The organism is Flavobacterium olei (genome assembly GCF_039749035.1).
Classification (GTDB): Bacteria; Bacteroidota; Bacteroidia; order Flavobacteriales; family Flavobacteriaceae; genus Flavobacterium; species Flavobacterium olei.
Genome location: NZ_JBDKWC010000008.1, coordinates 1 through 115,343, shown reverse-complemented (window position 1 = coordinate 115,343; position 115,343 = coordinate 1). Strand labels below are relative to the sequence as shown.

Sequence of the window (115,343 nt, the reverse complement as noted above, 5' to 3'; positions counted from 1 at the left end):
CTTCGGGATTATTACTTAAAACGGCTTTAAAACCCAGTCTTTCAATAGCAAACATAATGCTCTGAATATTTCCTGCGCCGTAATTTATGATAACTATTTTCATTTAAATTTTTGTTTATTTTATTTTGTTTCAGGTTTCAGGTTTCAAGCTTTCTACAGCAACTTGAAACTTAAAACTTTAAACTGAAACAAAATTTTAAAGATCCGTATAATGTGCGATCATTTTGTTTACCAATCCGTTTTCATTGAAAAACATCACTTCTACGGCTTTTTTATCCATAATAGATTGGTAATATAATGCAACCGAATTAACACCTGAAGTCACATCTAACAGTTCAAATTTTAAATCCGGAAATTTTTGTAACGCTTTACTCCAGTAGGCTTTTACATTTTCTTTACCCTGAAGCGAACCGCTTTCAATTCCTCCCGCGAGTTTAATCATTGGCGTTGTAATTTCGAGATCATCAGCATAATGCTTCATAATATCTTCTAAATCATGCGAATTCCATGATTTTATCCATTCTTTGGCAAAGTTTTTGGCATTCATGAATTTTTATTTTTAGCTTTAAGCTTTACGCCGTAAGCTTTAAGCGTAATGCCTATTGCTTACAGCTTAAAGCGTTTTTACAACATTCCCTTAGTAGACGGTAAAATCATTTTCTCTGTATCTCGTTTTACAGCTACTTTTATCGCTTTCGCGAAAGCTTTAAAAATCGCCTCAATTTTATGATGTTCATTGATTCCCTCTGCTTTGATATTTAAATTGGCTTTTGCACCGTCTGTAAATGATTTGAAAAAATGATAAAACATTTCTGTTGGCATTTTACCTACCATTTCACGTTTAAATTCCGTTTCCCAAACCAGCCAGTTTCTTCCTCCAAAATCAATTGCTGCCTGTGCCAGACAATCATCCATTGGCAAACAGAAACCATAACGTTCTATTCCTAATTTATTTCCTAATGCTTTTGCGAAGACTTCCCCTAAAGCAATTGCGGTATCTTCAATAGTATGATGTTCATCAACTTCTAAATCTCCTTTGACCAAAATTTCCAGATCCATTTGGCCGTGGCGTGCGATTTGATCTAACATATGATCAAAAAAGGCAATGCCGGTTTCGATTTTGCTTTTTCCTGTTCCGTCAAGGTTTAAATTAATGTAAATATCAGTTTCATTAGTTTTACGGGTTATGGATGCAGAGCGTGCTTCGAGCTTTAAAAATTCATAAATCGTTTTCCAGTCCATTGATTGTAAAATAATGGTCCCATCAAGCTCTTCACGTTTGGATGAAATCTCATTACTGCCTACTCCATCTGTGGTGTTCATGAAAATTGCTTTTGCACCCAGATTTTTTGCCAGTTCAACATCGGTCAAACGATCTCCTAAAACAAAAGAATTCTCTAAATCATATTCCGGATTATTCAGATATTTTGTCAGCATTCCGGTTCTTGGTTTCCGCGTAGGCGCGTTATCTTCGGGAAAAGAACGGTCTACAAAAATCTCATCAAATTTAACTCCTTCGTTTTCAAATGCTTTTAAAATAAAATTTTGCGTTGGCCAGAACGTATCTTCAGGAAAACTAGCTGTTCCCAAACCGTCCTGATTGGTTACCATTGCCAATTCGTAATCCAATTCGCTGGCAATTTTAGCCAGATATTGAAATGCTTTAGGATAAAATTCTAATTTATCTAAACTGTCTAACTGATATCCTTCCGGTTCTAAAACAATCGTTCCGTCACGATCGATAAAAAGTACTTTTTTCATATTTGATATTTTGGCAAGTCTTACACTTATTATGTATCATCCACATTGTTTGTCATTTCGACGAAGGAGAAATCTTCGTTTGCAGATCCTGCATTGTGGAGTTACTTGCGGAGATTTCTCCTTCGTCGAAATGACAAGATTGAGAAAATCTGCCTGTTAAAAACTTTGCAAATTTTGTGTTTATATTTTTACTTCAGTAATTTCAATTCTTTAATAACAACCGCATTTTCTTCTGCAGTTCCAATTGTAAAACGAAGGCAGTTTTCGCATAAAGGCTGCGTTGTTCTATTTCTGATTACGATTCCTTTTTCAATTAATTGATTGTATCGTTTGTTAGCGTCATCTACTTTTGCCAAAATAAAATTGGCTTCAGTCGGATAAACTTTCTCTACAAAATCAACCTCAAGTAAGACTTTAAGTAATTCCTCTCTTTGCTTAACAATTTCAGCAATTTCTATTTTAATTTTATCTGAATCTTTTAAACGTTCGATTGCTCTTTGCTGCGTTAATTCGTTTACGTTATAAGGCGGTTTAATTTTGTTTAAAACCGAGATCACTGCTTCTGAAGCATAGCAAATTCCTAGACGAATTCCGGCCAGACCGTATGCTTTTGAAAGCGTTTGTGTGATTACCAAATTTGGATATTCGTCTATTTCTGTCAGCCAGCTGTCTTTTTCTGAAAAGTCAATATACGCTTCGTCAATTACCACCAAACCTTTGAAATTCTGAAGCAGTCGGACAACACTTTCATCTGAAAATGAATTTCCCGTTGGGTTATTTGGCGAACATAAAAATAGAATCTTCGTATTTGTATCAACAGCTTCAAGGATTTTTTCGACCTGAGGCTGAAAATCCGTCGAAAGCAAAACTTCTCTGTTTTCTACATTATTGATATTTGCCAGAACACTGTACATTCCGTATGTCGGCGGAAGCGAAATAATATTATCTGTTTTTGGTTCGCAGAAAGCCCTGAAAAGCAAATCTAAAACTTCATCACTTCCATTTCCTAAAAGGATCTGATTTTGTTTTACAAAATTATTTTTAGCTAAAATCGCTTTTACAGAAACCTGTTGTGGATCCGGATAACGATTTACACCATTTTGAAACGGATTTTCATTGGCATCCAAAAAAATCATCTCTGCAGTATCAAAGTCTTCAAACTCATCTCGTGCAGACGAATACGGTTTTAAAGATTTTACATTTTCTCTGGTTATTGTATTTATATCAAAAGTACTCATTGTATATTTTCTTTTCCTGCAAGGTTTCAAAAACCTTGTAGGTATTTATAAGTATTTAAATTCTCTAAAATTAGATCTGCGTATTTAAACCTACGAGGTTTTGGAAACCTCGCAGGAAGCCAAACGCAAGGTAACAGCATTTTTATGCGCTTGCAAACCTTCGGCTTCAGCCATAACTTCAATCGCTTTACCAATCTTCTGAATTCCTTTTTCTGAAATTTTCTGAAAAGTCATTGATTTCATAAAACTATCCAGATTCACACCGCTGTAATTCTTTGCATATCCGTTCGTAGGCAAAGTATGATTGGTTCCTGAAGCGTAATCACCAGCACTTTCGGGAGTGTAATTTCCAATAAAAACAGAACCCGCATTTATAATTCCGTTACAGTAGAAATCATCATATTCTGAACAGATAATAAAATGTTCCGGTCCGTATTCATTAATGAGATCCAAAGCAATTTGATCGTTTTCTACATAAATAAGCTTTGAATTCCCAATTGCTTTTTCTGCGATTGCTTTTCTGGGAAGTACTTCTAACTGAAGCTGAACTTCTTTTTCAACAGCATCAATTAGTTTTTTTGATGTGGAAACTAAAATTACCTGACTGTCTGTTCCATGTTCTGCCTGAGACAATAAGTCTGAAGCTACAAAAGCAGGAATGGCAGTATCATCGGCTACGATTAATAATTCTGAAGGACCGGCCGGCATATCGATGGCAATTCCAAATTGAGTTGCCAATTGTTTTGCAACAGTCACAAACTGATTTCCGGGTCCGAAAATTTTATAAACTTTCGGAATAGATTTGGTTCCAAAGGTCATTCCTGCAATTGCCTGGATGCCGCCAACTTTAAGAATTTTAGTTACTCCGCATAAGTTTGCCGCATATAGAATTGCCGGATTAATTTTCCCTTTTTTATCCGGAGGCGAACACAATACGATTTCTTTACATCCTGCAATTTCAGCAGGAACGGCCAGCATTAAAACGGTAGAAAACAAAGGCGCTGTTCCGCCGGGAATGTATAAACCGATTTTTTGAATTGGTCTTTTTTCCTGCCAGCAATTTACACCTTCAACTGTTTCAAGCGTAATACGTTCTGTCTTTTGAGCTTTATGAAACTTATAAATATTGCTTTTTGCTAATTCGATTGCTTCTTTTAATTCGGTTGGAACCAAAGTGATAGCTTCGCTGATTTCTTCCTGTGAAACCTGATAATTGTCTAACGAAATTCCGTCAAAAATAGAAGTGTACTTCGCAACAGCTTCGTCACCTTTCTTTTGTACTTCTTTAAAAATTTCTTTTACAGTAAGCTCAATATCATCGATAGTCTGAGTCGGTCGTTTTAATATTTCGGACCAGCTTTCTGGTTTCGGATTGTCTATTTTATTCATTTTTATAATGCTTTATGCTATAAGCTTTAGGCTTAAAGCTTTCTTAACTTTGCGATTTTGGCTTAAAGCTTATTGCCTAAAGCCGAAAGCGGGCGAACCCCTAAAGAACCATTTTTTCAATTGGACAAACTAAAATTCCCTCAGCTCCTACTTCCTTTAACTGATCGATTACATCCCAAAATGTATCTTTGTCAATTACAGAATGAACACTGCTCCATCCTTCCTGTGCTAACGGAAGAACGGTCAGACTTCTTAAAACCGGAAGAATTTTTCCGACTGCATCAATTTTGTCGTTTGGAACATTCATCAAAATATATTTTGAGTTTCTGGCTCTCAAAACGGCCTGAATCCTAAATTTTAACGTATCGATATGTTTCTGGATTTCCGGAGAAACTTTTGGGGAAACCGCAAGAACTGCTTCACTTTTCAGAATTACTTCTACTTCTTTTAAATTGTTTTTAAAAAGTGTACTTCCACTTGAAACAATATCTACAATCGCATCTGCAAGTCCGATATTCGGGGCGATTTCTACAGAACCTGAAATTTGGTGAATGTCTACTGTTATTCCAAATTTACTGAAATATTCGTTAACAGTATTAGGATAAGATGTTGCAATTCGTAAACCGGCTAAATCCTGAACCGATTTGTAATCCAGGGTTTTAGGAACAGCAACAGACACTTTACATTTCGAGAATCCTAATTTCTGCACGACTTCGATTCCTTTGCCTTTTTCTACCAAAAGGTTATCGCCAACAATGGCTAAATCTACCACGCCGTCTATTAAATATTGTGGGATATCTGAATTTCTAAGGTATAAAACTTCAAGAGGAAAATTTGAAGCTTCGGCTTTTAACTGATCGATTCCGTTGTTGATTGATATACCGCAGTCTTTTAGAATTTGAATACTGTCTTCGTTTAACCGACCTGATTTTTGAATTGCAATTTTTAAAGTACTCATTTTTAGTTTTTTGTTGATTAATAGTTTGAGTACAAAGAGAGTTAGAATTAAAAAACCCGTTTGATGTACTCAAACGGGTTTTAAAATATGATGATTTACACGCATACCATTAACACATCGCTTGAGGGCAATAATGTAAATGATGATGATGTAATTGAATTGAAATCATGATTTGTTGTTATTTTTACTTCTTTGATTCGGTTGCAAATATAAGAGATAAAATAATTAAAAAGCAATTTTAATTTTAACTTAACGAGAGTTTATTGTTAAAAAACGTTTTTTTGAAGCTTTGGTTTACTAATTACAGAGTTTATTTTATTCCTTATTATATTCCTCAAAAGCCAGTAAAACCGTAGTTCCTTTATTTATTTCACTTTCAATTTTGAACTTAATATGCAGTAAATCTGTCATTCTTTTTACAATAAACAATCCCAGTCCGGTTCCTTTTATTTCGGCATGGCTCAAAGATTCTGATCTGAAAAACGGATTTAATATAGAGTTTAAATCTTTTTTCGCAATTCCAATTCCGTGATCAGATACAGTACAGATTATATTTTGATTTTCCCTCGCTAACAAAATTTTGATTTCACTGTCGGCTTTTGAATATTTAACTGCGTTTGAAATGATGTTCCGGAGAATTGTAATCACTAAATAAGTATCAGAATAAATGTAAAATTCTTCAGGAGCTTCTAACATCATATTAATATTTCGTGCGTTAATTTTATCAGCATTTAATTTTAAAACGTCTAAAACGGCGGCATTGAGATAAATAATTTCTTTATTGACATTCTGTTTTTCGTTTTCAAAACGCGCCATCAAAAGCAACTGATCTACAAGAGAATTTAAGTGGTCAACTTCATTAATACAATACGTTATTTTTTCTTCATATTCTTTACTTTCCCGTGGTTTACGAATTAACACTTCAAGTGTTCCTTTAATAACTGTAAGCGGGGTTCTTAACTCGTGTGAGGCATCAGATGTAAATTGTTTTTCGCGTTCAATTGCATCTTCAATCCGGTTTAGTAAATTATTAATCGTTTTAGAAAGTACAAATAATTCATCTCGTGTTTTAGGAAGCGGAATTCTTGTTTTTAGGCTGTCTTTTGTAATCGCTTTTGAAGTATGAATAATATCATTTATAGGTTTTATACTTCTTCCGGCATAAAATCTCGCAAGAAAAAATAAAATAAAAAGAATGAACGGAAAAGCAATCATTAGGGTATCCAAAAGATTATCTAAAACTTTAGATGAATCTGAAAGTGACATTGCAATGATCAGATAACCAATTTTCTTCGATTCTATATGAAGCGGAACCTGGATCTGCCGGATCTTATTTCCCAATAATTTGGTATCAAAAAGCTGAAAGTGGTCTTTATTTTCATGAAAAACCAACTTTTCGTTTTTTAGATTTGGTGATTTCTCGATTATTTTTTTATTCAAATCCAAAAACTGAACGAAAACGGGATTCACATCGACAGAATTATGTTCTCTTTCCTCCCATTCTTCAGCATCCATTAGGATTACATGCCCATTTTCGATTCTTATTTCTTTCAGATGATCCTGAATTTCAATGTTCAGATTCTCATCAATATGATTGTACACAGTAAGTTTTACAATAAAATAAATAGCCGAAAACACCACTAAAACCAAAAGTCCCGTACCGACGATATAATTTAATGCAATCCTGTTTTTAAAAGATAATGCTTTCATTGTTAATCATTGGCAATATAACCAATGCCACGAATGGTTTTAATATAATCTTCTTCAATTTTGAGGTTTAATTTTTTACGAATGGCATTCATAAAAACATCAATAACGCCGGTATCATATTCAAAGTTGATTTCCCATACGTCTCTCAGGATCTGATTTCTGGTACAGACTTTTCCTTTATGCTGAATTAAATAAGCCAGTAATTCAAATTCACGCTGCGTTAATGAAATTTCTTCTGCACCTTTATACACAACATGTTTTGATAAATTCATCGTAATATTGCCAAGTGTCAGAATTTCGGTTTGTTTTTTATTTCTAAAATGAACTTTAATTCGTTCTACCAGTTCCTCAAAACTAAATGGTTTTTTAATATAATCGTTTGCTCCGGCTTTTAAACCCTCTATAGTTTCCTGCACCGTATCTTTTGCGGTCAGAAATATTATTGGCGTTATCTGATCCTTAATCCGAATGGCTTTACACAAGTCCAAACCGTTAATTTTCGGAATCATCCAGTCTAAAAGAATTAAATCAAATTTATGTTCCTGAATGAGTTCAAAGCCTTTGGAGCCGTCACTGGCAGTTGTTATTTTATAGCCTTCCTCTTCTAAACCTTGTTTTAAGAACTGAACAATTCCGAGTTCATCTTCCACTATTAAAATATGCATTGATCGTATAAGATTAAGATTTACATCTGATTTTGCCTTTCAAAGATATAGAATTTAGACCTCAGATATAAATCAATTATAAGAAATAAGAAAATCAGCATCTTAAGCAAACTTTAAGTTAGTGTTAAGTAAGGTTAAAGTTTAACTTAATCCGGCGTTAATCAACCCAAAGTAATTTTGTAAAAAAATTAATCAGATGGATTTTTACAAAAAGTTTTCGCCTTTTTACAATCTTGCCGTGTTATACTTCAGCGTAAGTTTTATACTTAGAATTGTATTATTTTTTCATCCCATTACGCAAAGTTCATTTACGATTTCCGAAAGCATTAAAATCTTTGCATTAGGCCTTATATCTGATTTCTTTGTTTTTGTTTTAGCCTCCGTCTTTTTATGGCTTTATTTGATATTTATTTCGAATTCAAAATATAATAAACCGTACGGATATATAATTCTGGCAGGTCTTGTTTCTTTATTACTTTATACTGCATCGGGAAAAAGTATTTTTGACGAATACGGCGGTGCTCTACCGAGAATCATTTTGATTTTTGTTTCACTAAAAACATTTTTATTTTCCCTTTTCCTGTTTTTACCGAAACACAGAGATAAAATCAGGTTCTGGCTTTTTGCATTTGTGATCTTTTTATATGTATTACTAATTCTGCAAAATGGAATTAGTGAATTTTTCTTTTGGAACGAATTTGGAGTTAAATATAACTTCATAGCCGTTAATTACCTCATTTACACTAATGAAGTAATAGGAAATATTATGCAGTCTTACCCTGTAATACCAATATTCTCTGCCTTGTTTGCCGTTACCGGAATTATAACTTATTTCATTATAAAAAACTCTAAAAATTACATTGATAAGATTCCGGATTTTAATGAAAAATTAAAAATAACAGCTCTTTACGGCGTGTTATTTATTGTTTCCCTAATAGAAATTCCAGGGCTGGCAAGAACTGAAAATTCAAAAAATATTTTTGTTAATGAATTACAATCAAACGGAATCTATAAGTTTTATCTGGCTTTTGAAAACAATAAATTAGACTACTTTAAATTCTATAAAACAATTCCAAACCAAAGAGCATTTGCTATTTTAAAAGAGCAATTTCCATCCATTTCAGGAAATAACACTTTACAGGAAATAAAAAACGATTCTCCCGAGGAACACAAAAATGTAGTTTTAATTACAGTCGAAAGTCTTAGTGCCGATTTTATGAAGATGTATGGAAACAAACAAAACATTACACCTTTTTTAGACAGCCTGGCGCAAAAAAGTTTAACTTTTACCAATTTATATGCGGCAGGAAACAGAACAGTCCGCGGTCTGGAGGCCGTTACCTTATGTCTTCCGCCAACTGCAGGCGAAAGTGTTGTAAAAAGAGAAGACAATAAAAATAAATTTTCTACAGGATCTGTATTTCTTAAAAAAGGCTACAATGTAAAATTTATGTACGGCGGAGATGCGTTTTTTGATAATATGCAGAGTTTTTACTCCGGAAACGGTTACCAGATTATAGACAAATCCAGTTTTTCTGCTAATGAAATAACTTTTTCGAATGTTTGGGGAGTTTGCGATGAAGACATGTATCACAAAGCAATCAAAATCATGAACGCTGAAGCGAAAGAAAACAAGCCGTTTTTTAATCATATAATGACGGTAAGTAATCACAGACCTTTTACCTATCCGAATAATAAAATTGATATTCCGGGCAATATTAAGTCACGTGATGGCGGCGTAAAATATACTGATTATGCACTTCGCCAGTTTTTTAGCATGGCAGAAAAGCAATCGTGGTTTAGAAATACTATTTTTGTTATTGTGGCAGATCATTGCGCTTCGAGTGCGGGAAAAACACAACTTCCATTAGATAAATACAGAATTCCGGCAATAATTTACTCTCCGGGAATAAAGGCAGAAAAATACACAAAATTAATGTCGCAAATTGATATTATGCCAACCTTATTCGGATTAATGCATTTCAATTATGAAAGCAAGTTTTTTGGGCAGGATGTTTTTAAACCAGAGTACCAGCCCCGAGCCTTTATCGCCACTTATCAGGATTTGGGATTAATAAAAGATAATGTCCTGACCATTTTATCTCCGAAAAAAGAAATTAAACAATTTCAGTTAAAACTAAACGAGAATTCCGGAGATCTACCGGAATATCAAATTCACTATGATGAAATTCCACTGCAAAGTGAAAACAAAAATCTGGTTAACCAAACCATTTCATATTACCAGTCAGCGTCGTATGTATTGAGAGAGAAAGAATATCAATTTAAAGATCTGCACAATAAAAGTACTAAGCTATACGCTAAAACACTTTAAAAACACAAATAAAAAAGCCTCAAAATCGAAAGAATTTGAGGCTTTGTATTTTGATCGCTAAATCTCTTAGCAAAGAAATTTAATCATTCTGATTTTTCATTCCAAATAAATTTCCTTTTTGAAACATTTTTAGATCATCCTGAAGAGATTGATAATTCCTTTGTGTAACAGATGTGGCATCCAGATCACTTAAGTCTGGTTTACCCGCGTTTACCCACGCAGTATACCAAAAACTTGCTGTTGCAGTTATGGCTTTTTTCATTTGACTTTCAACCATTCCGTTTAGATCTGCGTGTAATTTTGAAGCGTATTCATCAGAGAATTTAGCCGAATTGTATTTCGTTTTTACGATTTTACCTTCTGCATCCACTTCAAAAACTTTATTTTCTGGTGTCGCGGTACGTAGTTTTTTATCCACTTCTAAAAGAGGCTGAACCAAACTGTGTGTATCTTTAATCATGTCCCAGGTTGCTTTATGCACATCTTCGTAATAGTGTGCTTCAGGAACATTTAATTTATAATTTTTAGCAAATAACTCCGGTAATCTGCTTTCCCAAAGAGAATGAATTCCTTTTTGATCACTCAATTGTCCGTCGTGATTAGCAGAAGTATGCAAAGGCATGTGTGCATCTCCAATATAATGTCCTAAATCTGCAGCCAAAAAAAGAATTTCTGCTCTGTTCTTGTCTTTAAACGCTTTAGTAAGTTTTGCCATCATGTCTTCAATATACCAAGGTAAAATACCATTGTCATTCAAAAACTTAGCATCGTATTTCTTTGTTGCTTCATCGAGTGTCTGAGGCAAACTTTCCATTGGACCAAAATTCTCCAGATCCATATAATGTCTCGCATTTTCTTCTTTATATTTTAAAGCATATTTGCGAATGTCCGGAACAGAAGCTTCCTGTGTAATAAAATCAATGTGGTTGTAAAAGAATACCTGAAGTGGTTTTGGTAAAGCCATTACAGCAGCCTTATTTATTCTTTCATGGCCTACAATTCCCCATGAAAGAGTTAAAAAACCAATACCTAATGCAAGAAAACCGATTAGTTTTGGTCTCATTCTAAAGTTTTTCATTTTTGTTTTTTTAATTGAGTGCAAATTTACTTTATTTAAAGATAATTTAAAAGAGAACCATTTAAGTTTATGCTTATTTAATTTTTGACGTTTTTTAAACCAATTAACTATCATAAGTTTATATAGTCTGTCCTTTTTTATTTGTAAGTTTGTTTTATACTAAAACCATTTTTATGCGCCAGATTACATTCATTTTTTTAATTTTTATTTCGAGTTTAGGTTTCGCACAAAATCCTGAAATTCAGCTTAAAAATGTAAGCGATACCATTTTAAATCCAAAAAGAGTACTTAAAGTTGCTGACCCTTTAAACGCAGAAAAAACAATGCAAAAATTGTTTCCGGGAAAGCTCTATCATTTTGAAGACAAAAATACATTCATCGCCTGGAACTGTAAAAATTGTAAACCGCAAGCTTTTACAGATGTGAATGGCGTAGAAGGCGATGCCCTTTTTCCTTACGAAAATGGCGTTGCGACCCGACTTCTAGCTAATATCGATTATTCTGATTCTAAAGGAAATCAATTTAAAATACTGGCGTTCAATCATTCTGTGCATGATGAAGACGGATTGCAGACTGGGCGTTTTTCCGGCGGTTTATTAGGATTAGCAAAATTTGCAAAAAATAACAATGTGTGGGAAATGAGATCTTTTCAACCCGCTGTGGCCGCATTCGGAGCTTTTGCACAATCTCCAACCCCAAAGCTGGTTGAAATTGGCGAAGATCAGTTTGCTTTTACTTTACTTCATGTTAATGGCGGTGCAGGCGGACCTTTTGAAGGTTATCTGTATTTAGTAGCCGGTTTTGAAGGTAAATACCAGCCTATTTTAGAAGTCAGTAATTACCAGCTTACCAATGTTGAAAGTATAAGTTGGTCAAGCACCTATACAGTTGTAAATGAAACTACAAAAAAACATTTTAGAGATATAATAATCAAAACCAAGGGTTATTTTAATAAAGCGGCCCAGGCTAATGATGAATTTGAAGTTACATTACCGGATGAATTATCATCTATGGCAAAAACAAAAAAGTCATTTAATTTTGAGATTGAAAAACGTTTTATATTTAAAGGGAAATTTTATAAAATGATCGATAAACCAGTCGTTAAATTTTCTAATGTCAAATAGTTTAAGCGAGAAAAAGAATTGACAGTAAAGCCAAAACAGCAATAAAAACCCAAAGCAAAACTCCCTGAAGTAAAGGCCTCACTCCTACTCTTTTTAAAGTAGACAGGTTTAGTGTTGTACCAATTAAGAACAAAGTAACAGTCAGTCCGATTTTTGCGACCCCGACTATGGGAGCAGAAAAAGCTGCTATTCCGGCAAAATAGGTATTTAAAAGCATGGCAAGAATGAACAAAGCTATAAAATAAGGGATTTTGATTCTGGTCCCCACATTTTTGGATTTTCTGTTAAAAATAAAAGCGGTCAAGAGCGAAATCGGAATAATCCATAATGCTCTCGCTAATTTTACCGTCGTAGCCACCTGCAAAGCTTCGACACCGTACTTATTGGCCGCACCAACAACCGAACTCGTATCGTGAATAGCTATTGCACACCATAATCCAAAATCTTTTTGCGATAAATCTAATTGGTGTCCGATATATGGAAAAGCAAACAATGCGATTGAATTCAATAGAAAAATTACGCCTAAAGCTATCGAAGTCTGGCTTTCATTTGATTTGATTACTGGCGCAATCGCTGCAATGGCACTTCCGCCACAAATTGCTGTTCCACACGAAATTAAATGAGACGTTTTCTTCTCTGTTTTAAGCCATTTCCCTAACAGAAAACCAAAAATTAATGTACTGAATATTGAGAATACAGTCAGAATAAAACCTTCTTTTCCAGCTGAAACTGCGCTCGTTGCATTCATTCCGAATCCTAAACCCACAACCGAAAACTGTAATAAAAATGTAATGGCTTTATTATTGAATTCGGCAAAGGGATTTCCGAAAACATTGACTACTAAAACACCCAATAAAAGCGCGATTGGCGGAGAAATAATCGAAGATATACATAAAACGATTACTGCAAGAAATAGTATTTGCTGTAAAGAATAATTAATTTCAAATAATCGTGATGCTGTATGTTGTTTTGCTTTCAAAATATTGATATTTACTCTGCAAAGTTCCGTTGTTTATCGCGAACTTACTAATCATAAATAACAATAGGTTATAACTTCAGGTTATAATAAGTTACTATATTCTGAATAAACAATTCTGATAAGGGATCAGATTTTCCGAGCAACGTGATGATGTAAAAGTATCTTTCAATGGATAATTTTTCGACATCCAATACTATCAACTCTTTATTTAGCAATTCTTTGCTAACCGCGTGAATGGACATAAAGGCAAAACAATCCGAATTCAGTAAATAAGATTTTATGCTTTCGGTATTTCCTAATTGCATTTCGATTTGTAAATCGGAAAATTTAATTCCTGCTATTTTCAATGCAAATTCTATCACTTCCAATGTTCCTGAGCCACGCTCGCGGGTTATGAATTTCATTGATTTTAAATCGGTTACAGAAACTTCATTTTGTTTCGCTAATGGATTTTGATTTCGGCAAACCAAAACAAGTTCGTCTTTTAAAAACGGAATGTATTTTATAGATTGATTTTTTGATTGCCCTTCAACAATGCCAATTTCAATTTCTTTGTTTATTAAGGCACTTTCTATTTGTTCTGTATTGCCATTCAGTAAATTGACTTTTATGTCCTTTTGTTTTTGATGAAAACGTGCCAGAACTGGAGAAATAATATATTGCGAAATGGTAGTACTTGAGCCTAAACGCAATAATCCCTGACGTTCCTTACTGAAGGAACTCATTTCAAAATCGATTTCACGATATATTTCAAATATATTTTTGGTGTATTTCAGGAGAATTTTTCCGGCTGGAGTTAAAGCGATCTTAGAACCGTTTCTTTCAAAAAGTTTGGTTTTGTAAGTTTCTTCCAGTTCCTGAATATGTTTGGAAACCGCTGGCTGAGAAATGTATAATTCCGTAGCCGCTTTAGTAAAATTAAGGCGGAGCGCTACAGTGTAAAATACTTTCAGCCGGAAGTCCATTTATTTTTTGTTTTTCTTGTTTCAGGTTTCAGGCTCTCCAAAATCTGTTCCTTTGCAACTTTGAATCTTTGTTACTTAATTTAAAGCAACCCATTATATTTTCTCAGGAACCATTCTGTAGTCAATAAAATGGCAATTAAAATCAAAAGCCAAACCCAGTCGATAATGGGCGTTTTACTTGAAATATTTTTCTCTATTGATTTGTATTCGTTGTTTTCTAAGAGCGTATTGATTAACTGGTCTGCCTGATTTTCAAAAAAAGCTTTTCCGTTTGTTTGTTGCGCCAATTGTTTTAATTTCTCAACATCCGGATTTACAAATTGCTTTTCGATATCAAAATCTAAAATTTCAAAATGCCCGGCGTAAGAGGTGTTCGAATTTAGTTCTTTTACTGTAAAGTTATATTTTCCGGCCGGAAGTCCTTCTAAGTTAGCGGAGAAAGAATTACTGCCTTTTAATAAATCATAATTTTTAGTTTGCTTTGTGGCTGCATTTACAACACTAATTGTAAGTCTCGCTTTTTCGTCAAATTCATAATTTTTATTGAAATATTGGGCATTGATCACAATTTCTACTCCGGAATTGTAAAAACTTTCGTGTGTTACCACAAGTGATTTTTTAGAATTTGCTGATGCTAAATACTGAATGATTTTATCCATAAAGATATCGTATTTTTCAAAAGACTGATTGTCAACGTGACTTTGCAGGCGCCATTTCCAGCTATTTTCCCCTAAAAGAAAAGCCGTTCTTTTCCCTTGATTTTCGGCGAAAGCCAACAAAGGAGCATTTGTGGCAACATTTCTGATTTTCGAAGAAAGTAAAACAGAAACATTTCCATTTGTGGAAATAGTCCCAAACGGATTTTGTACTGGAGGAAAATTTTCAAATCCAATATTATCAATGGCAAAAAGATTAAAATCAGAATGAAATTCAGAAAGAAAATCTTCTCTTTGTCCACTCATTTTAAAGACTAAATTATTTTGCTGTTGGTTTAAAAAATTAAAGTCGGTATTGTTTCCCGTTATAATAAATGTGTTTGTAGTTTTTAATTTATTATTTTCAAAAATGGCTTTGAAAGCTGTCGTAGGCTGATATAAAACCAAAATAGAAACATCTTGTAACTCACTAATTTGATTTGGTTTAACTAAAACTACTTTACGTTGTGCATTAACTTCTATCGAACGTTTTAATGCTGCAATATCTGGATGGTTTATTGCTGATACAATCGCAATAGTTGATTTTTGATCAATTACTTCAACTGCAAAATTCTTGATATTATTATAACTGTTTTTTTCTTTTGCTGTAGATTGTACACTCGCTTTATAAATTTGTAATCCCACTTTATCAGCCGGCAAAAGTAAATTTAACGAAGCTGTTTTTTTTGAAGGAGAAAACGAAACTTTCTCTTTAGCCACAATGGTATTCCCCTGCGAAATAGTAAATTCTGCATTTTGAGTTTTTGTTCCTGCGTATTGCAGAAAAACTTCAACCGGAAATTTATTTTTATGAAAAGCGTATTTATTTACGTTTAACTGATTGATTTTTAAATCGAAAAACGTAGTTGTATCTCCTACAACCAAAGGATAAACTTTATTGACAGGATCAAAACGATATACATAATCGTTTCCTGTAGTCTGATTTCCGTCTGTAATTATTACGGTTGGAAAAATCAGATTTTTGTTGATGTTTTTTAAATTTTTAGCGGCTTCGTCTAAATTGGTCTGATTTCCTTTAAAATCAAATTTATAAGAAGGCTTAAATTCAGCATCAAACTGGTAAGACTGAATTTCAAATTTTTCTTTTAAAGCAGGATTTGAAACGATTTTTTTATACAATTCAACAACCTTTTCATCTGATTTTAAAGCTGCTATAGAACTCGAATTATCAACAACAATTGCCAAAGGCGTTTTGGTTATTTCAAGCGAATTCTTGGTAATTATCGGATTGATTAATAAAACCAATAATCCGAAAATGGCGAGAAAACGTAAAAAAGCCAAAAGTATCATCACATTGGACTTACTTTTGGCTTTAAAAAAATATTGTAAGTACGACAAACCACCAGCAATTACTAAAGAAAGCAATAATAAAAGAATCGTGTTTGTAGTCATATATATTATGTTTATTGTTTTTAGTTTATAGTTTTTGGTTGCAGAACAATAAACAAAAAACCATAAATAGTTAACTTATTAAGTAAGCATTCCACCACAAACGTTAAGAACTTGTCCTGTAATATAACCGCTCATGTCTGATGCCAAGAAAAGACAGGCATTTGCTACATCTTCCGGACTTCCGCCACGTTTTAACGGAATACCTTCTCTCCATCCTTTTACTACATCTTCTGATAATTTCGCCGTCATTTCTGTTTCTATGAATCCCGGAGCGATTGCGTTGCAGCGAATGTTACGGGAACCTAATTCAAGCGCAACAGATTTTGTGAATCCGATTGCTCCTGCTTTTGAAGCGGCGTAATTGGTTTGACCTGCGTTTCCTGAAACTCCCACAACAGAACTGATATTGATAATAGAACCTGCTCTTTGTTTTAAGAATGTTTTCTGAATCGCTTTTGTCATATTGAAAACTGATTTTAAGTTTACATCGATTACCTGGTCGAAATCTGCTTCAGACATACGCATCAACAAATTGTCTTTTGTAATTCCGGCATTGTTGATTAAAATATCAACTGTTCCAAAATCTGCTAAAACTGCATCTACAAAAGTCTGAGCTTCATTAAAATCAGCCGCATTTGATTGGTATCCTTTTGCTTTTACACCTAATGCATTCAATTCTGCTTCTAAAGCTTCTGCAGAGGCTGCAGATGAACTATATGTAAATGCTACGTTTGCTCCGTGTTTAGCAAAAACTTCAGCAATTCCTTTTCCAATTCCGCGACTAGCGCCTGTAATGATTGCTACTTTTCCTTCTAGTAATTTCATATTAAGGTATTCGTTTTATTTTTTGAAGTACAAATATAGCGTATTTGGGCGTTTAATAAAATTTGTAATACAAAATTTGGATTAGAATTTATTTTATCTTTCAATGAAAAAAGACAGCTCATTAAATGAACTGCCTTTACCAAAATAAAAAAATAAAACTAAAATTTTAAATGTGATTTTGTCTTGTTATAAAAAACATAATTCCAAGAACTACGGCAACAATCATCATTCTGTAAATAGAAAATTTAAACTCATTTGTCCCTTCCGCACGATCTTCCTTCTTTTGGCGTATCAAATTCCAAATTGTAAAAGGAATGATAACAATTATAGACACATATAAATAATACCTAACGTATTCATAATATAATTCTGTGAGACATAAAAGTACAATGCCCCATTACACAAAAATAATGTTAGTCGTTGTTACGTGTTTCATTATAATTTATTTACAGATATTAAACATTCTTTTTAAGTTCTGTTTCTGATTTCTTGATTTAGAAAAAGCAGTTCACTGAACTGCTTTTTCTCTATATAAAAACCAAAATCTTATAATTGATAACCGGTCATTCTAAAACTATTTGCACCACTTGTCATAGTGTAAATAACATTTGTGTACGTAATTTTAAAGTTTTCTTTCTTAATATAAAACCCTTTTGGAGTTAAAAATTCTTTGTCAAGATCTGTTAAGAAAGCTCTTCCGGCTGCTGCAGTATTCCACCCGTCATCCATTAAAACGATGGTTTTATTTACAGCATCTTCTTTGGTAGTCAGCCAGTGAACAATCGTAGCTTTTCCGCCATTAAACTGATACTGAATGTAAGTACCGTTTGGAACGTTATTAAATACAATCTGAACTCTGGCAATAGATTGTGCTGCAGGCAAGGTTGCGTTTACTTTATTAATTAAAAACTTAAAATACTCGCTTGTTGTAGGCGCATTGTATAAGTTAGCCGCAATGTAACTTATAACCATTTGTGGGTTTCCTTTACCGCTCAGAAAATTTCTGTAATCGTCTGTCACAATTGGAGGTACGGTAGTATACTTAATAGTTGCACTCACACCGTTTGTACCTTTTGCTACAAAATTATTGGTGGCACTTTCATAAACGAAATCAGTCAGTTTTTGGCCTTTTACATCTAATGGAAGTTTAGAAAAAGCCCCTGTCGGGTTAAATGAAAAAGCCAGATCGTAGCTTTGATTCACCGCTGGGTCTAAAGAATATCCGGTACCAAAACGTGCATTAGTATTATAATCAAAATCATAACTTTTTACAGTTGAACCGTCATTAATTTCCAACAATCTAAACAATGGGCTAAACATATCGCCTGTTATATTTTTAATTATTGGTGTGTTATTTGGTAAATCTGTCCAGTCTTTTGCAGTTGCTTTTACAAAGCGCAACATGTGGCCATTTCTATTGGTTTTAAATAGGATATCGCCGTCTTTTTGTCCATAGTAAAAAAACTGGAAATCACCTAAATAACCTTTTGCAAGAAGTCCGGCAGTAGGATAATTGGCTGCATCAGATAAAAGATGTATTCTGTTTTTGGTTGTAAAAACAAGACTTACAGTACTTCCCATCTGGATTTCGTACTGACTTCTGTACGTTCCCGTATCACTGTTAAAGTCTGAAGCCATATCCACTTTTCCTTCCGGAAGAAATTTAAATAAATGCGTCCAGCCTCCTAATTGCGTACTGTCTGTGTAATAAACTGCTTTCCAGCCCTCTGAAGAAGAAAGTAATAAATCATTCAGTTCTTTTTGACGGCCCGCTATTCTTTCTGTAGCATTTTGATCAAATTTTGATTCTACTTCCGGACTTGAACATGATGCTAACAGCACGGCTGCCAAAGCAATCATTAAATAATTATATATATGTTTTGCTTTCATAATATTTATTTTAGAAAAATTATTAATTATTTATTACAGCATCTGTGTTTTTCTGAGCTTCATCTCTTAGAGCGTAAAAATCAATATTATAAGCATCTTTATAATATTTTACTACAATAGCTTCTTTTGCTTTTATGTTCGCTTTTGCAGTTGCATCTGTAATACTTGCCAAAATCGCATCATATTCTGCTTTTGAACTAGTCAAAATTGTAGCAGCAGTTTCCGCGAAATCTTCGTAAATATTTAATCTTGCATAGCTTGTAATAAAACCTAAAGATCTTGAAGTTGCAATTGCCTCTACATACCAGCTTGTTGTATACCCCGTTGGCGTTAATTTTGCCCACGCCTGCTCATCAAAAGGTTTTGTCTGGTTTAGAATATGTACATACTCATGCTGAATAGTATGAATAAACTGTGTTACGCTTGCTCTGCTTTTTTTGTTTAGATTATCAATCTGAAAAAGAGAAACTTTCTGTCCTGCTTCTGCAAGTCCAAGTGTAACAGTACCATTTGTATTTAGATTGATACCTCCTACCAATACAAATTCTCGTGGTGCAATTTTTTTAACGAAATCTGCTCCTCCAATAGTAGAATAACTATCGATCCAGATTTTTTTAACTACTTCCATTGCCGGCTGTACCTTTTCGACCTGCGGTGGATACAGATATTTATTATTGTCTACCAGATTTTGATTCCACTCATAATAAACATTGATGTTATAGGGATCCAGAAAACTTGTGGTAATCCATTTATCCAACTCTGTTTTTTCGGGTGTTGAAAAATCTAACTGGCTTTCTTTTGGCTGATCTTCGTGTGCGCAGGCAGACAGAAGTAAAACTCCCGCAATTATTACTGTTTTATATGTCTTTAATATTTTCATAGTACTTTCTAATTAAAAAATTTACCTAGGATTTTTTTCAATACCGTTATCCGAAGCTCTTTGCGGAATTTGCAATGCTCTCCTTTTATCGTCTTTTTCAAGAATATTCTTCTTAACTATTTTCCCAAATTCTAACGTATTGTGTTCTACTACAAGATTAAAACGTTTAATATCGAACCATCTGTGCCCTTCACGGATAAAATCTCTTCTGCGTGCTTCTGTAATAGCCTTGATGTAAGAAGTTTGTAAATCTGTCAAAGCATAAAATGGTGTAAACTCATTTGGAACAACAGGATATTTAGTAGTTACAACGGCCTCATTTAAGATGTCTGTTGCAGGATTATATCCGCTGGTTCTGGTTCCTAAAAAGTAACCCAGTTCCGTATTCGCTTCTGCTATTCTGTTTTTCATTACCAATGCTTCAATTCTGTTCAGATACATTTCATCATAACTAAATAAAACTGTGGCAGTGTAAGGCTCACCGGTGCGGGAGGTTAAATTGGTGTATTTAAAATATTCATACAATTTCGGGACAAAAACATTGATACCTCCAAAATACTGGCCATTTGGTCTGATCAGGTGTGCTTTACCCCACATATTAGTCTGAGTACCAAATATTTCATCAGATCTATTGCCCGGAAGCGCAAATCTGTAAGATGCAGATCGGTTTGCAACTGAATTTGGATAAGCTACCAGCAAATTAGTTTCCTGCTCTGCTTTTGAGTATTCAATTGGCATTTGTGCAAAAGCAACAGCATTAAAAGCAGCATAATTTCTAATTTTTGCCGGTTTAGAACCAATGCTTTCAGAAAATTCTAATACTTTGTCCCAGTCTCCTTTTATCAGATAAAAACGACAGGCAAAAGCTCTTGCTGCTTCAACATTAAAGTGATATTTTGGTTCCTTGTATTCATTGGTTATATACTTTAAACCTTCGGTTATATCCTGTTCAATAAAGTCATAAACTTCTTTTATCGTATTACGTTTGTACTTTACCAATAAGGCAGTTTCTGGTTCTTTAATGTAAGGAACGCCTAATTCTGTTGCTGCAGTAGCCGGATTATAACGGTTTGCCCACAAAGAAACCAACATAAAGTGAGAATATGCCCTAGCAATTAAGGCTTCTCCTTTTTGCGGATTTAAACTGGATGGATTTCCTAATTGCTCAATTGCATCAAGCGCTATGTTTGCGGAAGCGATCGCTCCATAGGCTGCTGACCAATATTGAGATTCAGAATCTGTACCAATCTGTGTATGCATCTGCCAGTTAAAACTTTCCTCGTTGTACAAACTGGGAGCCTGAGTAGTCTCAGTATCAAAAACATTATCTGACATGGCTTCTGCAAACGGCGTAAATGATCTGTTGGGATAAGCAGTAACTAATAATTCGGAGATTTTTTCCGGTGTATCTATTTTGGTTCTGTTATCTGGTACTTCTGAAAGAAAATCATCACAGCTGGTAATACTAGTTAATAGTATTAATGATAACATTATTTTTATATTTTTCATAAATCAGTCTATTATTATAATGAAATATTTATAGCAAAAGTATATTGTGACGTAATTGGAAAAGCAACTCCTCCAGTATTACGGAATTCAGGATCTTGTCCGTTCAATTTCTTGTCTGAATAAATCAGCCAAGGATTTACTGCTGAACCTTTTAAAGTAAATGAACTCACACCCAGCTTTCTTTTAAAGTCATTTGGAAATTCCCAGCTAAGTGAAATGTTTTTCAATCTCACAAAGTCACCACTCGCAATTCTTACATCAGAGAAATTGTAAGTATTATATGCAATCTGCAAGTCATTTTCTCCATAGTTTCTGTTTAGTAATCTGTCTGCAATTACAGGAACATTGGTAAAGTTCTCGTCTCCGGGATTAATCCATCTGTTAGAAAATTCTTTTGTAAATACGGTCTGATCTGTGTATTTGTTACTGTAAACAGGATTTAATCTTACTTTATTTCCTCCTGATCCTACTACAAATACATAAAGTGACCAATTTTTATACGTAAAAGTATTAGCAAGACCAATTGATTTATTTGGTTCTACCGATCCTTCATATTTCAAATATTTCGTAACATCATTTGTATCCTGAAAATTAGCCTCAGTAATATTATTTTCAGCACCATCCTGAAGAATAAATGTTGGTAAACCTTCATTATTTAATCCTTGAAACTGATAAGAATACAAAGAGTTTCTTGGATGTCCTACTGTATTTCCTCCATTTGCTGCAATCAAATCAAAAACAGCTGGTTTATTTGCTAATTTTGTGATTTTTTGATCGTAAACAGAAAAATTTAATGTCGTTGACCATCTGAAATCTTTCGAAATAATATTCTGAGTAGTAAATCCAAGTTCAATACCTTTTGTTTCCATATCTGCATTATTTCCTTGCTTAACAGATTGTCCGCCAACGCCTGATGTAATTACATAATCAATAAGATCAAATGCTTTACGTCTGTAAACATCTGTTGTAAGCTGTACTCTGTTTTTAAACATTCCCAGATCTAAACCAATATTAGTCTCGTATTGTTTTTCCCAGGTAAGGTCCTTGTTTTGTAAATCCTCAATTCTAATGGCGTTTTCTCTGTCTGAAGTTGAAAAACGATCTGTAATAAAACTTTTGAAAATTGCCAGTGAGTTTGTTGCAGGTCCTGCAGTTGCTGTTAAACCATAAGAAGCTCTAAGTGCAAGGGTATTTACAGTTTCAGAATTTTTCATGAAATTTTCTTCTGCAATATTCCATTTACCACTCACCGTGTAAGTTGGCAGCCATCTCGAAGAACCTGTATCTCCTTGTCTGTTAGAACCATCATAACGACCCGTAATAGAAGCTGTGTAACGACGATCGTAAGTATACCCTACTTTTCCGAAGAAACCAACTGTACGCTCTCTTTCATTTCCGAATTCATAATACGAATTTCCTTCGTTTACCAGTTTTTCAATCATTTTAGGATCAATAAACGAGCTAAGTCCTTTTTCGAACTGTAAACCTACGGCAGTAAAATTGTCACTGTTTCTGTCTACCGATCTAAACTCTGTACCGAAGAAACCTTCTAATTCATGTTTTTCATTTAAAGTATTTCTGTAAGTGATACTGTTTCTAATGTTATATGAAGTCAGATCATTTGTGAATTTTCTTAAAAATCCGCCATTTGGCAATACAGAAACTTTTGGTGCAGTTAAATCGTTTGGATTTTGATATAAAAACACGTTATCTCTCTGAATTGTGGTGTTCAAAGTTTCACCTACACCAGCATTATAAGCTCCCACAACATTCGAATCTTCATAAATTTTATGTTCTCTTGACGTATTTGCATAACGTGCAGAACCAGTAAAATTATACGTTAAGTTCTTAGTTAGTTTATAATCTAAATCTGCCTGAAAACGAATATCTTTTACCTTAATATCTAAGGTATTATTTTCTAATTCGTTGATGATATTCATTGGAGCCCAGTTATTTTGATAATACTCTAAGTTACCATTATCGTCATACGGTCTAAGCGTTCTGCTCGTACTCAATACATAATTAAATGGGTTGATATCAAAATCTCTGCTTACTTTTCCAAATACAACATCATTTTTACTTTCATAAGCACCCGGAGCCTGTTGGTCACGTGCAGAAGCCAGCGTAGATAATGTAATATTTAATCTGTCATTAATATAAAAAGTACCTTTTATGTTAGAAGATAATTGTTTAACATTGTCGGCAATAGTCCATCCCGGATCTGTATAATATCCCAAAGAAGCATAGAAAGTATTGTTTTTTCCTCCTCCTGAGAAGCTTAACGAATGATTTTGAGTGATAGAAGGTCTGAATAAGACTTTGAACCAATCGGTATTACCTAATTCATATTTTTTCAAAAACTCATTTACGTATGGCTGCTCATTTCTAACACCATATTGCCCGTTTGAGCTCTCGTAAAGATTAATTTGTTTTGCTAAAATACCATATACACCACTAAATCGAGCCGTTAATGAAGAACTTTGATCCAAATATCCTTTTGCTCTCATTTCCTGAAAAACACTCATGGATTCCTGAGAATTCAAAACGTCATATTGTGTATAGCTCGGAACTGTTCGTACAGTATTTTCAACAGAATAATTAATTTTTAGCGGAGAATCTCTTCTTCCTTGTTTTGTTGTCACTACTACAACTCCATTTAACGATCTTGAACCATAGATTGAAGTAGCAGATGCATCTTTAAGAATTTCAATACTTTGAATGTCATTTGCATTCAATCCTGCCACAGCAGAACTTAATAATGTAGCTGAGTTTCCAGATGCTAAATCCTCAAAAGTGACATTGATAATATCTTCCTGAACAACACCGTCAATTACCCATAATGGTTTTGTATCTCCAAAAATGGAAGAGGAACCACGAACGGTAATTTTAGGAGTTGCACCAAAAGAACCTGTAACGTTTTGCACAGTCACACCGGCAGCTTTACCTTCAATCATTCTGCTTACATCTACAACTCCGTCCACTTTTAACTCTGCACCGGAAATTTTACTGATTGCTCCCGTAAAAGTTCTTTTTGAAGTTTTTTCGTATCCGGTAGTTACAATAACCTCTTTTAAGTTTTGTCCGGCTTCTGTCAACACAATAGTAGGTGTTGTATTTTCTGTTCCTATTTCTTTAGTCTCCATACCTACATAAGAAATAACCAGACGATTTACATTGGCAGGCATTTCGATTGAAAAATTTCCATCAAAATCTGTTAAAACAGTAATCTTGGTTCCTTTTGCCATTACAGTTGCACCCGGAAGCGGACTCCCGGTCTGGTCTGTAACTTTTCCTTTAATGATCGGTCCAAAGGTTAAAAGCTCAAACAAAGAATCGTGATTATTTGACGTAGCAAACGAACCAGCTGCACTTTTTTGAAGCACAATCTGATTGCTTACTTCTGAAAAAGTAATATTAAATGGCACTAATATTCTACTGAGAATACTAGCCAAAGTTTCCTGATTTGCTTCTATACTTACTTTTTGAGTAAGTTGAGGAAGTCGTGAGTTATAAGAAAATTTTACATGAGCAGATTTTTCAATCTTAGACAAAGCGTTATCTAAACTTAAGTTTTCGACTATAATTGTAACCTTAGTATCTAATTTTTTCTGCCCATTTACATTATTTGCAAATGTCACACTTGAAAATACAAGCGCTAACACAAACTGAAACAGCGTTATTTTCATGATTTGGTGAAGTAATCGTTGCTTGACAACAGGTTTTTTCATAATTTTGGTTTGTTTTGATTAATACTATTCGAGTGTATTCTAAGAAACATCATAAATTACCCTTTACAGAGAGTGATTTATCAATCTAAGTGTCGATTATGTTACAGCATTTTCGGCACTTTTTATGTATTCATTTTTTACATAGGCAGTTATCTATTTTTTTTAGTTTCGACAATCAGTTTTTATTTTGGTTTATCTTTAATTAATCAGACAATTATAATTTTCTAGTTACAGCCGGAAGTTATAATTACAATCTGATTACCATTCATTTCATAATTTGTGTCGTTGCCAATACTTTTGCAGATAATTTTCAGCTTTTCTGCCAATGGCTGATCACTTAGTGAAGTGGTTAATCGGCAATCTTTCAACTTTTCGTGTGGAAAATCAATATCAACCAAATAAGCCTGCTCTATTGTTTCAAGTATCTGAGCTACAGGAATATCGTTAAATTCAAAACTAAGTTGTTCAATATTTCTAACGCTGTTTACCAGAACAGGATCTTCGGTAATGTTGGTTATTTTATTGAACACAAAATCTTTACGCACAAAACGCAGCGCCTGATTTGGAAGTAAAACAATTTCCTGTTCTTCGTTGGCACTTGCCAAATCATTTGATTTTACCCTTACTTTACCGGTGCGAACAAGAACTTCAACATTTTGCTGGTCTGGATAAGCTTTTATGCGAAAACTTGTTCCAACTACTCTCGTAACGATTTCGTTAGCATAAACGAAAAAAGGCTTTTTAGGATTTTTACTAATTTCAAAGAAACCTTCGCCGGATAAATAGACCTTTCTTTCGTTTCCGGTAAAGATTTTAGGGTAACTCAATTTACTATTTGGTTGTAATAATACCGAACTGCCATCCGATAAAGTGATGATTTGTGATTTCTCGGAATTATTGGTTTGTTCGACCAAGCCTTCATTATTTTCCTGAACCAGTTCATTATAAGTAACAATATTATCATTGTCTAATACGTCATTTCTGAAAAACCATATTGAAAATATGCCGACTAACACAGCTGCCGCAATGCCGCTGATCCAGTATCGTTGTATTTTAAGTTTTTGAATTTTTGAATTCTTTTGAGAAAGTTCTTCCCGTTGCTCAATTTTAAGCCAGGTTTCCTGTAAGGCCTGATGAACCTGATGGGAAGATAATGTAGAATCCGGAACTCTCATTGCCAACAATAAAAGGCGTGCATCTTCTACTAATTTAGCTCTGTTGAGATTTTCTAATGTCCATTCTTCCCAGCCTTGTTCATCAACTTTAGATAAAATCCACAATTGAAAAGATTCATCAGAAAGGAAGTCTTCTATTTCGGTATAATTGTTACGTTTTTGCATCTTACTATTAAGGTTACAAAAACATAGAGGACATTTTTTTTATTATATACTCACCTATTTAAGATTTTTTTTTGATTATTTCTTAAAATTTTAAAAAAGTCCTGAAGATATAAGGACTAAAAGAGGAATACTGCCTTTCCATTCTTTTCTAAGACTTAATAAACCACGGTGCAGAAGATTGCTGGCCGACTGGTAATTTACATCCAATAAATCGGCTATTTGCTCTACACTTAATCCCTGATGGTAACGTAAATACAACGCTTCCTTCTGGCGGCCAGGCAAATCGTTTAATAATTTATTTAAATAAAGAACACGCTCGGCAGTAATTTCATCTTCGACCAGATTATTTTCAATAGAGAAATCAAAGAGAAACTCTAAAACATCTGTCGTAGTTGTTTTTCTAAAAACATGATCTCTCTCATGCAGACGCGCAATCCTTTTTCTAACACTCGAAAGTAAATATGCTTTTACGATTACATTATTCTGTAACGCGTTACGGTAAAGCCATATATCTGCAAAAACATCCTGAATACAATCCTGAACTTTTTCAGCAAATGGACTAAGAGAGTTTCCGTAACTAATTAAGTCTTTATAATATTTTTCAAAAAGTAAAGAAAATGACCTCTCATCACCATTTTTCAAATTATTCCAAAGAATAAAATCATCTGACATCTTGTTGTTTAAAATTTGGCTCATATAAAAAACTTTGTGGCGTAAAAATCAAATTATTTAAGCAAATCTATTTCTTAAAATAATATAAATTGTTACAGGAATTAATTGTATAATTTAAAATTTGATTCATAAACCAGCCTTTCGTGAAATATTTCATTTAACAAGTATTAAATAATAATTTTACATGGATAGCAATTTCATTTATACTAAATGAAATCAAATTTTAACATTATTTTTTGTTTTTGTGTGATAAATATAGAAAAGCAAACTAATAAAAACCAATTAATTACAAAATAATGGTGTTTTTTCTAAATTTATCAGTATTTGCCTTATATTTTTTATTTAAACTTAATTTTACCCTAATTTAAATTTTAAATAACAAACGGACTTATTCTCTGTACTGAAAAAGAATATTTAAAGAAATTTTCGTTTCATACAAATTTAAATACAGAAAGTATTTTTGATACATGCATTGAATTGCTCAATTTGCCCCAAAAAAAAAGCCTCACAATTTCTAGTGAGGCTTTAATATTATTTTAATTATTGAATTAAAATGCTACATTCCATCGTGGTAATTTTGCATTTCCATCTAAGAAATTTTGCAAGACTTGTCCTTCTACAGCAGTTGGAATAGCTTTTACATCTGCATTGAAAGTTTCGTACCACACAACTTCAAGAGAATCAATACTCTCCAGTTTCATTTGAGCCGGCCAAGAGTATTTTCTTCCTGTTTTAGCAAACTGATGTCCGTTTACGATTTTATCGTACAATCCGCCATTCTTGCTTTTCAAAGTCCCGTCATTCTGTACAGTCCCGGTTGAACCGACCATTATCAGTTCTTTATCAGCACCTACAACAGCATATACAATAAAAATTCCGGCACTTCCTTCCGGAGCGTTGCAAACTTCTTCTAAACTATCTTCTATTGTAAAAGTAAAACTATTGCTTACTTTAAATTTTTCTAATTCTATACTCATATTTTTATTTAAGCCTCTGAGATACTGAGGTTCTAAGATGCTACGTTTTTTTTATTTATACCTCAGTATTTTTTAAAATGGAAAAAAGTCTCAACAAAATATTGAGACTTTTTTCCATTTATTATCTAAGATTGGAATTATTATCCAAGTACTTCTTTTACTTTTTTACCAATTTCAGCTGGCGAATCAACAACGTGGATTCCGTTGTCTCTCATAATTTGTTTTTTAGCAGCAGCAGTATCATCAGAACCACCAACGATAGCACCTGCGTGCCCCATTGTTCTACCAGCAGGAGCAGTTTCTCCAGCGATGAAACCAATAACAGGTTTACGGTTTCCATCAGCTTTTACCCATTTAGCAGCATCAGCTTCAAGTTGACCTCCAATTTCACCAATCATGATAATAACCTCTGTTTCAGGGTCATTCATTAATAATTCAACAGCTTCTTTAGTTGTAGTTCCAATAATTGGATCTCCACCAATACCAATAGCTGTAGTGATTCCTAAACCTTGTTTTACAACCTGATCTGCAGCTTCATAAGTTAAGGTTCCAGATTTAGATACAATTCCAACTGTTCCTTTTTTGAAAACGAAACCTGGCATAATACCCACTTTAGCTTCTCCCGGAGTAATTACACCTGGACAGTTTGGACCAATTAATCTTGAATTTCTTTCTTTAACATAATTATTTGCTTTAATCATGTCTGCTACAGGAATTCCTTCTGTAATAGCAATAATTACTTTAATTCCAGCATCAGCAGCTTCCATAATTGCATCAGCAGCAAAAGCAGGCGGAACAAAAATGATAGAAGTATCAGCACCAGCTTGATCAACAGCGTCTTTTACTGTATTAAAAACCGGACGGTCTAAATGGCTTGTACCACCTTTTCCCGGAGTTACACCACCAACAACATTAGTACCGTACTCAATCATTTGAGAAGCGTGGAAAGTTCCTTCGCTTCCTGTAAATCCCTGAACAATTATTTTGGAATCTTTATTAACTAAAACACTCATGATATATATTTTATGTAGTTTTTAAATTTGTGTTGCAAAAATAAGGTTTTGTAATGTATTTTGACTCTTTTATTATCAAAAAAATATTAAGAAAATTGACTCATCTGGTAACCTCTGTAAAGTTTATCATCTTTTATCTGCCAGATTGTTGAAAAATGCGCTAAAAGCATTTCTTCTCTCGGATTTTCGATCGTTTTAACAAAATGAGAATATCGTACTGATACTAAATCATCTTCGGTAAGAATGTGAGTAATTCTGACCTTAGAACGCACGTAAGCACGACTCAGTTCGTTTGCCATTTCGAGAATGGAATTGTAGTCCATCTGAATAAAACCTTTACTGCTGTTCCATTCTAAAATAACATCAGGATGCAGATATGTTTTTAAAATTTCACTATCGATTAAGGCATCTGACTTATAAAATTTCTGAACAAACTCTTTAATAGACATATTACTTCAATTTATTTAAAATTTCAGGAATCTTCTTGATATTGGCTAGTTGTTTCAATTTTTCTCTCGACTCTTCAATTGGAGTACCAAAATATGATTTACCTCCTTCTACTGATTTCGTAACACCAGTTTGCCCCATTACAACTGCTTTGGCTCCGATTGTGATACCACTAGTTGTTCCTACCTGACCCCACAACGTTACTTCGTCTTCAATAATTACACAGCCTGCTATTCCGGTTTGCGATGCAATTAAACATTTTGTACCAATAACCGTGTCGTGGCCTACATGAACCTGATTATCGAGTTTGGTTCCTGCTCCGATTGTTGTGTCACCTGTCACTCCTTTATCGATTGTACAAAGGGCTCCAATACCAACATTATCTTCAATAACCACTCTACCGCCAGAGATCAACTGATCAAAGCCTTCTGCTCTTTTTTTATAATAAAAAGCATCAGCACCTAAAACAGTTCCCGCATGAATAATTACATTATCTCCAATTATGGTATGATCATAAATGGATACATTGGAGTGAATTAAACAATTCCTACCAATTTTAACATTATTGCCAACAAAAGTATTGGGCTGAATAACCGTTCCTTCACCTATTTCTGCTGTAGGAGCAATCGATACATTAGCAAACTGAAAAGGTTTAAAATGTCTGGTAAGAGTATTAAAATCCCTGAATGGATCATCAGAAATCAGTAGTGCTTTACCTTCGGGACATTCTACTTCTTTGTTAATCAAAACAATAGTTGCAGCAGATTGTAAAGCTTTATCGTAGTATTTGGGATGGTCAACAAAAACAATATCTCCAGGTTCCACAACATGTATTTCGTTCATGCCTAAAACCTGAAAGTCCTTATCGCCAATAAACTTGCAGTTTAGCAAATTTGCAATTTCCTCTAAAGAATGACTCTTTTGAAATTTCATAAATTATAATTAGAAAATTTGTCAATTGAAAATGAGTCAATTAGAATATGAATATACAAAATTATGTTCATTCACACATTATCTAATTGACTCATTGTCAAATTTATCTTAATTAAAACTACTCTTTTACACGCTCCATGTAAGAACCTGAAGCTGTATCAATTTTAATTTTATCTCCTTCATTAATAAACAAAGGTACATTTATAGTAGCACCTGTTTCGACAGTTGCAGATTTAGTTGCATTTGTTGCTGTATTTCCTTTTACGCCTGGTTCTGCATAAGTAACTTCAAGAATTACAGATGTTGGCATATCTACAGATAGTGGTAAATCAGTTTCTGTATTAATCTGAACCATAACATTTGTTCCTTCTTTTAGCAAATCCGGAGCATCTAAAATGTTTTTATTCAAAGAAATCTGCTCAAATGTCTCAGCGTTCATAAAGTGAAATTCATCACCTTCAGGATACAAAAACTGGAAAGTATGTGTCTCAACACGTACATCCTCGATTTTATGACCTGCAGAAAACGTATTGTCTAATACTTTTCCTGATGTAAGGCTTTTAAGTTTTGTTCTCACAAAAGCCGGACCTTTACCCGGTTTTACATGAAGAAATTCAATAATTTTATAAATGTCGTGATTAAATTTAATACACAATCCGTTTCTAATATCTGATGTAGATGCCATTTGTTTTTGTTTTATTTAATATTGTTTAATCGTGTAATCGTTTATTTGTCTATTTGAATTCGATTAACGATTAAACAAAAAACGATTAAACTTTTATTTTTTAATAGTTTCCTGAATAACCTTTCATAATTCCTCGTGATGAATTTCTGATAAAATCAAGAATTTCATCTCTTTCAGGAGTTGCTTCCATTTCAGCCTCAATAATACTTAACGCCTGAGTGGTATTGTAGTTCTTTTGGTATAAAATTCTGTAGATTTCCTGAATTTCCCTAATTTTTTCAGTACTAAAACCTCTTCTTCTTAAACCAACAGAATTAATTCCTACGTAAGACAAAGGTTCTTTTGCTGCTTTTGTAAAAGGGGGAACATCTTTTCTAACCAAAGACCCTCCTGAGATCATAGCGTGATCTCCAATGTGAATAAATTGGTGAATTGCAGCCAGACCTCCAATAACAGCATGATTACCAACCACTACGTGACCTGCCAAAGCAACACCATTCACAATAATAGCGTTATTTCCAATTTCGCAGTCATGCGCAATGTGAGCATAAGCCATTACCAAACAATTATTTCCGATTACAGTCTGCCCTGAAGCAATTGTCCCTCTGTTTATCGTTACACATTCTCTTATTGTACAATTATCACCAATTATAGCAAGGGAATCTTCACCACCAAACTTTAAATCTTGTGGTACTGCAGAAATTACGGCCCCGGGAAAAATGTTACAATTCTTTCCAATACGGGCTCCTTCCATAATCGTCACGTTTGAACCAATCCAAGTACCATCACCAATAACAACATTATTGTGAATTGTTGTAAATGGCTCTATTACAACATTTTTAGCGATTTTCGCGCCTGGATGAACATATGCTAATGGTTGATTCATCTGTATGTTTTATATTTTTAATTAAAATATTCGGATTTGAAGCAACAAACCTAAACAATAAATTTGATAATTTATGATTGTTTTCTTGCTATTTGCGCCATTAATTCGGCCTCAGTAACTAATTTACCATTTGCATAAGCGTTTGCCTGCATGTGACAAATTCCTCTTCTGATTGGAGAAATTAATTCGCATTTAAATATTAAGGTATCTCCCGGAAGTACTTTGTGCTTGAATTTAACATTGTCAATTTTCATAAAGTATGTTAAATAATTTTCAGGATCCGGAACGGTGCTTAAAACCAGAATACCACCTGTTTGCGCCATTGCTTCTACAATTAGAACCCCTGGCATTACCGGAGCTTCAGGAAAATGACCTACGAAGAAATTCTCGTTCATCGTAACATTTTTCAATCCTACTACATGGCGGTCAGACATTTCTATAATTCTGTCAATTAACAAGAATGGTGGTCTGTGAGGCAACATGGCCATAATCTTATGGATATCCATCAAAGGTTCCTGATTCAGATCGTAAGTAGGAACGTGATTTCTCTGCTCGATTTTTATGATCTTAGCCAGTTTCTTAGCAAATTGAGTATTTACAAAATGACCTGGTTTATTGGCAATAATTTTTCCTTGAATTCGAACTCCGATAAGAGATAAATCACCAATAACATCCAGTAATTTGTGTCTTGCAGCTTCGTTTGGATAGTGTAAAGTCAGGTTATCTAAAACACCATTTGGTTTTACAGAAATTTCATCTTTACCAAAAGCTTTCTTTAAATTCTCCATTGTAGACTCAGAGATTTCCTTATCTACATAAACGATTGCATTATTTAAATCTCCTCCTTTAATTAATCCATGTTCCAGTAAAGATTCCAGTTCATGTAAAAAGCTAAACGTTCTTGAGCTTGCAATTTCAGCTTTAAAGTCAGATATGCTTTTTAAAGTAGCATTTTGAGTACCTAAAACTTTTGTTCCAAAATCTACCATTGTAGTTACCTGATACTCGTCGCTTGGCATAACAAGAATTTCACTTCCTGTAGCTTCATCAGTAAAAGAAATAACTTCTTTTACCACGTAAACATTACGGCTGGCGTCTTGTTCTTCGATTCCTGCTTTTTCTATAGCTTCAACAAAATATTTTGATGAACCGTCCATAATAGGAAGTTCAGAGGCATTTAATTCAATAATAATATTATCCAAATCGCAACCAACTACTGCAGCTAAAACGTGTTCCGGAGTTTGAATTTTAACTCCAAGTTTCTCAAGATTTGTTCCTCTTTGAGTATTCACAACGTAATTAGCATCAGCCTCAATGACTGGTTGACCCTGCAGATCAACTCTTACAAAAGTGAAACCATTATTAATAGGAGCAGGTTTAAAAGTCATTGTAACTTCTTTTCCAGTATGTAATCCAACTCCTGTTAGCGAAATTTCATTTTTGATGGTCTTCTGTTTAACCATTATTTCCATTTTTTGGGTTTATTATTTGTTTCTTTATTTCTTCTACTTCGGCAACAATTTTAGGCAGGTTTTTAAAATGAACATACGATTTAATATAATCGTTCAGATTAAAAGATGGACTACCCTGCAAAATCTCTCCGTCTTTTACATTTCTGGTAACTCCAGACTGTGCCTGAACCCTGACATTATTACCAATTGTTAGATGGCCTACAATACCAACTTGCCCTCCAATCATACAGTTTTCTCCAATTTTTGTAGAACCTGCAACACCGGTTTGTGCTGCAATAACGGTATTTTTTCCGATTTCAACATTATGGGCAATCTGAATCTGATTGTCTAATTTTACTCCTTTTCTAATAATGGTAGATCCGAGAGTTGCTCTGTCAATGGTAGTATTAGCTCCAATATCGACATTATCCTCAATAATTACGTTACCGATCTGCGGAACTTTATCATATTCACCTTCTTCATTTGGGGCAAAACCAAAACCATCTGCACCAATAATTACTCCGGAATGTATGATACAATTATCGCCAATTACCGTTTCTGAATAAATTTTTGCACCAGCAAACACACAAACATCATTGCCAATTACCACATTATCACCAATAAAACTGTTTGGATAAATTTTTACATTATTACCTAAAACAACATTCTGTCCAATATAACTGAAACTTCCTAAATACAGATTTTCTCCATGTTTAGTTCCTTCAGACATAAAAGATTGCGGTTCGACGCCGGTTTTATTTAGTTTTACCTGATTATAAAAATGTAAAAGTTTAGAAAATGCTGCATACGCATCTTCTACCTTAATTAGTGTGGTATTTATTTCCTGCTCTGGAATAAAGCTGTCATTAACAATTGTTACTGTCGCTTTTGTAGTATATATATAGTTAATATACTTTGGGTTAGCCAAAAAAGTAAGCGATCCTTCGTCTCCTTCTTCTATTTTAGAAAGCTTAGAAACTTCTGCATTGGGATTACCAACAACTTCTCCTTCTAAAATTCCTGCTATTTGTTCTGCTGTAAATTTCATCGCGACAAAAATATAAAAAATAGATTTTAAATGTTAATTTTAGATAAGTTGTTTTGGAAAACAGATGTAATATTTTGTCACCAATTTAGATAACGATTTCAAATTCAGCTGATCAGACGCTTCAACCACATCTTCAACTGTTCTGTCTTTTTTCAAAATACGAATCGGTTCTGCCTCTTTACTGTACGCCTGATTTTTAATTTTCCCTCTAAAAATGAAATATCCCGCCTCTATTTGTGAAATATGATGCGCTTCTGCAAATTGCTCTTTTAGGGTCTGAGACTCCTCCATCGAAACTTTCTCTGCACTTAATTTTATCTTAAGTAAATCTCTGTTTATGATCATTTTACACAAAGTACTTAAAACAAAATCATCCTGCTTTTGCCACGCTTTTAAAGCACTGATAATATCGAAATCATCCAATTGAGAAAACAAATCCAGATTTTCGGCATCAAAATCATCCAGAGTTATTTTATTATGCATGAAATAAGAAAGAGGCTCACTGCACGGAAGTTCTACTCCCTTTAAAACTAATTCTTTTGCTCTTTTTAAAACCTTCATCAAAATTAATTCAGCAACAAGACTTGTTTTATGCAAATAGGCCTGCCAGTACATTAATCTTCTGGAAAGCAGGAATTTTTCAACAGAATAAATCCCTTTTTCTTCAATAACTAAAACGTCATTTTCTACATTCATCATCTGAATCAATCGTTCAGAATTGACATTTCCTTCTGCAACTCCTGTATAAAAACTATCGCGCTTTAAGTAATCCATTCGGTCCATATCCAATTGACTTGAAATCAATTGCAGCATAAATTTTCTGTGGTATTCTCCTTTAAAGACCTGAATTGCCAGACTTAATCTTCCGTCAAATTCTTCATTTAACTGATTCATAAATAACAGCGAAATGGCTTCATGATGCACATCTTCTACAATACTTTTTTCCATAGCATGAGAAAATGGTCCGTGTCCGATGTCATGAAGTAAAATGGCTATTAATAAGGCACATTCTTCATCATCTGAGATTTGAACTTCTTTAAAACGAAGGGTATCAATTGCTTTTTTCATCAAATGCATACATCCTAAGGCATGATGAAAGCGGGTATGATTGGCGCCGGGATAAACCAAATAAGACAATCCCATTTGGGAAATTCGGCGAAGACGCTGAAAATAAGGGTGCTGAATTAAATCGTAAACCAGCTCGTTTGGAATCGTGATGAATCCATATATAGGATCGTTGAATATTTTTAACTTGTTGATTTGAGTCACTATCTGGTGATTTTTTGATCAACAAATATAAGTAAATAAGTATAAACAGTTTGGTGTTTTTTATTTTAATATGAATTGAATGATTGTTATGATTTTCAATAAAGTACAAATTCAACCTTCATATTTATAAATAAAAACATATCTAAACTTTGGTAATTTTATACTATTTTTAATACTTTTTAAGTTCTATAACTTTAAATTGCAGTAAAATTAAATTGATTTATGGATAAGATAAAAATACTTTGGGTCGATGATGAAATCGATCTTTTAAAGCCTCATATATTGTTTCTAGAAAAAAAGAATTACGAAGTTACTACTTGTAATAATGGTCTTGACGCGATCGCATTATTTGAAGAAGATAATTTTGATATTGTCTTTTTGGATGAGAACATGCCCGGAATGAGCGGTTTAGAAACACTTTCTGAAATGAAAGAGAAAAAATCTGCAATCCCGATGATTATGATTACCAAAAGCGAGGAAGAATATATAATGGAGGAAGCCATTGGTTCTAAAATCGCTGACTATTTAATTAAACCGGTAAATCCGAATCAGATTTTACTTAGCCTAAAGAAAAACCTGGATGATTCCCGACTGATTACCGAAAAAACAACCTTAGATTACCAGAAGGAATTTCGAAAAATTTCCATGGAACTGGCAATGGTTAATTCCTATGAAGACTGGGTGGAACTTTATAAAAAATTAATTTTCTGGGAACTGAAATTAGAAGATATCAACGATACGGCGATGATCGAAATTTTAGAATCTCAGAAAGTAGAAGCAAATTCGCAGTTTGGAAAATATATTGAACGTAATTATGAAGACTGGTTTGAGCCAAAGGCAGAAAAGCCAATTATGTCGAACACACTTTTTAAAGAACTGGTTGTTCCTGAAATTAAAAAGAAAGATAAACCGATTTTGTTTGTTGTAATTGACAACCTTCGTTACGACCAATGGAAATCTTTTGAAACTGTTATCTCTAATTATTATAAACTGGAGAAAGAAGTTCCTTATTATTCTATACTTCCAACTGCCACACAATATGCACGAAATTCTATTTTCTCCGGTCTGATGCCTTTGGAAATGGAAAAAAAACATCCTGAATATTGGAAAAATGATGTAGAAGATGGTGGTAAAAACCTTTATGAAGCCGAGTTTTTATCTGCGCAGTTAAAGCGTTTGGGTTTAAATATAAAGGAAGATTATTTTAAAATCACCAATTATGCCGGCGGTAAAAAACTTGCAGAAAACTTTAAAGCCTTAAAAGGAAACGACTTAGTAACCGTGGTGTACAACTTTGTAGACATGCTTTCGCACGCTAAAACAGAAATGGAAGTAGTAAAAGAGTTAGCTTCAGATGATAAAGCATATCGCTCTTTAACTTTGAGCTGGTTTAAAAATTCTCCTTTGTTAGAAATAATTCAGCAGGCTCAAGTTTTAGGATTCAAGCTAATCTTAACAACAGACCACGGGACAATTAATGTAAAAAACCCATCTAAAGTGGTTGGAGATAAAAATACAAGTCTGAATCTGCGTTACAAAACAGGCCGTAGTTTAACTTACGAACAGAAAGACGTATATGTTATTAAAGAGCCTAAAACCATCGGTTTACCTGCCATAAATATGAGTAGTTCGTTTATTTTTGCTAAAAATGATTTCTTTCTGGCTTACGTAAATAACTATAATCATTATGTGAGTTATTATAAAAATACGTATCAGCACGGCGGAATTTCATTAGAAGAAATGATTATTCCGTTTTTGGTGTTCAATCCTAAATAATATTTCGCCATGAATTTCACGAATTGATACGAGTTATTTTTTAAATAAAAAAGTAAATTTTATTCGTGAAAATTTGTGAAATTCGTGGCAAAAACGCAAACCAATGAATATCGTATTTTCATTAGACCAAATCAGGGAAGCCACTGAGCAGATTTTAGCGCAGAATCCTCATAAAATAATTCTCTTTAACGGAGAAATGGGAGTTGGTAAAACAACTTTAATCAAGCAGTTATGTAAAAGTCTTGGTATTACGGATGCGACCAGCAGCCCCACTTTTTCTTTAGTAAACGAATATCAAATTCCAAATGGCAAAAAAGTTTACCATTTTGATTTTTATCGAATTAAAGAGGAAACAGAGGCTTTAGATATGGGCGTTGATGATTATTTATATTCCGGAAACTGGTGTTTTATTGAATGGTCTGAGAAAATTGAAAGTTTAATTCCTGATGAGCATTCAACAATAAACATTGAATTACGGGATGATGGAAACAGAGAATTAATACTAACGTAAAAGGTTAAAAAGATTTTTATTTACTTAAAAAATAACTTAACATTCCCCTTACAGTATTAGGAGATTTTTTGCACTAATTTTAAAACTTTTTACGTAATTTGTACCCTTAATTTTTGCACAACTCATGTCAATCACGTTAACTCCATTTACAAAACAGCAATTAATACCACAAGAAGAAAAACTTGAGGTTGGTCGTTTTAAAAGAGAACTTTTTATAGGAATACCTAAAGAAACCAGTTATCAGGAACGTCGCATTTGTCTGACTCCTGATGCTGTAAACTCTTTAACATACGCAGGACATCGTGTTATGATTGAGTCCGGTGCCGGAGAAAGTTCGAGTTATACCGACAAGGAATATGCCGATGCGGGTGCCGAAATTACCCAGGACACCAAAAGAGTATTTGGCTGTCCGTTCTTATTAAAAGTAGAACCGCCAACGCTGTCTGAAATCGAAATGATAAATCCGGAAACGGTTATTATCTCTGCTATTCAGTTAAAAACCAAAAAGAAAGCCTACTTCGAAGCTTTGGCACAGAAAAAAATTACTGCATTAGCTTTTGAATATATTAAGGACGAAGACGGGTCATATCCTGCTGTAAAATCACTGAGTGAAATTGCCGGAACAGCTTCTATTTTAATTGCTGCCGAATTAATGATCACAAACGAATTTGGAAAAGGACTTTTATTTGGCAACATAACCGGCGTCCCTCCTACCGAAGTGGTTATTTTAGGAGCAGGAACTGTTGGCGAATTTGCGGCAAAAACCGCAATTGGTCTTGGTGCAAATGTAAAAGTCTTCGATAACTCTATTACAAAACTTCGTCGTTTACAAAATAATTTGAACCAACGCATTTTTACATCAACCATTCAGCAAAAAGGATTATTGAAAGCATTAAGACGTTGTGATGTAGCGATTGGCGCCATGCGTGGAAAAGAACGCTGCCCGATTGTAGTTTCAGAAACAATGGTAGAACATATGAAAAAAGGCGCCGTTATTGTTGATGTCAGCATTGATACGGGCGGTTGTTTTGAAACTTCAGAAGTGACAACCCATGAAAAGCCTACCTTTATTAAAAACAATGTTCTTCATTATTGCGTACCGAATATCCCGTCTCGTTATTCTAAAACTGCTTCATTATCAATTAGTAACATCCTTACGCCTTATCTCCATCAGATAGCCGAAGATGGTGGTATTGAAAGTGCAATACGATGCAATAAAGGTCTTAAAAACGGGATTTATTTATATCATGGAATCTTAACAAATAAAGCTATTGGTGAATGGTTTGATTTGCCGGACAACGATATTAATTTACTTGTATTTTAAAGGAACTTTAATGTACCTTTGCCAAAAAATTATTTCATGAAGTTCGTAAACCGTTTTGCATATTATTTGATTGGTTTGGTAATTGGTTCTTTTATTGTATCAGCCGTTTTTATTGGAAAAGACACGAGATGTAATTATTTTCCGAATGCACGTGTTTTAAATAATCTGAGAACAAAACCTTTTCAATATTCGGAAAAAGCTATCCAGGTTCTAAATGAAAAATGGGTTGATACTGCTGATGTAAAAAATACATTAACTTATGGTGATGTAGATTTTGACCAAAGTAATGTCCCTGTAAAAAGTGGCAAGCTTTATATCATTGAAGGAAAGACGGTTAAAAATCAGGAAATTATCTTAAAAGTTATAAACTACGAAAACAAAGCAGTTTTAGAAGATATTGTAAAGAAATAACTCTTTTTTATTTCTCTCAGATTTGCCAATTAAGCAGATCTATTTGTTCTAAAATTTTCATCATTTCGACCGAAAGGAGAAATCGCATTAGTATTTCCGCCAGATATAAAATCAATCTGTGTAGAATTTCCAGTGCAATCTATCATTAAACCGAAATGGCAAAGTATTCCCTTTGTCACTTTGTTCCTCTAAACCTTTGACCCTAAAAAAAATCACCATTCAATTTCTTTTAAACCTTTAGATTTTAAAAAATCATTGGTTTGACTAAAGTGTTTATTTCCAAACCAAAATCCTCTGTTTGCACTTAAAGGTGATGGATGTCCGGATTTTAAAATATGATGTTTTTTAGCGTCAATCAAAGCGGCTTTCTTTTGCGCAAAACCGCCCCAAAGCAGGAAAACGACATTTTCAGATTCCTCAGATATTTTCTTAATCACCGCATCGGTAAATTTTTCCCAGCCTTTTCCCTGATGACTTCCCGCTTCAGATTGACGAACTGTTAAAGTCGCGTTTAAAAGAAATACACCCTGATCTGCCCAACGTTCTAAGTTTCCTGTTTTCGGCAGTGGTTTATTCAGGTCTGTTTCGACTTCCCTGAAAATATTTTGAAGCGACGGAGGAAAAGGAATTCCGTCATTTACAGAAAAACATAATCCGTTTGCCTGATTAGGTCCGTGATAAGGATCTTGTCCAATGATAACCACTTTCACTTCATCAAAATGACAGTGATCAAAGGCGGCGAAAATCTGATTACCTTTTGGATAACAAATTTTCGTCGTATATTCTGATTTTACAAAATCAATAAGTTCCTTGAAATAGGGTTTTTCGAATTCTTCATTCAAAACCGGTTTCCAGGAAGAATGCATTTTTACGTCCATTATTTTTTTATGCTAATTTCAGAAATAATTAGCTAAAATCATATTAACTAAAGCATAAATTTAGAAAGAGTTATCAATTTCAATCATATTGTTTTTGTACTTTTGTTGTTGCTTTCATAAAGAAATTAAATGATCAGTATCACAGAAAAAACATTACAAGACTTACAATTTCCAACCGTTCTCGAAACCATTTCAGATGGATGCAATACCGATATTGGAAAAGAAAAAGCTTTACAAATAAAACCATTTAGAGACAAGGAAGAACTGATGCAATCATTGATGCAGACGTCTGAATATGTGTCTTCTTTTCAAAATAATAATGCTATTCCTAATCACGGGTTTGATGCTATAACACATGAAATTAAGTTTCTGGCCATTGAGGACAGTTTTCTGGAAGTCGGCAGTTTTAGAAAAATTGCTAATCTTTCTGCAACCACCAACGTCTTATTAAATTTTCTTAAAAAATTTGACGACTATTACCCAAACTTAAATGCAAGGGCTTCGCGCGTCGAATTGACAAAAGACATTATTAATGCAATTGACTCAATTGTAGATAAATATGGTGAAATAAAAGATAACGCTTCTCCTACTCTGTCTGGAATTCGCCAGAATATGAATCTGGTTCGCGGAAAAGTAAACCAAAGTTTTGGTCTGGCTTTAAGTCAATATAACGGACTGGGATATCTGGATGATATCAAGGAAAGCTTTGTACAAAACCGAAGGGTTCTTGCAGTATTAGCCATGTATCGCCGTAAAGTAAAGGGCTCGATTTTAGGCAGTTCCAAGACCGGAAGTATTGCCTATATTGAACCGGAGGCGACATTAAAATATTCCAGAGAATTAGCGAATTTAGAATACGAAGAAAAGGAAGAAATTACGAGAATTTTAAAGAATTTATCCAATATAATTCGTCCGTATTTATCACTATTAATTGAATATCAGGATTTTTTAAGTGACATTGATGTCGTTGCCGGAAAAGCAAAATATGCCAATCGCATAAACGGAATTCTTCCGCATATAACAGAAGAAAGACGTCTTTTCTTTAGAGAAGCCTATCATCCAATTTTGTATCTGAATAACAAACAAAAAAAGGAAATCACACATCCTCAAACAATTGAGCTAAAACAAGAAAACAGAATTATTGTTATTTCAGGTCCGAATGCCGGAGGAAAAACAATCTCCCTTAAAACAGTCGGATTATTACAATTGATGCTGCAGTCAGGGATTTTAATTCCGGTACACGAGAGAAGTGAAACTTTTTTGTTTGACAGAATATTAACGGATATTGGAGATAATCAATCTATTGAAAATCATTTAAGTACTTATTCTTATCGTCTTAAAAACATGAATTACTTTCTTAAAAAATGTAATAGCAAAACCATGTTTTTGATTGATGAGTTTGGAACGGGATCTGATCCTGAACTGGGTGGCGCTCTGGCTGAAATATTTCTGGAAGAATTTTATCATCGTGAGGCGTTTGGAATTATTACAACGCATTATTCCAATTTGAAGATTTTAGCAAATGAACTTCCATATGCAACAAATGCAAATATGATGTTCGACGAAAAATCTCTGGAACCTATGTACAAACTGGCTTTGGGTCAGGCAGGAAGTTCGTTTACATTTGAAGTTGCACAAAAAAATGGAATTCCGTTTGGATTAATTAATCGTGCGAAAAAGAAAATCGAAGTTGGAAAAGTCCGTTTTGATAAAACTATCGCAACGCTGCAAAAAGAGAGATCTAAACTCGAAAAAACTTCCCTTAATTTAAAAGAGGAAGAAACCCGTGCGCGCGAGGAAAGTAAAAAGATGGAAAACATCAATACCAGGATTCAGCAAAAATTAGAGAGTTATCAGGAGTTATACGACAGTAATCAGAAAATAATTTATATCGGACAAAAAATTGATGACATTGCTGAAAAATATTTCAACAATAAAAATAAAAAGGAACTTATTGGTGAATTTTTGAAAATTGTAGAAATTGAAAATTCTAAACGTAAAAAAGCCACTCCAAAAGAAGTAAAAGCAAAAGTTGAAAAACAAAAAGAAATAGTTGCCGAAGTTCAGATTAAAGTTGAAGAAATTCGAAAAGAGAAAAAAGAGAAAAAACTTAAGCCAATTGTAGAAAAACCAAAACCAATTTTAAAAGTTGGTGACAGAGTAAGAATGCAAGACGGAAGATCTGTTGGAAGCATAGATTCGATCGAGAAAAACAAGGCTACGGTTAACTATGGAATTTTTACTTCCAAAGTAAGTTTGGATGAACTGGAGTTAGTAGAAGCTGTAAAAAAATAATTTCTATTGATTTTTTAGTTGTAAAAAACTGCTAAAATAGCCAAAAACTTAAATTAAGCCTTTTAATAAAAGATTTTAAAATTTAGACCAAAGAAGGTTGTTTATTTTTAAAGATCGATTAAATTCAATTTATGAAAGCGAATTTTTATTCATTTATTTTATAGAAATTAAAAATTCGATAGATAAAATTAATATAGAATTTATTCAAAATAAATCTTTAAGATTTTAACCTTTATAAAGTTTCATACGCAAAAATACAAGATGGATAATCTTCCAAAAAATAAAAAAATAATTCTTTTCGACGGAGTTTGTAATCTGTGTGATGCTGCTGTACAATTTATTATTAAACACGACAAAAAGGATGTATTCAGATTTGTTGCTTTACAATCGGATTTAGGAATTTCGATTTGCAAATATCTCGGAATTAGTTTTTCTAAAATGGATAGTATAATTTTATACAATCCCGGAACTGCTTATTTTTATAAATCTTCTGCTGTAATTGAAATTGCAAAAAATTTTGGAGGTTTTTGGAAACTGGTTCTAATATTTAGAATTGTTCCTATTTTTATAAGTGATCGTATTTACGATTATGTTGCAAAAAACAGATATAACTGGTATGGCAAAAAAGAAAGCTGCATGATTCCTACTGCGGAACTGAAAGCGAAGTTTCTTTAAAATTTAAATTCATTTGCACAATATTGTCATTTCGACGAAGGAGAAATCTCCACGAGAAACTCTACAAAGATTGACCTATTGGAACCGCGCTGCTTACGAGGATTTCTCCTTCGTCGAAATGACAAACTAGATTTAAAAAGATATAAAAAAATCCCAAATTCACATCCCGAGACTTCGGGAGGAATTTGGGATTTTTAATTTTTGAAAACTTAATTAAAATATTATCTAATTAATTTTCTGTATTTCAGACGTTTTGGAGTTAAATCTCCGCCAAGACGTTTCTTTTTGTTTTCTTCATAATCAGAGAAACTTCCCTCAAAGAAATAAACTTCTGAATCTCCTTCGAATGCCAGAATGTGAGTACAGATTCTGTCTAAGAACCATCTGTCGTGAGAAATAATTACGGCACAACCGGCAAAATTCTCTAAACCTTCTTCAAGTGCACGAAGTGTATTTACATCAAGGTCATTCGTAGGCTCATCCAGTAAAAGTACATTTCCTTCTTCTTTTAAAGTCATTGCTAAGTGAAGTCTGTTACGTTCTCCGCCAGAAAGTGCTGACACTTTTTTATTTTGCTCACCACCACCAAAATTAAAACGGGATAAATAAGCTCTGGAGTTTACCTGCTTTCCTCCCATCATAATTAATTCCTGACCGTCTGCAAAGTTTTCCCAAATCGATTTATTCGGATCAATATTAGAATGCGACTGATCTACATACGCGATTTTTACAGTTTCTCCAACAGAAAATTCTCCGCTGTCTGTAGCCTGCTCGCCCATAATCATTTTGAAAATGGTAGATTTACCGGCACCGTTTGGTCCGATAATTCCAACAATTCCGGCTTGTGGCAGAGTAAAGTTCAAATTATCATACAATAATTTTTCGCCAAAAGCTTTCGCAACATTTTTAGCTTCGATTACATTTGTACCTAAACGCGGACCATTTGGAATGTAGATCTCCAGATTTTCATCCAGTTGCTTTTGATCTTCGTTTAATAATTTATCGTAATTCTGTAAACGCGCTTTTTGTTTGGTCTGACGTCCTTTTGCTCCCTGGCGAACCCATTCTAACTCGCGCTCTAAAGTTTTTCTGCGTTTAGAAGCCACTTTTTCTTCCTGAGCCATACGGTTTGATTTTTGGTCTAACCAAGAAGAATAGTTTCCTTTCCACGGAATTCCTTCTCCTCTATCCAACTCCAAAATCCAACCAGCAACATTATCAAGGAAATATCTATCGTGCGTTACCGCAATAACAGTTCCTGCATATTGCGCCAAGTGCTGCTCTAACCATAGAACTGACTCAGCATCAAGGTGGTTGGTAGGCTCATCCAGAAGCAATACGTCTGGCTGTTGCAATAACAAACGACATAATGCTACGCGGCGACGCTCTCCTCCGGAAAGGTTTTTAATTGGTGTATCACCTTCCGGCGTACGCAAAGCATCCATTGCGATTTCTAATTTGGTATCGATTTCCCAGGCACCAAGAGCATCAATTTTGTCTTGTAAAGCTGCCTGACGGTCCATCAATTTATCCATTTTATCAGGATCTGAATAATTTTCTTCAAGACCAAATAAATCATTAATCTGATTGTACTCTTCTAAAACTGCCATAGTTTCAGCAGCTCCTTCACGAACAATTTCTATAACTGTTTTAGAATCATCAAGAATTGGTTCCTGTTCTAAATAGCCAACGGTATAACCTGGCTGAAAAACCACATCTCCCTGATAATTCTTATCAACACCTGCAATAATTTTTAAAAGAGAAGATTTTCCTGAACCATTAAGACCCAAAATACCAATTTTAGCTCCATAGAAGAAACTCAAATATATATTTTTAAGTACAGGTTTGTCTGCTCCCTGATAGGTTTTACTCAATTTTTGCATTGAGAAAATTACTTTCTTATCGTCTGACATTCTATTTATTTTTAATTTTAATTATTTATTTTCCTGAATTATCCAATTTAAAAATAGATTAAACCCTGCCTTTTAAAGCATTGAAAACCCATGCATTTGCTAAAAAACCTACTCCCACTGCGCCAAATCCCCATCCCGAAACATCACTATATCTGAAGGCTCCAAGCCCTATAAGCAACAATCCCATAAGTATCATTATAAAAGTAGCCCATCCTAAAACGGTATTTTTATTCATTCCCATAATTGTGTAATTATTTTAAACGTAGTAAAATTTTTAGAAAAGCAAATATCGTGAATTTTAATGGCTTAATTAAATATTTTATAGAGCATTTCTTTTAGCAAATCTGATTGCGGTAAAGCATTGGCTCCTACTCCTTTACTCTTAACATCAATATCTCTCAAAGCACCAACGATCTGACTCACTTTTCTCATCGGATAATTTTTTATAGCCAAATCATATTCCTTTAAGAAAAACGGATTTACACCAATTGCACTTGCCACGTTTTTAGGACTTTTATCTTTAAGCCCATGATATTTTAAAAGCTGCACAAAAAACCCGAAAACTAATCCGGTTGTCATAACCAGTGGATATTCTTTTGGATTGTGGGCAAAATTTTCAGCTATTTTATAAGCCTTTAACTGGTTTCGTTCGCCAATTGCTTTTCTAAGTTCAAAAACATTATAATCTTTACTAAACCCAATATTTTCCTCTATATGCTGCGGTGTAATCATCGTTCCCTGCGGTAAAATAATTTGAAGCTTTTCAAGTTCATTGTTAATTTTACTCAAATCTGTGCCTAGAAATTCGACCAGCATGGCATTTGCTTTTGCATCAATAGTATATTTTTTTCCGGCGAGAATACGTTTAATCCAGTCACCAACCTGGTTTTCATACAATTTTTTACTTTCAAAAACGACTCCCTTTTGAGCCAGTAGTTTGGTCACCTTTTTTCGTTTGTCAAGCGTTTTATATTTATAACAAAAAACCAAAACTGTAGATTCCATAGGATTGTCTGCATAAGACTCAATTTTATCAATTGTTCTGGACAAATCCTGTGCTTCTTTTACAATAACAACCTGGCGATCAGCCATCATAGGGTAACGTTTTGCTGTTGAAACAATATCGTCTACAGATACATCCCTTCCGTACAAAACGGTTTGATTAAAGCCTTTCTCCTCTTCTGCTAAAACATTCTGTTCAATATATTCCGATAATTTATCTATATAATAAGGTTCATCACCCATTAAAAAATAAATTGGCTTTATATTTCCGGCTTTTATATCGTTGACAATTTTAACTACTTCGTCCATTAAAAATTTTTTGTTTCAAGTTTAAAGTTTCAAGTTGTGCTGAATCCTAAAACTATTTTATATTTTTGTTTTATGCTTAAACTCAATTTCCCAGTCTACACTTTCCGATTCAAAAATAGCGAAAATAAAGTGTCTATTTTTGATGAAATCAGGAAAAAATTTATAATTCTTACTCCCGAAGAATGGGTTCGTCAGCACGTTGTTCATTATCTGATGAATGAAAAAAAATACCCCAAATCACTTATTAATGTCGAGAAAGTTTTAACAATCAACGGGTTGCGAAAACGCTACGATGTAGTAGTGTTTAATCCCGATGGTTCAATACATATATTAGTAGAATGCAAAGCACCGGAAGTTAAAATTTCACAGGCAACTTTTGACCAAATTGCCCGTTATAATATGACAATGCAGGCACGGTTTTTGAAAGTTACGAACGGACTAAACCACTTTTATTGTCAGATGGATTTTGAAAACGAGAAATATCAGTTTTTAAAGAGCCTTCCGGATTATAAAGAAAACCATTAAAAACAAATAATTAAGTACTTTTGGATAAGATAGCAGTTGTAATTTTGAATTGGAACGGTGTAAAATTGCTCGAGCAGTTTTTACCGTCTGTTATTCAATTTTCAGAAGGCGCAACAATCTATGTTGCAGATAATGACTCTACAGATAATTCAGTTGAATTTGTTCAACAAAATTTCCCTACCGTAAAAATTGTAAAAAATACCGGAAATCATGGCTTTGCAAAAGGCTACAATGATGCGTTACAGCATATTGATGCAGAAATATATGCCTTGGTAAATTCAGATATTGAAGTGACTGAAAACTGGCTTGGTCCAATCTTGTCCACTTTTGATAATGAAAATCAAACCGCGATCATTCAGCCTAAAATTCTGGATTTTAAAAACAAGCAATACTTTGAATATGCCGGTGCAGCTGGTGGTTTTCTGGATAAATACGGATATCCTTTCTGTCGCGGAAGAATATTTGACACGATAGAAAAAGATAATGGTCAGTATGACGACAACATCGAATTATTTTGGGCGTCCGGAGCTTGTTTTTTTATTAGAAAAACTGTTTTTCACGAATTAGGAGGTTTTGATGAAAGCTTTTTTGCACACCAGGAAGAAATAGATTTATGCTGGCGTGCATCTAACGAGGGACATATTATTAAATACAATTATCAGTCTGTTGTTTATCATGTTGGAGGTGCGACATTAGAACAGGGAAATCCGAAAAAAACATATCTGAATTTTAGAAATTCACTTTTAATGCTGGTAAAAAACCTGCCGAAGAGAGGATTATTTTTCGTGATTTTTTTCAGAATGATTTTAGACGGAATTGCCGGTATTCGTTTTTTTACACAAGGTAAATTCGGACATGCTTTTGCGATTTTAAAAGCACATTTGTCCTTTTATTGTCTATCTTTAAATTATTTGAAGAAACGAAAAGATTTTCAGATACAGCAATACTATACGGTAAAAAGCATCGTTTTCCTTTATTATATAAGTAAAATGACCATATTTAAAGAAATCTTTAACAGTATTCAAAATATTAAAAACTAAATTTGTAATCAAGTCTAATTAAAATTAAATTTATGAGAAAAATAGTTATCGCACTATCAGTATTAATGGCACTTACATCGTGTGTTTCTAAAAAGAAATATGCTGAGTTGGAAGCTAAAAACAAAGAAACTCAAGATTTGTTAAACTCTTGTACTGTAAAATTAAATACGTGCTTAGAAGAAAAAGCTGGTTTAGCTGCTACTGCAGAAAGCTACAAAGAACATAATAAAGATTTAATCAACAGCTCTAAAGATCTAACTATCTTAACTACTAAAGGTGCTGAAAATCTTGAAAAATCTCTTGAAAGTTTAAAAGAAAAAGATTTAAAAATATCCAGACTTCAGGATGCTTTAACTAAAAAAGACAGTGTTACTTTAGCATTGGTTACAAGTTTGAAAGGCGCAGTTGGTATAAACGATCCGGACATCGAAATCAATGTTGAAAAAGGAGTTGTATTTATCTCAATCGCTGATAAATTATTATTCAAAAGCGGAAGCTACGAAGTAAGTGACAAAGCTAAGTCTGTTTTGGCTAAAGTTGCTAAAGTTGTAAACGACAAACCAGATTTTGAGTGTATGGTTGAAGGTCATACAGATGATGTTCCATACAAAAGCAACGGAGTTATCTTAGACAACTGGGATTTAAGTGTAAAACGTTCTACTTCTATCGTTCGTGTGCTAACAAACGATCTTGGAGTTAACCCTGCTAAATTAATTGCAGCTGGTAGAAGTTCATATGTTCCTTTAGTAGCAAATGATTCTGCAGAAAACAAAGCTCGTAACAGAAGAACCCGTATTGTGGTTATGCCAAAAATCGATCAGTTCTACGATATGATTGAAAAAGAAATGAAAAAACAACAGAAATAATTTGTTGTCCAATTCATTATAACAAAAAAAAGCAGGTCAATGACCTGCTTTTTTATACTCTTAATTTACCTTAAAGCTGATTCAACAGAAAATTAAGAATAAACATTATCTTAAATTAACTAACTAAATTTAACTAATAATAAAGTTAGGCATAAATTTTAAATTATTACTCAATTAAAGTTTTTTTTTACAAAATATCCACATCTCCCTTACCTTCTCTCACAATAACGGGTTCATGCTCTGATAAATCAATGATTGTTGACCCCACATTATCTCCGTATCCGCCGTCTATCACCATGTCAACCAGGTTTTGCCATTTTTCAAAAATCAATTCAGGATCTGTAGTATATTCAATAACGTCATCTTCATCACGAATAGAAGTTGATACCACAGGATTTCCCAATTGACGAACGATTTCCAAAATAATATTATTATCGGGAACACGAATACCAACTGTAGTTTTCTTTTTAAATTCTTTCGGTAAATTATTATTCCCGGGAAGAATAAAAGTATAGGGACCAGGAAGCGCTCTCTTTAGAATTTTAAAAGTTGAAGTATCAATCTGACGCACATAGTCGGAAAGATTACTTAAGTCGTGGCAGATAAAAGAGAAATTAGCTTTTTCTAATTTTACTCCTTTAATTTTTGCAATTTTTTCCAGTGCTCTTGAATTCGTAATATCACAACCTAAACCATACACCGTGTCGGTTGGATAGATTACCAATCCTCCGTTCTGTAAAACTTTAACCACTTTTGCGATTGCAGCTTCATTTGGTTTATCGGGATATATTTTTATAAATTCGGCCATTTTTATATTTTAATTTTTTGAGAGGTTTGATGCATCATAAAGTTACGAAATACTTCATATCTAAAGTTACATTTATCCCACTACATCAAGTTTGGCAAATCTCAACAATAACTTCTTAATTCCCCCAACTTCAAATTTAATTTCTGCCTTTTTATCAGCGCCAACCCCTTCCAGATTAATCACTTCACCTTTTCCAAAACGTTCGTGCATTACAATATTTCCAACTGTTAGTTTACTGTCAAATAAATTTGCATTACCGCTGCTTACCGGAGCATTTCCCGAAACAGGTTTTAATTTACGGATATTTAAATCAGGTTTGGGTTCATTATTAGTAATATAGCTTGGCGGAGTTCCTCCAACTGGTTTTGATAATCTCAGTTTAGACTTATCAACATCACCAAAAATATCACCATCAATTGGAGACTTGTATCTGTAATTGCTTTCAGACGGAGTCAAATACTCTAAAAACTGACCGTCAATTTCCTCAATAAAACGAGAAGGTTCGCTATCTGTTAGTTTTCCCCAACGGTAGCGGGACTGAGCGTATGTCAAATACGCCTGATGTTCTGCACGGGTTAGCGCTACATAAAACAAACGACGCTCCTCCTCCAGTTCGCTTCTGGTACTCATACTCATTGCAGAAGGAAATAAATCCTCTTCCATACCAACAACAAAAACATGAGGAAACTCTAATCCTTTTGCTAAGTGAATTGTCATCAAAGCTACACGGTCTTCATCGCTTGTATCTTTATCCAAATCAGTTGCAAGCGCTACATCTTCCATAAATTCAGAAAGTGCTCCTCTTGCGCCGTCAATTTCTCTTTGTCCTTCTGTAAAATCTTTAATACCGTTTAAAAGTTCTTCAATATTCTGAATTTTTGCCATTCCTTCGGGAGTAGCATCTTTTTTCAATTCCTGAACCAATCCTGTTTTTTTGGCAACGTGATCGGTTAAATAAAAAGCATCCTGATTCTGATCAATAACCTGAAAACTCTGGATCATTGTAACAAAATCTTTCAGTTTATTTTTGGTACCTGTATTCAGTTTCAGATCAATCTTATCGATGTTTACCATTACCTCCCAGATTGAACGTTTGTAATGATTGGCAGCAATTGTTAATTTTTCGACCGTTGTATCACCAATTCCACGTGCAGGATAGTTAATAACACGAATAAGCGCTTCTTCATCTTTCGGATTTATAACCAAACGCAGATAACACAACACATCTTTAATTTCTTTACGCTGGTAGAAGGACAATCCGCCATAAATCCTATACGGAATATCCCGTTTTCTCAAAGCATCCTCCATTGCACGAGACTGGGCATTAGTACGATACAAAATCGCAAAAGCGCCATTATGCAATTGATTTTGCATTTTTTGCTCAAAAATTGTACTGGCCACAAAACGACCTTCTTCGGCATCAGTTAGACTTCGGTGGACTTTAATTCTGGGTCCGAAATCATTTGCCGTCCAGACTACCTTATCCAGTTTGGTTTTATTGTGTTCCATTACCGTATTGGCGGCTTCCACAATATTTCGGGTAGAACGGTAATTCTGCTCCAGTCGGAACATAATTACACCTTCGTAATCCTTCTGGAAATTCAGGATGTTATTAATATTTGCTCCTCGAAAAGCATAAATACTCTGAGCATCATCTCCAACCACACAAATATTCTGAAATTTATCAGACAAGGCTCTCACAATCAGATACTGAGAGTGATTCGTATCCTGGTACTCATCCACAAGGATATAGCGAAAACGATTCTGATATTTTGCTAAAACTTCGGGAAAACGCGTTAACAACTCGTTTGTTTTCAATAATAAATCATCAAAATCCATTGCGCCCGCTTTAAAACAGCGTTCTACATATTGCTGGTAAATTTCTCCCAATCTGGGGCGTTTTGCCATGGCGTCAGCTTCCACCAATTCCGGATTATTAAAGTACGCTTTTACCGTAATCAAGCTATTTTTATAACTCGAAATCCTTCCTAAAATCTGTTTGGGTTTGTAAATATCACGGTCTAATTGCATCTCTTTAATAATCGAAGAAATCAATCTTGCAGAATCCTGAGAGTCGTAAATAGTAAAATTCGAAGGATAGCCCAAATGATCTGATTCTGCACGCAGAATACGAGCAAATATCGAGTGAAAAGTTCCCATCCAAAGATTTTTTGCTTCGGTTGCACCAACGATATCCGAAATCCTGTGTTTCATTTCCCTCGCTGCTTTATTAGTAAAAGTCAACGACAAAATATTAAATGGATCCACTCCCTGATGCATCAAATAAGCAATTCTAATTGTCAAAACTCTGGTTTTTCCAGAACCAGCACCAGCAATAATAATCATTGGCCCGTCTTTCTTTAGAACAGGCGCTCTCTGCGCTTCGTTGAGCTGGTCAATATAATGTTGCATGAAATTTTCTCCTTTTATGCAAAAATAAGAATTTCTAAAGTAAGTTCCTAAGATGCTAAGTGACTATCCCTAAGTTTCGGGACTAAGTTTTTTTAGAAGCCCGGCAAAAAGCATTTTTTCAGTATAGTCTCCCGCTTTCGGCTATATCTTTTCCCCTATGCTGCGAGATTACGTCTCAATCGGGGGCTAAGGACAAACAAGTATTTTAGAAATGAAGGAAAAATCTTAAATTAAAATAGTAGCTTTGCGAAACTTAAACATAGTAGATGAACATACAGATTACAGAGACTGCAGAAAAAACATACTATCAGATTATAAGTAAATATTCAGAAACTAAAGCAGCTGTATTTTCAAAAAAGACGATTTCAATCATTGAAACAATTTTAAAGAATAATGGCATTGGCTCAAAATATAGGCAGACCTCATTTAGAAAATTCTTAATCTCAAATCAAGTTTATTTATTTTATAAAATAGAGGAACAGATTATTTATATCATTCTATTTTGGGACAATAATAGAAACCCTGCAGATTTAGAAATTATACTTTGTTCGTAATTTTTCTTTAAATTCATCAAAATTTATGGTTCTTCCTGCCTTAATATCTTCTTCACTTTTTTGAAGTTCCTGGATTAATATCTCTTCCGGAAATAGCAAATTTGTAATTAATTTTATTTCCTGATGGGTAAAAGTTTTTGATTTCAATTTTCTATAAAAAGTAGCATGTTTTAAATTCAACTTTTGCATGAAAAATTCAGCTTTATAATAAGATCTACTAATCAATTCCGGAAGACTATTAATGTAATTCTCGTAATTTTGAACAATTTCTATCATATTATGATACTTAAAATATTATTATTTGACAAATATATGTCAATAAAATGATATTTAAATAAGTGGTCTTGAAAAATTAAATCTTCTTCTCTGAAATTTAGTATTTTAATTATAAAACACATCATACGCAAAACGAATCAAAGTTCCGACTACAACAACCAAAAAGAAAATGCGAATAAAACCGTTTCCTTTATTAATCGCTAGTTTTGCCCCAAGCCACCCTCCCAGTCCATTGCTTACTGCCATCGGAATTGCGATTGTCCATATAATCTTCCCTTTAATCATAAACAAACAAATTGAACCAAAATTTGTGGCCAGGTTTACCATTTTAGCATTCGCGGAAGCGTGTAGAAAATCAAAACCTAAAAGTGCAATAAAAGCAACCACTAAAAAACTTCCGGTTCCGGGGCCGATAAATCCATCATAAAATCCAATTATAATACTAATTAAAACGGCATACATTATTTGTGTTGCGGGAGAATGATCTTTTGCAACGTGCTGACCGAAATTCTTTTTTGCATACGTGTAGATAAACAATAGAGACAATACCACCAATAAAAGCGGTTTCATAAAATCGTTACTCACCATAGTTAATATTGTAGAACCCAGAAATGCCGACGGAACCGCAAGACACATCATTATGATTAATAATTTCCATTGGATAACTACATTTTTCAAATATTGAAAGGCTGCAAAAGCAGTTCCGCTGAACGCCGGAATCTTCAAAGTCCCGATGACAGTCGAAACCGGCAGATGTGGCAGGAATATCAATCCCATCGGAGTTTGGATTAATCCGCCGCCGCCAACAATTGCATCAATAAATCCGGCAGCAAAAGCTGCTAAACACAGAAAAAAAATAATGTATGATTCCATTAAAACCCTATTTTGATAACACAAAAAACTAAGCTTCAAAAGTACTGCTTCCTTTTTGTTTATTACCTAAAATTTAAAGTGGATTTTTGATCAAAAAGTATATTTTTGCTTAAAAATTATTCAAATGGATTTCAACAAAATAATAGAACTTGCAAGTTATACTTTACCAGCATTAGTAACAGGACTTGTTGCGTATCGTTTTTTCGAACTGCACATCAAAAACAATGACAGAAAACGTGCTTTTCAATTAAATAAACAAGCTCATTCTGAGTCGCTTCCAATTCGCCTTCAGGCTTACGAGAGAATGACATTGTTTTTGGAGCGTATCAATCTGACAAAACTTTTAATTAGAATTGCACCCATTTCTCCCTTAAAACACGATTACGAAAATTTTCTGATCGACCAGATCGAAAATGAATTCGAACACAATTTAACGCAGCAAATTTATGTTTCGGAAGAATGCTGGACTATCATCACAACAGCAAAAAATGCGACCATTCAGCAAATTCGTAAAACTGCCATGAGCGATAAAGTAGAAAATGCAGATAAACTTCGCGAAGTAATTTTAAACGATTTATTAGAAAAACAATCGCCTAGTAACGCTGCTTTAAGCTTCATTAAAAGTGAAGTTGCTGATTTATGGTATTAAAAACAATTTCAGATTACTGATTTTAGATTTTAGATTACTGGCTTACAGAATCTAAAATCTAAAACTAAATCAAAATCTTATTATCGCTCATAACCTCAGATTTATTCTGAGCATATTCGTAGCCTTGCTCCCACCAGTCTTTCATAACGGTTTTATTAAATATAAGCGCATTATCAGTGAGTTTTATGGGAGTATAATATAAATTAAGTTTTACATTTTTATTATTTGCCATAAGTTTTCCTATAGCAATATCATGTTTTTCTACCTGATCCAGAGCAATTCGGAACAAATCGATCATTAACGAAAACGGATTTTTACCAATAACCGTTTTAGAAGTATTTACTTCTGTTTCCAGTATAATGACATCTATTTCGGTTGCTCCGCGATTGATGGCTTCCCGAATAGGAACCAGACTCGAAAATCCGCCATCGCCATATTCGCAATTGTTTTTTTCGACCAGACTCATAAACGGAACATAATTACTGGAGATCCAGGACCACTCACAAAATTCTTCATACGTGCAGTCTTTAACCGATTTATATTCTGATTCGTTTTTTGTAAAATTAGTAACCGTTACCACAACATCTGTTTTTAACTTTTTCAGCTGATTAAAATCAGATAGCGAAAAGTTATTCTTAATATATTTCTTCAAACCTTTACTTTCGCCGAATGTTCGTTTTCCTTTAAAAAACTGACGCATTACATTAAAGTGATTGATGGTCACTATATCTACTCCATCTTTATTTTTAACCACAAACGGACAAATATTAAAAATACTTGACATGGTTACGTTGGTATAAACCGAATGAATTTTCTGGATGTGTCCAAGAGCTAAATGCGGAATAAGTAAACTTCCTGTCGACGTTCCTAAAAACAAATCGTACTTCTGTTTTTTCTCTTCTATTAAATATTGTGCGACACCGCCGGCAAACGCGCCTTTACTCCCGCCGCCAGAAATAACTAATGCTCTCATAAATGGTAATGTAGGTTTTGTTTTTGGGTATTATGGGGTTAAATTTTAGGTGTTGGAGAAAAGAAGCAAGAGGTAAGAGAAAAGAAGCAAGAAGCAAGAAGCAAGAGACAAGAAAACAGATTGTACTTTTATGAATCTTCTTATCTTTTAAATATCTTTTTCTACAGCGCGCATATTATCTTACATATAAAATCTTGTTTCTTTCTTCTTTCATCTTTCTTCTAAAATCTATATTCTTTTCTTCTATCTTCTTTCCTCTTGCTTCTAAAATCTATTTTCTATATTCTTTTTTCTATATTCTTTTATAAAAATCACTCTTTCAACAAACGATTCAATTGAAACTGTTCATCGGAGGTCAAATTAGGTAAAATTCTAGTAAATGAAGCGCGCATTTCGGTATTTTTTAGTAAAAGCCTGATGGTGTCTCTTCCGAATTTAGAAAACTGCCACATATGATGTGTAGTTGCTCCAACTAAATTACTGAGCACCTGATCGTTAATAATTTTAAAAGCAATTAGTTTTTGCAAAGCATTTTGTCTTGTCGTAGCTTCATATTTTGTTGACGAAAAAGCAATTAATTCTGTAATTAAAGCTTCGGGATCATTACTGTAACCAGTAGTGGAAAGCGCTAAAGAAAGCCACAAAGTTCTGAGGTTATAATCATTAAAACCAATCCATGTCTTAGATTTATCCAGATAAGCTGTTCTGCGATTGGGAAAATTTCGCCATAGCCAATAAAGTGCTGTCTCCTGTGTCTGATATGATTTATCATCCAAAAGCGATTCGTAATCCGGTCTAAAATCTTCCGGAATTTTAGTCATAGTTTCCGCAATATTTTGTCTCACTTTAATATTATTAGTCTGCATTGCCAAAAGTAAAAGCGACTTCTTATCTTCGTATTTTTCGTTCTCTAACTGATCTGTAACTGCAACTTTTACAGACTCATAAATATCTGATTCCAGAACATTTTTAAAAATATCTTTTTTTTCCGCCAACGGATTCTTTTTCAGTTTATCAATTTCCAGTCGTTTCTGAATTGTTTTGTTCTGGCTCAACAAGGCGTTTGCAGTAGGTGTATCAAAAACAGTAGATTCTAGCCAGGTTTTTTGGAATTTATCCAAATCAAAATTGGCTACTTTTTTAATTTCATCAAAGAAATTCTGTGTAGTTACAGTCTGATAGGAATATTTATTTAAATAACTTTTAATTGCTTTTTTAAATGCTTTTTCTCCAATAGATTGATGCAAAACAAATAATGCCCACGCTCCTTTTTCATAAAAAGTGAGCGAACTGGCTTTAGCATTCAAAACAGGAATAGTATCTGTTCTGGATGCAAACTTTATTTGCTGGGCCGTATCGTATAATTTAGTATAAAAATAATCTTCTCCGTAGATATCTTTTTCTGCAAGCAGGGCAAAGTAAGTGGCGAATCCTTCGTGAAGCCAATGGTGCGTGCTGCTTTCAGCTGTAATTAAATCTCCAAACCAATGGTGCGCCAGCTCGTGCGCATCTACATTTGTATAATTTCGATCACAAAAACCCGTAGAATCAACTACATAACGGGTCGCAAAAAGCGTTGAAGTGGTATTTTCCATTCCGGCATATAGAAAATCCCTTACCGGAATTTGTCTGTTAATCTGCCACGGGTATTTTACACCGATTTCTTTCTCCAGAAAATCAAAAATACGTTTCGAGTAACGATAGGTTGACTCAAAACGAGCTGAATCTTTAGGTTCATAATAATATTCTAAGGGAATTTTACTCTTTGATTTAAATTCTTTTTTATCAAATTTTCCAATTGCGATCATTAATAAATAAGAACTCATTGGCTTTTCCATTTGAAACTGCCAGTGATTTACATCTCCATTTGTTGTTTTTTGCTTTAAAAGTCCGTTAGAAATGACCTGATACTTTTTATCAAAAGAAATTCCAAGGTTAAAAACGAGTTTCTCATTGACATCATCAAAACTTGGGAACCAGTTGCTGGTATATCTTCCCTGCCCTTGTGTCCAGATTTGTACTTCATCATTTTCGATATCTACAAAATACAAGGCTTGTTTTGGTTTTGCGGAGTAATTAAACGTTAAATGATTTTCGCCTTTTTTAAATGGAAAAACCAGTTGTAACTGTTTTGTCGTATTAATAAAAATGATTTCTTTTTCATTGATTTTTACATTCGAAAATTCCATGTTTTTAGCGTCAAGCGAAATGGTATCACATTCTTTTAAAACCTCAAATTGAAAATCGACAGCTCCGGAAACTGTTTTTTCCTTCGGATTTAAAGATAATTGGGCTGAAACCGATTTAAAATCTACATACTGCGTTTGCTGAGCAAAAAGAAAACCGGTGAATAATAAAAAGATATATTTCATTGAAATGAATTTGAAATCGAAAATCCCAAAGTTACAAACCTTTCATTAACAAATAGAATGAAATTTGTAAGTTTACATCATAAAACCACATCATAGTGCCTGAACTTCGAAAAGCCATTTTTAACTGGAGCAGCGGAAAAGATTCTGCTCTGGCCTTGTATAAAATCCTTCAAAATACAGATTATGAAATTGAATGTTTACTCACCAGTGTAAACAAAGAATATCAACGAATTTCGATGCACGGAATTCGTGTGGATCTCTTACAGGAACAGGCAAAAAACATCGGAATACCATTAAAAGTCCTGGAAGTTCCTGAAATGCCTACAATGGAAATTTACGAGAAAGTAATGACCGAAACTTTACTGGAAATTAAACAACACGGCATCACCCATTCTATATTTGGAGATATTTTTCTGGAAGACTTACGTGTGTATCGCGAAAATCAATTAGAAAAAATCGGTTTGAAAGGTGTTTTTCCTCTTTGGAAAATTCCAACTAAGAATTTAATTCAGGAATTTATTTCACTGGGTTTTAAGACAATAGTAGTTTGTGTAAACGAAAAATATCTGGACAAAAGTTTTGTTGGCAGAATAATCGATCAGGATTTTATAAATGATTTACCAAAAAATGTAGATGTTTGTGGTGAAAACGGTGAATTTCACACCTTTACTTTTGACGGACCAATTTTCTCTAATCCAGTTGATTTTGAAATTGGTGAGATTGTGTACCGCAAATATGAAAAACCCGCAAAACAGGAAACAACGAATACAGCCTGCGATACAAACGATGATACCGCTTTCGATTTTGGTTTTTGGTATTGTGACTTAATTAAAAAATAAATATTTCTTTGGAAATTATTGTGCTGACAAAAAATCATGCTTTAAATAATAAGACTATTCTTTGTTCAACATTTAATAGTTTATAAATGCTATGTTGCAACAACAACTCTTTTAGAATTACTCAGAATACATTTTAAGTAAATTCGTTACTGTATTCCAGTTTCGAATCGTAGCGGTCACATTTAACTTTTTCTCGATATATTTTTGGTCAAAACGCGTTTTACCGGCACCAACATCATACTTTATAAAAATTCTGTTTTCATCAATGCTGGCTTCATCCGGTTTAAACTGGCTGATTTTTAAGTCATTAATGTTTTCTTTTTTCAATTTCGTTGAAATAAATGCCACATAAAGTTTCTTAGTATCAATATCTTTTCCCTTCAGAAATGGATTATTGGAGAAACAAGATTCCAGATCTTCTTTTGTAATCATTACAACCGGAACTTCGTGCCCGAAAACTTTAAAAATTTCCTGTTTGATCGTAAATCCAACTTTTGATGCCTCTTCATCACTATCAACAAACACATTTCCAGATTGTAAATAGGTTCTGATGTTTTGAAAACCCAGACTCTCAAGCATCGTCTTTAATGCTTCCATTTTCATCATATTATGTCCTGAAACATTGATTCCGCGTAAAAGAGCTAAATGTGTTGCCATTTTTTTGAGTATTTAAAAAAATAAAAAGAGCATCCAAAAATGAATGCCCTTATATTTTACAAATGTAGAAATTTATTTAACTTTCTCGTACTCTAAATCCGGTCCGTCGCAATTTTGCCAGGTACTGAATAGTTTTTTTGATGAGTTGATGAACAATATTTCTTTTGGCTCAGCAGAACAACTGCCGATAATGTCGTTATCTTTTTCGTAAGTCAGTTCGAACTGTATCTCATTTGGTGTCTTTGTAACCACATAAGTACCAGATACTGTAATCGATTTATTGTCTCTTAATCGCGTTTTAGTGAAGGTTCCGTTTTCATTAAAATCATACGATTCCTTCCATTCCAATGCATTAGAAAAACTGATTGCCGGTGTAAAAGCAGATGACATTTTTGTGAGTTCCCAGTTTCCAAAATAATCCACATCGCCAGTTGCCACCGCTTCATCGCTGGAGCAAGAAACTAATGTTATAATTAGAATAAGTAATATACCTATTTTTTTCATTTCGGTAGGTTTTGGCTGGTTATAATTTTATATACGTCATGATTTCTAAAATGGTTTGTGTTTCAGACATAACTATATTTTACAAACGTCATAAATTGAAATTTATTGTATGTAAAAATAATTAATACATAAAGTTAAAATCTTACATTATTCTGTTAAAGTATTTCATGCTATCCATTAAATCAAATAAAAATATTAGGTAATAATTAACATTCAAAAACATGAATAAGGTCGAACATTTTCAAATTTCCCAATTAAAATCTATCTTCGCTTTTTAAATTTATTTTCAATTTAAAATTCCAAATCAGTCTTCAAAATATAAAATTGCCAATTAAAAACTTTACAATTAATGTCTGTAAATCTTCTTGAAACTCCTATAGAATACCTGAAAGGTGTTGGCCCAAGTCGTGGTCAGTTGCTTCGGAAGGAATTGGGTATTCATAAATATGGAGATTTGGTTAATTTTTTTCCGAACAGATATATTGACCGGACCCGATATTACAAAATTAATGAACTACAGAATACAGGTTCTGAAGTTCAAATCATTGGAAAAATTATTCATATCAAGACGGTTGAATTTGCAAAGAATAAAAAGCGTCTTGTTGCCTCTTTTGTAGATGAAACCGGGCAAATTGAACTGAACTGGTTTCAGGGTCAGAAATGGATTCGCGAAAGTTTAAAATTAAATGAGCCAATCGTAATTTTTGGAAAATGTTCCCTTTACGGAAGCCAGTTCAGCATGGCTCATCCAGAAATTGAATTACTTAGCGAGCACGAAAAAAGTCTCAGATCGGCAATGCAGCCCGTTTATCCTTCAACGGAAGCACTTTCTAATAAAGGCATTTCCAACCGCACTATTAATAAGCTGATGGAGCAGCTTTTTTTGGAAACTCAGGCTTTATTTACAGAAACTTTTCCGCCATTTTTAATTGAAGAATTAAAACTCATTCCCAAACGTGCGGCTTTATTTAATATTCATTTCCCTAAAAGTGCTGATATTTTAGCAAAGGCACAATTCAGATTAAAATTTGAAGAATTGTTTTTTATTCAACTTCAGTTAATAACCAAAAATTTAATTCGGAAGCACAAAATTAAAGGGCATCCGTTTACAAAAGTGGGTGAACTTTTTAATGATTTTTACCAGAATCATTTGCCTTTCGATTTAACAAATGCACAAAAAAGAGTAGTCAAAGAAATTAGGACAGACATGGGAAGTAATGCCCAGATGAATCGTCTGCTCCAGGGAGACGTGGGCTCCGGAAAAACGATTGTTGCTTTTATGAGTATTCTTTTGGCGATTGACAATGGTTTTCAGGCTTGTTTGATGGCCCCGACAGAAATTTTGGCCAATCAGCATTTTATTGGTTTATCTGAATTTGCCGCAACTTTAAATATCAATATTAAAATTTTAACAGGTTCAACCAAAACTTCTCAGCGTAAAATTATTCATGAAGAACTGGAAAGCGGCGAACTTAAAATTTTAATTGGTACACACGCTTTATTAGAAGATAAAGTACAATTTCAAAATTTAGGCTTAGCGGTAATCGATGAACAGCATCGTTTTGGTGTGGAGCAACGATCAAAATTATGGAAGAAAAACGATATTCCGCCCCATGTTTTGGTCATGACCGCCACTCCTATTCCGAGGACTTTGGCGATGAGTTTGTACGGAGATCTGGATATTTCTGTAATTGATGAATTGCCTCCGGGAAGAAAACCGATCCAGACCGTACATCGTTTTGATACCAATCGTTTGAAGGTCTGGAAATTTCTTCGTGATGAGATTGCAAAAGGAAGACAGATTTATATTGTGTATCCGCTCATTCAGGAATCGGAAAAAATGGATTATAAGGATTTAATGGATGGTTACGAGAGTATTTCACGTGATTTCCCGCTTCCTCAATATTCGATTTCTATTCTTCATGGAAAAATGAAACCCGCCGACAAAGACGCTGAGATGAAACGTTTTTCTGAAGGAAAAACAAATATTATGGTCGCAACCACCGTAATTGAAGTTGGTGTCAACGTACCAAATGCCAGTGTTATGATTATTGAAAGTGCAGAAAGATTTGGACTTTCTCAGCTGCATCAGCTTCGCGGACGAGTGGGACGTGGAGCCGAACAAAGTTATTGTATTTTAATGACTGGACATAAATTGAGTTCTGACAGTAAAATCAGAATGGAAACAATGGTACAAACCAATGATGGTTTTGAAATTGCCGAGGTCGATTTAAAACTTCGTGGTCCCGGTGATCTTATGGGGACCCAGCAAAGTGGTGTTTTAAACCTTCAAATTGCCGATATTGTGAGAGACAGAGACATTCTTTCACTCGCCAGAAATTATGCAATGAAAATTTTAAAAGAAGACTCTGCTCTTCAAAAACCCGAACATGCTGTATTAAGGTCAATTTTTATCGAATTAACCAAAAAGAAAAACATTTGGAATTATATTAGTTAGAGTTTTTTTTTTGAAGGTTATAAGGTGTGAAGGGACAAAGGAACAAAGGGACAAAGTTGCAAAGGGACACAGACACTAAGACATGAGATATTGATTATTAAGTAATTTTATAATCAGGAACTTGAAACCTGAAACTTGAAACCTGAAACTTCAAACTTGAAAGAAACAAAACTCACCATTATACTTTGGTAATTAACTATTGTAGATGAATGTTTGTTGTGGCAACTTAAGTATTGAATTAGAACAAAATTTAATATTTAATTAAACCTTTTACGTCATTTTAAGTCTAATAAAAACCTTTGTACATACAAGTGTTAAATAAAAGCCAACAGTATTCGATTTGCCAACAAAAAGTTAAATTTGCAGGCTTACCTAAAAAACAAAACCTAATTTCTATTTTACCTCAATTTTATGAAAGTAAAACACCTCATTTACACACTTTTAATTATTTTAGTTGGAGGTTTTATCGCCTACAGGATCGTTTCTAATAAAAGCAAGAATGACGATTCTAAAAAATCAAACGATAAAGATTCTCCCACAACTGTTAACGGACTTGTAATAAAAACAGCGACTTTTGACAATAATTTATCTCTTTCGGGATCTATCGAGGCAAATGAACAAGTTGAAATTCACAGTGAAGTATCAGGAATTGTAGAAGGTATTTTTTTTAATGAAGGTGCTAACGTAACTAAAGGTCAGGTACTTTTTAAAGTAAATGATATTGAATTAAGAGCACAGCTTAGACAGGCATCTACAAAAGAAGGTCTGGCAGCAGAAAATAAAAGAAGGGCAAAATTATTATTAGAAAAAGAAGCCATTAGTCAGGAAGAAGCAGATATTGCAGCAGCCGACTACGCCTCTGCTCAGGCGCAAAGTCAATTAATAAGAGCGCAAATTTCTAAAACTTCCGTACGCGCTCCTTTCTCAGGAAAAATTGGTTTAAGAAATATATCTCCCGGGACTTATATTACTCCTACTGTTCTCGTGGCAAAATTAGTAAATACCGGCAAATTAAAAATCACCTTTTCTATTCCGGAAAAATATGCCTCGCAGGTGAAATCCGGATCTGTAATCGATTTTACAGTCTCGGGTTCAGATAAAACGTATACTGCAAAAATTTATGCTATTGAGCCCGAGGTTGCCGTTGCTACGCGAACGCTTCAAATACGCGCTATTGCAGATAATAACGACGGAAAACTTTTTCCGGGAACGTTTGCAGACATCAAATTACCTTTAAACATTATCAAAGACGCCATTGTAGTACCTTCTCAAGCTATTGTACCTATACAGGACGGAAAAAAAGTATTTGTAGCCAATAATGGTAAGGCAAAAGAAGTAATGGTCGACGCAACAACAAGAACAGATTCTTCTATTTTAATTTTATCGGGATTAAAAGCCGGAGATACTTTAATTACAAGTGGCGTAATGTCTTTAAAGAACGAAGCGCCAATTAAAGTGAAAGTAAAATAATGGTAGATTTTAGATTTCAGATTTCAGACCAAACGTCCGTAATTTAAAATCAAACATCTAAAATCTAAAATCATAGATATGAGTTTATCAACTACAAGTATAAAGAGACCTGTTTTAACCATAGTACTGAATCTGTTAATTATATTATTCGGTTTTATCGGTTATACTTTTTTGGGAGTTAGGGAATTTCCTTCTATCGATCCTGCACAGGTTTCAATCCGCACGAATTATACCGGTGCAAATTCTGATATTATAGAATCGCAAATTACAGAACCTCTGGAGAAAGCTGTAAATGCTATAGACGGAATTCGAAATATTACCTCCTCCAGTAATCAGGGAAGCAGTAATATTACGATAGAATTTAATCTGGACAAAGATCTGGAAGAAGCTGCAAATGATGTGCGTGATAAAGTTTCTCAGGCCATTAGAAATTTACCACAGGATATTGATGCTCCGCCGGTTGTTTCGAAAGCCGATGCGGATAGTGAATCCATTATTTCAATGACGGTTCAAAGTGATACCAGAAGTTCTTTGGAATTAAGTGATTACGCAGAAAATGTTATTTCGCAGCGGTTAGAGACTATTCCGGGAGTAAGTGCCGTGCAGATTTGGGGACAAAAACGTTATGCGATGCGATTATGGATCGATCCTGCAAAACTTGCGGCATATGGCTGTACCGTTGCTGAAGTCCGTACTGCGCTAAATGCTCAGAATGTAGAACTACCGTCTGGAAAACTAACAGGAAACAACACCGAATTAACTGTTAAAACCATCGGGAATTTATCCAGACCCGAAGAATTCAATAATATTATCATCCGCACCGACGGAGATAAAATTGTTCGTCTAAGCGATATTGGCGGCGCAGAATTAGGCCCTGAAAATATAGAAACCGGCTTAACATCTTCTGGTCTCCCGATGATCGGTCTGGCAATTGTTCCAATGCCGGGAGCTAACTATCTGGATATTTCATCAGAGTTTTATAAAAAGTATGAAGCTTTAAAAAATGATCTGCCAAAAGACATTAAACTGAACATCGCTCTTGACAATACCCAATTTGTAAAGAAATCGGTTTTAGAAGTTGTAGAAACTTTAGGTATTTCTATCGTACTGGTAATTATTATCATTTATTTATTTTTCAGGGACTGGGCAATTGCTTTCAGACCTTTAATAGATATTCCTGTATCGTTAATTGCTACCTTTTTTGTAATGTGGCTCTTAGGCTTCTCGATAAATGTATTAACACTTTTGGCTATTGTTCTGGCAACCGGTTTAGTGGTCGATGACGGAATTGTCGTAACCGAAAATATCTTTAAAAAAGTAGAAGAAGGAATGTCGCCAATTGAAGCGGCAATTAAAGGATCTAACGAAATATTTTATGCTGTTATTTCAATCTCAGTAACGTTGGCGTCTGTGTTTTTACCGGTAATTTTCTTAGAAGGTTTCGTCGGGCGTTTGTTTAGGGAGTTTGGTGTCGTAATTGGGGCGGCTGTTTTAATTTCGGCCTTTGTTTCGCTGACTTTAACGCCGATGCTGAATGCCTATTTAATGAAAGGCGGTGAACAGAAAAAATCGAAATTTTATATTAAAACAGAACCATTTTTTGAGAAGATGAACAGCGGATATGCGGAAGCACTTTCTAAATTTATGAATAAAAAATGGATTAGTTTCCCAATTCTAATTGTCTGTTTCGGATTGATTTACCTGTTTTTTACTATTCTGCCTAAAGAGACTGCGCCTTACGATGATCGTAGCTCTGTAACCATGCGTATGACGACTCCGGAAGGTTCTTCTTATGAATATACGAATCGTTTTATGCAGGAAATATCACAATTGGTTGATGATTCTATTCCCGAGAAAAAAGTGAGTCTTGTTATTACAGCACCAGGCTCGGGAGGTTCGGCAGCAAATTCGGGTTTTATCAGGCTTTCTTTAAAAAATCCGGAGGAAAGAGAAAGATCCCAGAAAGAAATTGCAGAAAAATTATCAAAGTGGACAAAAAAATACCCGGATGCTAAAACATCTGTAATTCAGCAACCTACGATTGCGGTAAACCGTCGTGGCGGACTTCCGATTCAATATATTATTCAGGCACCGACATTTGATAAATTGAGAGAAAAGATTCCTTTGTTTATGGATGAAGTGGGCAAAAGCGATGTTTTTTCTATTACCGATGTTAATTTAAAATTCAATAAACCGGAAATTAATGTCACTATTGATCGCGAGAAAGCAGAAAGTTTAGGCATTTCGATTATTGACATTGCGCAGACACTACAGCTTTCGCTAAGCGGACAGCGTTTTGGATATTTCATTAAAAACGGCAAGCAATATCAGGTTATCGGACAATTTGATCAGAAAGACAGATCTAAACCTCTGGATCTTACATCGATGTTTGTAAAAAACAAAAAGGGAGAATTAATTCAGATGGACAACGTTGTAAAGGTTTACGAACAGAGTAATCCGCCGCAATTGTATCATAATAACCGCTATATGTCTGCCACAGTTTCTGCAGGTTTAGCGCCCCGAAAAAGTATTAGTGACGGTATTGAAGAAATGAACCGGATTAAAGCTAAAGTTCTGGACGAAAGTTTTACAACAGATTTAAGTGGAGAATCAAGAGATTTCGTAGAAAGCAGCTCAAATACTTCCTTTGCTTTTGGATTGGCGTTATTGTTGATTTTCCTGATTTTGGCGGCACAATTTGAAAGTTTTATTGACCCGTTTATTATTATTTTAACCGTTCCTATGGCGGTGGCCGGAGCATTATTTTCGTTATGGCTTTTCAACCAGACATGGAATATATTTAGTCAGATTGGAACGGTAATGTTGATTGGACTTGTAACCAAAAACGGTATTTTGATTGTCGAATTTGCCAATCAGTTGCGAGAACAGGGAAAACCAAAATTAGAAGCTATTTTAGAAGCCTCAGAAGCACGTTTACGTCCAATTTTAATGACCAGTTTAGCCATTGCTTTAGGAGCACTTCCGATCGCAATGTCGCTTGGAGCAGCTTCTACCAGTAGAATCGGTATGGGAGTTGTAATCGTAGGAGGAACTATTTTCTCACTGGCTCTGACACTTTTTGTAATTCCTGCAATTTATCTGATGTGGTCTAAAGCCCGAAAACACTATCCGGAGTTTGATCATATCGAAGAATATGAAAGAGAAAGCAATAAATAGAAGTCAAAGATCTGATGTTTGGAAAAGAAAAAAAGAATATGAATATCAAAAAAATATATTACGCTATACTAATTGTAGTCTTTTGCATTTTTGAGACAAAAGCACAGGAAGTTCTTACTATCGAAGATGCCATGAAAATAGCGTTGGAGAATAATTTTGAAATTAAAATAGCAAGAAATAATTCCAAAATTGGAGAAACAAATGTGACAGTCGGGAATGCAGGAATGCTGCCTACTGCCGCTGCAAATGTGGTAGATAATAATGGAATTATGAATTCGTCCCAAACCCGTCAGGACGGAACTACCACCAAATTAGATAACGCCAAAAACAATAGTTTAACGTATGGAGTAAGTTTAGGATGGACTGTTTTTGACGGAATGAAAATGTTCGCCCGACTGGACCAGTTAAAAGAACTGCAAAAACTTGGCGATGCCGAACTCAAAAGAACCATATTGGTTAAAATCGGACAAGTAAATTCTGCGTACTACGATTTGGTACAGCAACAACAACAGCTTGCTGCTTTAGATACAACAATTGTCATTTCAAATCAACGACTGAATTTAGCGAAAAACCGTTTCAGCATTGGAAAAGCTTCAAAATTAGAAGTATTAAATGCGCAAGTTGACCTAAATTCGGATCAGGTTGCTTTATTGAGACAAAAAGAATCGTACTCCAACTCGAAAATTTTACTGAATCAATACTTAGCGCGCGATCCAAAAATCGATTTTAAAGTCACGGACCAGGTTACAGTTGATAATAAATTAGTTTTGGCTGATTTAATGGAATTGGCTCAAAAACAAAACCCTGGCCTAGAAGCACAGGTAATTAATAAACGAATTGCCGAACTTCAGCTGAAACAAATAAAGGCAGACCGCTATCCTATTTTGAGATTAACCTCAGGGTATAATTTTTCTGAAAGTCAGTCGAGCTTAGGTTTTACAAGTGAAACATCTTCTAAAGGATTAAATTATGGTTTTAATGCATCTGTAAACATTTTTGATGGCTTTAATCAGCATCGTAATGAAAAGGTAGCAAAAATCCAGATAGAAAACTCGCAAATTGCTATTGAACAGCAAAATTCGATTCTTAACACACAGTTGAGTACTGCTTTTCAAACCTATTTAACAAATTTAGAGTTGATTGATTTGGAAGAAGATAACGAAGCTATCGCGAGACAAAATCTACAAATCACATTGGATAAATTTAAAATAGGAACCATCACAACTCTCGATTTTAGAACAGCACAATTAAATTATGTAAACGCCAAAGTACGTTACAGCAACGCACAATATGAAGCAAAATTATCTGAAATTGCATTAAAAGAATTAGCGGGAAATATTAATTTTTAATTTAAATTTGTTTTAAAAACAAGTTTAATGATATCCTATAATACCAAAGAATGGTTTACTTTTATTTTTCATTTTCATAAATCAGATACTGTTCGCAAACTGTATTCTATCATGATTGCCATTGCAGTTTACTCTGCCGTTGTCGGATATCTGGAAGTAGAATATTTTAAAATAGGAAAAAACGATTACATTCATAACATTCCTATTATGCACGGAATGCTTGGTTTTGTAATTTCTCTTTTGTTGGTTTTCAGAACTAATACTGCGTACGACAGATGGTGGGAAGGCCGCAAACTTTGGGGCGGACTTGTAAATAACAGCCGAAATTTTGCGATAAAACTTTCGGCAATCTTAAAAGATGAAAATGACCGAAAGTTTTTTAGAAAATATATTCCGATGTATGCCGATATACTTCATAAACATTTAAAAGATGAAGATACCAGCAAACAGCTTTTCGAAGACGTTGACTTAGAAATTGACCATCATAAACACAAACCCAATCAATTAAAGAGAATTATGTATCATAAAATCAATGATTTATATGATGCAAAAAAAATATCCGGAGATCAGCTTATCACTTTAAACAACGAATTGGTGGCCTTTACAGATATTTGTGGTGCATGTGAACGAATTAAGAATACGCCCATTCCCTACTCTTACAGTGCATTTATAAAAAAATTCATTTTCTTTTATACCATGACGCTTCCTTTCGGATATTCGGTGAGTCTTGGGTATTTTGTTGCTCCGGTTGTGGTTTTTATATTTTATGTTCTGGCGAGTTTAGAACTTATTGCAGAGGAAATTGAAGATCCCTTTGGTGATGATGAAAACGATCTTCCAACAAAAAAAATCTCCGAAAACATTAAAAAACATGTAGAAGAGCTGATTTAATTATCTTTAAAAACAGATATACAATCACTTTTAAATCCATAAAAAATGAGCTGGAAAAAACCACTTAATTTTTTCTTACTCCAAGGCGCAATCCTTATATTTGTAACCTTATTCAAGAATTAAATATCTAAAATGAAAATATCTTACAACTGGTTAAAACAATTTATTAAAACAGATTGGACATCTGAGCAGACTTCTGAATTACTAACAGATTTAGGTTTAGAAGTTGAAGTTGTCGAAAAATACGAAGCTATAAAAGGAGGTTTGGCAGGTGTTGTCGTGGGTCACGTTCTGACGTGCGAAAAACATCCCGATGCCGACAGACTAAATGTTACTACTGTTAATATCGGTCTGGAAGCTCCTGTCCAGATTGTCTGTGGCGCGGCAAACGTAGCGGCGGGACAAAAAGTACCAGTTGCAACAATAGGAACTGTTTTATATGATAAAGACGGTGCAGAGTTTACCATTAAAAAAGGAAAGATCCGCGGACAGGAAAGTCACGGAATGATTTGTGCTGAAGACGAATTAGGTTTAGGAACCAGCCATGACGGAATTATGATTCTGGCTGAAGATTTAGTTCCCGGAACTCCTGCATCTGAAGTTTTTCAAATTGCCAATGATGAGGTTTTCGAAATCGGACTGACGCCCAACCGTGCTGATGCAATGAGTCATTACGGTACTGCGCGTGATCTGAGAGCAGGAATGCTGCAGCGTGGCGTTAACGTCGAGTTGATTACTCCTTCGGTAAGCAATTTCAGAGTAGATATGCGTACGCTTAAAATTGATGTAAACGTTGAGGATTCTCATTTAGCGCCAAGATATTGCGGTGTAACCATTTCAGGAATATCTGTACACGAGTCTCCGGGCTGGTTACAGGATCGTTTAAAAGCCATCGGGTTAACTCCGAAAAATAATATTGTTGATGTAACTAATTATGTTTTACACGAATTAGGACAGCCTCTACATGCTTTTGATGCGGCAAAAATCAACGGAAAAGTTATTGTAAAAACTGTTGAAGAAGGAACCAAATTTGTAACCCTTGATGATGTTGAAAGAACTTTAAGCAAAGAAGATTTAATGATTTGCGATGAAAAAGGTCCGCTTTGTATTGCCGGAGTTTTTGGAGGTAAAAAATCGGGAGTTTCAGAAGGAACTACAACTATCTTCTTAGAAAGTGCTTATTTTGATCCGGTTAGCATTCGTAAAACAGCAAAAAGACATCAGTTAAGTACAGATGCTTCTTTTAGATTTGAGAGAGGTATTGATCCAACAATTACAGAATATGCATTAAAACGTGCTGCACTTTTAATTCAGGAAGTTGCGGGCGGTAAAATTACTTCTGATGTTATTGAGGTGTATCCTAAAAAAGTAGAGGACTTTTCTGTTTTATTAAATTTCAGCCATGTATCAAAAATTATTGGTCAGGAAATTTCAAAAGATACGATCAAGAAAATCCTGGTTTCTCTGGACATAAAAGTAAACAGTGTTTCTGATTCTGGTTTAGGTTTAACTATTCCTGCATATCGCGTTGATGTTCAGCGTGAAATTGATGTCATAGAAGAAATTCTGCGAGTTTATGGGTACAACAACATTAATTTCTCTAAGAAATTTAATGCTACTGTTGCCAATTCGCCAAGAACAGAAGATTATAAAGTACAGAATGTAATTGCTTCACAATTGAATTCTCAGGGATTCCATGAAATGATGGCGAACTCATTAACAACAGCTGCTTACGCTAAATTATCCACTTCTTTAAAAGAAGAACATAATGTTTCGATGCTGAATCCTCTGAGCAGTGATTTGGCGACGCTTCGTCAATCTTTATTGTTTTCGGGTCTGGAAGCTGTTTCATATAATATCAACAGAAGAAATTCTGATTTAAAATTATTTGAATTCGGAAAAACATATCATAAATATTTGAACGGGTATGAAGAGCACAAACATCTTTCACTATTAATTTCAGGAAACAGAAATAAGGAAAGCTGGGCAAATCCTCAAAAAACAACAGATTTCTTTTTATTGAAAGGATATGTAAAAGCAATTATTTCCCGTTTGGGAATTGAAAAGATTTCGAATGCACCTGTTCAGTCTGATATTTTTTCTGAAGGAACTGCAATCACTTATAATAATGATATTTTGGTTGAAATGGGGGTTGTTAAAAAACCTATTTTAAAGCATTTCGGAATTAAGCAGGATGTGTATTATGCTGATTTCAACTGGGATTTGGTTTTAAAAATCATTACCGGAAAAATCAAATACACAGAAATACCTAAATATCCCGAAGTTCGCAGAGATTTAGCATTATTGATTGATCAGAATACCACTTACGAAAGCATCTTTAATCTGGCTAAGCAAACCGAAAAATCACTTTTAAAAGACATTAATTTATTTGATGTTTATCAGGGTGATAGATTACCGGAAGGTAAAAAATCGTATGCCCTGAGTTTTACTATTCAGGATAATACTAAAACTTTAACCGACGCTCAAATTGACAAGATTATGTCCAAACTGCAACAGACCTTCGAAACAGAGCTTGGAGCTACTTTGAGATAGTTTTTTGTTATAGTAAGTTTATTTAAGCGCTAAGCCGCTAAAAATTATAATAAAGTCCGCAGAGTTGAAAAACAACTTTGCGGACTTTGCGCTTATAATACAGATGAAAATAATGGGGATTTACGGTTAAATATGAACAGTACACATCAAACAACAGCCAAAATACAGATAACCTAAGTGACTTCTTTTTTGAGTCCGAATTAATAAGTTATAGCCGCAAATACCGGATACTCGTTTATTTTTTCTCTTCCGTTAAGAAAAGTCAGTTCCATGAGGAAATTGCACTGCACTATTTCGCCACCTAATTTCTCTACCAATTCGCAGACTGCTTTTGCTGTTCCGCCTGTTGCCAGAACGTCATCGTGTATTAATACTTTGTCTCCTTTCTTAATTGCATCTGTATGCATTTCAAGACTATCAGAACCATATTCTAAGTCGTAAGAAGCCGAAATTATTTCGTAAGGAAGTTTTTTTGGTTTTCGAACGGGAACAAATCCTGCATTCAACTCCTGGGCCAACAGCATCCCAAAGAAAAAACCACGTGATTCTGCACCGACCACTTTATCAATTTTTTGATCTTTTAAAGAATCAACCAAAATTTTTAAGCAGCTTGTTCTCGCTTCAGGGTCATTTAGCAGAGGAGTAATATCTTTAAATAAAATTCCTTCTTTTGGAAATCCCTGAATATCACGCACATAATTTTCAATCTTCATTTTTTTTAATTTTTATGTTATTTTTTGCTTGTTTATCTCACATTTATGCCTATATTTGCACCCGCTAACAGCAAGTAACAAAATTACAAAAAATTAGCGAAAACAAAAAAGGCCTCGTGGCGCAACTGAATAGCGCATCTGATTACGGCTCAGAAGGTTACTGGTTTGAATCCAGTCGAGGTCACTCTTAAAAAAACGCTAAAACGTAAGTTTTAGCGTTTTTTTTATGCAAAATCCGCATTAAAAGACTTATTACCATAAAAGACAAACCCTCGCATTGCTGCAAGGTTTTGTCTTCAATTCTTTGACGAAAAATCATTGTGTAAACCCGTGGGGACGTTTTCGTCATCAGTATTCTGTCTGGCATTATATAAATCCCCTTTCGTTAAAATAATTTTCTAAATATGTTTTAAATTTTATCCAAGTTAAAATCTTTAATTTTAGATTTCATATAAAAAGACATTAGCATTGTGCTACTAAAAAAATCAATTAGAAGAATTTTGATTTAGATAATTATTGGATGCTAAGTTTCATGAAAATTAAATTTTAACTTTTAATATCATATCTTCAATTACAGAAAGCGAAATTTCCGGGTTGGCTCCCGGCGCTTCAGCAACAAGAGCTCCTACTGCACAGGCAAAATCAATTGAATCCTGTGGATCTTTTGCGTTTAACAATGAAGTAATCAAAGCGGCCAGAAAAGAATCTCCCGCGCCAACTGTATCGGCAACTTTAACTGGATATCCTCCATTTTCGTAAATTTCTCCTTTCCACAATAGCAAAGCTCCGTGTTTTCCTTTGGTCACGCACATTGCTGTTGCTTTAGTCTTTTCTTCAATGAAAGCCATATTTTCTTCAAGGCTTTCAAAAGGAGAATTCATCGCCTTTGCAATTTCAAGTAATTCTTCGTCATTAAATTTAATGAAGTCCGCCGATTGCATAAGCAGATTCAGGCTTTCATAAGAATAATGCGGTTTCCTTAAATTCACATCAAATACTTTGTATACCTCATTTTGAAGCAATTCTTCCAAAGCATTTCTTGAAACATTGTCACGACAAACCAAACTTCCGTATATCAATACATCTGCTGCTGCAACGGTTGTTTTAGCCTGATCATTCAAAACTATTTTATCCCAGGCTGATGGGTAACTGATTTCATACGTTGCCGATCCTCGTTCGTTTAATGTAACGTTAACCAAGCCGGTTGGAAAGTCTTCAGAAATTACAATCGTATCTGTTTCAAGCCCCAAATTGCTTACCTGGCTTTTTATTGCTTTTCCGTCTTCATCATTTCCTACACAGCTAATCATGGCTACCTCGCAACCTAATGTTTTCATGCGCAAAGCAACATTCAATGGAGCTCCGCCAATCTTTTTTTCAGTGGCAAAAACATCCCAAAGTACCTCTCCGTATGCCACCGCCTTAAGGCTTTTTCCGTTATTCATTCTAAAATTATTTTATTATTGTTTTTATTCGGGTTGTGTTACCTGAAGGTTTGAGATTGTGGTCGTTTGTCCTTCAGCGATTAAGCCCCATTTGTTTTTGTCTCTTCCGTAAATGCGGTTGGTCAGCGCAGCTTTTCCGTTGATATAAAATGCCACTACACTGCCCTCTGCTATTATTTCAACATCGTATTTTGTATTTATCTTAAATGGAAATGGCAAACTTGTTACTTCTTGTGACGCCGAATTATAACCGCTTATTTTACCATTGGCAATATCTAAAACTACCTTATAATAGCTTCCTGCATCATTGGTATGAAAAACAAATCCTGTTGTTCCCGAAGCTTTTACTAAAGTAACTTCTGCTTTTATTCTGACTTTTTTTCCATTGCTTTTAAAAGTTACCATTGCTTTTTCTGAATCTCCAGACAAAGAATAAGTTCCGTTATTAGCTGATGCATTGGATGAAACCGCATCAACTTCAGCTCTTGCGTTCTTTTTAGAAAACAAAGCTGCAACCGATTTTAGTGATTGCGTCCCTAAAGTTCCATCTGAATTTTGAGTCAATTCATGGATTACCATATTTCCTGCCCAATCTTTATTACCTAAATCATTCTCAGGCGTCTTTCGGGCATTCCATCCAAAAACATATCTTTTATTTCCGTCAGAAGCTGTTTTTCCTGCATAAAAATATTCTCCGTCAATCCTGTCATTTTCAGGTTTTGTCCAAGGACCATTTAAAGATGAAGCCATTCTGTAGTGTGTTCCTTTATTCCCACTCCAATTTTCAGAAAATAGCAAATACCAGTAATTTCCCATTTTGAAAATATCCGGACATTCCATCATCAAATAATTATCTTCAGGAGTTGTAGTGTAAATCGGAGCCTGAACATCCCATTTTCCAGATGCAGGATCAGCACTTGTAAAATGCAGCAAAACGGCCTTTCTTCCCGGTTCTGTCTGCGTACTTACCAACATCGAATATTTCTTCAATTCGTCATTGTAAAAGACATGCGGATCTCTAAAATCATAATTGTAATAGTTCGCCGGAGCTGTAATTTTAAAAGTCGGCACTTTTTTCCAGTTTTTCAAATCGCTGCTTGTCGCGCATAAAACACTTTCTCTGGCATTTGACTGAACGAAAGCCGGGGTTTCATTGTGTCCTGTATAATAAAAGTAATAAAGGTTGCCAACTTTAACAGCTGATCCTGTGCCTATAGCAAAATCCGGATCTAAACTTGTACCATAAGGAATGGTTTGACCTTCATACGTAAAATGCGCCAGGTCTGCGCTCTGATATTCATGAATATCATGAAATCCCTTTCCTGCCGGCTTATTTTGCGCATCATGCAGAAAGTAAATATGGAATTTTCCGTTGTCGAAAAAAGGCATTATATCTCCCGTATAACCCGCGCTGTAATACGGATCGTTTGCGCCCATCCATTGCGCAGGGGGAACCGGGAAAACATTTGTTATTTCAGAATTCCCTCCTGAAATTGAACCTCCAATATAATTTTCATCCTGACTGCATGAAATCAGTGAAAAGAAAATCGAGGCAATTGTGATTATATATCTATATTTCATTTTGATTGAATTCTAAGTGGATTATTTTGCCGCTAGATAATTGATACTGTTTTGCGTCAGCAGTTTGATATTTGTAATAAATTCATTTGCCTGACTCGGTACCCCGCTGCTGTTGGTTTCATTGTACAAATCGTAAGCTCCCATCGAGATTACAATAACATTTTTATTGGTACTTGTATTTGGAAATTCAGCAATCGCAACCCTTCCGTCCAAAGCGTTATCCCAAGCTTCACTTGCCAGATTGGTTCCTCCGGTCTGATTTCTCCACCCTTCTCCATTATTGTACCCGCCCCATTCCGGTAAAAACCACCATGCGGTATGATTTAGTCTGAAAGTTCCGCTTTGCAATAAATTGGCCTTTCCTGTTTCGAAAGTCGCTAATCCCTGAAATATTGGATGGCTTTCATGCCCCACAAATGACATTCCCCATGAATTTCCGTCTACAAATCCATTTGGAGGAAAATCACCAAAAACATTATTAGGCCCTTTTCCTGACGGAACAATTCCTAAAGCATCAACATACTGCGAAGCGAAAGAAGTCAAAAGCAGATTTCCTCCATTTGTTCTGAAATTTTTCAATGCATTAGTAACGGCGGGATTATAAGCGACAGAAGGCAAATTTATCGCCGAATCAAAATGCCACCAAATCACATTGATACCACTTAAATCAGCACCGTTTTGAATACTTTCAAAAGAAATATATTTAGCTCCCGGGAAATTATCGAACAACCAGTTTGCAGCCGTTATTTCATCCATATTTGTAATTCCGGATCTTGTTGCAGCAGTTCCCAAAAATGCAACAGTTAGTCCTGTTACCGGAACTCCGACATTTGCTGTATAATTAACGCTTTTCCCACTTGATGTTATTACAAAAGTGACTGCATTTGTAAAGTCGATTGTTGTACCTGAAGCAGGCGAAACAGAAACTCCGGCTGTTGTTTCTATAATTGGTTTAAGGGACTTTAAATCCGTATTTTCAGGAAGCGTCATATTAATTGTTTTGCTAATGTCGTTTACCGTTGCTGCAACACCATTAATTGTAAAACTCTTAATGGGACTTAAAACTGTAGTTGTTACCGTATAATCTTTGTATAGATTCCCATTCATAACTCTGAATTTTACCGGATTTGTAAAATTCATTGCCATATTCAATTCAGGATTTGATGTTGCCCCTTCTTCAAAAGCAACTTCGGGTTTTATAGCTGTAATATCTGATCCGTACGGCATCACTACTGTAATTTTTCCTGTCGCCTGATCAATATTTCCTGAAACTCCGTTTAGTTTGAATGAAAGTACGTTTGAAGGCGAACTCACATCAAACCCGCCATTTTCAAAACTATTTTCGCAGGCAGTAATCATAAAAATCGTTACCAATACTATAGACACTTTGTTCCAATATTTATTTAAAGCTTTTTTCATATTGCTGATTCTTTAAAAATTAATAACCTGGATTTTGTTTGTACAATCCCTGACTGAAATTAATTTGCTTCAACGGAATTGGGCAATACTCCTCTTTATGCGCATCAAAAAAGGCATCCTGATAATACGTGCGTTTTGTTTTTTCTTTTGCATAAAAATCATTCATAACCTGATCAGTAATTCCCCAGCGGACAAGATCAAAGAATCGGCTTCCTTCCATTGCCAATTCTAAACGACGCTCCCAACGTAAAGCTTTGCGGGCGAAATCCTGTGTCCAGTTGCAATTGCTTCCGTCAACATACGTATTAATTTTGAAGTTGCTTACATAAGGCAATCTTCCTGTACTTTGTGCTGCTCTTCCTCTGATTTCATTAATCAGCGGCAAAGCTTCAGATTGTCTTCCCAGTTCAATCAAAGCTTCGGCACGCATCAAAATCACATCGGCATAACGAATCTGAATTCTATTTTTTGAATTTCCGTAAAACGGATCAATATTTACGACACAGCTGCAATTTGGGGCAACGTTTTCTTTTAAAGAGGCATAATAACCATAAGTTCCCGGAGATCGTACCCAAGCTTCAACATATAGAAATTCCGGATCATATTTATAGGGCAGACCAGGCATCGCAACTGTATGATACAATCGTGGGTCAACCGTAGTAGCATCTATATTTTTATAATCAAAATCTTCGTTGTTGTAAGTATCGAATTCAGGCAAACCATTTGCTCCTGTTTTAAAAGCATTCACCAGGTTCTGGCTTGGTTTATGAAAATCACAACAACCTAAACCTTGCGGCGTAGAAAGCACATCAGAAAAATTCAATCTTCCGTATAAAGTTCCATCGTTATCAGAAAATTGAATCGAGAAAATAGATTCCGGACCGTTCTCATAAGTTCCCGGCAAAAAGTTGTTGGCAAAATCAGGTTCCAAAGATGCTTTTCCAATTACTTTGTCCGTTGCAGCGATTACTTCCTGCAAATGCTGCTGGTTGATTCCTGTAACTTTAAAAGTTTCATCCTGAGTATAGGCCTGATACAATCTTGTTTTTGCTAAATAAGCATAAGCCGCTTTTTTATTGGCACGCCCCACCTGCGACTGTGCATCTGGCAAGTTATCGGCTGCAGCCTGAAAATCTTCTGCAATTTTATCCCACAGCTCCTCATTTGAAAGCACTTTGTTTGAAATCGTTTTATAATCTTCTATCGGAATATCTTCTGTGATATAAGGAACATTTCTGAACATGATTTTCAGCATAAAATAAAAATGTCCTCTTAAAAAACGCATTTCAGCCATGCGTGTTTTTTTTAGGGGATAATCCGCTTCTGAGAGTTGTTCTAAGGCTTTTAAGGCTTTATTGGCTCTTGAAACGCCTACATAGCTGATGTACCAAAAAGAATCTAATTCACCGAAATCCGGTCTGATATTATTTGATACTTCAAAAAAGTGAAAATCCTGAATATCATTTGTTCCGCTTCCTCCCTTGTAGGCATCATCTGAGCGTACATTTCCAAACGGCCATAAACTGTACGGAGAATCATAATGATCATTTCCTAATTGCGCATATGCGGCATTCATAAATCCTTCAACATTTTCAGGGGTAACAATATCTTTTTCTGATAATACACCACGGGGATCATTTTCTAAAAAATCGGAACAGGAAGCAAAGAAAACCATCGCTGCAAATCCTGCTGTATATAGTATTTTTTTCATTTTTTTAATCTTTTATTATAAAGTAAAATTAAGACCTGCAGTAAAAGTCGTTGGCTGCGGGTAGCCAAAACCTGCATTTTCCGGATCAACACCTGTAAAACTTTTAGCATCCAAAATCAGCAGATTTTGTCCGGAGATGTATAATCTAAAACTTTCCATGCTCAGCTTTTTCAGTAAATCTTTTGGAAGACTGTAACCAAACTGCAAAACTCTAAGTTTAAGATAACTTCCATTTTCTACATAATAAGTCGAAAATCTTGATTCTGCATTTCTGTCAACAGTTGTCAAGGCAGGAATTGTTGACTTTGTATTATCCAGAGACCAGGCATTCAATAATCGAGTTCCTTTATTTGAACCAACATCATCTACACTCCAGAAATCTGTCTGGTATTTTGTATTATTAATCACATCAACATCTGTCGCACCTTCCCAGAAAGTAGTAAAATCAAAGTTTTTATAAGATAAGTTCAAATTGATCCCATATAATAATCCCGGATTGGGATTACCAATCCATGTACGATCTTTATCCGTAATTGTTCCGTCGCCATTTAAATCTTTGTAACGAATCCTTCCAAGGCCTTTTCCTTCCTGAATTGCCGAGTTATCTACCTGATCCTGACTTGTAAACAATCCGTCTGTTACGTAGCCGTACATTGAGTTAATGGAACGTCCCAAAATATTATCATCTAATCCATCACCACCATAATTGTTTTTAACTTCATCAGGCAATTTGGTAATCTTATTTTCGTTAGCCGAAATATTTCCAGAAATATCATATTTCAGTCCAAAAGAAGTTTCATCGTGATAGCCTAAAGAAAACTCCCAACCTTTATTTTCCATGGAAGCTCCGTTTACCCAGCGATTTCCGCCCTCCCCGATAACTCCCAAATAAGGCGGCAATACCAAAATATCATCTGTTTTTTTGATGTAATAATCTACAGATCCGCTTAGTTTTTGTTTGAATAAACCAAAGTCCAAACCAATGTTGGTTTGCGTTGTAGTTTCCCATTTCAAATCATCATTTCCTGATTGTGTCGCAATAAAACCAGACGGAAGCAATCCATTTCCGTTTCCTGCAATATCGTAAGCCGTTCCGTAAGAAGTAGCCCATGTTGGGCTACCGCCAGCATAACTTGCCAGATAAAGTGAGTAAACAGCTGTATTGCTGATTTCCTGATTTCCGGTTTGTCCCCAGCCTGCTCTTAATTTTAAATCAGAAAAAACAGGAGCATTGTTTTTTATGAAATTCTCATTGCTAATCCTCCAACCTGCAGAAACTGCCGGAAATGTACCAAACTGATTGTTTTTTCCAAAACGAGAAGAACCATCGCGACGAATTGTAGCTGAAACCAAATAACGATTATCAAACTCATAATCGGCTTTTCCAAAATAAGAAAGCAAAGAATATACTGTCGAGGTTCCGCTTGTAAAAGATTCTCCTGTTCCTGCATCAGGATACATATAATCTGGCGTTTCGATCAAAAAGTCATTTTTACGCAAAGTATTTGTATCATATTTGTCTTTGTACATCTCCGTTCCGGCCATCAAATTCAGATTACTTTTTCCGAAATTCAAGCTGTAAATTGCCGTATTTGTCCAAGTCCATTTATCGCTTATAGACTGATCAATTGTAACCGAAGTCTGATCGTTTTGTAAATAACCCGATTTGTAGCTTCTTTGTAAAGTTCGTTTTTTGTAAAACCCGTAATCCATCCCGAAACTGGTTTTGATATGGAGGTTTTTAATAATTTCCAAATCAGCGTAAACATTACCAAAAAGGCGCAGGTAATCGTATTTATTGTCTTTATTATATTCTAAAAGACGTACTGGATTTTGTCTGTCGTTCATTCCTCCGACCGGTCCTCCCCAGCCAATTCCGTCAACGGTATGTACGGGAATAATTGGCAAAGCTCTCAATGCAGGATCTAAAACGCCAGGGTCTGTTACTTCGTTTGTGCGGTTTAAACTGAAATTTTCACCAATTACTAATTTTCCGTCGAAGTATTTATATGAACTGTTCATTCTCGCTGAAATTCGCTCAAAATCGGTAGTTTTTACAACACCTTCATTTCCGTAATAGCCCAATGAAAAAACATAATTTCCTTTATCAGAAGCATTTGAAACCGATAAGTCATAAGAATTGGCAATTCCGGTTTGAGATATAGCATCGTACCAATCGGTATTTGAAGCTTTTAACGTGTTTTGTGTATCCAAATATTCAGGAACTAGGACTTTATTGAGTTGCGGCTTATTGTCATTTACCGACCAGTCAAACTGATAACGCAAATTATTGTTATTCGGATTTAGACCGTCGTTAATATTTGCCTGCCAAAGAGCCTGTCCAAACTGATTAGCATTTAAAACATTTAGTTTTCTCGAGTAGTCAGAAAAAGAAGCATACGTACTGAAATTGATTCTCATTTTGCCTTCTTTTCCTTTTTTGGTTGTAATGATAATTACACCGTTTGAAGCTCTTGAACCATAAATACTAGCTGACGAAGCATCTTTTAAAACCTGGATTGTTTCAATATCATTTGGATTCAATTCATGCATTCCTGATTTTGTAGGCATTCCATCGATTACGTAAAGCGGATCTGTGTTGTTTAAAGTTCCAACGCCACGAATTACTACTTTTGTATTTCCTCCGCTTGGCGAACCATCTGAAGTCACTTTTACACCCGCAATTCGACCCTGTAACGCTTTTATTGGGTTTGGTTCGGGCTGTTTCATGATTTCCTTCATGTTTACAACTGCAACTGCCCCTGTAATATCTGTTTTCTTTTGTTTTGAATATCCTGTTACGACAACTTCATTAAGTTGATTGTTGTCTATTTTCAAAGTTACATTTATTGTTTTTTGCCCTTTTACGGAAATAGATTGTGGTGTATATCCAATAAAAGAAACAACAATTACAGCATCTGAATTTATATTCCCGAAAGAAAAATTTCCATCAAAATCTGTTACTGTACTGGTATTTGTACCCGATATAAGCACGGTTGCTCCCGGAAGTGGCATTCCGTCATCTGACGAAATTACTGTTCCTTTAATCCCGCTTTCCTGTGCTGTCATCATCAGCATTGGAAAGAAGAAAAATAGAAAATAAATAATTTTACTTTTCATGAGGTTAGTGGTTTTTAGTTAGTTTATATTTAATTGATTGATTACAAGGCTGCTCAGTTCAACTCCTTCGTTTGAAGAAACTGACAGAGAAGTGAATGGCTGGTTTGTAAAAAAGATTTCGGTTATTACTTTCTCGCCATTATTGTAAAATATCTCAATGGATGTTTTATCTAAAATGATTTTAAAAACTCCTTCTTTTTGATTTGCGTCTAAAGTTGCTTTGGTAATTGTTGAAGCAAATTTTTCTGAAAAATCGTTTTTTCCTGCTTTCGAACGATCCAGAAATAAGTAATGATCTGAATTATTTAATCCGAACGTTAAAGATTCTCCGTTCTCGTTTGAAAGTTTAAAAGTGTAAGTGTCCTGTTTTAAGTTTTTTACATTAAAATTGACCATTGCCTGAGTCAAATCGATTTTTCCTGATTCCACAATTGAAAGTTTTCCTTTTCCTTTCAAGCTTTTTCCTTTGATGGTTTTGGAAACATATTTATTAATTTCTTTTACCGGATTAGTAATCAAACTATAATCATTTCCTTTTTTGATTAACTGAATTTCGCGGGCAATTGTAGTGCTGCTTCTCCATGCAAATGTTGGAACATCTTGCGCGTACTCCCAGTTAGACATCCATCCGATAAATAATCGACGTCCGTCGGCACTTGGAACATTATTCCAGGTTACTCCGGCATAATTATCTTTTCCATAATCAATCCAAACTGCTTTTTCCTGTTCTACTCTTTTGGCAAAATTAGAATCCAATGTAAAAGTTGTGCCATCAAAATCTCCAATAAAATATTGTGTCCCAGAACCTCCGTTAGCGCCGCCGGGATTTAAACTCTGAATTAAAACCCATTTGGTTTCATTCGTTCCTTTAACTTTTATGGGAAAGAAATCCGGGCATTCCCAAACACCTCCGTGAGCTCCGATATTTTTTCCGAAATCAGATAAATATTCCCAGTTTTTAAGATCTTTTGATTTGTAAAACTGAGATCGGTCCTGAGCTGCTAAAACCAATATCCATTGTTTATGGGTTTCATCCCAAGTAGCTTTTGGATCACGAAAATCACGAATTCCAGGGTTTTTCACGACAGGATTTCCTTCCTTAAATTTCTGCCATGTAAAACCATTGTCATTCGAATAGGCAATATCCTGCTGCTCCACATCGATTTTGTTTTCTTTTTCTTTTGTCATATCATGCAGCGTATAAATCGCTACAATCGGAGCTGTTTTTCCCGTTCCTAAACCTGAGGTATTATTTGCATCAACAACAGCACTACCGGAAAAAATATATTTGTCATTTTCCGGATAAATCGCAATAGGCTGTTCTTCCCATTTCACTAAGTCTTTGCTAATTGCATGTCCCCAATGCATTGGTCCCCATTTATTTCCATCAGGATAATACTGATAGAATAAATGATAATATCCGTTGGCATAAAACATTCCGTTTGGATCATTCATCCAGCCTTTTTTTGGCGTAAAATGAAAATGAGGACGGTACATTTTTTCTTCTGCAGAAGTTGAAACTGTAACTTCTGTTTTTTGTGCGGCAGCCGAATATGGTTTACAGCCTGCTATTGAAAGTACGAGTGCACTATAAAATGTCAGCGATAGATGTTTCTTTGATTTCATGGTTTTTGATATTTTTTTTGGTTAGATTTTCACTTAATACTTCCAAGGAAATCCCTTTAGTTTCCGGCATTATAAAAATTACAAACAGTAATTGTAACACCATCATAAGCGTAAAAATTAAGAATACAACATCAGGTCCAATTTCTGAGAATAACATTGGAATTAAAGATGGAATAATTGCTGCCAGAACCCAGTGCACTGAACTCCCGAAAGCCTGTCCAGACGCACGGATATGATTTGGAAAAATTTCTGAAATAAAAACCCAGATTACAGCTCCCTGACCAATGGCGTGAGAAGCTATGAATAAGAAAAGGAAAATTGGCACAGATAATCCTCCCCAATTGAAATAAAACGAAGCCGAGACTAATCCTAAAGAAATAATATATCCTATAGAACCAATGTACATTAACAACTTTCTTCCTAATTTGTCAATTAATGCAACTCCTATTAAAGTAAATATAAGGTTTGTGATCCCGATTCCTATACTGCTTAACAAAGCTGTATTTTGTCCTAAACCTGCCTCTTCAAAAATCCTTGGCGCATAATACAAAAAGGCATTGATTCCAGAAAATTGATTAAAAAATGCAATTAAAAAAGCCAGCATTAAAGGAAAACGGTATTTTTTCATGAAGATGTTTTCATGTTTGGTCATACCATTTTCTCTAGAATCGTCCATGATATCTTTTAGGCTTGCTGTCGGATCTATTTGAAACAACACTTTGCTTGCTTCTTCATCTCGGTTTTTAGACAGCAACCATCTTGGGCTTTCCGGGATTGTAAGTATAAAAAGTATATAAATAAAAGATGGAATTGCCTGAACTCCTACCATCCAGCGCCAGGCGTTTTCTCCGATATCTTTCAATAAATAATTGGATACAAAGGCAATTAAAATTCCCAGTACAATATTAAACTGATACAAGGCTACTAATCTTCCGCGTTTGTCAGCCGGAGCAATTTCAGAAACATAGGCCGGAGCAGCAATGGTTGAAGCACCAACTCCCAAACCTCCTATAAATCTAAAAAAAGCAAAAACATAAGGATCATTTGCAAAAGATGCACCAATAGCTGAAATGAAATATAAAATTCCGATCCAGAATAGTGTTTTTTTACGACCTATTTTGTTGGTTGGAATTCCTCCAAAAATAGCACCTACAACTGTTCCCCAAAGTGCCATTGCCATAACAACGGATCCATGAAAAGCATCAGATGAATGCCAAAGAAGCTGCAATTTTTTATCAGCTCCAGAAATAACTACGGTATCAAAACCGAATAGAAAACCTGCCAGTGCAGCAGTAACAGACCAAATCAATATCTTGTTCATTGTAGATGTATTAAAAACTTATCGCTAAGATATCCGCAAAAAAAACAACTTATTTTTAATGATGTTACAATTTAATTCTATAAATACTGATAGTTTGACATTTACACAACAAAAGCCTTATTTACAAGGCTTTAGACAATTTAAATTTTATTTACGAAAACCGTGTAGTTTCAATTTTGTTACATAAGGTTTAAAATTGATACCTGTTTTGTATCAATTTTAAACCAATATCAATTGGAAGATTTATATTCCTTTGGTGAAATTCCAAATTTATTCTTAAAAGCTGTAGAAAAATAGTTTGGAGAAGAGAATCCCAATGAGTACGCAATTTCTGAAATATTCATGTTATTGGACTTTAAAAGCTCTGCTGCTTTCTCTAATTTTACATTATTAATATGGTCACTGATATTAATTCCGATGATAGCTTTTACCTTTCGATATAACTGAACTCTTGAAACCCCAAGTTTGTAAGCTAAATCTTCAACAGAGAATTTAGGATTTTCGACATTCAGCTTAATAATATCATTCATTTTAGTAATAAATGACTGTTCCTGATTGCCAAATTTAGATTCCGGTTCAACGCGATAAATGTTATTGGTATAATAATAACGAAGCTTTTCTCTATTAAAAAGCAAGCTGGAAATAGATTGTTTTAAAATCGAAAGGTTAAAAGGTTTTGTCAGATATTGATCGACACCACTCTGTAAACCTTTCAAAACTGATTCTTTATTGCTTTGTGCTGTTAAAATAATAATAGGAATATGTGACGAACGCAAATCTTTTTTGAGTTCTTTGCTAATTTCGTATCCGTCTTTGTCAACCAGATTAATATCACAAATGATAATATCCGGAACGATTTCCATTGTTTTTTCAATGGCATCACTTCCGTCTGAAGTATAAACTACGTATTCAACGGATAGTTTGGCTTTTAAAAATGTGACCAAATCTATATTGTCTTCTATAACTAAAAGTGTATGCTTTTCTGATTCAGAGATTGCGATGCCTTGATCTAAATCTTCTTCTATATCTAAATTCTCTAATATGAGATTCGAAGTGTTATTTAAACTTTCGTCTTTATTTATAATTTCAGAAGGCTGCAAATGACTGTTTCCTTTTAATAAGGTAATTACAAACTCACTTCCTTGTTTTGATTTGAGTTCGAGAGTTCCGTGATGCAAGAGCACAAATTCTTTGGAGAGATGAAGTCCAATTCCTGAACTGTTTTTATTATTATTTGAAGCTTTGAAAAAAGGATTAAATACATTCGACAATTCATTTTCAGGTATTCCAATTCCCGAATCTTTAAAACTAATTTTAACCGTATTGTCCTGATTTTCTAAAATAGAGATACTAATTTTACCGTTATCGGGAGTAAATTTAAAAGCATTTGAAAGCAAATTGAAATATACTTTATCCATCAATTCCCTATCGATAAATAATTCCAGATTTTTGTTTTTGCAAATAAGTTGAAAATCAATATTTCTGCGGGCAGCTTCCCCTTTAAAGTTAGTCATTACTTCGTTTGTAAAATCATAGATTTTAGTATTTGAGGTTCTTAAGGTAAATTTTTGTTCTTCAATTTTTCTAAAATCCAGCAATTGATTTATTAATCTGAGTAATCGGTTTGAATTTTTATGAATCAGTTTTACTTCGTCAATAAGTGCTGTTCCCTTAATTTTTTCATTCTCAATCAACGACTCTACATAACTCATAATAAGCGTTATGGGTGTTTTAAATTCATGCGAAAGTCCTGTAAAGAAATTCAATTTTGCTTCGTTGCTTCTTTGGGCAATTTGAGCCATTTCCTGAATTTCATTATTCTGATCAATTACCGTTTGATTGATTCTTTCGAGTTGCTTTTTCTTTCTCGAAATAGAAATAGTAGAATAAATACTGTAAATCGTTAAACTCAAAATAATCACCAGAAAAAAACTCAGCAACCGAACCAGATTATTCTGCGAAGCATATTCCTTTGCCTGTACATTTATTGCCCCTTGCTGTGACTCGATAACTGTTTGTTGCTGATCTACTTTATCCATTTGATTTTCGATAATCTCAGCGTTATTTTGATCGATAACAATGGTATTGAGGATATTATTTTTTGAAATTGGTTCTTTATTATACATTTTCAGAGCCAGTTTTAAGGCTTCATTTCCTCCTGTCGGATACAAAATAGTTCCGTCCAGAACACCGCTTTTCACCAATTCTATACCGCCGTTAACAGTATTTAATCCGTCAACACCAATAAATTTAATTTTCTTTTCTAATCCTAAGGTTTTGGCAGTTTCCCAGGCACTTAATGCCATACGGTCATTATGGGCAAAAATATATTCGATGTTTGGGTTTTGCGAAAGGATTGCTTTTAATGGTGCTTTAACTGATTCTCCCTCCCAATCGCCCTGAATTGTGTTCTCGACTTTAAAGCCATTATTTTCATTAATCACCTGATCAAATCCCAGGCTTCTTTCATAAGCAGGTGAAGAACCATTTGCTCCGGTGATTTCTATAATTCTACCGGAACCTTTGCTGTGCGAAATGATATATCGGGCTGCAATTCTTCCAATTTCAATATTATCAGCACCTAAATAAGCGGTATAATTTTCACCTTCAATTTTTCGATCCACTACAAGTACGGGAATTCCGGCTTTAATCGATTTTTCGACAACTGCCGTTAGAGGTTTAGATTGAATTGGAGATACAATAATAATGTCAACTTTATTAGAAATAAACCTTTCAATATCTTCTATTTGTTTTTCGACATTATTATTAGCGTCTTTAATAGTCAAGTCCACTTCTGGTCTTAAAGAAGCTTCAATTTTTATAGAGCTGTTCATTTGCTTACGCCAATCATCGGTGGTCATTGCCTGAGAAAACCCTACTTCTATTTTATCTCCCTGTTTTTGCTTACAGGAAATTAAACTTAAGGATGCTAAGAATAGCATCAAAGTATATTTTACAAATTGATACATGAAATTATGAGTTTATGTAAATGAAATTAGTTTTCAAAAAATACCTCCGTAGACCCACAACCTGTCAAAATAATTAGGAAGGATTATTTTGTAATGACAAGCGAGAAGGCAATATATAAAAGGTAAAATTAAACTTTTATTTGATGCACGCAAATTAGCGGTACAATATCTTAATACAAAATTTTATAGCAATACACCTTTGCAATTAATTTTTAAAAAAAACTTCCTATTTATAATTCAAAACATTCAGTTACGTTGTGCGTCATCAAATAAAAAAAAATATTGGTATGAGTTGTCTCAATCTCTCTACAATGTTTAACTGCTAATCCACCATTGAGTTTGCCTGTTCTAAACTGGGAATTTCTAGCGGTTTGGATTTTATTCTTGAACTATGAAATTTTCAGATAAACCAATATTTCTTTAACATCGCTAATCACTTCATATTAGATTTTTGGGAACCATTTCCCATACCAGATTAATTCAGGACGTGCGGGATTGAAGTGTAAATGGATGATTTATCAGTATATATAACGTTAACCTTATCTATCTGATTAGTTCATAGCTATTTTATAATTACAAATCATTATTCTGTAAAAAGAACTGTTCAATCCTCGTTAAATTTGATTAATAACAAGGAAAAAAACGTGCAAGCACGGCTATTGTCAAATTTGCTCTGGATAAGCTCAACAAAATGCCAGCAAAATTTAATTTAAAAAGATATAAAATGAAAAATTCAAATAAACAGGAAAATTTCCGTCATGACGACAAGAATTTTCAAAACAGCGATCCAAAAGGTAACTCTTATGATTCAGAAAACCTTGATAATGAATCGGGCGCTGAATCGAAAGATATAACTGAAAAGGATATTGAAGAAGATCTTAAAAATAATGATCCTTCTAAAGGATTTGAAACTCAAATTGATACTGACAGCAATGACACCGAAAATGCCTCTTTTGAAACTATTGAACCCGATCAGGATAATCCCGTTAAAAAGGAGTTCGAAATTGGGAACCTTAGCAACGATGAGCTAAAAGAAGATGAGCACAGCAGGGATGAAAAAGTAAATGGTGCAGTACATTTTAATAAACCTTCTGAGCGAAAGTTTTAATTCTAAGAATCTAATGCGCCTCAGCTGGGGTTTTACAGGGTTACAATTCTGTACCGCGGTCAAAGAGCGCATCAAATTTTTCTGGGATGCTATTGCGAAAAGCATCATTATGATTATTGTTTTACCGTATTAAAAGCGCGGTTAAACTTTCTGATTGTAACAATAAAGTATAATGAAAGATGGTATTGATACTGCAAGACACCTTAATGAAACGGCACAAGTATATTATGTATTTTAAGCATAATTGAAATGTATATGTATATTTACATCATCAAACTGTAGCGTTTATTATTGTTATCCAACCAAACCATTAAATGAATTTTATTAATCTAAAGTTTTCCAAAATAATTACGGCTCTGTTATTTTTTATTTTCTCATTGCAATGTGCTGCGCAGCATTCTAAAGAGGAATTACTTACCCTAATTAATAAAAAGAATCTGCCTTTAGAAAAAAAAGTGGAGTATCTGTCCGAGCTTAGTTGTCATTTTAGAAGAGCGGATACCATCAAGGCATATCACTATGCCCAGTCAGCACTTGCTTTAGCACGAAATGAAAAAGCTCTTGATCAAGAGGCTATTGCTTATGAGGCATTGGCAGATATTGCAAGGTATCAGGAGAATGTTCGCTGGCAGGTAAAATATGCAGATTCCAGCTTTTTACTGGCTGCCCGTTCCGGGAATCCTAAGGCTATTGCATATGCCAATTATGCCATTGCCTACCGACACGAAGCCGTAGGAATTACAGATAAGTATATCTATCACATGCTTAAATCGCTGGCTTATTTTGAAAAGCAAAAAATAAGATACGACAAACTGGTAAACGGATATGAAAATCTCGGAGGCAGTTTCAGCGACAATAATGATTTGAAGTTCAGCCGAAAATACAATAAAAAAGCGTTGGAATTAAGCTATGAAAGCCGCAATGCGTGTAACATTGCCAATGCTTCGACCAGCTGGGCACTATTTCTTGTAAAGACCGCAGAGCAAAAGTCACCTGCAGACCCAAAACTTCTAAAAACTGCTGAATCATATTATTTAAAAGCAATTAACTTGTTTGAAAAAGAACAGAAAAAAGGTACACTCAACGCTTCTTACGGCAGGACCTGCCTGAATTTGTCCAGTCTTTATCTGTATCATTTCTTTGAATCGCAACCGGAAAAGACCTTATTTTATCTAAACAAAGCAGAACAAGCATGTCTTAAGATTAACGTTCCTGTACAACTCATGGTAATGTACGGACAGCAGGCACAGTTCTACACCAATCTGGGTGACATAATAAATACAGAAAAAGTATTGCAAAAGATCGAGTTGATCATCACGCAAAATCCTACTGTTAATTCCAGATATCGTGCGCTTCTCTATAAAAACTATATGGATCTCGCTGAGCTTAAAAATGATTTTACCGCCTATAGAAAGTATTTCGTACAGTATGACAAAGCAGTTAGCATGATGATTGAAAAGGAAAACCGCGCCAAGGAGTACAATGCGTCGGTGCGATTTGAAACAGAAAAAAAATCACAGCAAATTGCAATGCTGCAGGAAAACCTTTCAGCACGCCAAAAAATCAACTACCTTTTTACAGCACTTTTAATTTTCGTATTCTTTACATTTTTATTTATGCTGCGCTCCTATCATTATCGCCAGAAATCCTATATAAAAAATAACCTGTTGCTTCAAAAAGCTAAAGAAGAGGCCATACTTTTATCTAAAATTAAAGAGGAAGAAACGGTTATTGCTGTGTTAGAATCGGAGCTTATGGAGAAAGAACTTCGCATTGCTCTTCAGGAGAAAAAATGGAATGAAGAGCAAAATAATAAGCTGCAACAGAAATTAATGACCAATAATCTGCATTTGGACAAGAAAAATGAAATTTTAAAAGACATTAAATCAAAATTATCTGAAATGAAAGCAGAAAAATCTGCTGATATTAATAGGCTTTCCAAAACAATAGACAGAAACATAGAAGTAGATGAGGAATTTGAACTATTAAAAACAAGCCTCGAGAATACAAATCCGGTATTTTTTTCAACGTTAAAAGAAAAAGCATCCGGCTCGCTGACCAAACTGGATTATAAATATTGCGGTTATATTAAATTAGGATTAAGTACTAAAGAGATCGCAAACCTAATGAATATTGAACCCCAAAGTATGCGAATGGCCCGGTATCGCATTAAACAGAAATTAAATCTGGACCGCGAAACAGATTTAGATTCTTATCTTACTTCTTTAGATTAATGACAGTCTCCAGCCCTTTATATACAAGGCATTACGCATTCTTGTAGATAGAAAATAGATGCTCAAAAGAAAATCTGTAGACAGTTTGTATATGTCTATGTTGCTTTTGACAAATCAAATAGATGTAGTTTTGGATTGAATTTAAAACTACATCAATGAACAAGAAAACATTATCGATCGTTTCGTACATCACCATAATCGGATGGATTATCGCTTATGTAAATTACAACAATTTACCTGTTAAAGATTCTTTAGTTAGATTTCATCTTAAACAAGGATTAGGAATTGCCATATTAGGTATAGTACTTTCAGTTGCTTTGACTATCATTGCTATTATTGTACCCACTCTTGCCACTATATTGAGTTTATTACAACTTGGTATTTTAGTATTGTGGATTATGGGAATCATTAATGCCAACAATGAGCAGGAAATTCCTGTACCTGTCGTTGGAAAATTATTTACTGATAAATTTGATTTCATTAAATAAAGTTATTTAGCCAGTACGAATGGAAACAATTTCCTACTGGCTTTCTGTCATTGAACCAAAAACCATTACTATGAAAACAGGCTGCTTACTTGGGATCTTCCTTCTCTTTTTTAATCTGATAAACTGTCAGATTATAGATAATAAAATACAAGGATACTATCAGGCCGAATCTGATTCTAATATGTATTCGTTTTTTGATTTTGATGGCAATGGTAAAGTAAATATCGCCGGCTTGGGGACCGGCGATTATTTTACCAAAGGAGACTCCCTTATTGTCTATCCGGATAAAAGCATTTTTAAATTTATAGTAAAAGGAAAGACGCTGACAGGAGTTTCGAAATGGGTTGGAAATAAAGCCTGGGTTAGAAAAGATACTACAACTACAAACAACCGGAAAGATGCCGCCCTGTCTCAAAATAAAGCAGCTTTATTATTTGAATATTATAAGCTAACCGACAGTGCTAAAACACTAGATTTTATGCTGGATGAGAAAATTAACAACTCTCATACCGAAAAAATCAGCTTGCTTTGCAATAAAGGACTGGGAAAAGCCTGTCTGGATTATTTCGGAATACTGTTAATTCAGGATCAGGGATTGGGATCGCTGCTGAAACCTGAAAAAAGTACAAAAGCAAAATCTCCTAATAAAGAAATCATTGCTTTGGGAAATAAAATTATTGCACAAGGCGAACTGGAGGGTTATACTGTATTAGGTTCTTATTATTATATTCTGGGAGACCAAAAAAAGGCCGAAGAGCTTTGGAATACCGGGGCAGATAAAGGAAGCCAGAAATCGGCAATGGCCTTGTTTCAACTCGAAATAGGGCAATAAATTAAACATGATATCATTTATACTACTCCTTATGCAGCTTGTAAGTCAGTTTGTTTATGACTTATTGAACTAAATTGTCAAGTAAGCTGTTTATTAATTATTATACTATTACCATCGAAATGAAAACAAAAACACTCCTATTCGCCGCTATGGTATTTCTTTTCTTTCAATCCTGTAAAATGGAAAATACACCCGAGGAATACTTCGATATTACCACATTAAACACCAACATTTTCTTTGAGTTTGGCTCCCGGGATTTCAAAAGAATGCAGCAGGATAAAAAGGGCGGCCAACTTATGGCTTTTGATGATAAAAGCACATTTGTTGCCAAATCTTATGAAGATCATATTCTCCGATTTAAAATTCCTTATCTGCAACAAGCTATAGATAAAATTAAAGATTTAAAACCCACAGATGAAACGGCTCCCATGATAAACGCCTCACTGGATCTCTTTAATTTTGTAAAAAAAATATACAAAACCGACTATCTTAAAACAGCGCGCCTGATGGACCAGAACGTTTCACAGGAAGAAATTGACAAAGCCATCTTAAAAATAGATACCGATAATGTACCTGAGTTTGACCGCAGGTATAAAAAATTACGCGATCTTGCGCTTCCATACGCAGAAAAACACGGTATCAAGGTTAAAAACTTTTAACTTAGCCCATTATTTAGTCCTGGCTTTTAATGCAATTTTTGGGTTTCCTTATACGATGCCATTTTTCGCAACTTTTATGTTATCAATTCTCCTTTAGATTTGAATGTCTTTTATAACTTCGTTTGCTGTTAAGGTTGGATCACCTGATTAAATTTTAAAGCACAAGTTTGGCAAATTGTATTGTATAAGGTTAAAAAAACTTCAATAAAATAATTTTTTGTATAATTAAAATTCTTTTCTGATGTAGCTTTACATCTGATAAAAAAACTTTAATCGATTTTCAACGATTTATATAAAATTAGATTTATATGATATTCCATTCGTTAATACAGATCTTTTTCATTTAATTATTGGTGCTAATTTACTTTCTATTAGCATTGCTGACTAACATATACAAACAGTCATAAAAATCTTTTACTAAGACAAAAGCATTTGTAAGTGCCAACACTCTCCTGCCTCATTTTGACTACAACATTCCTCATTTAGACTTATCTTTAAAAATCCTTTTTTATGAAATTTACATTTTAAAAATTTATTAAAAATCGAAAAATTATTAATACACAAAAAGCAGTGCAACATTCCTGCTTTAAAAAATGAAGGGAAATGAAATAGCCTGAATTAAACAGTATTAATTAATTTTATTTAAATTTAAATGATGAAAAAAGAAGATCCGACCCACCGAAAATTTGATTCTCTTACTGATTTCCATAAGGCACTTGGTCTGCCAAAGCCACTACATCCTTTGGTCAGCGTAATTAATCTTGAGGATGTTAATGTGGTGCCAGAGGAACTATCTGAGAGGATGATTCTCAATTACTATAAAATTGCATACAAAACCAGTGTAGCCACAGTTAAATATGGTCAAAGTTATTATGACTTTAGCGAAGGAGGCTTAATTTTTACTGCTCCAAACCAATTATTCGAAAGTCCCGATGAAATTAAAAGGTCCGGTTATGTACTGTTGATACATCCTGATTTTCTTTTATCGTATCCTTTGGCAACTAAGATAAAGGACTATGGCTATTTTTCATATTCTACTAATGAAGCGTTGCATTTATCGGATAAAGAGAAAAACATCATTCTCTCTATATTTGATATTATTTTGGATGAATTAAACAGCCGCATTGACGATTTCAGTCAGGATGTAATTATTTCACAGATCGAATTATTACTAAATTATTGCAGTCGTTTCTACAAACGCCAATTCATTACAAGGAAAACCGTTAACAGTGGTTTACTCGAAAATTTAGAAGTTATATTGGAAGACTATTTCAATAATCACCAAACTTCTACCCACGGTATTCCTACTGTTCGATATCTCGCAGACCTTTTAAATTTATCACCAAGTTACCTCAGCGACATGTTACGGTCGTTAACCGGTCAAAATGCGCAACAACACATTCATAATAAAATGATTGAAAAGGCTAAGGAACTATTATCAACCAGTGAACTGACAATTTCAGAAATAGCGTATCAATTGGGTTTCGAGCATCCGCAATCCTTTAGCAAACTCTTTAAAACAAAGACGAAAATATCTCCCGTCGATTTTCGACATTCATTCATGTAGTTGGAGAAGCTACCAGACTTGAAGTCAACATCAAAAATATTCTGAAAAGCATTTGTATAAATGTAATTGATAAAGAGAAACAAATTCCACTAAAACTATACGGAATTTGTTTCTCATTTTTTTTTTTTTTCAAAATATTGAAAATAAGTGCTTTAACAGTCATTCTCATTTCGACTAAGCAAATCCTCAATTAGGCTACGTACTACGGCGTAAATCTATCAACCTTTGTGTATTGTTAAACTAAAATATTAAACGATGAAAAATCAAATTTCAGTAATTGGACTTAGTACAAATCCTGTTATAACTTACAGTCCCTTAGTAATGGCCGTTTCTGACAGACCTGTGGATCTGCACCTGAAAATATCTGCACCTGTGAATGGAAATAAGCTTCCTATTTTAATTTTATCGCATGGTCATGGTCCCTCCACCTATCTTTCTTCATTGAGAGGATTAGCACCTTTGACCGAGTTTTTCTCTTCGAAAGGCTTCATTGTAATTCAGCCAACACATCCCGATTCCAAAATCCTGGGTCTTGATCCTACAGGTCCCGAAGGACCATTATTTTTGAAATCAAGAGTAAAAGACATGCATTTTATTCTTGACAATCTTGACCAAATCTTAACTACAGTGCCAGGATTGGAAAATCGTGGCGACAAATCACAAGTATCTGCTATAGGCCACTCACTGGGTGCTCTTACATTGGGAATGCTTGCAGGTGCCGAAGTAACTGACCATGTAACCGGAGAAACTATAAGTATGCCCGATCCCCGATTAAAAGCGCGAGTTTTGATTGGAGCTCCTGGAAGTCCGGAAGGACTGAACGGTGATTTTGCACTAACAAATTATCCGATCTTAAAAGGCATTAACTATAAAACCATGTCTCTTCCTGCACTTATAGTATATGGTGATAAAGACATAAACCTCCATTTTTCAGACGTTGAAGCTTGGCGTGCAGATCCTTATCATGACGCTCCGGGAGATAAAAGTTTACTTACGGTATTTGGTGCAGAACACATCTATGGTGGCATTTCAGGATGGGATGTTGCTGAAACATCTGATGAAAACCCCGAACGTGTTGCTTTTGTCTGTGAATCTATTTTAGCCTACATAAATTCCTCAATGAATACTGGTGATGACAGTTGGGAACAATTAGAAAAAGATTTTCAAAAGGATCCTCATGCAAAAGCACGTATTGATAATAAATCATAAGTTCTTATCATAAATCTTTTCTGTTAGCATAACGAAATAAATATGTGTAGACTGATGAACTCGCAGTCTACACATATTTATACTTTATAAGGTTCTGTACAATAATCAGCTTTTTTATCTGGCGAGTATAACTTTCAGGGCAGAATTTTGCAATATAAATTTATTTTTTCTACGCACCTGCAGTTTTTTAATTTTATGTGCTTTTCCATTACCTTTTTTTCTAAGTAATAACTTAGAATTTATTTTTTACTGCTTTTTTGGATTGTGTCTTTGTTTGCACGTTGCTTTGGGTCAGAGTGCGGTGTGTATACCGCCCCGTCTTTAGCACTATTTCCGGGCCCATTTTCTACTCCCGTACCCTTCGTTTCCTTTTCTCCGGACGTTGCACTTTGAGCGCCGGTTATCGATCCAGATCTTGCACTTCCAGCATTCACATCACCAGAATTTGCAGACTGGTATCCCGTTGACTGAACACCTGTCGGCTGTGTGTTTGATCCTACTGCACCATTAGTTACGCCCGCAGAATCACTCACAGTTTTTGCCGTGGAGTTTTCTGAGTGTGGGTTTGGGTTGGTGTAAATTTCATCACTGTACCCATCCTGGTTTTTACATGAAAATAACAAGCAAGTCAGAGTAATACCCAATGTAATTGTTAATTTGATTTGATTTTTCATAATATAAGAATTTGGTGTCTATGATTCAAATCTAGAGCAAGCACAACTTCGGATTTTATAAAATTTCAATTTAATATTACAACTACCTCATCTGTAACTTTTTCCTTTGCTTTTTCATTAGAATACATTTCTAGCAACTCCTACACAGCTATTTTCAGTCAAAAAATATCTAAGACATTAATTCAATCTCAAAATTCTAAGTGCAAATTGGGATTTCGACTCATTCAGCTTAAAAAAGCAGTAACCAGTTCAATAACTTTACCGGGATTTTCCTCAATCATATAATGTCCACTGTCCAAAATCCCCTCGACTTTGCCATTACTTGCAAAATAAGGCAATCCCATTTTTATATAGCCGTAACTGGAATTGCTACCAATACCCAAAACGGGAATTTGCATGGGTTTATAGTGGGTAGCATCTTCTATATCTTGTGTAAAACTTTGATACCAGGCATTACTGGCCCGTATATTTTCGGGTTGGTCGTACACTGATGCATACACTTCCCTTTCAAAATCAGTCATTTTTTTATCATCCAGCATTACATATGAAAAAAGGTAGTCGAGCAAAAACCTGTATCTGCCCTCTAATAATTTTTCAGGCAGATTCTTAACCTGATTAAAAGCCATCCACCAAACATAAGGGGTGTTAATATCTATCTTATCGGTAAAAGTTCCCTTTGACGGTATGAGTGGCATTTGTAACATACCCTCAGTAGGATGTGCTCCGTCCATCACTATTAACTTATCAATTGCTTCGGGATAATTAAAGGCGTAACTCATTGCTACCATGCCGCCAATGTCATGGCCTAACAGATTCACTTTTTTAAATCCGAGATGCCTTACGAGATCATAGATATCTTTAGCCATTGGTTTTTTGTCGTAACCATTTTCCGGCTTTTCCGAACTCCCCATACCTCTTATATCAATAACCATTACATTATATTTTTTTGCAAGTTGGGGTGCGATTCGATGAAACGAATACCAGGTCTGAGGCCATCCCGGCAGACATAATAAGGGAGTGCCGCTGCCGCTTTGTACATAATGCAGCTGAACCCCGTTGACCGTTACATATTTATTTTCAAATCCGGGCCATTGTTTTATGAGCTCTTTATCAGAGTATTGGTCTGGACTATGCTCTTTATTTTCTACATTCATAATTTAACTTTTAAATATTATCTTTGACTTCAGACCACACCAAATCCGGGTATCTCTGGTTATCCAGTTCCTCGTGATGCACCAGAAACATACTATAAAGATATTGTGCCTGTTGCCATTTTGGGTATAGCTCATTTTCTCCTGCAGGGTCTTCTGCCCGTTGCATTTTATTGTAAGCTGAAAATCCTTCCATAGAACCCATATCCACAAGTTCAAATTCTGTGTTCTTGAACTCCTTGCTTAATTCAACTAAATCAAGAGGACTAATTTGGAAACTCGCAATTCGTAAAAACCTTGGTGTAGTACTATCTAGTGCAGCTTTTGCTGTAAATGCAGCAGTATCGTCCATAGTGGTAAAATCCATTCTCCAGTCAGCTTTATTCTCGTAGTAAGCGACGGTTTGAGATTTCACATTAAAGAGCGGCGTATTGTATCGCAATATATCGGCAAAGCAGCCATTAAAAATAGTCGTCGCTTTTATAGGGCTGCTGTCCAGATGTCTTTGAAATTCTTTGCGTAAGTCAAAATTTCTGTTTTCACCGTATGGTATACCGGTAAAGTCAGAGGAGAAATCCGAAGGTATAAAACGTTGTACACCAGCAGAAATAGCTGCATCTAAAATTTTTAACTGAGTATCAACAATTACATCATGCAGACCTGTAACTGCAGATACAACACACTGCGCACCTTGTAAAGCAGTAATCAGCTCTTCTCTATTAAGGAAATTAACCACAACAACTTCGATACCCATTTTTCTAATCGAATCTACTTTTTCGGGATCACTGCTGCTGCGGACAATTGCTTTAACATGAGCACCGTTTTTAATTAATTGGGCCGCAATTCGATACCCTAAATTACCTGTAGCACCAGCTACCACAATAGTGTTTTTCATTGTCATTATTTTTATAATGTAAAGTTAAAACGCCACTGGCTTTTAAAAAGCTACCATTTGGTAGGTAATTACTATTTGATGTTTTTTCGGATTCTGCTTAGAGCATTTGGAGTGATACCAAGGTAGGATGCAATTTGTTTGACAGGTACCCTCTTCATCAGTTCGGCATCCCGGATAAATTCCAAATAGCGCTCTTGCGCCGATAAGGTTTGAAAACTAATGATTTGGTCGATCATGCGAATAGCCATGTTTTCCCAGGTAATCCTGCCAAACTCCTGCCATGCGGGGATTTGTTTATATAACATTTCCATGTCTTTTTTATGGATGCAATACAATTCTGTTTTTTCGATAGCCTCAATATTAAAGCGCGTAGGGATTTGAGGGTTTAAACTTGAAATTTCTGTAAAAAATTCATCTTTGATAATTACCCATGCTGTTAATTGATCTTCATAATCTCCGTAGTAAAAACGCAAAGCACCAGATTTTATAAAATAATAATGATTGGCAATTTGTCCGGTTTTTAAAATAAATTGCCCCTTTTCAACTTTTAATTCCTGAAAATTCGACAAAATAACCTCCAGATCACTCTCTTTAATTTCTACTTTGGTCTTAATGAAATCAGTTAATTGCTGCATGGTTTATAATTGTATTATTTTGCTAAGATACAGACTGCATATTAACTTTAAATAAATTAACGGATAACAATTTCTATTGATAATGGTTGCTCTTTATTAGTTTTAGAAATAAATTCCTCCATTTCATCGTAAGATCTTATTTCATGAATAGTGAGTTTCAGATAAATCAAATCAAATAAGTTTTATTGTTTACTATATTCAAATCCCTGTATTCGAATTAATAAAAAAGTGGTTTATCTGCTGAAATCTCCCAAAGGATTGAATAGTTGTGTTTTTTGAAACAAAAAAGCCATTTCATCCTATTGATAAAATGGCTTTTAAGTGAACTGAGGAGAATTTAGTCTTTAATAATATTGAAGCCCATAATTCTTCCGCTTTCTTTTAAACGGAAAGTTTCTTTAACTGTTCTTGTAGTTGGGTTGTACTGGTTAACTCCAGAGAAACCGTCTGTGGTACTGTTCGATAAGAAATAAATTTCTCCATTATGAAAAAAAGGATTTTGAGTCGTGTAGAAATTATCCGGCGGTAAATTTAAACGGGTCGCTTTTTTGGTAAGCGCGTCGATTTCATTCCAAAACCAAACATCATCTCTGTATTTAACCCCGTGCTGTCCACCGCCATAGTAGGAAACTGCTCTCGATGGAATTGTAGTATATATTTTGCCATTGTGAGCAAAAAGCCTGTTGAATTCTGCAGGAAACTGATACGATTTCATATCAATTACGAAAGTAGTATCAAAGTTAACCTCTCCCTTTTTGATTCTAAGGATTTTTGAAGAAAGTGCAGAAGATTGTAGTTTCATATCACTTACAGAGGCAAAATACAAATCGCCTGTCACTTCATCCAGACTCCATAAAACGTGATCGATAAAGACACCTAAATTAGTTGTACCAGTCATTCTGGTCACGTTTTCTATTTTTTTTGTAGTAAGGTCATAGACTGCAATGGCAACATCAGCAGTTGATGGTGTTACCTGCCAGTTTCCGGCAGCTTTACTTCCTAACAATAAATCCAGGTATAATTTGTTGTCTCTTTTTGCGATAATCAACTGTCCAACAGATTCTAATGGCTGTCCTTCCGAAAGAGAAGAAAAATCAATCTCACCTGTTCTCTCCATAGTAGTTGGGTTAAATGTCTGAAGTTTTAAACCTCCTCTCACTTTGTCCCAATAGTAACCTTCTGATGCACTAACTACTAAGTAATTAGTTTCATAAGCATTGGACATTGAAGGTAAGAAACCCTGCTCTACGATTTTACCAGAAGCATCAATTCCCATTTTATTGATTCCCTGTTTGGTATTTGAAACATCATTTACTTTAAAAAGCGTTTTATCTAATGTCCTTCCGCCCAGAGAAGAGGCAACCTGAAGAAAAGGAAGTCCTGATAAATTAATTTCTCTTGATTTGTTGTCTTTTAAGGCATAGACTCCACCGCTCCAGTTGGCCGCACCATTATAAATAACCCATGTTTCATTTTTAGGCAGTGTATCGTCTGTATTTCCGTTATCCGGAGTGGTATTATCGTCATTGCTGCTGCAAGAAAATAAAAGCATACAAGCAGCCATTCCTGCAAGTACTGATCGAAGTGAATTGCTTCTTTTCATAAGTGATCTGATTTTTTGGTTTGATTTAAAAAAAATTATATACTAATTTGAGATGAAAAGACCTTCCCGGCCTCTGCACATTAAAATTGTCATAGAGATTTACATTTCCGATATTTCTGCATTCTGCAGACACAGTAGTTTTATAGGCAGAAAAATGATAATAAACACCAATATCATTTGAGAACTGTCCTGTTCTTCCGTCTTTTGGAATTATTAATGAGGTCTGAAAATCTTTTACTGGACCAAACAAAGAAGGTTCCTGATTTTTAGGAATGGCGACCAAAAAGAATCGGTGCGTATAATTAGCGTTCCATGTAAAGCGTAAGCCATCACCTTCACGAAATATATGTTTGAAAGATGCACCGGCCCAGAAATTTCCAAACAAAAACGGAATATTAGGAACTCTTGAATCGTTAAGATATTTGAAAGTCGATTCCTGAATTCCAATTCTTCTAATATCCTGATAGGTGACATTAAATCCGGTATTCAGCCAATTTAGCGGAGAATAATTGGTTTCAAACTCAAAACCTTTTATTTCAGTCTGTTCGTAATTAATGTATCTGCTGAACGGAATATCATATTGTAGAAAAATGCCGTCTTTTGCATTTCTGTAAAACAAATTACCCGAAAAAACAAGGCTGCTATTTTCTCTAATAATAGAATACTCCCCGTTTACATTTATATTATTGCTTTTTTCAGGCTTTAAATCTAAATTTTCTTTAATCAGGACCGCATCTCCAAATACCTCAGATTCATCGGGAAGACGAGTGGCATATTCATACGAGAACTTAATTAAATAGTTTTTTTCTGCCCATTTAAGGCCGGCGAGATATCCAAATTGGCTGTCTGATTTTGAGGACTTCCATGCTGCACCATAATTATCTGTTGTATAACCATTGGTATTGTAATGATAGAATTTGGCGGCTGTAATACCTTCCAGTTTATCATCAAACCATAAAGAGCGCCAGGCTAGTGCCATATTATCTTTTCTGTATTCTGCCAGAATCGTCATTACATCAATCCCTTCAATTGGAGAAATGGCTCCTAAAGGATCACTCCCCTTTCTTCTTTGATATTGAAACAATTCACTAAACTCTAAAAAATTACGTTTAGACAACTCATATTCTGCGCTCAGCCTGGAAGAAACCAAATCGTAATTCAGCTTTTGGAAATTTCCTGACCGTATTTCGCCCGCCTGCAAATTTTCTCCGATAATGTCGCCATTCCAGTTGTATCGAACGGTGGATGTATCTATAAAACGGGTATTAAAATGACTGTAATTACTCAGGAAACTAACTTTTAATTTCTCCTCAAAAAATTTCTTTTTATAATGAACCATTCCAGTGTAATTCTGCTCTTTCGAAAAAGCCTGTCCGTAAACATTCACCATTTGCGCATCATTCTGGATCTGTTTGTAGAAATCAGAATAAATTAAAGTCAGACGGAGATCATCTGCCCAGGATTTGTCTTTTATCCCAATAAAACCCTCGCCATAATTGGATTTTGTCTTGTCGTGAAAACGCTTTACCTTTTTAAAGTGCTCATTTGTAGCATTCTGAATGGGTACATTTACTTTATAATCGTTATCGGAATAATTTAAAGAACCGCTGAATCCGCCATAAAAATTTCTTTTATTTTGGAGGTAAAAATTGGCTGTTGCACGATGTGTATTAAAAGAAGCAATTTCATAAGATATTTCTCCAAAATTTTTGTTCGAAGTCCGGCTGACTAAATTTACGCCTCCGCCCAGCGCATCAGAAGCAAGATAAACCGGCATTACACCTTTGTAAATCTCAACTCTGTCGAGCATATTTACGGGTATTGTTCCTAAACTAAATCCGTGTCCGAACAACTCTATCGGTATTCCATCTTTAAAAATTCGTATTGCTTTTCCCTGAAGTCCGCCCAGATTGATCTGAACCTGTGAACCTATATTTCCATTTGTCCTTAACTTTACTCCGGAAGCACGGTTTAAGAAATCGCCGACATCTCCCGCTTTATCATATTGCTTTTTAAGATCGATAACCTGAACAGAAAAAGGCGATTGCTGAATTTGAGTTTTTATGGATTTGTTCTGCACCAGAACTTCTTTAAGATCAGCAGATAAAGGGTTTCCATCAAATATAAACTTGAAATGATTCTCTGTATTACAATCAACAGAAATTGTTTGTTTTAATTTAATTCCCTTATTATCTAAAGCTTCAATAATATGCGAACCCGATTCAAAAGAAACTTCTAATACGCCTGAATTATTCGTTATACCTAATGATTTATTATTTGATAGTATCGTTATATTTGATAATGGTTTTCCAAGATTATCTTCGATCTGAAAACGAACCGGACAGGCATGCGTGTAAAAAATACCGGCCAGAAAGATCAAAATAAGGTGTAATTTAAGCACGAACTTCTTTTTATTTAAACTAATTATAAATTATATTTGCAATGCAAAAGTATTTGATTACTAAGCGAAGTATTTATGAAAGTGGAAGTTTTAATTATGAATATAGAAGTTTAAAATGGCGTTTAAAATCGATTCAAATGACTTTGCAGATTTTCTTGAACCTAATCTTACAGCAGATAACAGGTCAGTAAAAATGGAATTGGAAGATCAGCAGGATATAAAATTCGTGACTCCTAAGGGCGATATTTTATATCACGAACAATCTATTTCCGAAAATTTATCCATTCTTCAGGGAAATTATCAATTTCGCGATGACGTTGCAATTTCTGGCAGCGGTGAATCTTCTTTATTAGAAATGCATTTTAATATCTCTGATCAGAAAATTGGTTATATACATCCACGTTCTGTTAAAGATTTTGTGGCGCCTATGTCTGGCAATATTACTTTTCTTTCCGTTCAGGACAATCATGCCCAAATTGATTTCAAAAAAGATATTCTGTACCATACTTTTGATGTTCATCTACCTTTGGAAGTGCTAAGCAAATATGAAGGGGAATCTAAAGTGATGGATCAGTTTCTGAATAATATTCAAAAAGGTACAAGTACTGCTTTATGCAGAGGAGAAATTAAAATTGGAGCGAAAATCTTTGGAGTTATAGAAGACATTAAAAATTGCATTTACAGCGGTCTGACCCGTAAAATTTATCTGGAATCAAAAATATACGAGCTTTTAGCTTTAAGTCACTATAGCTTAGATCAGAAAAAAGAAACGATAAAACTAAGTGTCAGCGATATTGAGAAAATAAAATTTGCTGCACAGCTGATTCGGGAAAATATTGATCGTCCGTTTACAATTGTAGAACTTGCAAGAAAAGTTGGTGTAAACCAGACTAAGCTAAAAGAAGGTTTTAAATCTATTTTTGGCGATACGGTTTTTGGTTATCTGCAAGAAATTAGAATGAGCAAAGCAAAATCTTATTTAACAGACACCTCGTTATCCATTCAGGAAATCAGTCATCTTTCCGGCTACCAAAATGTTTCTAATTTCAGCATCGCTTTCAAACGGATATTTGGTTATCCGCCGACGAAATTAAGAATATGTATCTAATACTACATTTTAAAATTATAACTTTTTATTTATTACCACCTCAATATCAAATAATTATAAATTCGTATAATTATTTATTAATCTTGCGGCAACGAACTAATTAACAGTAACAACCTTCACAGAATAATTGTTGTCACAACGATTTTTCTACCAGATACTCCATTTTCTGTGTAACCCGATATTAAGCCGCTGGCAAGACCTCATCTTTCTTTAAATAAAAGCAAAATAATTCTCCCCTGTACAATTCTGTACGTAAAAACGGACTTTAAAACTCCTTCCTTGTCTCATTAATTCCCAATTTTACATTATGAGCCGGCCGGCTAAGAGCATAATGATAATTGGCAATAAGTAACTGTGATTAAATCAGTCTTCATAACCGGAAGAACTAGTTACTACTAATGCATTATGTTTTATTACTTGTTTACTAACTATTTTTTATTTACTAACCTTTATTTTTTAGACTATGAAAAAAATATTAAAATTGACCAGCCTGCTGTTTCTTACGGCATTATTAAGTGTTTCCTGTGAAAAAGAACAGGAGCCAGAAGTTCCTCAAGCCACTTCAGAAGAACTCAAACCCGGAGAAACTGATCTCCAGAACGAAAACGCTATACAAGAAGCAAGCACCGCAAAAGCTGCTGCTGCTGCCCGTACTATCACACTGCAGACCAACACACTTTCTTGCCCGGGAGGTCTTTGTACTTCCTATGGCGTATGGTCTACAGGCGTTTACACCGTTTGGTTTACCATGAAATTTAATTCGGGATTTTACTGGAGCAGAGGCGGCAAATGTGGCTATGGTATATTGATTGGCGACCAGAATACCGGCGGCGACCCGGGCTGGGACGGTAATGGCGGAAGTGCCCGATTTATGTGGTACTGCCCAAATGGCTCCAATACTTCGAAAGGAAGCGGTGCTTATCTTCAGCCTTATGTTTACTATAAAGATCAGCCGGGACAATATGGTAATGACTTCGGAAAAAAATATTACATTCAGGAAGGGGTTACCTATAATTGCCAGATTTCGGTAAAGCTAAATACCGGTTCTAATACAGATGGTTACGTAAAATATTATGTAAATGGCACGGAGATATTGAACCAGAAAATACGTTGGGTCACAAACGATTCCAAACGTAATGTAAACGCTGTTAGTCTGCATACTTTCCGTGGCGGAAGTCAGGAATACTGGAAAGCTCCTGTTACCAGTTCTATTTATTATCCAAGTGCCTCCTGGGATGCACTTTAGAACTTTTTGAAAATTTGTAGTGATAAACAATTGAGCCTGAGAATCTTGAATTCTCAGGCTTTTTTTATTTACTTAAAACTAAATTGTACATGATTTTTTCCCTACAAATCTCCATTTAAAATGATCAAAATGCTTCCATATTCTGCCTGTACTGAAAGTTTTGAATATGCACAATAATAAATCTATATATAACCTAATCTTTGTAGTATATAGTAAAATACACCGCCAAAAAAATAAAGTATCACATCACAAACATCTGCAGTATATCTAAGATTTACGCCTGGCAGATACAACTCAAAATATAGTGAATAATAAAGCGCTGTAAAAAATATATACCAAAGTGAAAATTTAAAAAATGGTTCTTTTTTAAGATATCTAAAAAGCAATGTTGTATAAGCCAGAACAAGAGGAATACATAAAAAGTCGTTGACATAATTATTAATCCAGTCCGGCAAATTTACCTCTAAACGCTGCAGAACATATATAAGTAATGCTATTGACGATAAAAACCAAAGTATATTTCTTTTTATGATGCGCTTCAAAGTCGAATTACTAAAGCAGATCGAATGTGGGACGACAATAGATTTTAATGAAAACCGATATTTTATATATAATTTTATCATACTAAAAACCTAACATTAACCCTAATGACTTTATGAGATTATGTTTCTATTTTTTTTATAATCTATAAAAGAAGTTAACCCGCTGCAACGGCGACAACAAATGCAATTAATGCACCAATAACCATAGCCAGAAATGTCCATACCCATTGTACGGTAGAAGCCCAGAAACGGATTATCGAATTGGGATGTTCAAGGGCAGATTTAAAAATACGGTCAAACCCAGTCTCTTTTTCAGGTCGCAGGTTCTGGAGTTTTTCCTGTCTCTTCTCCTCCTCTTCGATTCTTCGTTTGAGAACTATATTTATAATAGTTCCACAATTTTGACAATAATCCAGATTATAATTTACTGTACCACAACTTAAACATTTAATGTATGAATGCTCTCCCATAAATTGATTATAAAGATAATTAGCTCATCTGAGCTAATGCAAATATAAAAAATATTATTAACTTTGCTCACCTGAGCTAAATATAGATGAAAGATAAAATAATTAAGACTTCCGTTGCCTTGTTTAACGAATTCGGTGTCAGCAAAACCAGCTTCAGAAATATAGCGGCATCTCTAGCTGTAAGTGATGGTCATGTCCGGTATTATTTTAAGACTAAAGAATTGTTACTTCTCTCAATCTTCGAGCAGATGAACACTGAAATACTTCATTTAGCTGAGCATTCTCCAATTAATCAAAGCGACATCAAGAGTGTTCTGAAAGAAAATTTGAAGCATTCCTTTCTGATCATGATCCGATATAGTTTCTTTTTTACCGAAGCGCCGACTACTTTTAACCAGTTTCCGCAAATAGCACTTTATTATAAAAAATTAGTCAGAGATCGAAAAAACCTATTTCTCACATTATTTAAAACATTAATAAAGGAAGGATTTTTTATAAAAACATTTTCTGATGAGTTACAGGAATATGCTTTTTACAGCATTTTTATAATTTCTGATTCCTGGATACGCCACTATATGATAACTAACAATAAGCTGCCCGATCTGGAGGCAATAGAATTCCACAGCAGTTTGGCATTTAGTATTTTGGAACCTTATATCAAAGAGCATCCTAATGAATAATTATTTGACTGTAAGGGCATTTTATTAGTCTGCTCTTAATGATAAAACCCAAATTATCTGCGAGACATTTTATACTTCTTTTCTATTTATATTTAATGCGTTCATTTAATAATTACATTTAGCAAAAAAATAATGGTCGAAACAGCCCGTTTAATTATCAAGCCTCTCAATTACGAGCAGTTATTAAAATATTTACGTGTAGATAATTCCCTGGAACAGGAATTTGATCTTCATGATTCTGCCAGGTCCCTATCGCCTTCTCTTAAGGAAGCATTTGAACAATCCTTTCTGCCAAACGTTGCTGATCAGACAAAAAATTATCTGTTTTTTACATTGTGGACAGTTATCGATAAAGAAGAAAGGAGAATGGTCGCCGATTTATGCTTCACGGGTGAGCCAAACAGTGAGGGCGAGATTGAAATTGGATACGGAACTTATGAAAACCAACGAGGCAAAGGTTATATTTCTGAGGCTGTTGGAGGTATGGTCGAATGGACTAAAAGTCAGCAGGGAATAAAGGCCATTATTGCGTCGACTGAAAAAACAAATATTGCGTCGTATAAAGTGCTTCAAAAAAATAACTTCATTAGAACTGATGAAAATGAACTTTTATACCATTGGAAATTACTGTTGGACAGAAATGGTTGATTCCCCCGCTACCCTAAGTGTTCTTCAAACTTTTATTCACTGATTTATCGCCGCAAATGTCTTCTTAATACCGCTCTCTTCAAATAGTCTTGACTATAAACGATTCATTTTTTATTTTAAAAAATATTAGATTTAATTTGTTTTTAAAAGACGAAAAAGGAAAAAGTCGGGAGACTTTTAGAAAGCATCGTATTTTAACAACTATAAAAAAATGCGCAAAGTCACAGACATTTGCGAAGCTTTTCTTAAGGAACTCTTTGCGGAGCAGGGAACATTCTTTTTCCGCTTCGTAGGTCTGTTTCAGCAAATAGGTCTTCATTCTTTCTGTAGAATCTGTAGATAGTGCTTTTGCTTGCTTTGGTGCTTATAATAAATTTCTTTAAATCTTCATATTTCATTTCTTAGTTGGTTAGTATCTCGTTATTGGTTAAATGCAGGAACTCCATACAAGGGAGTTAGTCAAGCATCTTTACAATAAATACTCACGAATCTGGAAAAGTGTAGCTTTTTGGCACTTTTTTTTCAAAAATATTTTTTTGCTGGCTAAATCAGTGTTCCAAAATGAGACACTGGTCTGGGAAGATTCAAAACTTATAGAATTTTTGATTGAAACATCGATGGGTATCATTTGAATTTAGTATACATGTGTGGTCACGGGGAGGTAACTTCAATCTTAAAATATAGGTCTTTGATATCAAAACAGCCGATACAGGGAGGAAGGATGTTCTGAGCGTTATTTTTCAAATCAACTGAGATTCCCTAGCAAATGCAGGATAACTTGGATTCTATTTTAACAGTTTGGTACATTTTAAAGTACTATAAAAGCAAAAGCCACTCCGTTAGAAATGGCTTTATGACAATTTATTATTTTTATTTTATGTTATTATCTCACAGATGTAAATTTTCTTATTACTAATATCTAAAACACAAATATCGATGGCATAAATATTTCCATCACTTTCTTTGAAATAATATGATACATAATTACTATTTGAATTTAGTACATTTTTTAGCTTTATTAATTCTTCTTTAATCGACTTATCATTAATGTTATAATTAAATAAAAGTTCTAGCACATTTTTGTTTACTAAAGGCGTTTTTTGCCATTTAGAGATTTTCCAATCAGTACGCAAATCATAGGATATAGGATAGCTATCTTTGTTTACAAATAAACTATCACTATCTTTTTTATCATAAGTTATTACTTCCATGCTAAAACCTTCTCCCTGAGGATTAATTGAATCCTCAGAATTAAATATTTTCTTTTTAATTTCAACATTTAATCCCATAGTTTTATTGAAGTAATCTTGATTTGCTGTATTCGAACATCCAACTAAAACTAAACAAACTAAACTAAACAAAATATTATTTTTTTGTTTTTTCAACTTTTCCTTTTCCATAATTATATATTTTATATCCAGTTCCATCTCCCGCAAATATCGCACTTGCTTTTGTTCCGATGTTTCTTAATTCTCTTTTTAAAGTTCCGTCTGATTTTTTCTGCTCAAAATCATATGTATCTAAAAAACCTCCTTTTCCTCCAACTGTAACAGTTCCATTGCTATCTTCTAAAGTAAGCTTAATAGTTCCATAAACAGCTCCTGTTTCCTGATTTGTAGTTAAAAAGAAATTCTTATATTGAGAAGAACCAACAGATTCAAAATCTCCAGTTTCTACAGGTGCTAAGTTAATCTTACCTGCATCTACAAAAAGAGGTTCACCACCACCTTTACGAAACCATTCATTCGCTTCTTTTAATGTCAATTTCCCATCATAATCTGGTCTGTCTTTTAATTTAGAAAAGTGATTAAAAGCTTTATTAGTTGCTTTATCATCTTTAAATCCTTCTTGTCCCAAATTTTTACTTTCAGCATCTTCTTTTGACATTCCTTGTTTGAAGTCTTCCTTTTTCATAACTACAGCTTCTCCTTTTAGTCCATTTTCATCAGTTCCTAAAAAATTACCGCTTGGGTCATATATAGGAGACATTGCTTCCATTCCATCAGGGTCAACAAAAACTATAGGATTATTATAAGCATAATTATATGGAGTCCATCTTCTGGAGTTTTCAGCCTTTGGGTCGATATTCAACCAACGTCCAAGTGCACGGTGATAATTCCTTGCGCCATAGTCATACATGTTCAGCCCCAGCTCGTCCTGCAATTCTTTTCTGTTGTACTTATACTTATAGGGTTTTGCGACTATTTTCACAAGTATTTAACTATTAAATAACAAAAATTTAAGAACATAATTTTAGAGCATAAACTTACTGTTTTATTGCTCAAATCCAAAAGTAAATCTTCAAAACAGCTGTAAAAATCACTAAACTTTTGCTGAAGCAGATTGTACGTCTGTTGAGTCTTTTCAGATGAGTTCTGAGTGTCAAATTTTTCCTTTCGATATGATTTGTCCCGAAACGTTTTACCGAATGCATTTCCTCATCAATCAGATAACTGTAGTTTTTAAGTCTGTCTGTAAATATCTTTTTTGCTTCTGCTAATTTCAGAGTTTCCAAAACACGGTTCAGCGTTTTATTGGTTCGTTTCCCAACATTAAAACTTACAACAGTTTTTGATTTTCTTTCTAGAGAATACACCAGCCAGATATAATTTTTCTTGTATCTGATATAAGTACAAAGCTCATCGACTTCATAAGTTTTGCCTTTGCTGATAATTGGCTTGGTAATATTCCGGGCGATAAAGACGATTCTTTTTAATAATGTTGTCGTTGATATTTTCAGTATTCTTGCGGTGCTTCTTATTCCTAGTCCTTCTTTTGTGAACAACACTATCTCCTGATTGATATCCCTTTTGTAGGCGTTGTAGCTATAGTCAATCTCCTGTCTTCTTTGACAAACACAACATTTATAACGCTGATTTCCGTTAGATTGAAATCCATTTTTTATGCATTTACCATTGCAAAAATTACACTTTATTTTCATGACCTAATTTGAAACACTAAGTTAAAACAAAAGCATTTTAAGGCTTTTAAAAAGTCCAAAAATAGAAGAGACGACCAGTTGGTCGTCTCTTTTTATAGTCAATAATTAATAGTTTATATTCTTTTTCAGTTCGTTACGCTGTTATTTTGTAAAAACACCTAATCTGTAACATTACCGCTTTTATCAGTTCAGAAATAATATTTCTATTCCTTGAGATATTATTGAGGGACTACAGTATCTAGAACCTTAATGATGTTTAAATATTCTTCCAAATAAAATCCGTCATAATCTTCTGTGTAATATTTCAAATATTTTTCTTTGAAATATTCATAATCAGGATTATTAACAAGCTTAGCTAGTATTATTCCAAGGTTGCCTTCATATTTTATTCCAGAAAAAATACTGTTTCCTTCTTTTACATTTATTGCTTTCTCAATTTCATTGATACTTTTATATTTTTCAAAAAATGGTATTGCGACTTCCTCAAAAAGTCTAAGTATGCCATTGAAACAAGTCTCTACATCTTGAGATTTTATTAAATCAAAACGATATTCATTTCCATCATTGATGTAATTTTCAACCGTTATTCCAATTGTAGGTGTGGTTTTATGATATTTAGGTTCAAAATATGAAGCTTTATGATAAATATTTTCAACATTGTCTATTCTAATAAGCATTCCCAAATTTATTTCCCAATCATCACCTCTCTCTAAAAAAATAAGTTGAAACTTAAACCAACCGTCTTTATTTTTATGGATAAACTCATCGGTACTTTTTTTGAGTTTGTAATTGTATTGTGATAATACACCCTCTAATTTAGAAAGTAATTTTTCTTTTATTTCATAATTTCTCATATCTCTTTACTTAGGTCTTATAATATCTACTTTTGTTGGTGGTATTTTAGTTCCCGCTGGGTAACCGTGAGCGGCTCCTTTATTTCCAACTACAGTACCGCCATGTGCTTCAATCGCAGGATAACCAACCTTTTGATTCTTTGTATTACCCGCAGTTTTTGATGATTTCGCATCTGTAAGCTTGATTTTGCCATCTTTTTTACTCATGTTATCCAATCGGACATTTGGTGTTGTTCCACCTTTTCCATCATTCGGACTTACGGTAATTTGTTCTCCAACATTTTCATGACCTTCTTCTTTCAGTTGTTTTGTCACTTCTTTTTCCCATTTTTTACCTTTTTCTGCGTTTTCTTTTATTTTTGATTTACCTTTTGTAGCATTTGAAAGTCTATTAAGTGCAGAAGCACCTCTTGCAATAGGAATGGTTGATAATATCATCGCTCCTTTTGCTTCTTTTGCCTCTGACATTTTTCGTGAATCACCAGCATGGTCTTTCGTGGGTGCCATAGCAGGCTCGGAAGCAAAGAGTAACATGGCAAGTGGAATAAATGGACAAATAGGGCATCTCCCATCTGGGTCAGCAAAACTTACTGGATTATCATAACCATATCCATAAGGGTTTAGATTATCTGGATTATAAATCCCTCCGCCAGTATCTATTTTCGTAATTATTGCTTCTAAAACTTCATCGTCGTCGTCTTCATCAACTTGGCTATCATCAAAATTAAACTTCAAATCGTTTAATAATGGGTCAGGATTAATCCATCTTCCAATTGCAGGGTCATAATTTCTCCAACCATAATCATAAAGTCCAAGTCCCAACTCGTCTTGGAACTCTTTTCCATTGTATTTATACTTATAAGGATTTACAAAATTTCCTTAATGGTAATTAGTAGGGTTTGCCTTTATTAGTCTAATTCAAAGAACTTACTTTCTGTCAACGAAAATAGAAGTAATCTTACGAAATTCCTAACTAATGAACATAAAAAAAACCTATCAAATCAATGATAGGTTTTAGATTTGGTTGCTAAATAAACAACCGATGTATTAAAATATTAAAGCTAAATTGGAAAGAATTTATTGATTAGCTCACGCTGTTGAAGACTATCTGCTTTGAAATACTTCTCAGTAGTGCCAGGCCACTTATGTCCCGCAAGCTCCTGAACATGCTCCAGAGTCAGTTTCTTTTCATTGAGCCAATTGCAGATAACACTCATTCGGATGGTCTTTGGGTTGAGGTTCTTATCTGGGAACAACGGCTTTAACGGCTCAATCATGGCATGGATGCTATTGACTGTTATGGGTTTTCCTAGCTTTGTAATGATTAGCTTATCAGTTGTACTTCTAAGCATTTTGGGTCTAAGCCACTCCGTAATGAAGTGGCTTTTTTTGTTTATACTCGCTATTATGCTATTCGAAATGCGGATGCACGAAATTATACTTTCCAGTTGTCATCCTATCTACAATATCTTGTGGAATTACTACAACCCCAATTTCTGCTTTTTGATATTCAATGGTTAATTTTCCAATCTTGGTAAAGTCTTTATCATTAATTTTCCATACATACCAATCATCTGAAACTTTTACAGGAGCACCGCCTACCATTTTACCGTAGTCGTTGGTACCTCTAAAAAAGACTTCCACTTTTCCATTGAAAGGTATATTACCTACTTTTTCCCAAAGTTTCATTTTTAAACCAAACTTGGTTACACAATGCGCATAAAATTCTACATCACCACTAATTATCTCTTCTAATGTAGGTTTTTCATTAATTGAAAACTCCTTTGTAAAAGCTCTTATTACATCACTATTTAATTGTGTTAAGTCATTAGCTATATACTGAAAATATTTCTCAGTATTATCACCAACTTTTACTGAGAATACATCTCCTATTTTTGTGTTTGTTTTTATCATTATTTTACTCCTTTTGCGCTCCATTTACTTGGAGCTATTGAATTCCTTAAATTTACTAACTGTCCTCCATTTTTTTGCATCTTATATTGATTAATTAAAGTCTGCTCCAACACTTTTGCTTGTTCTTTGGTAAGATTTGTTGCTCCTTCAATAACACTGTACCTTAATGAAGCTCTTTTCCCCATAGAACTTAGATGCTCTGCAAATCGAATTAATGGATTTCTAGAGGTAATTCCAACATACCTGACTATCCCCGCTGAATCAACTCCTTGATATACAGAAAACGCACCTGTACTAGCTGTGACTGCTCTACCATACCCTCCATACATATTGTATCCTCCACTTCCATAGTCAAGCATAATATCCATGTGAGAACTATTAATTCCTCTTGCCCAATGGTCAAGCCAAGATTCCCCTTCATGATATAGAGGATAATCTCTATACTCTCTGTATTCTTCCAAAGGACTCTGACCTTTACTATTTACATTAGGATTTCGTATTAAACCAAATAGTGCTGTTTTTTCTTGGGCAGCAACTGGCTTTCCTGCTTGACCTTCACTTTTCTTCGCCTCTTTTTTCTTTTTAGGTGCTGATGAAGTTACAACTACCTCTTTTAATTCACCATCTTGTCTAGTCCACTGTCCATTATTGTAAATATAAGTACCACCACCAGTTGAATTATAGACTTGTCCATTTTTAGCTCCTGACGGACATGAAGGGCATAATCCTGTTGGGTCATTAAAATATATTGGATTATTTAATGAAAAATTAAATGGACTTTCTTCAGGGAATAATTCAGCAAGTACATCAATAGAATTAAATCTTCCTAAAGCACTATCATATTGACGATAGTCCATCGCTGTCATGTTAAGCTGTAGCTCATCTTGGAATTCCTGTCCGTTGTACTTATACTTATTTACACTAGCCAGATAATCATTATATCCCTTATGTTTTAATCCAAAAGGATAATAATTATTCTCTTCAATAATCTCAAGAACTTGTGTTGTCGGGTTTTTAGCATAACTCACACGAACGTTTCCTAAATGATCTTTATACTGGTAAACATAAGAAAGCACTCCTGCAGTATTTTTCACATACCCTTCTTCGGTAGGGAAAAATTCCAAGACATTGTCTTTGTACTGATAACCCGCTAAATAACTAGTGGTAGTGGTTACTGTACCTTCGGTAACTATTTTTTCTAGCTTTTGCCCCGCCGCGCTGTAAATATAATCAATACTGCCAGTGGTTCCAAATGTAATTTTCTTTGGCAGGTTTAGATGATTATAAGCGATCTCGGTAATGTTTTTGTTTTTATCGGTGATCAGATTACCAAAATCATCATAACTATAATCATCATCGGTTTTATTGGCATCATTGAA

At 34.4% G+C, this 115,343-nt stretch carries 95 protein-coding genes, 1 tRNA gene and 1 pseudogene (1 of these 97 running past the window's edge); 32 read left to right on the top strand and 65 right to left on the bottom strand.

Going from position 1 to position 115,343, the window contains the following annotated elements:
• The 8 genes from hisH to ABEB31_RS20010 all read right to left on the bottom strand — a co-directional run.
• Positions 1-103, bottom strand: partial view of an imidazole glycerol phosphate synthase subunit HisH gene (gene hisH / locus ABEB31_RS20045; protein ID WP_347053441.1) — the 5' portion only. Its footprint begins 479 nt before the window's first position; the window shows 103 of its 582 coding nt (coding positions 1-103); the start codon lies at positions 101-103; the stop codon falls past the left edge of the window.
• Between the two features lie 93 nt (positions 104-196).
• Positions 197-547 carry a nuclear transport factor 2 family protein gene (locus ABEB31_RS20040; protein ID WP_347053440.1) on the bottom strand — a complete coding sequence of 117 codons (351 nt, stop codon included), beginning with the start codon at positions 545-547 and terminating at the stop codon, positions 197-199.
• A 77-nt stretch (positions 548-624) separates the two neighbouring features.
• Positions 625-1,761, bottom strand: a complete 1,137-nt coding sequence (hisB, locus tag ABEB31_RS20035; protein WP_347053439.1) for a bifunctional histidinol-phosphatase/imidazoleglycerol-phosphate dehydratase HisB — start codon at positions 1,759-1,761, stop codon at positions 625-627.
• A 188-nt stretch (positions 1,762-1,949) separates the two neighbouring features.
• On the bottom strand, positions 1,950-2,999 hold the full coding sequence (hisC, locus tag ABEB31_RS20030) for a histidinol-phosphate transaminase (RefSeq protein WP_347053438.1): 1,050 nt from the start codon (positions 2,997-2,999) through the stop codon (positions 1,950-1,952).
• A 90-nt stretch (positions 3,000-3,089) separates the two neighbouring features.
• Positions 3,090-4,388: a histidinol dehydrogenase gene (hisD, locus tag ABEB31_RS20025; protein WP_347053437.1), complete on the bottom strand. Its 1,299-nt coding sequence runs from the start codon at positions 4,386-4,388 to the stop codon at positions 3,090-3,092.
• Positions 4,389-4,488: 100 nt separating this feature from the next.
• Positions 4,489-5,346 carry an ATP phosphoribosyltransferase gene (hisG, locus tag ABEB31_RS20020; protein ID WP_347053436.1) on the bottom strand — a complete coding sequence of 286 codons (858 nt, stop codon included), beginning with the start codon at positions 5,344-5,346 and terminating at the stop codon, positions 4,489-4,491.
• Positions 5,347-5,661: 315 nt separating this feature from the next.
• Positions 5,662-7,056 (bottom strand): sensor histidine kinase, encoded by a 1,395-nt coding sequence (locus ABEB31_RS20015; protein ID WP_347053435.1) that lies wholly within the window; start codon positions 7,054-7,056, stop codon positions 5,662-5,664.
• 2 nt (positions 7,057-7,058) lie between these two features.
• Positions 7,059-7,721, bottom strand: a complete 663-nt coding sequence (locus ABEB31_RS20010; RefSeq protein WP_347053434.1) for a response regulator transcription factor — start codon at positions 7,719-7,721, stop codon at positions 7,059-7,061.
• A 196-nt stretch (positions 7,722-7,917) separates the two neighbouring features.
• On the opposite strand from ABEB31_RS20010, the gene ABEB31_RS20005 reads away from it, so the two are divergent.
• The gene (locus ABEB31_RS20005; protein ID WP_347053433.1) at positions 7,918-10,053 is read left to right on the top strand and encodes an LTA synthase family protein; all 2,136 of its coding nucleotides are present in this window, start codon (positions 7,918-7,920) and stop codon (positions 10,051-10,053) included.
• A gap of 79 nt (positions 10,054-10,132) precedes the next feature.
• On the opposite strand, the gene ABEB31_RS20000 is transcribed toward ABEB31_RS20005, so the two are convergent.
• Entirely contained in the window at positions 10,133-11,131 is a 999-nt protein-coding gene (locus ABEB31_RS20000; protein ID WP_347053432.1) for a zinc dependent phospholipase C family protein, read from the bottom strand.
• A gap of 173 nt (positions 11,132-11,304) precedes the next feature.
• Here ABEB31_RS20000 and ABEB31_RS19995 point away from each other — a divergent pair, with 173 nt between their 5' ends.
• Positions 11,305-12,255: a hypothetical protein gene (locus tag ABEB31_RS19995; protein ID WP_347053431.1), complete on the top strand. Its 951-nt coding sequence runs from the start codon at positions 11,305-11,307 to the stop codon at positions 12,253-12,255.
• 1 nt (position 12,256) lies between these two features.
• Here ABEB31_RS19995 and ABEB31_RS19990 read toward each other — a convergent pair whose 3' ends face one another.
• The 19 genes from ABEB31_RS19990 to ABEB31_RS19900 form a co-directional block, all read right to left on the bottom strand.
• Positions 12,257-13,234, bottom strand: a complete 978-nt coding sequence (locus ABEB31_RS19990) for a YeiH family protein (RefSeq protein WP_347053430.1) — start codon at positions 13,232-13,234, stop codon at positions 12,257-12,259.
• 68 nt (positions 13,235-13,302) lie between these two features.
• Positions 13,303-14,199 carry a LysR family transcriptional regulator gene (locus ABEB31_RS19985; protein ID WP_347053429.1) on the bottom strand — a complete coding sequence of 299 codons (897 nt, stop codon included), beginning with the start codon at positions 14,197-14,199 and terminating at the stop codon, positions 13,303-13,305.
• A gap of 80 nt (positions 14,200-14,279) precedes the next feature.
• The gene (locus tag ABEB31_RS19980) at positions 14,280-16,307 is read right to left on the bottom strand and encodes a hypothetical protein (protein WP_347053428.1); all 2,028 of its coding nucleotides are present in this window, start codon (positions 16,305-16,307) and stop codon (positions 14,280-14,282) included.
• Between the two features lie 78 nt (positions 16,308-16,385).
• Positions 16,386-17,132: a 3-oxoacyl-[acyl-carrier-protein] reductase gene (gene fabG / locus ABEB31_RS19975; RefSeq protein WP_347053427.1), complete on the bottom strand. Its 747-nt coding sequence runs from the start codon at positions 17,130-17,132 to the stop codon at positions 16,386-16,388.
• 546 nt (positions 17,133-17,678) lie between these two features.
• The gene (locus ABEB31_RS19970; protein WP_347053426.1) at positions 17,679-19,022 is read right to left on the bottom strand and encodes a DUF4302 domain-containing protein; all 1,344 of its coding nucleotides are present in this window, start codon (positions 19,020-19,022) and stop codon (positions 17,679-17,681) included.
• Between the two features lie 22 nt (positions 19,023-19,044).
• Entirely contained in the window at positions 19,045-19,902 is an 858-nt protein-coding gene (locus tag ABEB31_RS19965; RefSeq protein WP_347053425.1) for a zinc-binding metallopeptidase, read from the bottom strand.
• A gap of 21 nt (positions 19,903-19,923) precedes the next feature.
• Entirely contained in the window at positions 19,924-21,411 is a 1,488-nt protein-coding gene (locus ABEB31_RS19960) for a RagB/SusD family nutrient uptake outer membrane protein (RefSeq protein ID WP_347053424.1), read from the bottom strand.
• Positions 21,412-21,425: 14 nt separating this feature from the next.
• A complete protein-coding gene (locus ABEB31_RS19955) occupies positions 21,426-25,139 on the bottom strand; it encodes a SusC/RagA family TonB-linked outer membrane protein (protein WP_347053423.1) in 3,714 nt (1,237 codons plus the stop codon).
• Positions 25,140-25,363: 224 nt separating this feature from the next.
• Positions 25,364-26,479, bottom strand: coding sequence for a FecR family protein (locus ABEB31_RS19950; RefSeq protein ID WP_347053422.1), 1,116 nt, complete (start codon positions 26,477-26,479; stop codon positions 25,364-25,366).
• 90 nt (positions 26,480-26,569) lie between these two features.
• The gene (locus tag ABEB31_RS19945) at positions 26,570-27,175 is read right to left on the bottom strand and encodes an RNA polymerase sigma factor (protein WP_347053421.1); all 606 of its coding nucleotides are present in this window, start codon (positions 27,173-27,175) and stop codon (positions 26,570-26,572) included.
• 524 nt (positions 27,176-27,699) lie between these two features.
• Positions 27,700-28,128: a hypothetical protein gene (locus tag ABEB31_RS19940; RefSeq protein ID WP_347053420.1), complete on the bottom strand. Its 429-nt coding sequence runs from the start codon at positions 28,126-28,128 to the stop codon at positions 27,700-27,702.
• A 140-nt stretch (positions 28,129-28,268) separates the two neighbouring features.
• On the bottom strand, positions 28,269-29,141 hold the full coding sequence (gene sucD / locus ABEB31_RS19935; RefSeq protein WP_133523977.1) for a succinate--CoA ligase subunit alpha: 873 nt from the start codon (positions 29,139-29,141) through the stop codon (positions 28,269-28,271).
• Between the two features lie 86 nt (positions 29,142-29,227).
• Positions 29,228-29,590 (bottom strand): nuclear transport factor 2 family protein, encoded by a 363-nt coding sequence (locus ABEB31_RS19930; protein ID WP_347053419.1) that lies wholly within the window; start codon positions 29,588-29,590, stop codon positions 29,228-29,230.
• Between the two features lies 1 nt (position 29,591).
• Positions 29,592-30,521, bottom strand: a complete 930-nt coding sequence (locus ABEB31_RS19925; protein ID WP_347053418.1) for a UDP-3-O-(3-hydroxymyristoyl)glucosamine N-acyltransferase — start codon at positions 30,519-30,521, stop codon at positions 29,592-29,594.
• Between the two features lie 118 nt (positions 30,522-30,639).
• Positions 30,640-31,206 carry an elongation factor P gene (efp, locus tag ABEB31_RS19920; RefSeq protein ID WP_347053417.1) on the bottom strand — a complete coding sequence of 189 codons (567 nt, stop codon included), beginning with the start codon at positions 31,204-31,206 and terminating at the stop codon, positions 30,640-30,642.
• Positions 31,207-31,306: 100 nt separating this feature from the next.
• Positions 31,307-32,092, bottom strand: a complete 786-nt coding sequence (gene lpxA, locus ABEB31_RS19915) for an acyl-ACP--UDP-N-acetylglucosamine O-acyltransferase (protein WP_095951251.1) — start codon at positions 32,090-32,092, stop codon at positions 31,307-31,309.
• Positions 32,093-32,163: 71 nt separating this feature from the next.
• The gene (locus ABEB31_RS19910) at positions 32,164-33,555 is read right to left on the bottom strand and encodes a bifunctional UDP-3-O-[3-hydroxymyristoyl] N-acetylglucosamine deacetylase/3-hydroxyacyl-ACP dehydratase (RefSeq protein WP_347053416.1); all 1,392 of its coding nucleotides are present in this window, start codon (positions 33,553-33,555) and stop codon (positions 32,164-32,166) included.
• A complete protein-coding gene (lpxD, locus tag ABEB31_RS19905; RefSeq protein ID WP_347053415.1) occupies positions 33,548-34,591 on the bottom strand; it encodes a UDP-3-O-(3-hydroxymyristoyl)glucosamine N-acyltransferase in 1,044 nt (347 codons plus the stop codon). Before lpxD ends, ABEB31_RS19910 begins: the two co-directional genes overlap by 8 nt.
• A gap of 39 nt (positions 34,592-34,630) precedes the next feature.
• Entirely contained in the window at positions 34,631-35,860 is a 1,230-nt protein-coding gene (locus tag ABEB31_RS19900; RefSeq protein ID WP_347053414.1) for an HD domain-containing protein, read from the bottom strand.
• A gap of 222 nt (positions 35,861-36,082) precedes the next feature.
• Here ABEB31_RS19900 and porX point away from each other — a divergent pair, with 222 nt between their 5' ends.
• From porX to ABEB31_RS19880, 4 genes are all read left to right on the top strand, one after another.
• Positions 36,083-37,636: a T9SS response regulator signal transducer PorX gene (gene porX, locus ABEB31_RS19895; RefSeq protein WP_347053413.1), complete on the top strand. Its 1,554-nt coding sequence runs from the start codon at positions 36,083-36,085 to the stop codon at positions 37,634-37,636.
• 103 nt (positions 37,637-37,739) lie between these two features.
• Positions 37,740-38,147 carry a tRNA (adenosine(37)-N6)-threonylcarbamoyltransferase complex ATPase subunit type 1 TsaE gene (gene tsaE / locus ABEB31_RS19890; RefSeq protein ID WP_347053412.1) on the top strand — a complete coding sequence of 136 codons (408 nt, stop codon included), beginning with the start codon at positions 37,740-37,742 and terminating at the stop codon, positions 38,145-38,147.
• A 124-nt stretch (positions 38,148-38,271) separates the two neighbouring features.
• On the top strand, positions 38,272-39,471 hold the full coding sequence (locus ABEB31_RS19885) for an alanine dehydrogenase (RefSeq protein WP_347053411.1): 1,200 nt from the start codon (positions 38,272-38,274) through the stop codon (positions 39,469-39,471).
• A gap of 36 nt (positions 39,472-39,507) precedes the next feature.
• Positions 39,508-39,882, top strand: a complete 375-nt coding sequence (locus tag ABEB31_RS19880) for a DUF4258 domain-containing protein (protein WP_347053410.1) — start codon at positions 39,508-39,510, stop codon at positions 39,880-39,882.
• Between the two features lie 212 nt (positions 39,883-40,094).
• On the opposite strand, the gene ABEB31_RS19875 is transcribed toward ABEB31_RS19880, so the two are convergent.
• The gene (locus tag ABEB31_RS19875) at positions 40,095-40,760 is read right to left on the bottom strand and encodes a uracil-DNA glycosylase (protein ID WP_347053409.1); all 666 of its coding nucleotides are present in this window, start codon (positions 40,758-40,760) and stop codon (positions 40,095-40,097) included.
• Between the two features lie 129 nt (positions 40,761-40,889).
• On the opposite strand from ABEB31_RS19875, the gene ABEB31_RS19870 reads away from it, so the two are divergent.
• Together ABEB31_RS19870 and ABEB31_RS19865 are read left to right on the top strand one after the other, a co-directional pair.
• On the top strand, positions 40,890-43,055 hold the full coding sequence (locus ABEB31_RS19870) for an endonuclease MutS2 (RefSeq protein ID WP_347053408.1): 2,166 nt from the start codon (positions 40,890-40,892) through the stop codon (positions 43,053-43,055).
• A 261-nt stretch (positions 43,056-43,316) separates the two neighbouring features.
• Positions 43,317-43,730, top strand: coding sequence for a thiol-disulfide oxidoreductase DCC family protein (locus ABEB31_RS19865; protein ID WP_347053407.1), 414 nt, complete (start codon positions 43,317-43,319; stop codon positions 43,728-43,730).
• Positions 43,731-43,951: 221 nt separating this feature from the next.
• On the opposite strand, the gene ettA is transcribed toward ABEB31_RS19865, so the two are convergent.
• The 3 genes from ettA to holA all read right to left on the bottom strand — a co-directional run bounded on the left by ettA (position 43,952) and on the right by holA (position 46,954).
• Positions 43,952-45,643 carry an energy-dependent translational throttle protein EttA gene (gene ettA / locus ABEB31_RS19860; protein ID WP_347053406.1) on the bottom strand — a complete coding sequence of 564 codons (1,692 nt, stop codon included), beginning with the start codon at positions 45,641-45,643 and terminating at the stop codon, positions 43,952-43,954.
• A gap of 58 nt (positions 45,644-45,701) precedes the next feature.
• Positions 45,702-45,884: a CAL67264 family membrane protein gene (locus ABEB31_RS19855; protein WP_347053405.1), complete on the bottom strand. Its 183-nt coding sequence runs from the start codon at positions 45,882-45,884 to the stop codon at positions 45,702-45,704.
• Positions 45,885-45,949: 65 nt separating this feature from the next.
• Positions 45,950-46,954: a DNA polymerase III subunit delta gene (holA, locus tag ABEB31_RS19850; protein ID WP_347053404.1), complete on the bottom strand. Its 1,005-nt coding sequence runs from the start codon at positions 46,952-46,954 to the stop codon at positions 45,950-45,952.
• Between the two features lie 72 nt (positions 46,955-47,026).
• Here holA and ABEB31_RS19845 point away from each other — a divergent pair, with 72 nt between their 5' ends.
• From ABEB31_RS19845 to ABEB31_RS19835, 3 genes are read left to right on the top strand one after another with little or no spacing between them, the layout of a single operon-like run.
• On the top strand, positions 47,027-47,479 hold the full coding sequence (locus tag ABEB31_RS19845) for a type I restriction enzyme HsdR N-terminal domain-containing protein (RefSeq protein ID WP_347053403.1): 453 nt from the start codon (positions 47,027-47,029) through the stop codon (positions 47,477-47,479).
• 20 nt (positions 47,480-47,499) lie between these two features.
• Positions 47,500-48,519: a glycosyltransferase gene (locus ABEB31_RS19840; protein ID WP_347053402.1), complete on the top strand. Its 1,020-nt coding sequence runs from the start codon at positions 47,500-47,502 to the stop codon at positions 48,517-48,519.
• Between the two features lie 32 nt (positions 48,520-48,551).
• Complete coding sequence (locus ABEB31_RS19835; RefSeq protein WP_347053401.1) at positions 48,552-49,385, top strand: OmpA/MotB family protein; 834 nt, start codon at positions 48,552-48,554, stop codon at positions 49,383-49,385.
• A gap of 187 nt (positions 49,386-49,572) precedes the next feature.
• Here the strand turns inward: ABEB31_RS19835 and ABEB31_RS19830 are convergent, their stop codons facing one another.
• Together ABEB31_RS19830 and ABEB31_RS19825 are read right to left on the bottom strand one after the other, a co-directional pair.
• A complete protein-coding gene (locus ABEB31_RS19830) occupies positions 49,573-50,193 on the bottom strand; it encodes an L-threonylcarbamoyladenylate synthase (protein ID WP_347053400.1) in 621 nt (206 codons plus the stop codon).
• A 72-nt stretch (positions 50,194-50,265) separates the two neighbouring features.
• Positions 50,266-52,605 (bottom strand): ATP-dependent helicase, encoded by a 2,340-nt coding sequence (locus ABEB31_RS19825; protein ID WP_347053399.1) that lies wholly within the window; start codon positions 52,603-52,605, stop codon positions 50,266-50,268.
• A 266-nt stretch (positions 52,606-52,871) separates the two neighbouring features.
• Here ABEB31_RS19825 and ABEB31_RS19820 point away from each other — a divergent pair, with 266 nt between their 5' ends.
• On the top strand, positions 52,872-53,159 hold the full coding sequence (locus ABEB31_RS19820) for a hypothetical protein (protein WP_347053398.1): 288 nt from the start codon (positions 52,872-52,874) through the stop codon (positions 53,157-53,159).
• Here the strand turns inward: ABEB31_RS19820 and ABEB31_RS19815 are convergent.
• Both ABEB31_RS19815 and ABEB31_RS19810 read right to left on the bottom strand, forming a co-directional pair.
• Positions 53,136-53,435 (bottom strand): hypothetical protein, encoded by a 300-nt coding sequence (locus ABEB31_RS19815; RefSeq protein WP_347053397.1) that lies wholly within the window; start codon positions 53,433-53,435, stop codon positions 53,136-53,138. The genes ABEB31_RS19820 and ABEB31_RS19815 overlap by 24 nt on opposite strands.
• A 105-nt stretch (positions 53,436-53,540) precedes the next feature.
• On the bottom strand, positions 53,541-54,308 hold the full coding sequence (locus tag ABEB31_RS19810; protein WP_347053396.1) for a sulfite exporter TauE/SafE family protein: 768 nt from the start codon (positions 54,306-54,308) through the stop codon (positions 53,541-53,543).
• A 124-nt stretch (positions 54,309-54,432) separates the two neighbouring features.
• Between ABEB31_RS19810 and ABEB31_RS19805 the strand changes: the two genes are divergently transcribed.
• Entirely contained in the window at positions 54,433-54,957 is a 525-nt protein-coding gene (locus ABEB31_RS19805; RefSeq protein WP_347053395.1) for a DUF7935 family protein, read from the top strand.
• A gap of 64 nt (positions 54,958-55,021) precedes the next feature.
• Here the strand turns inward: ABEB31_RS19805 and ABEB31_RS19800 are convergent, their stop codons facing one another.
• Together ABEB31_RS19800 and ABEB31_RS19795 are read right to left on the bottom strand one after the other, a co-directional pair.
• Positions 55,022-55,930, bottom strand: coding sequence for a patatin-like phospholipase family protein (locus ABEB31_RS19800; protein WP_347053394.1), 909 nt, complete (start codon positions 55,928-55,930; stop codon positions 55,022-55,024).
• Between the two features lie 311 nt (positions 55,931-56,241).
• Complete coding sequence (locus ABEB31_RS19795) at positions 56,242-58,302, bottom strand: M1 family metallopeptidase (RefSeq protein ID WP_347053393.1); 2,061 nt, start codon at positions 58,300-58,302, stop codon at positions 56,242-56,244.
• A 95-nt stretch (positions 58,303-58,397) separates the two neighbouring features.
• On the opposite strand from ABEB31_RS19795, the gene ABEB31_RS19790 reads away from it, so the two are divergent.
• Positions 58,398-59,141, top strand: a complete 744-nt coding sequence (locus tag ABEB31_RS19790) for a Dph6-related ATP pyrophosphatase (RefSeq protein WP_347053392.1) — start codon at positions 58,398-58,400, stop codon at positions 59,139-59,141.
• A 117-nt stretch (positions 59,142-59,258) separates the two neighbouring features.
• Here the strand turns inward: ABEB31_RS19790 and ABEB31_RS19785 are convergent, their stop codons facing one another.
• Both ABEB31_RS19785 and ABEB31_RS19780 read right to left on the bottom strand, forming a co-directional pair.
• Positions 59,259-59,798, bottom strand: a complete 540-nt coding sequence (locus tag ABEB31_RS19785; RefSeq protein WP_347053391.1) for a DUF1697 domain-containing protein — start codon at positions 59,796-59,798, stop codon at positions 59,259-59,261.
• A 72-nt stretch (positions 59,799-59,870) separates the two neighbouring features.
• Positions 59,871-60,302: a hypothetical protein gene (locus tag ABEB31_RS19780; protein WP_347053390.1), complete on the bottom strand. Its 432-nt coding sequence runs from the start codon at positions 60,300-60,302 to the stop codon at positions 59,871-59,873.
• Between the two features lie 349 nt (positions 60,303-60,651).
• Here ABEB31_RS19780 and recG point away from each other — a divergent pair, with 349 nt between their 5' ends.
• The 6 genes from recG (at position 60,652) to pheT (ending at position 72,200) form a co-directional block, all read left to right on the top strand.
• Positions 60,652-62,760 (top strand): ATP-dependent DNA helicase RecG, encoded by a 2,109-nt coding sequence (recG, locus tag ABEB31_RS19775; RefSeq protein WP_347053389.1) that lies wholly within the window; start codon positions 60,652-60,654, stop codon positions 62,758-62,760.
• 411 nt (positions 62,761-63,171) lie between these two features.
• The gene (locus tag ABEB31_RS19770; protein WP_347053388.1) at positions 63,172-64,230 is read left to right on the top strand and encodes an efflux RND transporter periplasmic adaptor subunit; all 1,059 of its coding nucleotides are present in this window, start codon (positions 63,172-63,174) and stop codon (positions 64,228-64,230) included.
• A 78-nt stretch (positions 64,231-64,308) separates the two neighbouring features.
• Entirely contained in the window at positions 64,309-67,407 is a 3,099-nt protein-coding gene (locus ABEB31_RS19765; protein WP_347053387.1) for an efflux RND transporter permease subunit, read from the top strand.
• A gap of 38 nt (positions 67,408-67,445) precedes the next feature.
• The gene (locus ABEB31_RS19760; RefSeq protein WP_347053386.1) at positions 67,446-68,756 is read left to right on the top strand and encodes a TolC family protein; all 1,311 of its coding nucleotides are present in this window, start codon (positions 67,446-67,448) and stop codon (positions 68,754-68,756) included.
• Positions 68,757-68,783: 27 nt separating this feature from the next.
• The gene (locus ABEB31_RS19755) at positions 68,784-69,647 is read left to right on the top strand and encodes a bestrophin family protein (RefSeq protein ID WP_347053385.1); all 864 of its coding nucleotides are present in this window, start codon (positions 68,784-68,786) and stop codon (positions 69,645-69,647) included.
• A gap of 132 nt (positions 69,648-69,779) precedes the next feature.
• Positions 69,780-72,200: a phenylalanine--tRNA ligase subunit beta gene (gene pheT, locus ABEB31_RS19750; protein WP_347053384.1), complete on the top strand. Its 2,421-nt coding sequence runs from the start codon at positions 69,780-69,782 to the stop codon at positions 72,198-72,200.
• A gap of 200 nt (positions 72,201-72,400) precedes the next feature.
• On the opposite strand, the gene ABEB31_RS19745 is transcribed toward pheT, so the two are convergent.
• Positions 72,401-72,913: an adenine phosphoribosyltransferase gene (locus ABEB31_RS19745; protein ID WP_347053383.1), complete on the bottom strand. Its 513-nt coding sequence runs from the start codon at positions 72,911-72,913 to the stop codon at positions 72,401-72,403.
• A 110-nt stretch (positions 72,914-73,023) separates the two neighbouring features.
• On the opposite strand from ABEB31_RS19745, the gene ABEB31_RS19740 reads away from it, so the two are divergent.
• A tRNA-Arg gene (locus ABEB31_RS19740) sits at positions 73,024-73,097 on the top strand.
• A 355-nt stretch (positions 73,098-73,452) separates the two neighbouring features.
• Here the strand turns inward: ABEB31_RS19740 and ABEB31_RS19735 are convergent.
• The 8 genes from ABEB31_RS19735 to ABEB31_RS19700 all read right to left on the bottom strand — a co-directional run bounded on the left by ABEB31_RS19735 (position 73,453) and on the right by ABEB31_RS19700 (position 88,105).
• Entirely contained in the window at positions 73,453-74,358 is a 906-nt protein-coding gene (locus tag ABEB31_RS19735; protein WP_347053382.1) for a carbohydrate kinase family protein, read from the bottom strand.
• Between the two features lie 24 nt (positions 74,359-74,382).
• Complete coding sequence (locus tag ABEB31_RS19730) at positions 74,383-75,939, bottom strand: glycoside hydrolase domain-containing protein (protein ID WP_347053381.1); 1,557 nt, start codon at positions 75,937-75,939, stop codon at positions 74,383-74,385.
• Positions 75,940-75,960: 21 nt separating this feature from the next.
• Positions 75,961-77,358, bottom strand: a complete 1,398-nt coding sequence (locus tag ABEB31_RS19725; RefSeq protein ID WP_347053380.1) for a DUF4960 domain-containing protein — start codon at positions 77,356-77,358, stop codon at positions 75,961-75,963.
• A 19-nt stretch (positions 77,359-77,377) separates the two neighbouring features.
• Positions 77,378-79,069, bottom strand: coding sequence for a RagB/SusD family nutrient uptake outer membrane protein (locus tag ABEB31_RS19720; RefSeq protein ID WP_347053379.1), 1,692 nt, complete (start codon positions 79,067-79,069; stop codon positions 77,378-77,380).
• A gap of 15 nt (positions 79,070-79,084) precedes the next feature.
• Positions 79,085-82,189: a SusC/RagA family TonB-linked outer membrane protein gene (locus tag ABEB31_RS19715; RefSeq protein WP_347053378.1), complete on the bottom strand. Its 3,105-nt coding sequence runs from the start codon at positions 82,187-82,189 to the stop codon at positions 79,085-79,087.
• 18 nt (positions 82,190-82,207) lie between these two features.
• A complete protein-coding gene (locus tag ABEB31_RS19710; protein WP_347053377.1) occupies positions 82,208-83,815 on the bottom strand; it encodes a glycoside hydrolase family 32 protein in 1,608 nt (535 codons plus the stop codon).
• Positions 83,778-85,136: a sugar porter family MFS transporter gene (locus ABEB31_RS19705; protein ID WP_347053376.1), complete on the bottom strand. Its 1,359-nt coding sequence runs from the start codon at positions 85,134-85,136 to the stop codon at positions 83,778-83,780. The genes ABEB31_RS19710 and ABEB31_RS19705 overlap by 38 nt, the downstream gene beginning before the upstream one ends.
• 230 nt (positions 85,137-85,366) lie before the next feature.
• Positions 85,367-88,105: a substrate-binding domain-containing protein gene (locus tag ABEB31_RS19700; RefSeq protein WP_347053375.1), complete on the bottom strand. Its 2,739-nt coding sequence runs from the start codon at positions 88,103-88,105 to the stop codon at positions 85,367-85,369.
• Between the two features lie 724 nt (positions 88,106-88,829).
• On the opposite strand from ABEB31_RS19700, the gene ABEB31_RS19695 reads away from it, so the two are divergent.
• The 7 genes from ABEB31_RS19695 (at position 88,830) to ABEB31_RS19665 (ending at position 96,202) form a co-directional block, all read left to right on the top strand.
• Positions 88,830-89,213 carry a hypothetical protein gene (locus ABEB31_RS19695; protein ID WP_347053374.1) on the top strand — a complete coding sequence of 128 codons (384 nt, stop codon included), beginning with the start codon at positions 88,830-88,832 and terminating at the stop codon, positions 89,211-89,213.
• A 314-nt stretch (positions 89,214-89,527) separates the two neighbouring features.
• Positions 89,528-91,447: a hypothetical protein gene (locus tag ABEB31_RS19690; RefSeq protein ID WP_347053373.1), complete on the top strand. Its 1,920-nt coding sequence runs from the start codon at positions 89,528-89,530 to the stop codon at positions 91,445-91,447.
• A gap of 155 nt (positions 91,448-91,602) precedes the next feature.
• Positions 91,603-91,935 (top strand): magnetosome magnetite crystal formation protein family, encoded by a 333-nt coding sequence (locus ABEB31_RS19685; protein ID WP_347053372.1) that lies wholly within the window; start codon positions 91,603-91,605, stop codon positions 91,933-91,935.
• Between the two features lie 19 nt (positions 91,936-91,954).
• Positions 91,955-92,767, top strand: coding sequence for a hypothetical protein (locus ABEB31_RS19680; protein ID WP_347053371.1), 813 nt, complete (start codon positions 91,955-91,957; stop codon positions 92,765-92,767).
• Positions 92,768-92,946: 179 nt separating this feature from the next.
• The gene (locus tag ABEB31_RS19675) at positions 92,947-93,426 is read left to right on the top strand and encodes a hypothetical protein (RefSeq protein ID WP_347053370.1); all 480 of its coding nucleotides are present in this window, start codon (positions 92,947-92,949) and stop codon (positions 93,424-93,426) included.
• Positions 93,427-94,081: 655 nt separating this feature from the next.
• A complete protein-coding gene (locus ABEB31_RS19670) occupies positions 94,082-94,993 on the top strand; it encodes a helix-turn-helix domain-containing protein (RefSeq protein WP_347053369.1) in 912 nt (303 codons plus the stop codon).
• 255 nt (positions 94,994-95,248) lie between these two features.
• On the top strand, positions 95,249-96,202 hold the full coding sequence (locus ABEB31_RS19665; RefSeq protein WP_347053368.1) for an alpha/beta hydrolase family protein: 954 nt from the start codon (positions 95,249-95,251) through the stop codon (positions 96,200-96,202).
• Positions 96,203-96,441: 239 nt separating this feature from the next.
• On the opposite strand, the gene ABEB31_RS19660 is transcribed toward ABEB31_RS19665, so the two are convergent.
• The 6 genes from ABEB31_RS19660 to ABEB31_RS19635 all read right to left on the bottom strand — a co-directional run bounded on the left by ABEB31_RS19660 (position 96,442) and on the right by ABEB31_RS19635 (position 103,561).
• Entirely contained in the window at positions 96,442-96,876 is a 435-nt protein-coding gene (locus tag ABEB31_RS19660; RefSeq protein ID WP_347053367.1) for a hypothetical protein, read from the bottom strand.
• A 224-nt stretch (positions 96,877-97,100) separates the two neighbouring features.
• Entirely contained in the window at positions 97,101-98,030 is a 930-nt protein-coding gene (locus ABEB31_RS19655; protein ID WP_347053366.1) for an alpha/beta hydrolase, read from the bottom strand.
• 10 nt (positions 98,031-98,040) lie between these two features.
• Positions 98,041-98,922 (bottom strand): NmrA family NAD(P)-binding protein, encoded by an 882-nt coding sequence (locus tag ABEB31_RS19650; protein ID WP_347053365.1) that lies wholly within the window; start codon positions 98,920-98,922, stop codon positions 98,041-98,043.
• Positions 98,923-98,993: 71 nt separating this feature from the next.
• A complete protein-coding gene (locus ABEB31_RS19645; RefSeq protein ID WP_347053364.1) occupies positions 98,994-99,557 on the bottom strand; it encodes a Crp/Fnr family transcriptional regulator in 564 nt (187 codons plus the stop codon).
• Between the two features lie 337 nt (positions 99,558-99,894).
• A complete protein-coding gene (locus ABEB31_RS19640; RefSeq protein WP_347053363.1) occupies positions 99,895-101,160 on the bottom strand; it encodes a DUF4374 domain-containing protein in 1,266 nt (421 codons plus the stop codon).
• 25 nt (positions 101,161-101,185) lie between these two features.
• Positions 101,186-103,561: a TonB-dependent receptor gene (locus tag ABEB31_RS19635; protein WP_347053362.1), complete on the bottom strand. Its 2,376-nt coding sequence runs from the start codon at positions 103,559-103,561 to the stop codon at positions 101,186-101,188.
• Between the two features lie 115 nt (positions 103,562-103,676).
• Between ABEB31_RS19635 and ABEB31_RS19630 the strand changes: the two genes are divergently transcribed.
• Both ABEB31_RS19630 and ABEB31_RS19625 read left to right on the top strand, forming a co-directional pair.
• Positions 103,677-104,669: a helix-turn-helix domain-containing protein gene (locus ABEB31_RS19630; RefSeq protein ID WP_347053361.1), complete on the top strand. Its 993-nt coding sequence runs from the start codon at positions 103,677-103,679 to the stop codon at positions 104,667-104,669.
• A 463-nt stretch (positions 104,670-105,132) separates the two neighbouring features.
• Positions 105,133-105,915, top strand: a complete 783-nt coding sequence (locus ABEB31_RS19625) for a polysaccharide lyase (RefSeq protein ID WP_347053360.1) — start codon at positions 105,133-105,135, stop codon at positions 105,913-105,915.
• Between the two features lie 697 nt (positions 105,916-106,612).
• Here ABEB31_RS19625 and ABEB31_RS19620 read toward each other — a convergent pair.
• Complete coding sequence (locus ABEB31_RS19620) at positions 106,613-106,927, bottom strand: hypothetical protein (protein ID WP_347053359.1); 315 nt, start codon at positions 106,925-106,927, stop codon at positions 106,613-106,615.
• 86 nt (positions 106,928-107,013) lie between these two features.
• On the opposite strand from ABEB31_RS19620, the gene ABEB31_RS19615 reads away from it, so the two are divergent.
• Positions 107,014-107,607, top strand: a complete 594-nt coding sequence (locus ABEB31_RS19615; RefSeq protein ID WP_347053358.1) for a TetR/AcrR family transcriptional regulator — start codon at positions 107,014-107,016, stop codon at positions 107,605-107,607.
• Positions 107,608-107,739: 132 nt separating this feature from the next.
• Positions 107,740-108,255: a GNAT family N-acetyltransferase gene (locus tag ABEB31_RS19610; RefSeq protein ID WP_347053357.1), complete on the top strand. Its 516-nt coding sequence runs from the start codon at positions 107,740-107,742 to the stop codon at positions 108,253-108,255.
• Positions 108,256-108,500: 245 nt separating this feature from the next.
• On the opposite strand, the gene ABEB31_RS19605 is transcribed toward ABEB31_RS19610, so the two are convergent.
• The 9 genes and pseudogenes from ABEB31_RS19605 to ABEB31_RS19565 all read right to left on the bottom strand — a co-directional run.
• Entirely contained in the window at positions 108,501-108,653 is a 153-nt protein-coding gene (locus tag ABEB31_RS19605) for a hypothetical protein (protein WP_347053356.1), read from the bottom strand.
• A gap of 477 nt (positions 108,654-109,130) precedes the next feature.
• Complete coding sequence (locus ABEB31_RS19600) at positions 109,131-109,655, bottom strand: hypothetical protein (RefSeq protein ID WP_347053355.1); 525 nt, start codon at positions 109,653-109,655, stop codon at positions 109,131-109,133.
• A complete protein-coding gene (locus ABEB31_RS19595) occupies positions 109,621-110,466 on the bottom strand; it encodes an RHS repeat domain-containing protein (protein ID WP_347053354.1) in 846 nt (281 codons plus the stop codon). The genes ABEB31_RS19600 and ABEB31_RS19595 overlap by 35 nt, the downstream gene beginning before the upstream one ends.
• 70 nt (positions 110,467-110,536) lie before the next feature.
• Positions 110,537-111,196 carry an IS1 family transposase gene (locus ABEB31_RS19590; RefSeq protein ID WP_347053353.1) on the bottom strand — a complete coding sequence of 220 codons (660 nt, stop codon included), beginning with the start codon at positions 111,194-111,196 and terminating at the stop codon, positions 110,537-110,539.
• Positions 111,197-111,414: 218 nt separating this feature from the next.
• Positions 111,415-112,050 carry a hypothetical protein gene (locus ABEB31_RS19585; RefSeq protein WP_347053352.1) on the bottom strand — a complete coding sequence of 212 codons (636 nt, stop codon included), beginning with the start codon at positions 112,048-112,050 and terminating at the stop codon, positions 111,415-111,417.
• A gap of 6 nt (positions 112,051-112,056) precedes the next feature.
• Positions 112,057-112,899: pseudogene (locus tag ABEB31_RS19580) on the bottom strand (RHS repeat domain-containing protein); the annotation flags it as partial.
• Between the two features lie 212 nt (positions 112,900-113,111).
• Positions 113,112-113,426 (bottom strand): hypothetical protein, encoded by a 315-nt coding sequence (locus ABEB31_RS19575; protein ID WP_347053494.1) that lies wholly within the window; start codon positions 113,424-113,426, stop codon positions 113,112-113,114.
• Between the two features lie 34 nt (positions 113,427-113,460).
• Positions 113,461-113,964 (bottom strand): hypothetical protein, encoded by a 504-nt coding sequence (locus ABEB31_RS19570; protein WP_347053351.1) that lies wholly within the window; start codon positions 113,962-113,964, stop codon positions 113,461-113,463.
• On the bottom strand, positions 113,964-115,343 hold a 1,380-nt coding region (locus ABEB31_RS19565; protein ID WP_347053350.1), incomplete at its 5' end, for an RHS repeat domain-containing protein. The genes ABEB31_RS19570 and ABEB31_RS19565, both read right to left, overlap by 1 nt.

What these genes read in the sequence shown, in the direction of transcription:
- ABEB31_RS19665 (WP_347053368.1), top strand. Translation starts at nt 95,249, where the DNA reads ATGAAAAATCAAATTTCAGTAATTGGACTTAGTACAAATCCTGTTATA.
- ABEB31_RS19800 (WP_347053394.1), bottom strand. Translation starts at nt 55,930, where the DNA reads ATGAGAGCATTAGTTATTTCTGGCGGCGGGAGTAAAGGCGCGTTTGCC.
- ABEB31_RS19930 (WP_347053419.1), bottom strand. Translation starts at nt 29,590, where the DNA reads ATGTCTATTAAAGAGTTTGTTCAGAAATTTTATAAGTCAGATGCCTTA.
- ABEB31_RS19650 (WP_347053365.1), bottom strand. Translation starts at nt 98,922, where the DNA reads ATGAAAAACACTATTGTGGTAGCTGGTGCTACAGGTAATTTAGGGTAT.
- ABEB31_RS19690 (WP_347053373.1), top strand. Translation starts at nt 89,528, where the DNA reads ATGAATTTTATTAATCTAAAGTTTTCCAAAATAATTACGGCTCTGTTA.
- ABEB31_RS20015 (WP_347053435.1), bottom strand. Translation starts at nt 7,056, where the DNA reads ATGAAAGCATTATCTTTTAAAAACAGGATTGCATTAAATTATATCGTC.
- ABEB31_RS19785 (WP_347053391.1), bottom strand. Translation starts at nt 59,798, where the DNA reads ATGGCAACACATTTAGCTCTTTTACGCGGAATCAATGTTTCAGGACAT.
- ABEB31_RS19725 (WP_347053380.1), bottom strand. Translation starts at nt 77,358, where the DNA reads ATGAAAAAAGCTTTAAATAAATATTGGAACAAAGTGTCTATAGTATTG.
- ABEB31_RS20000 (WP_347053432.1), bottom strand. Translation starts at nt 11,131, where the DNA reads ATGAAAAACTTTAGAATGAGACCAAAACTAATCGGTTTTCTTGCATTA.
- ABEB31_RS19630 (WP_347053361.1), top strand. Translation starts at nt 103,677, where the DNA reads ATGGCGTTTAAAATCGATTCAAATGACTTTGCAGATTTTCTTGAACCT.
- ABEB31_RS19685 (WP_347053372.1), top strand. Translation starts at nt 91,603, where the DNA reads ATGAACAAGAAAACATTATCGATCGTTTCGTACATCACCATAATCGGA.
- pheT (WP_347053384.1), top strand. Translation starts at nt 69,780, where the DNA reads ATGAAAATATCTTACAACTGGTTAAAACAATTTATTAAAACAGATTGG.
- ABEB31_RS19855 (WP_347053405.1), bottom strand. Translation starts at nt 45,884, where the DNA reads ATGGGAATGAATAAAAATACCGTTTTAGGATGGGCTACTTTTATAATG.
- ABEB31_RS19700 (WP_347053375.1), bottom strand. Translation starts at nt 88,105, where the DNA reads ATGTATCAATTTGTAAAATATACTTTGATGCTATTCTTAGCATCCTTA.
- ABEB31_RS19610 (WP_347053357.1), top strand. Translation starts at nt 107,740, where the DNA reads ATGGTCGAAACAGCCCGTTTAATTATCAAGCCTCTCAATTACGAGCAG.
- sucD (WP_133523977.1), bottom strand. Translation starts at nt 29,141, where the DNA reads ATGAGTGTTTTAGTTAATAAAGATTCCAAAATAATTGTTCAGGGATTT.
- ABEB31_RS19780 (WP_347053390.1), bottom strand. Translation starts at nt 60,302, where the DNA reads ATGAAAAAAATAGGTATATTACTTATTCTAATTATAACATTAGTTTCT.
- efp (WP_347053417.1), bottom strand. Translation starts at nt 31,206, where the DNA reads ATGGCATCTACATCAGATATTAGAAACGGATTGTGTATTAAATTTAAT.
- ABEB31_RS19710 (WP_347053377.1), bottom strand. Translation starts at nt 83,815, where the DNA reads ATGAAATCAAAGAAACATCTATCGCTGACATTTTATAGTGCACTCGTA.
- fabG (WP_347053427.1), bottom strand. Translation starts at nt 17,132, where the DNA reads ATGAAATTACTAGAAGGAAAAGTAGCAATCATTACAGGCGCTAGTCGC.
- porX (WP_347053413.1), top strand. Translation starts at nt 36,083, where the DNA reads ATGGATAAGATAAAAATACTTTGGGTCGATGATGAAATCGATCTTTTA.
- ABEB31_RS19820 (WP_347053398.1), top strand. Translation starts at nt 52,872, where the DNA reads ATGAACATACAGATTACAGAGACTGCAGAAAAAACATACTATCAGATT.
- ABEB31_RS19815 (WP_347053397.1), bottom strand. Translation starts at nt 53,435, where the DNA reads ATGATAGAAATTGTTCAAAATTACGAGAATTACATTAATAGTCTTCCG.
- hisC (WP_347053438.1), bottom strand. Translation starts at nt 2,999, where the DNA reads ATGAGTACTTTTGATATAAATACAATAACCAGAGAAAATGTAAAATCT.
- hisB (WP_347053439.1), bottom strand. Translation starts at nt 1,761, where the DNA reads ATGAAAAAAGTACTTTTTATCGATCGTGACGGAACGATTGTTTTAGAA.
- ABEB31_RS19720 (WP_347053379.1), bottom strand. Translation starts at nt 79,069, where the DNA reads ATGAAAAAAATACTATATACAGCAGGATTTGCAGCGATGGTTTTCTTT.
- ABEB31_RS19765 (WP_347053387.1), top strand. Translation starts at nt 64,309, where the DNA reads ATGAGTTTATCAACTACAAGTATAAAGAGACCTGTTTTAACCATAGTA.
- ABEB31_RS19670 (WP_347053369.1), top strand. Translation starts at nt 94,082, where the DNA reads ATGAAAAAAGAAGATCCGACCCACCGAAAATTTGATTCTCTTACTGAT.
- ABEB31_RS19945 (WP_347053421.1), bottom strand. Translation starts at nt 27,175, where the DNA reads ATGAGCCAAATTTTAAACAACAAGATGTCAGATGATTTTATTCTTTGG.
- ABEB31_RS19620 (WP_347053359.1), bottom strand. Translation starts at nt 106,927, where the DNA reads ATGGGAGAGCATTCATACATTAAATGTTTAAGTTGTGGTACAGTAAAT.
- ABEB31_RS19645 (WP_347053364.1), bottom strand. Translation starts at nt 99,557, where the DNA reads ATGCAGCAATTAACTGATTTCATTAAGACCAAAGTAGAAATTAAAGAG.
- lpxA (WP_095951251.1), bottom strand. Translation starts at nt 32,092, where the DNA reads ATGAATCAACCATTAGCATATGTTCATCCAGGCGCGAAAATCGCTAAA.
- ABEB31_RS19970 (WP_347053426.1), bottom strand. Translation starts at nt 19,022, where the DNA reads ATGAAAGCAAAACATATATATAATTATTTAATGATTGCTTTGGCAGCC.
- holA (WP_347053404.1), bottom strand. Translation starts at nt 46,954, where the DNA reads ATGGACGAAGTAGTTAAAATTGTCAACGATATAAAAGCCGGAAATATA.
- ABEB31_RS19960 (WP_347053424.1), bottom strand. Translation starts at nt 21,411, where the DNA reads ATGAAAAATATAAAAATAATGTTATCATTAATACTATTAACTAGTATT.
- ABEB31_RS19735 (WP_347053382.1), bottom strand. Translation starts at nt 74,358, where the DNA reads ATGAATAACGGAAAAAGCCTTAAGGCGGTGGCATACGGAGAGGTACTT.
- ABEB31_RS19995 (WP_347053431.1), top strand. Translation starts at nt 11,305, where the DNA reads ATGCGCCAGATTACATTCATTTTTTTAATTTTTATTTCGAGTTTAGGT.
- ABEB31_RS19865 (WP_347053407.1), top strand. Translation starts at nt 43,317, where the DNA reads ATGGATAATCTTCCAAAAAATAAAAAAATAATTCTTTTCGACGGAGTT.
- ABEB31_RS19825 (WP_347053399.1), bottom strand. Translation starts at nt 52,605, where the DNA reads ATGCAACATTATATTGACCAGCTCAACGAAGCGCAGAGAGCGCCTGTT.
- ABEB31_RS19795 (WP_347053393.1), bottom strand. Translation starts at nt 58,302, where the DNA reads ATGAAATATATCTTTTTATTATTCACCGGTTTTCTTTTTGCTCAGCAA.
- ABEB31_RS19910 (WP_347053416.1), bottom strand. Translation starts at nt 33,555, where the DNA reads ATGGTTAAACAGAAGACCATCAAAAATGAAATTTCGCTAACAGGAGTT.
- ABEB31_RS20040 (WP_347053440.1), bottom strand. Translation starts at nt 547, where the DNA reads ATGAATGCCAAAAACTTTGCCAAAGAATGGATAAAATCATGGAATTCG.
- ABEB31_RS19605 (WP_347053356.1), bottom strand. Translation starts at nt 108,653, where the DNA reads ATGAAATATGAAGATTTAAAGAAATTTATTATAAGCACCAAAGCAAGC.
- ABEB31_RS19695 (WP_347053374.1), top strand. Translation starts at nt 88,830, where the DNA reads ATGAAAAATTCAAATAAACAGGAAAATTTCCGTCATGACGACAAGAAT.
- tsaE (WP_347053412.1), top strand. Translation starts at nt 37,740, where the DNA reads ATGAATATCGTATTTTCATTAGACCAAATCAGGGAAGCCACTGAGCAG.
- ABEB31_RS19980 (WP_347053428.1), bottom strand. Translation starts at nt 16,307, where the DNA reads ATGACTACAAACACGATTCTTTTATTATTGCTTTCTTTAGTAATTGCT.
- ABEB31_RS19615 (WP_347053358.1), top strand. Translation starts at nt 107,014, where the DNA reads ATGAAAGATAAAATAATTAAGACTTCCGTTGCCTTGTTTAACGAATTC.
- ABEB31_RS19705 (WP_347053376.1), bottom strand. Translation starts at nt 85,136, where the DNA reads ATGAACAAGATATTGATTTGGTCTGTTACTGCTGCACTGGCAGGTTTT.
- ABEB31_RS19680 (WP_347053371.1), top strand. Translation starts at nt 91,955, where the DNA reads ATGGAAACAATTTCCTACTGGCTTTCTGTCATTGAACCAAAAACCATT.
- hisG (WP_347053436.1), bottom strand. Translation starts at nt 5,346, where the DNA reads ATGAGTACTTTAAAAATTGCAATTCAAAAATCAGGTCGGTTAAACGAA.
- ettA (WP_347053406.1), bottom strand. Translation starts at nt 45,643, where the DNA reads ATGTCAGACGATAAGAAAGTAATTTTCTCAATGCAAAAATTGAGTAAA.
- ABEB31_RS19845 (WP_347053403.1), top strand. Translation starts at nt 47,027, where the DNA reads ATGCTTAAACTCAATTTCCCAGTCTACACTTTCCGATTCAAAAATAGC.
- ABEB31_RS19830 (WP_347053400.1), bottom strand. Translation starts at nt 50,193, where the DNA reads ATGGCCGAATTTATAAAAATATATCCCGATAAACCAAATGAAGCTGCA.
- ABEB31_RS20005 (WP_347053433.1), top strand. Translation starts at nt 7,918, where the DNA reads ATGGATTTTTACAAAAAGTTTTCGCCTTTTTACAATCTTGCCGTGTTA.
- ABEB31_RS19585 (WP_347053352.1), bottom strand. Translation starts at nt 112,050, where the DNA reads ATGAGAAATTATGAAATAAAAGAAAAATTACTTTCTAAATTAGAGGGT.
- ABEB31_RS19880 (WP_347053410.1), top strand. Translation starts at nt 39,508, where the DNA reads ATGAAGTTCGTAAACCGTTTTGCATATTATTTGATTGGTTTGGTAATT.
- ABEB31_RS19730 (WP_347053381.1), bottom strand. Translation starts at nt 75,939, where the DNA reads ATGAAATATAGATATATAATCACAATTGCCTCGATTTTCTTTTCACTG.
- ABEB31_RS19655 (WP_347053366.1), bottom strand. Translation starts at nt 98,030, where the DNA reads ATGAATGTAGAAAATAAAGAGCATAGTCCAGACCAATACTCTGATAAA.
- ABEB31_RS19835 (WP_347053401.1), top strand. Translation starts at nt 48,552, where the DNA reads ATGAGAAAAATAGTTATCGCACTATCAGTATTAATGGCACTTACATCG.
- ABEB31_RS19965 (WP_347053425.1), bottom strand. Translation starts at nt 19,902, where the DNA reads ATGAAAATATTAAAGACATATAAAACAGTAATAATTGCGGGAGTTTTA.
- ABEB31_RS19885 (WP_347053411.1), top strand. Translation starts at nt 38,272, where the DNA reads ATGTCAATCACGTTAACTCCATTTACAAAACAGCAATTAATACCACAA.
- ABEB31_RS19625 (WP_347053360.1), top strand. Translation starts at nt 105,133, where the DNA reads ATGAAAAAAATATTAAAATTGACCAGCCTGCTGTTTCTTACGGCATTA.
- ABEB31_RS19660 (WP_347053367.1), bottom strand. Translation starts at nt 96,876, where the DNA reads ATGAAAAATCAAATCAAATTAACAATTACATTGGGTATTACTCTGACT.
- ABEB31_RS19745 (WP_347053383.1), bottom strand. Translation starts at nt 72,913, where the DNA reads ATGAAGATTGAAAATTATGTGCGTGATATTCAGGGATTTCCAAAAGAA.
- ABEB31_RS19590 (WP_347053353.1), bottom strand. Translation starts at nt 111,196, where the DNA reads ATGAAAATAAAGTGTAATTTTTGCAATGGTAAATGCATAAAAAATGGA.
- ABEB31_RS19755 (WP_347053385.1), top strand. Translation starts at nt 68,784, where the DNA reads ATGATATCCTATAATACCAAAGAATGGTTTACTTTTATTTTTCATTTT.
- ABEB31_RS19985 (WP_347053429.1), bottom strand. Translation starts at nt 14,199, where the DNA reads ATGGACTTCCGGCTGAAAGTATTTTACACTGTAGCGCTCCGCCTTAAT.
- ABEB31_RS19950 (WP_347053422.1), bottom strand. Translation starts at nt 26,479, where the DNA reads ATGCAAAAACGTAACAATTATACCGAAATAGAAGACTTCCTTTCTGAT.
- ABEB31_RS19675 (WP_347053370.1), top strand. Translation starts at nt 92,947, where the DNA reads ATGGAAAATACACCCGAGGAATACTTCGATATTACCACATTAAACACC.
- ABEB31_RS19770 (WP_347053388.1), top strand. Translation starts at nt 63,172, where the DNA reads ATGAAAGTAAAACACCTCATTTACACACTTTTAATTATTTTAGTTGGA.
- ABEB31_RS19715 (WP_347053378.1), bottom strand. Translation starts at nt 82,189, where the DNA reads ATGAAAAGTAAAATTATTTATTTTCTATTTTTCTTCTTTCCAATGCTG.
- ABEB31_RS19570 (WP_347053351.1), bottom strand. Translation starts at nt 113,964, where the DNA reads ATGATAAAAACAAACACAAAAATAGGAGATGTATTCTCAGTAAAAGTT.
- ABEB31_RS20010 (WP_347053434.1), bottom strand. Translation starts at nt 7,721, where the DNA reads ATGCATATTTTAATAGTGGAAGATGAACTCGGAATTGTTCAGTTCTTA.
- recG (WP_347053389.1), top strand. Translation starts at nt 60,652, where the DNA reads ATGTCTGTAAATCTTCTTGAAACTCCTATAGAATACCTGAAAGGTGTT.
- hisD (WP_347053437.1), bottom strand. Translation starts at nt 4,388, where the DNA reads ATGAATAAAATAGACAATCCGAAACCAGAAAGCTGGTCCGAAATATTA.
- ABEB31_RS19760 (WP_347053386.1), top strand. Translation starts at nt 67,446, where the DNA reads ATGAATATCAAAAAAATATATTACGCTATACTAATTGTAGTCTTTTGC.
- ABEB31_RS19925 (WP_347053418.1), bottom strand. Translation starts at nt 30,521, where the DNA reads ATGAAATTTCAAAAGAGTCATTCTTTAGAGGAAATTGCAAATTTGCTA.
- ABEB31_RS19955 (WP_347053423.1), bottom strand. Translation starts at nt 25,139, where the DNA reads ATGAAAAAACCTGTTGTCAAGCAACGATTACTTCACCAAATCATGAAA.
- ABEB31_RS19805 (WP_347053395.1), top strand. Translation starts at nt 54,433, where the DNA reads ATGGATTTCAACAAAATAATAGAACTTGCAAGTTATACTTTACCAGCA.
- ABEB31_RS19870 (WP_347053408.1), top strand. Translation starts at nt 40,890, where the DNA reads ATGATCAGTATCACAGAAAAAACATTACAAGACTTACAATTTCCAACC.
- lpxD (WP_347053415.1), bottom strand. Translation starts at nt 34,591, where the DNA reads ATGAAATTTACAGCAGAACAAATAGCAGGAATTTTAGAAGGAGAAGTT.
- ABEB31_RS19810 (WP_347053396.1), bottom strand. Translation starts at nt 54,308, where the DNA reads ATGGAATCATACATTATTTTTTTTCTGTGTTTAGCAGCTTTTGCTGCC.
- ABEB31_RS19940 (WP_347053420.1), bottom strand. Translation starts at nt 28,128, where the DNA reads ATGAGTATAGAATTAGAAAAATTTAAAGTAAGCAATAGTTTTACTTTT.
- ABEB31_RS19875 (WP_347053409.1), bottom strand. Translation starts at nt 40,760, where the DNA reads ATGGACGTAAAAATGCATTCTTCCTGGAAACCGGTTTTGAATGAAGAA.
- ABEB31_RS19640 (WP_347053363.1), bottom strand. Translation starts at nt 101,160, where the DNA reads ATGAAAAGAAGCAATTCACTTCGATCAGTACTTGCAGGAATGGCTGCT.
- ABEB31_RS19600 (WP_347053355.1), bottom strand. Translation starts at nt 109,655, where the DNA reads ATGGAAAAGGAAAAGTTGAAAAAACAAAAAAATAATATTTTGTTTAGT.